Annotated in this window: 116 protein-coding genes, 1 tRNA gene and 2 pseudogenes (2 of these 119 running past the window's edge); 46 read left to right on the top strand and 73 right to left on the bottom strand. The window is 62.6% G+C overall.

Annotation, left to right across the window (positions count from 1 at the left end; genetic code table 11):
* Window positions 1-951, top strand: the 3' portion of a protein-coding gene (locus tag NKI73_RS03950) for an MFS transporter (protein ID WP_352627552.1). It extends 228 nt beyond the left edge of the window; 951 of the gene's 1,179 nt are visible here — the last part of the coding sequence; the start codon falls outside the window, past its left edge; its stop codon occupies window positions 949-951.
* Window positions 952-1,038: 87 nt separating this feature from the next.
* Window positions 1,039-2,094: a M14 family metallopeptidase gene (locus tag NKI73_RS03945; RefSeq protein ID WP_352627551.1), complete on the top strand. Its 1,056-nt coding sequence runs from the start codon at window positions 1,039-1,041 to the stop codon at window positions 2,092-2,094.
* Between the two features lie 150 nt (window positions 2,095-2,244).
* On the opposite strand, the gene NKI73_RS03940 is transcribed toward NKI73_RS03945, so the two are convergent.
* Window positions 2,245-3,015 carry an isocitrate lyase/PEP mutase family protein gene (locus NKI73_RS03940; protein ID WP_352627550.1) on the bottom strand — a complete coding sequence of 257 codons (771 nt, stop codon included), beginning with the start codon at window positions 3,013-3,015 and terminating at the stop codon, window positions 2,245-2,247.
* Window positions 3,016-3,335: 320 nt separating this feature from the next.
* Here NKI73_RS03940 and NKI73_RS03935 point away from each other — a divergent pair, with 320 nt between their 5' ends.
* On the top strand, window positions 3,336-5,525 hold the full coding sequence (locus NKI73_RS03935; RefSeq protein ID WP_352627549.1) for an anthranilate synthase: 2,190 nt from the start codon (window positions 3,336-3,338) through the stop codon (window positions 5,523-5,525).
* Between the two features lie 5 nt (window positions 5,526-5,530).
* Window positions 5,531-6,478 carry a cation diffusion facilitator family transporter gene (locus NKI73_RS03930; protein ID WP_352627548.1) on the top strand — a complete coding sequence of 316 codons (948 nt, stop codon included), beginning with the start codon at window positions 5,531-5,533 and terminating at the stop codon, window positions 6,476-6,478.
* A 298-nt stretch (window positions 6,479-6,776) separates the two neighbouring features.
* Here the strand turns inward: NKI73_RS03930 and NKI73_RS03925 are convergent, their stop codons facing one another.
* On the bottom strand, window positions 6,777-6,983 hold the full coding sequence (locus NKI73_RS03925) for an antitoxin (RefSeq protein ID WP_352627547.1): 207 nt from the start codon (window positions 6,981-6,983) through the stop codon (window positions 6,777-6,779).
* A gap of 18 nt (window positions 6,984-7,001) precedes the next feature.
* Window positions 7,002-8,102 (bottom strand): hypothetical protein, encoded by a 1,101-nt coding sequence (locus NKI73_RS03920; protein WP_352627546.1) that lies wholly within the window; start codon window positions 8,100-8,102, stop codon window positions 7,002-7,004.
* Between the two features lie 102 nt (window positions 8,103-8,204).
* On the opposite strand from NKI73_RS03920, the gene NKI73_RS03915 reads away from it, so the two are divergent.
* The 6 genes from NKI73_RS03915 to NKI73_RS03890 all read left to right on the top strand — a co-directional run bounded on the left by NKI73_RS03915 (window position 8,205) and on the right by NKI73_RS03890 (window position 13,708).
* The gene (locus tag NKI73_RS03915) at window positions 8,205-8,645 is read left to right on the top strand and encodes a DsrE family protein (RefSeq protein ID WP_352627545.1); all 441 of its coding nucleotides are present in this window, start codon (window positions 8,205-8,207) and stop codon (window positions 8,643-8,645) included.
* Window positions 8,646-8,707: 62 nt separating this feature from the next.
* Window positions 8,708-9,490, top strand: coding sequence for an SDR family NAD(P)-dependent oxidoreductase (locus tag NKI73_RS03910; RefSeq protein ID WP_352627544.1), 783 nt, complete (start codon window positions 8,708-8,710; stop codon window positions 9,488-9,490).
* A 63-nt stretch (window positions 9,491-9,553) separates the two neighbouring features.
* A complete protein-coding gene (locus tag NKI73_RS03905) occupies window positions 9,554-9,862 on the top strand; it encodes a putative quinol monooxygenase (protein WP_352627543.1) in 309 nt (102 codons plus the stop codon).
* A gap of 37 nt (window positions 9,863-9,899) precedes the next feature.
* On the top strand, window positions 9,900-10,145 hold the full coding sequence (locus NKI73_RS03900; protein ID WP_352627542.1) for a type II toxin-antitoxin system Phd/YefM family antitoxin: 246 nt from the start codon (window positions 9,900-9,902) through the stop codon (window positions 10,143-10,145).
* 185 nt (window positions 10,146-10,330) lie between these two features.
* Window positions 10,331-11,539, top strand: coding sequence for an AbrB family transcriptional regulator (locus NKI73_RS03895; RefSeq protein WP_352627541.1), 1,209 nt, complete (start codon window positions 10,331-10,333; stop codon window positions 11,537-11,539).
* A gap of 63 nt (window positions 11,540-11,602) precedes the next feature.
* A complete protein-coding gene (locus tag NKI73_RS03890) occupies window positions 11,603-13,708 on the top strand; it encodes a TonB-dependent siderophore receptor (protein WP_352627540.1) in 2,106 nt (701 codons plus the stop codon).
* A gap of 27 nt (window positions 13,709-13,735) precedes the next feature.
* Here NKI73_RS03890 and NKI73_RS03885 read toward each other — a convergent pair whose 3' ends face one another.
* Window positions 13,736-14,809 carry an SIP domain-containing protein gene (locus tag NKI73_RS03885; RefSeq protein ID WP_352627539.1) on the bottom strand — a complete coding sequence of 358 codons (1,074 nt, stop codon included), beginning with the start codon at window positions 14,807-14,809 and terminating at the stop codon, window positions 13,736-13,738.
* Window positions 14,810-14,917: 108 nt separating this feature from the next.
* On the bottom strand, window positions 14,918-15,826 hold the full coding sequence (locus tag NKI73_RS03880) for a LysR family transcriptional regulator (protein WP_352627538.1): 909 nt from the start codon (window positions 15,824-15,826) through the stop codon (window positions 14,918-14,920).
* Between the two features lie 145 nt (window positions 15,827-15,971).
* Between NKI73_RS03880 and NKI73_RS03875 the strand changes: the two genes are divergently transcribed.
* Window positions 15,972-17,507 (top strand): MFS transporter, encoded by a 1,536-nt coding sequence (locus NKI73_RS03875; RefSeq protein ID WP_352627537.1) that lies wholly within the window; start codon window positions 15,972-15,974, stop codon window positions 17,505-17,507.
* 157 nt (window positions 17,508-17,664) lie between these two features.
* On the opposite strand, the gene NKI73_RS03870 is transcribed toward NKI73_RS03875, so the two are convergent.
* Window positions 17,665-18,441, bottom strand: a complete 777-nt coding sequence (locus tag NKI73_RS03870; RefSeq protein WP_352627536.1) for an esterase family protein — start codon at window positions 18,439-18,441, stop codon at window positions 17,665-17,667.
* Window positions 18,442-18,445: 4 nt separating this feature from the next.
* Window positions 18,446-19,612: an ATP-grasp domain-containing protein gene (locus tag NKI73_RS03865; protein WP_352627535.1), complete on the bottom strand. Its 1,167-nt coding sequence runs from the start codon at window positions 19,610-19,612 to the stop codon at window positions 18,446-18,448.
* Window positions 19,613-20,259: 647 nt separating this feature from the next.
* Here NKI73_RS03865 and leuA point away from each other — a divergent pair.
* The 4 genes from leuA to NKI73_RS03845 all read left to right on the top strand — a co-directional run bounded on the left by leuA (window position 20,260) and on the right by NKI73_RS03845 (window position 25,679).
* The gene (leuA, locus tag NKI73_RS03860) at window positions 20,260-22,014 is read left to right on the top strand and encodes a 2-isopropylmalate synthase (RefSeq protein WP_502909546.1); all 1,755 of its coding nucleotides are present in this window, start codon (window positions 20,260-20,262) and stop codon (window positions 22,012-22,014) included.
* 184 nt (window positions 22,015-22,198) lie between these two features.
* Window positions 22,199-23,947, top strand: a complete 1,749-nt coding sequence (locus NKI73_RS03855) for a tetratricopeptide repeat protein (protein ID WP_352627534.1) — start codon at window positions 22,199-22,201, stop codon at window positions 23,945-23,947.
* Window positions 23,948-24,142: 195 nt separating this feature from the next.
* Window positions 24,143-24,946 carry an alpha/beta fold hydrolase gene (locus NKI73_RS03850; RefSeq protein WP_352627533.1) on the top strand — a complete coding sequence of 268 codons (804 nt, stop codon included), beginning with the start codon at window positions 24,143-24,145 and terminating at the stop codon, window positions 24,944-24,946.
* 115 nt (window positions 24,947-25,061) lie between these two features.
* Complete coding sequence (locus NKI73_RS03845) at window positions 25,062-25,679, top strand: hypothetical protein (protein ID WP_352627532.1); 618 nt, start codon at window positions 25,062-25,064, stop codon at window positions 25,677-25,679.
* Here NKI73_RS03845 and NKI73_RS03840 read toward each other — a convergent pair.
* Window positions 25,663-26,592, bottom strand: coding sequence for a metallophosphoesterase family protein (locus NKI73_RS03840; RefSeq protein ID WP_352627531.1), 930 nt, complete (start codon window positions 26,590-26,592; stop codon window positions 25,663-25,665). The two genes, NKI73_RS03845 and NKI73_RS03840, sit on opposite strands and share 17 nt — an antisense overlap.
* Window positions 26,593-26,645: 53 nt before the next feature.
* On the opposite strand from NKI73_RS03840, the gene NKI73_RS03835 reads away from it, so the two are divergent.
* Window positions 26,646-27,140 carry an NUDIX domain-containing protein gene (locus NKI73_RS03835; protein ID WP_352627530.1) on the top strand — a complete coding sequence of 165 codons (495 nt, stop codon included), beginning with the start codon at window positions 26,646-26,648 and terminating at the stop codon, window positions 27,138-27,140.
* Between the two features lies 1 nt (window position 27,141).
* Here NKI73_RS03835 and NKI73_RS03830 read toward each other — a convergent pair whose 3' ends face one another.
* On the bottom strand, window positions 27,142-28,134 hold the full coding sequence (locus NKI73_RS03830) for a glutathione S-transferase family protein (RefSeq protein WP_352627529.1): 993 nt from the start codon (window positions 28,132-28,134) through the stop codon (window positions 27,142-27,144).
* A 273-nt stretch (window positions 28,135-28,407) separates the two neighbouring features.
* On the opposite strand from NKI73_RS03830, the gene NKI73_RS03825 reads away from it, so the two are divergent.
* The 6 genes from NKI73_RS03825 (at window position 28,408) to NKI73_RS03800 (ending at window position 33,234) form a co-directional block, all read left to right on the top strand.
* The gene (locus NKI73_RS03825; protein WP_352627528.1) at window positions 28,408-28,932 is read left to right on the top strand and encodes a GNAT family N-acetyltransferase; all 525 of its coding nucleotides are present in this window, start codon (window positions 28,408-28,410) and stop codon (window positions 28,930-28,932) included.
* 73 nt (window positions 28,933-29,005) lie between these two features.
* A complete protein-coding gene (locus NKI73_RS03820) occupies window positions 29,006-29,767 on the top strand; it encodes a 3-hydroxyacyl-CoA dehydrogenase (RefSeq protein ID WP_352627527.1) in 762 nt (253 codons plus the stop codon).
* A 6-nt stretch (window positions 29,768-29,773) separates the two neighbouring features.
* On the top strand, window positions 29,774-30,949 hold the full coding sequence (locus NKI73_RS03815) for a CaiB/BaiF CoA transferase family protein (RefSeq protein ID WP_352627526.1): 1,176 nt from the start codon (window positions 29,774-29,776) through the stop codon (window positions 30,947-30,949).
* A gap of 35 nt (window positions 30,950-30,984) precedes the next feature.
* The gene (locus NKI73_RS03810; RefSeq protein WP_352627525.1) at window positions 30,985-31,764 is read left to right on the top strand and encodes a HugZ family pyridoxamine 5'-phosphate oxidase; all 780 of its coding nucleotides are present in this window, start codon (window positions 30,985-30,987) and stop codon (window positions 31,762-31,764) included.
* A 155-nt stretch (window positions 31,765-31,919) separates the two neighbouring features.
* Window positions 31,920-32,264 (top strand): ArsR/SmtB family transcription factor, encoded by a 345-nt coding sequence (locus tag NKI73_RS03805; protein ID WP_023760638.1) that lies wholly within the window; start codon window positions 31,920-31,922, stop codon window positions 32,262-32,264.
* A gap of 166 nt (window positions 32,265-32,430) precedes the next feature.
* Window positions 32,431-33,234, top strand: coding sequence for a TrmH family RNA methyltransferase (locus NKI73_RS03800; protein ID WP_352627524.1), 804 nt, complete (start codon window positions 32,431-32,433; stop codon window positions 33,232-33,234).
* Between the two features lie 13 nt (window positions 33,235-33,247).
* On the opposite strand, the gene NKI73_RS03795 is transcribed toward NKI73_RS03800, so the two are convergent.
* The gene (locus tag NKI73_RS03795; protein ID WP_352627523.1) at window positions 33,248-34,384 is read right to left on the bottom strand and encodes a coiled-coil domain-containing protein; all 1,137 of its coding nucleotides are present in this window, start codon (window positions 34,382-34,384) and stop codon (window positions 33,248-33,250) included.
* A gap of 248 nt (window positions 34,385-34,632) precedes the next feature.
* Entirely contained in the window at window positions 34,633-35,169 is a 537-nt protein-coding gene (locus NKI73_RS03790) for a DUF1134 domain-containing protein (protein WP_352627713.1), read from the bottom strand.
* A 389-nt stretch (window positions 35,170-35,558) separates the two neighbouring features.
* On the opposite strand from NKI73_RS03790, the gene chpT reads away from it, so the two are divergent.
* Both chpT and NKI73_RS03780 read left to right on the top strand, forming a co-directional pair.
* Entirely contained in the window at window positions 35,559-36,188 is a 630-nt protein-coding gene (gene chpT / locus NKI73_RS03785; protein WP_352627522.1) for a histidine phosphotransferase ChpT, read from the top strand.
* 236 nt (window positions 36,189-36,424) lie between these two features.
* Complete coding sequence (locus NKI73_RS03780) at window positions 36,425-36,793, top strand: response regulator transcription factor (RefSeq protein ID WP_352627521.1); 369 nt, start codon at window positions 36,425-36,427, stop codon at window positions 36,791-36,793.
* 198 nt (window positions 36,794-36,991) lie between these two features.
* Here NKI73_RS03780 and ctrA read toward each other — a convergent pair whose 3' ends face one another.
* Window positions 36,992-37,687, bottom strand: a complete 696-nt coding sequence (ctrA, locus tag NKI73_RS03775) for a response regulator transcription factor CtrA (protein ID WP_006203583.1) — start codon at window positions 37,685-37,687, stop codon at window positions 36,992-36,994.
* Between the two features lie 452 nt (window positions 37,688-38,139).
* On the opposite strand from ctrA, the gene NKI73_RS03770 reads away from it, so the two are divergent.
* Window positions 38,140-38,517 carry a flagellar export protein FliJ gene (locus NKI73_RS03770; protein WP_013529907.1) on the top strand — a complete coding sequence of 126 codons (378 nt, stop codon included), beginning with the start codon at window positions 38,140-38,142 and terminating at the stop codon, window positions 38,515-38,517.
* Between the two features lie 87 nt (window positions 38,518-38,604).
* Here the strand turns inward: NKI73_RS03770 and NKI73_RS03765 are convergent, their stop codons facing one another.
* Window positions 38,605-39,003 (bottom strand): winged helix-turn-helix transcriptional regulator, encoded by a 399-nt coding sequence (locus NKI73_RS03765; RefSeq protein WP_352627520.1) that lies wholly within the window; start codon window positions 39,001-39,003, stop codon window positions 38,605-38,607.
* Between the two features lie 90 nt (window positions 39,004-39,093).
* On the opposite strand from NKI73_RS03765, the gene NKI73_RS03760 reads away from it, so the two are divergent.
* Window positions 39,094-40,020 (top strand): NADP-dependent oxidoreductase, encoded by a 927-nt coding sequence (locus NKI73_RS03760; protein ID WP_352627519.1) that lies wholly within the window; start codon window positions 39,094-39,096, stop codon window positions 40,018-40,020.
* A 77-nt stretch (window positions 40,021-40,097) separates the two neighbouring features.
* Here NKI73_RS03760 and sciP read toward each other — a convergent pair whose 3' ends face one another.
* Window positions 40,098-40,373 carry a CtrA inhibitor SciP gene (gene sciP, locus NKI73_RS03755; protein WP_013529904.1) on the bottom strand — a complete coding sequence of 92 codons (276 nt, stop codon included), beginning with the start codon at window positions 40,371-40,373 and terminating at the stop codon, window positions 40,098-40,100.
* 290 nt (window positions 40,374-40,663) lie between these two features.
* On the opposite strand from sciP, the gene mnmA reads away from it, so the two are divergent.
* The gene (gene mnmA, locus NKI73_RS03750) at window positions 40,664-41,854 is read left to right on the top strand and encodes a tRNA 2-thiouridine(34) synthase MnmA (RefSeq protein ID WP_352627518.1); all 1,191 of its coding nucleotides are present in this window, start codon (window positions 40,664-40,666) and stop codon (window positions 41,852-41,854) included.
* A 9-nt stretch (window positions 41,855-41,863) separates the two neighbouring features.
* On the opposite strand, the gene NKI73_RS03745 is transcribed toward mnmA, so the two are convergent.
* Window positions 41,864-42,829 (bottom strand): Gfo/Idh/MocA family protein, encoded by a 966-nt coding sequence (locus tag NKI73_RS03745; RefSeq protein ID WP_352627517.1) that lies wholly within the window; start codon window positions 42,827-42,829, stop codon window positions 41,864-41,866.
* Window positions 42,830-43,069: 240 nt separating this feature from the next.
* Between NKI73_RS03745 and NKI73_RS03740 the strand changes: the two genes are divergently transcribed.
* Window positions 43,070-43,146: transfer RNA gene (locus NKI73_RS03740), tRNA-Met, on the top strand.
* Here NKI73_RS03740 and NKI73_RS03735 read toward each other — a convergent pair.
* Window positions 43,103-44,731 carry a recombinase family protein gene (locus tag NKI73_RS03735; RefSeq protein ID WP_352627712.1) on the bottom strand — a complete coding sequence of 543 codons (1,629 nt, stop codon included), beginning with the start codon at window positions 44,729-44,731 and terminating at the stop codon, window positions 43,103-43,105. The genes NKI73_RS03740 and NKI73_RS03735 overlap by 44 nt on opposite strands.
* 666 nt (window positions 44,732-45,397) lie before the next feature.
* Window positions 45,398-46,315: a LysR family transcriptional regulator gene (locus tag NKI73_RS03730; protein WP_352627516.1), complete on the bottom strand. Its 918-nt coding sequence runs from the start codon at window positions 46,313-46,315 to the stop codon at window positions 45,398-45,400.
* 270 nt (window positions 46,316-46,585) lie between these two features.
* Between NKI73_RS03730 and NKI73_RS03725 the strand changes: the two genes are divergently transcribed.
* The 4 genes from NKI73_RS03725 (at window position 46,586) to NKI73_RS03710 (ending at window position 50,237) form a co-directional block, all read left to right on the top strand.
* Window positions 46,586-47,245, top strand: coding sequence for an ABC transporter permease (locus NKI73_RS03725; protein WP_352627515.1), 660 nt, complete (start codon window positions 46,586-46,588; stop codon window positions 47,243-47,245).
* 13 nt (window positions 47,246-47,258) lie between these two features.
* Window positions 47,259-48,008, top strand: coding sequence for an ABC transporter permease (locus tag NKI73_RS03720; RefSeq protein WP_352627514.1), 750 nt, complete (start codon window positions 47,259-47,261; stop codon window positions 48,006-48,008).
* Between the two features lie 52 nt (window positions 48,009-48,060).
* Window positions 48,061-48,909, top strand: coding sequence for a transporter substrate-binding domain-containing protein (locus NKI73_RS03715; RefSeq protein ID WP_352627513.1), 849 nt, complete (start codon window positions 48,061-48,063; stop codon window positions 48,907-48,909).
* A 74-nt stretch (window positions 48,910-48,983) separates the two neighbouring features.
* Window positions 48,984-50,237 (top strand): CapA family protein, encoded by a 1,254-nt coding sequence (locus NKI73_RS03710; RefSeq protein WP_352627512.1) that lies wholly within the window; start codon window positions 48,984-48,986, stop codon window positions 50,235-50,237.
* 15 nt (window positions 50,238-50,252) lie between these two features.
* Here the strand turns inward: NKI73_RS03710 and NKI73_RS03705 are convergent, their stop codons facing one another.
* The gene (locus NKI73_RS03705; RefSeq protein WP_352627510.1) at window positions 50,253-50,765 is read right to left on the bottom strand and encodes a helix-turn-helix domain-containing protein; all 513 of its coding nucleotides are present in this window, start codon (window positions 50,763-50,765) and stop codon (window positions 50,253-50,255) included.
* Between the two features lie 165 nt (window positions 50,766-50,930).
* On the opposite strand from NKI73_RS03705, the gene NKI73_RS03700 reads away from it, so the two are divergent.
* The 6 genes and pseudogenes from NKI73_RS03700 (at window position 50,931) to nadE (ending at window position 57,796) form a co-directional block, all read left to right on the top strand.
* Window positions 50,931-51,167, top strand: a complete 237-nt coding sequence (locus tag NKI73_RS03700; protein WP_023694075.1) for a helix-turn-helix domain-containing protein — start codon at window positions 50,931-50,933, stop codon at window positions 51,165-51,167.
* A gap of 1,250 nt (window positions 51,168-52,417) precedes the next feature.
* Window positions 52,418-52,744 (top strand): annotated as a pseudogene (locus NKI73_RS03695) (IS5/IS1182 family transposase); the annotation flags it as partial.
* Between the two features lie 249 nt (window positions 52,745-52,993).
* The gene (gene asnB / locus NKI73_RS03690) at window positions 52,994-54,931 is read left to right on the top strand and encodes an asparagine synthase (glutamine-hydrolyzing) (protein ID WP_352627508.1); all 1,938 of its coding nucleotides are present in this window, start codon (window positions 52,994-52,996) and stop codon (window positions 54,929-54,931) included.
* Window positions 54,932-54,954: 23 nt separating this feature from the next.
* Complete coding sequence (locus NKI73_RS03685; RefSeq protein WP_057144558.1) at window positions 54,955-55,221, top strand: acyl carrier protein; 267 nt, start codon at window positions 54,955-54,957, stop codon at window positions 55,219-55,221.
* A 26-nt stretch (window positions 55,222-55,247) separates the two neighbouring features.
* Window positions 55,248-56,792 carry a class I adenylate-forming enzyme family protein gene (locus NKI73_RS03680; RefSeq protein WP_352627506.1) on the top strand — a complete coding sequence of 515 codons (1,545 nt, stop codon included), beginning with the start codon at window positions 55,248-55,250 and terminating at the stop codon, window positions 56,790-56,792.
* Entirely contained in the window at window positions 56,789-57,796 is a 1,008-nt protein-coding gene (nadE, locus tag NKI73_RS03675; protein WP_352627504.1) for an NAD(+) synthase, read from the top strand. The genes NKI73_RS03680 and nadE overlap by 4 nt, the downstream gene beginning before the upstream one ends.
* A 47-nt stretch (window positions 57,797-57,843) precedes the next feature.
* Here the strand turns inward: nadE and NKI73_RS03670 are convergent, their stop codons facing one another.
* The 6 genes and pseudogenes from NKI73_RS03670 to NKI73_RS03645 form a co-directional block, all read right to left on the bottom strand.
* Window positions 57,844-58,959 carry a hypothetical protein gene (locus NKI73_RS03670; RefSeq protein WP_352627502.1) on the bottom strand — a complete coding sequence of 372 codons (1,116 nt, stop codon included), beginning with the start codon at window positions 58,957-58,959 and terminating at the stop codon, window positions 57,844-57,846.
* The gene (locus NKI73_RS03665; RefSeq protein ID WP_352627500.1) at window positions 58,956-59,624 is read right to left on the bottom strand and encodes a N5-glutamine methyltransferase family protein; all 669 of its coding nucleotides are present in this window, start codon (window positions 59,622-59,624) and stop codon (window positions 58,956-58,958) included. The genes NKI73_RS03670 and NKI73_RS03665 overlap by 4 nt, the downstream gene beginning before the upstream one ends.
* A gap of 232 nt (window positions 59,625-59,856) precedes the next feature.
* Window positions 59,857-60,073 (bottom strand): annotated as a pseudogene (locus NKI73_RS03660) (IS5/IS1182 family transposase); the annotation flags it as partial.
* A gap of 384 nt (window positions 60,074-60,457) precedes the next feature.
* Window positions 60,458-61,786 (bottom strand): hypothetical protein, encoded by a 1,329-nt coding sequence (locus NKI73_RS03655; RefSeq protein WP_352627498.1) that lies wholly within the window; start codon window positions 61,784-61,786, stop codon window positions 60,458-60,460.
* Window positions 61,787-61,859: 73 nt separating this feature from the next.
* Window positions 61,860-63,065, bottom strand: coding sequence for an MFS transporter (locus tag NKI73_RS03650; RefSeq protein WP_352627496.1), 1,206 nt, complete (start codon window positions 63,063-63,065; stop codon window positions 61,860-61,862).
* A gap of 108 nt (window positions 63,066-63,173) precedes the next feature.
* Window positions 63,174-64,055, bottom strand: coding sequence for a helix-turn-helix transcriptional regulator (locus NKI73_RS03645; protein ID WP_352627495.1), 882 nt, complete (start codon window positions 64,053-64,055; stop codon window positions 63,174-63,176).
* A 278-nt stretch (window positions 64,056-64,333) separates the two neighbouring features.
* Here NKI73_RS03645 and NKI73_RS03640 point away from each other — a divergent pair, with 278 nt between their 5' ends.
* Both NKI73_RS03640 and NKI73_RS03635 read left to right on the top strand, forming a co-directional pair.
* Window positions 64,334-65,329, top strand: a complete 996-nt coding sequence (locus tag NKI73_RS03640) for a class I SAM-dependent methyltransferase (protein ID WP_352627493.1) — start codon at window positions 64,334-64,336, stop codon at window positions 65,327-65,329.
* Between the two features lie 11 nt (window positions 65,330-65,340).
* A complete protein-coding gene (locus NKI73_RS03635; RefSeq protein ID WP_352627491.1) occupies window positions 65,341-66,300 on the top strand; it encodes a LysR family transcriptional regulator in 960 nt (319 codons plus the stop codon).
* Between the two features lie 44 nt (window positions 66,301-66,344).
* Here the strand turns inward: NKI73_RS03635 and NKI73_RS03630 are convergent, their stop codons facing one another.
* The 41 genes from NKI73_RS03630 to NKI73_RS03430 all read right to left on the bottom strand — a co-directional run bounded on the left by NKI73_RS03630 (window position 66,345) and on the right by NKI73_RS03430 (window position 104,569).
* Entirely contained in the window at window positions 66,345-66,569 is a 225-nt protein-coding gene (locus tag NKI73_RS03630; protein ID WP_023673788.1) for a DUF2274 domain-containing protein, read from the bottom strand.
* Between the two features lies 1 nt (window position 66,570).
* Window positions 66,571-67,824, bottom strand: a complete 1,254-nt coding sequence (locus NKI73_RS03625; protein ID WP_352627490.1) for a TraB/TrbI/VirB10 family type IV secretion system protein — start codon at window positions 67,822-67,824, stop codon at window positions 66,571-66,573.
* The gene (trbG, locus tag NKI73_RS03620) at window positions 67,821-68,960 is read right to left on the bottom strand and encodes a P-type conjugative transfer protein TrbG (RefSeq protein WP_352627488.1); all 1,140 of its coding nucleotides are present in this window, start codon (window positions 68,958-68,960) and stop codon (window positions 67,821-67,823) included. The genes NKI73_RS03625 and trbG overlap by 4 nt, the downstream gene beginning before the upstream one ends.
* A complete protein-coding gene (trbF, locus tag NKI73_RS03615) occupies window positions 68,957-69,640 on the bottom strand; it encodes a conjugal transfer protein TrbF (RefSeq protein ID WP_352627486.1) in 684 nt (227 codons plus the stop codon). Before trbF ends, trbG begins: the two co-directional genes overlap by 4 nt.
* A gap of 2 nt (window positions 69,641-69,642) precedes the next feature.
* Window positions 69,643-71,004: a P-type conjugative transfer protein TrbL gene (trbL, locus tag NKI73_RS03610; RefSeq protein WP_352627484.1), complete on the bottom strand. Its 1,362-nt coding sequence runs from the start codon at window positions 71,002-71,004 to the stop codon at window positions 69,643-69,645.
* 1 nt (window position 71,005) lies between these two features.
* Window positions 71,006-71,401, bottom strand: a complete 396-nt coding sequence (trbK-alt, locus tag NKI73_RS03605; protein WP_352627483.1) for a putative entry exclusion protein TrbK-alt — start codon at window positions 71,399-71,401, stop codon at window positions 71,006-71,008.
* 10 nt (window positions 71,402-71,411) lie between these two features.
* Window positions 71,412-72,170: a P-type conjugative transfer protein TrbJ gene (gene trbJ, locus NKI73_RS03600; protein WP_352627482.1), complete on the bottom strand. Its 759-nt coding sequence runs from the start codon at window positions 72,168-72,170 to the stop codon at window positions 71,412-71,414.
* Window positions 72,167-74,605 (bottom strand): conjugal transfer protein TrbE, encoded by a 2,439-nt coding sequence (gene trbE, locus NKI73_RS03595; protein ID WP_352627480.1) that lies wholly within the window; start codon window positions 74,603-74,605, stop codon window positions 72,167-72,169. The genes trbJ and trbE overlap by 4 nt, the downstream gene beginning before the upstream one ends.
* A gap of 14 nt (window positions 74,606-74,619) precedes the next feature.
* Complete coding sequence (locus tag NKI73_RS03590) at window positions 74,620-74,886, bottom strand: VirB3 family type IV secretion system protein (RefSeq protein ID WP_352627478.1); 267 nt, start codon at window positions 74,884-74,886, stop codon at window positions 74,620-74,622.
* A gap of 29 nt (window positions 74,887-74,915) precedes the next feature.
* Complete coding sequence (locus NKI73_RS03585; protein WP_502909544.1) at window positions 74,916-75,248, bottom strand: TrbC/VirB2 family type IV secretion system protein; 333 nt, start codon at window positions 75,246-75,248, stop codon at window positions 74,916-74,918.
* Window positions 75,245-76,261 carry a P-type conjugative transfer ATPase TrbB gene (gene trbB / locus NKI73_RS03580; protein WP_352627476.1) on the bottom strand — a complete coding sequence of 339 codons (1,017 nt, stop codon included), beginning with the start codon at window positions 76,259-76,261 and terminating at the stop codon, window positions 75,245-75,247. Before trbB ends, NKI73_RS03585 begins: the two co-directional genes overlap by 4 nt.
* 215 nt (window positions 76,262-76,476) lie before the next feature.
* Complete coding sequence (locus NKI73_RS03575; RefSeq protein ID WP_006338687.1) at window positions 76,477-76,794, bottom strand: helix-turn-helix domain-containing protein; 318 nt, start codon at window positions 76,792-76,794, stop codon at window positions 76,477-76,479.
* A complete protein-coding gene (locus NKI73_RS03570; RefSeq protein WP_352627474.1) occupies window positions 76,791-77,165 on the bottom strand; it encodes a type II toxin-antitoxin system RelE/ParE family toxin in 375 nt (124 codons plus the stop codon). The genes NKI73_RS03575 and NKI73_RS03570 overlap by 4 nt, the downstream gene beginning before the upstream one ends.
* Window positions 77,166-77,501: 336 nt before the next feature.
* Window positions 77,502-77,957, bottom strand: a complete 456-nt coding sequence (locus NKI73_RS03565; protein ID WP_352627473.1) for a CopG family transcriptional regulator — start codon at window positions 77,955-77,957, stop codon at window positions 77,502-77,504.
* 7 nt (window positions 77,958-77,964) lie between these two features.
* Window positions 77,965-79,950: a conjugal transfer protein TraG gene (locus tag NKI73_RS03560; RefSeq protein ID WP_352627471.1), complete on the bottom strand. Its 1,986-nt coding sequence runs from the start codon at window positions 79,948-79,950 to the stop codon at window positions 77,965-77,967.
* Between the two features lie 27 nt (window positions 79,951-79,977).
* Entirely contained in the window at window positions 79,978-81,717 is a 1,740-nt protein-coding gene (locus NKI73_RS03555) for a relaxase/mobilization nuclease domain-containing protein (RefSeq protein WP_352627469.1), read from the bottom strand.
* A gap of 244 nt (window positions 81,718-81,961) precedes the next feature.
* Window positions 81,962-82,732, bottom strand: a complete 771-nt coding sequence (locus NKI73_RS03550) for a lytic transglycosylase domain-containing protein (RefSeq protein WP_352627467.1) — start codon at window positions 82,730-82,732, stop codon at window positions 81,962-81,964.
* 3 nt (window positions 82,733-82,735) lie between these two features.
* Entirely contained in the window at window positions 82,736-83,071 is a 336-nt protein-coding gene (locus tag NKI73_RS03545) for a DUF736 domain-containing protein (protein WP_352627465.1), read from the bottom strand.
* A 69-nt stretch (window positions 83,072-83,140) separates the two neighbouring features.
* Window positions 83,141-83,686, bottom strand: a complete 546-nt coding sequence (locus NKI73_RS03540) for a S26 family signal peptidase (RefSeq protein WP_352627464.1) — start codon at window positions 83,684-83,686, stop codon at window positions 83,141-83,143.
* Window positions 83,683-84,204 (bottom strand): DUF2840 domain-containing protein, encoded by a 522-nt coding sequence (locus tag NKI73_RS03535; RefSeq protein ID WP_352627462.1) that lies wholly within the window; start codon window positions 84,202-84,204, stop codon window positions 83,683-83,685. Before NKI73_RS03535 ends, NKI73_RS03540 begins: the two co-directional genes overlap by 4 nt.
* Entirely contained in the window at window positions 84,201-84,443 is a 243-nt protein-coding gene (locus tag NKI73_RS03530; protein ID WP_352627460.1) for a hypothetical protein, read from the bottom strand. Before NKI73_RS03530 ends, NKI73_RS03535 begins: the two co-directional genes overlap by 4 nt.
* Window positions 84,440-85,600 carry a replication initiator protein A gene (locus NKI73_RS03525; protein ID WP_352627459.1) on the bottom strand — a complete coding sequence of 387 codons (1,161 nt, stop codon included), beginning with the start codon at window positions 85,598-85,600 and terminating at the stop codon, window positions 84,440-84,442. Before NKI73_RS03525 ends, NKI73_RS03530 begins: the two co-directional genes overlap by 4 nt.
* An 18-nt stretch (window positions 85,601-85,618) precedes the next feature.
* Complete coding sequence (locus tag NKI73_RS03520) at window positions 85,619-85,900, bottom strand: helix-turn-helix transcriptional regulator (protein WP_023690466.1); 282 nt, start codon at window positions 85,898-85,900, stop codon at window positions 85,619-85,621.
* A 142-nt stretch (window positions 85,901-86,042) separates the two neighbouring features.
* On the bottom strand, window positions 86,043-86,588 hold the full coding sequence (locus NKI73_RS03515) for a DUF2285 domain-containing protein (protein WP_352627457.1): 546 nt from the start codon (window positions 86,586-86,588) through the stop codon (window positions 86,043-86,045).
* Entirely contained in the window at window positions 86,560-86,808 is a 249-nt protein-coding gene (locus NKI73_RS03510) for a transcriptional regulator domain-containing protein (RefSeq protein WP_352627456.1), read from the bottom strand. The genes NKI73_RS03515 and NKI73_RS03510 overlap by 29 nt, the downstream gene beginning before the upstream one ends.
* A gap of 134 nt (window positions 86,809-86,942) precedes the next feature.
* The gene (locus NKI73_RS03505; RefSeq protein ID WP_352627454.1) at window positions 86,943-87,203 is read right to left on the bottom strand and encodes a DNA -binding domain-containing protein; all 261 of its coding nucleotides are present in this window, start codon (window positions 87,201-87,203) and stop codon (window positions 86,943-86,945) included.
* Window positions 87,204-87,378: 175 nt separating this feature from the next.
* The gene (locus NKI73_RS03500) at window positions 87,379-87,705 is read right to left on the bottom strand and encodes a DUF736 domain-containing protein (protein ID WP_352627453.1); all 327 of its coding nucleotides are present in this window, start codon (window positions 87,703-87,705) and stop codon (window positions 87,379-87,381) included.
* A 607-nt stretch (window positions 87,706-88,312) separates the two neighbouring features.
* A complete protein-coding gene (locus NKI73_RS03495) occupies window positions 88,313-88,753 on the bottom strand; it encodes a hypothetical protein (protein WP_352627451.1) in 441 nt (146 codons plus the stop codon).
* A 134-nt stretch (window positions 88,754-88,887) separates the two neighbouring features.
* Window positions 88,888-89,055, bottom strand: a complete 168-nt coding sequence (locus tag NKI73_RS03490; protein ID WP_352627450.1) for a hypothetical protein — start codon at window positions 89,053-89,055, stop codon at window positions 88,888-88,890.
* 205 nt (window positions 89,056-89,260) lie between these two features.
* On the bottom strand, window positions 89,261-89,716 hold the full coding sequence (locus NKI73_RS03485) for a hypothetical protein (protein ID WP_352627449.1): 456 nt from the start codon (window positions 89,714-89,716) through the stop codon (window positions 89,261-89,263).
* Window positions 89,717-89,776: 60 nt separating this feature from the next.
* Complete coding sequence (locus NKI73_RS03480; RefSeq protein WP_352627447.1) at window positions 89,777-90,703, bottom strand: DUF2493 domain-containing protein; 927 nt, start codon at window positions 90,701-90,703, stop codon at window positions 89,777-89,779.
* Between the two features lie 342 nt (window positions 90,704-91,045).
* The gene (locus tag NKI73_RS03475; RefSeq protein ID WP_352627446.1) at window positions 91,046-92,083 is read right to left on the bottom strand and encodes a DUF7146 domain-containing protein; all 1,038 of its coding nucleotides are present in this window, start codon (window positions 92,081-92,083) and stop codon (window positions 91,046-91,048) included.
* Window positions 92,080-96,408: a strawberry notch-like NTP hydrolase domain-containing protein gene (locus NKI73_RS03470; protein ID WP_352627445.1), complete on the bottom strand. Its 4,329-nt coding sequence runs from the start codon at window positions 96,406-96,408 to the stop codon at window positions 92,080-92,082. Before NKI73_RS03470 ends, NKI73_RS03475 begins: the two co-directional genes overlap by 4 nt.
* Before the next feature lie 172 nt (window positions 96,409-96,580).
* Window positions 96,581-96,847 (bottom strand): DUF6117 family protein, encoded by a 267-nt coding sequence (locus NKI73_RS03465; protein ID WP_352627444.1) that lies wholly within the window; start codon window positions 96,845-96,847, stop codon window positions 96,581-96,583.
* A 24-nt stretch (window positions 96,848-96,871) separates the two neighbouring features.
* Window positions 96,872-97,258 carry a hypothetical protein gene (locus NKI73_RS03460; RefSeq protein ID WP_352627442.1) on the bottom strand — a complete coding sequence of 129 codons (387 nt, stop codon included), beginning with the start codon at window positions 97,256-97,258 and terminating at the stop codon, window positions 96,872-96,874.
* Window positions 97,259-97,359: 101 nt separating this feature from the next.
* On the bottom strand, window positions 97,360-97,836 hold the full coding sequence (locus tag NKI73_RS03455; RefSeq protein WP_352447726.1) for a UCP036055 family protein: 477 nt from the start codon (window positions 97,834-97,836) through the stop codon (window positions 97,360-97,362).
* 96 nt (window positions 97,837-97,932) lie between these two features.
* Window positions 97,933-100,065, bottom strand: coding sequence for a ParB/RepB/Spo0J family partition protein (locus NKI73_RS03450; protein WP_352627440.1), 2,133 nt, complete (start codon window positions 100,063-100,065; stop codon window positions 97,933-97,935).
* Window positions 100,066-100,239: 174 nt separating this feature from the next.
* Window positions 100,240-100,611, bottom strand: coding sequence for a DUF2958 domain-containing protein (locus NKI73_RS03445; protein ID WP_352627438.1), 372 nt, complete (start codon window positions 100,609-100,611; stop codon window positions 100,240-100,242).
* Window positions 100,608-101,579 (bottom strand): ArdC family protein, encoded by a 972-nt coding sequence (locus NKI73_RS03440; protein ID WP_352627436.1) that lies wholly within the window; start codon window positions 101,577-101,579, stop codon window positions 100,608-100,610. The genes NKI73_RS03445 and NKI73_RS03440 overlap by 4 nt, the downstream gene beginning before the upstream one ends.
* A 184-nt stretch (window positions 101,580-101,763) precedes the next feature.
* Complete coding sequence (gene ligD / locus NKI73_RS03435; protein WP_352627434.1) at window positions 101,764-103,755, bottom strand: DNA ligase D; 1,992 nt, start codon at window positions 103,753-103,755, stop codon at window positions 101,764-101,766.
* A gap of 352 nt (window positions 103,756-104,107) precedes the next feature.
* A complete protein-coding gene (locus tag NKI73_RS03430) occupies window positions 104,108-104,569 on the bottom strand; it encodes a hypothetical protein (protein WP_352627433.1) in 462 nt (153 codons plus the stop codon).
* A gap of 220 nt (window positions 104,570-104,789) precedes the next feature.
* On the opposite strand from NKI73_RS03430, the gene NKI73_RS03425 reads away from it, so the two are divergent.
* On the top strand, window positions 104,790-105,077 hold the full coding sequence (locus NKI73_RS03425; protein ID WP_352627432.1) for a hypothetical protein: 288 nt from the start codon (window positions 104,790-104,792) through the stop codon (window positions 105,075-105,077).
* Between the two features lie 11 nt (window positions 105,078-105,088).
* Here NKI73_RS03425 and NKI73_RS03420 read toward each other — a convergent pair whose 3' ends face one another.
* The 3 genes from NKI73_RS03420 to NKI73_RS33610 form a co-directional block, all read right to left on the bottom strand.
* Window positions 105,089-105,217, bottom strand: coding sequence for a hypothetical protein (locus NKI73_RS03420; protein ID WP_352627431.1), 129 nt, complete (start codon window positions 105,215-105,217; stop codon window positions 105,089-105,091).
* 745 nt (window positions 105,218-105,962) lie between these two features.
* Window positions 105,963-106,259 (bottom strand): hypothetical protein, encoded by a 297-nt coding sequence (locus NKI73_RS33615; RefSeq protein ID WP_502909543.1) that lies wholly within the window; start codon window positions 106,257-106,259, stop codon window positions 105,963-105,965.
* Window positions 106,235-106,579 (bottom strand): ATP-dependent DNA ligase, encoded by a 345-nt coding sequence (locus tag NKI73_RS33610; protein WP_502909542.1) that lies wholly within the window; start codon window positions 106,577-106,579, stop codon window positions 106,235-106,237. Before NKI73_RS33610 ends, NKI73_RS33615 begins: the two co-directional genes overlap by 25 nt.
* An 84-nt stretch (window positions 106,580-106,663) precedes the next feature.
* Here NKI73_RS33610 and NKI73_RS03410 point away from each other — a divergent pair, with 84 nt between their 5' ends.
* On the top strand, window positions 106,664-106,888 hold the full coding sequence (locus tag NKI73_RS03410; RefSeq protein WP_352627430.1) for a hypothetical protein: 225 nt from the start codon (window positions 106,664-106,666) through the stop codon (window positions 106,886-106,888).
* Between the two features lie 46 nt (window positions 106,889-106,934).
* Here the strand turns inward: NKI73_RS03410 and NKI73_RS03405 are convergent, their stop codons facing one another.
* Both NKI73_RS03405 and NKI73_RS03400 read right to left on the bottom strand, forming a co-directional pair.
* Entirely contained in the window at window positions 106,935-107,222 is a 288-nt protein-coding gene (locus NKI73_RS03405) for a hypothetical protein (RefSeq protein ID WP_352627428.1), read from the bottom strand.
* A complete protein-coding gene (locus NKI73_RS03400; RefSeq protein WP_352627427.1) occupies window positions 107,219-107,512 on the bottom strand; it encodes a hypothetical protein in 294 nt (97 codons plus the stop codon). Before NKI73_RS03400 ends, NKI73_RS03405 begins: the two co-directional genes overlap by 4 nt.
* Window positions 107,513-107,612: 100 nt before the next feature.
* Here NKI73_RS03400 and NKI73_RS03395 point away from each other — a divergent pair, with 100 nt between their 5' ends.
* From NKI73_RS03395 to NKI73_RS03380, 4 genes are all read left to right on the top strand, one after another.
* Window positions 107,613-108,188 (top strand): hypothetical protein, encoded by a 576-nt coding sequence (locus NKI73_RS03395; protein WP_352627426.1) that lies wholly within the window; start codon window positions 107,613-107,615, stop codon window positions 108,186-108,188.
* 18 nt (window positions 108,189-108,206) lie between these two features.
* Window positions 108,207-108,731, top strand: coding sequence for an SOS response-associated peptidase (locus tag NKI73_RS03390; protein ID WP_352627424.1), 525 nt, complete (start codon window positions 108,207-108,209; stop codon window positions 108,729-108,731).
* Between the two features lie 34 nt (window positions 108,732-108,765).
* On the top strand, window positions 108,766-108,900 hold the full coding sequence (locus tag NKI73_RS03385; RefSeq protein ID WP_352627423.1) for a hypothetical protein: 135 nt from the start codon (window positions 108,766-108,768) through the stop codon (window positions 108,898-108,900).
* A gap of 112 nt (window positions 108,901-109,012) precedes the next feature.
* Window positions 109,013-109,141, top strand: a complete 129-nt coding sequence (locus NKI73_RS03380) for a hypothetical protein (protein WP_352627421.1) — start codon at window positions 109,013-109,015, stop codon at window positions 109,139-109,141.
* Window positions 109,142-109,379: 238 nt separating this feature from the next.
* On the opposite strand, the gene NKI73_RS03375 is transcribed toward NKI73_RS03380, so the two are convergent.
* The 3 genes from NKI73_RS03375 to NKI73_RS03365 form a co-directional block, all read right to left on the bottom strand.
* The gene (locus NKI73_RS03375; protein WP_352627419.1) at window positions 109,380-109,688 is read right to left on the bottom strand and encodes a DUF768 domain-containing protein; all 309 of its coding nucleotides are present in this window, start codon (window positions 109,686-109,688) and stop codon (window positions 109,380-109,382) included.
* A 108-nt stretch (window positions 109,689-109,796) separates the two neighbouring features.
* Entirely contained in the window at window positions 109,797-109,997 is a 201-nt protein-coding gene (locus NKI73_RS03370; protein ID WP_352627418.1) for a hypothetical protein, read from the bottom strand.
* On the bottom strand, window positions 109,994-110,705 hold the 3' portion of the coding sequence (locus NKI73_RS03365; protein ID WP_352627416.1) for an ATP-dependent DNA ligase. Its footprint extends 170 nt past the window's final position; 712 of the gene's 882 nt are visible here — the last part of the coding sequence; its start codon lies beyond the right edge, outside the window; it ends in the stop codon at window positions 109,994-109,996. The genes NKI73_RS03370 and NKI73_RS03365 overlap by 4 nt, the downstream gene beginning before the upstream one ends.

Here is a 110,705-nt window from a genome sequence, read left to right as displayed (position 1 = left end):
CTGTTCGTCGTCGGCAATCTGTTTTGCGCCATCTCGCCCAACTACTGGACGCTGATGGCCGCACGCGTCTTCACCGCCTTCGGCCATGGCGCCTTCTTCGGTATCGGCTCGGTCGTTGCCGCCAGTCTGGTGCCGCGCAACAAGCGCGCCAGCGCGATAGCGCTGATGTTCGCCGGCCTGACGCTGGCCAACATCCTCGGCGTTCCGGCCGGTACGGCGCTTGGCGAAGCCTTCGGCTGGCGCGCCACCTTCGTTGCCGTGGTCGGCATCGGCCTGATCTCGGTCGCTGCCATCGCCTGGCTGGTGCCGTCCGGCGTCGCCGAACCGAGCGGTGGCGGCCTGCGCGGCGAGTTGCGCGTGCTGGGCAAGCTGCAGGTCTGGCTGGCCATGCTGATCGCGGCGCTGACCTCCGCAAGCCTGTTCACCGTTTTCACCTACATCAAACCCTATTTGACCGACGTATCCGGCCTATCCACCTCTGCGGTCACCTGGGTGCTGCTGCTGTTCGGCGCCGGCATGACCATCGGCAACATCATCGGTGGCAGGCTTGCCGACTGGAAACTGATGCCAACGGTCATCGGCACCCTGCTGTTGCTGGCGCTGCTGTTTGTCGGCTTCATGCAGTTCGGAGCGATAGCAAGCGTTGCCATCGGCATCGTCTTCCTCTGGGGCCTGCTCATCTTCGTCGTCGTGCCACCGTTGCAGATCCGCGTCGTCGAGGCGGCTTCCGACGGACCGAACCTTGCCGCCACGCTGAACCAGGGCGCCTTCAATGTCGGCAATGCCAGCGGCGCCTGGATCGGCGGTGTGGCCCTTTCCGCCGGTGTTTCCTATGCCAATTTGCCGCTGGTCGGCGCAGCACTTGCCCTGTTGGCGGTCACCGTTGCCGTGCTGTCGCAGGCGCTGGACCGGCGCATGCCGGTCATCCCTCTTCCGGCTCCCGCAGGGTAACCTCTTGCGCCTATAGCGCGGCAGGCTGGACCAATCGACATCGGCGTCTTCAAACGGGCATGTCTCATGCTCTTGATGGAGAAAGTCATGCAGAAATCGATCGAGCGCATCGCCGGCGAAAGCGAAGGCGTTTCCTACGAATTTCCGCTGTTCCGCTTCGCGGGCGCGGACAAGGCCGCCCCATCCGCCTATCTGCAGGCAGCGCTCCATGCCGGTGAATTGCCGGGCGTCGTCGCTATCGACGCGCTGATGCCGATACTCAACAAGGCGGAGGCTGAAGGCCGCATCAAGGGCAACCTCACCATCGTGCCCTGGGCCAACCCGATCGGTCGCGCGCAGTATCATTTCGGCGAGCACCAGGGCCGCTTCCATCTGGGCACGCGCACCAATTTCAACCGCGGTTTTCCGCTGCTCGCCGCACCCGAAGCCGCCCTCTTGCCCGACACCAGCCTTGGCAACGTCGACCAGCGGCTGAAGAGCCGGCTGGTGCAGCTATCGCTCGGCCATGACATCGTTCTCGACCTGCACTGCGACGACGAGGGCCTCGCCTATCTCTACGTCCACACCAGCCTATGGCCGGCAATGGCCGATTGCGCCGCCGCCATGGGCGTCGATGCGGTCGTGCTGTGGAGCGAAGACACCGATGGCACGTTCGAGGGCGCCTCGATCATGCCCTACCAGAACGTTCCCGCTGACATGGCGAAACTCGACCGACGCGTCGCCACCACGGTCGAATATCGCGGCATCCTCGATGTCGACGACGCCTTGGCCGCCTCCGACGCCGAAGGGCTCTACCGGCTGCTGGTGGCGCGCGGCGTGATCGCCGACACCACCCTGCCCGCGCCCGGTCCGTTCACCGGCGTCGTCGCTCCGCTGGAAAACATCGACATGATGCCCGCACCGCGGGGAGGCGCAGTGCTCTACGATGTAAAGCCCGGCGACCGCGTCGCCAGGGGCGCGCGCCTCGCCACTATCGTCCACGCGCCGGGCGAAGCCGATGGCCGTACCGAAGTCTTCGCGCCGCAGGACGGCATCATCCTGACCCGCCGCTCGCGCCGCATCATCCGCGCCGGCGAAGACCTGCTCAAGCTGGTCGGCGACAGGAAGAGCGCCGACGCCAGGTCGGGAACGCTGGAGGATTGAGGAAGCTTTGCCTCGTAGTTTGCCGAAGCACTCCATAGCTTCGTCATTCTAGGGCGAAGCAAGGAGCGAAGCGACGCGGCGCAGACCCTAGAATGACGAAGTTGCGAGGCTTCGGCCAATCCCAAACCCGTTGAATGCAGCATCACCCGCCTAGCCCGAAATAGCCTGCCGCGCCTTGGCCTCCAGCCATTCCGCCATCTGCCGGTAAGGCACCGGGCCATGGCTGATGCGGGCGACGCCGAGTTCAGCCAGCCGCTGGCGCGGCGGCACATGCGCCAGCGCGATGATGTTGACCGGCAACGCGATTGCCTTACAGAGCGCCTCGATGAGGCCCTCATCGCCAAGACCCGGCGCGAAAAAGCCGCTCGCTCCGGCCTTTTCATAGGCCCGCGCCCGTTCGATCGCCTGATCGAGCAGCGCCTTGTCATGCGCATCCGGCTTGGCCTTGAGAAAGATGTCGGTCCGGGCGTTGAGGAAAGCCGGTATACTCGATTCCCTGACGGCGGCCGCCGCGGCCTCGATGCGTTTCACCTGCACGGCAATGTCGTGCAGGCCAGTGCCGCCGACAATCTGATCTTCGAAATTGAAACCGATGGCGCCTGCTTGCAAGGCAAGCGTCACAGTATGGGCGACGGCTTCCGGAGCGATACCATAACCGCCCTCGAGGTCCATGGTCACCGGCAGGTCGACCGACCCGACAATGCGCCTGATGTTGTCGAGTGCCAGCTCCAGCGGGATCTTCTCGCCATCGGCATATCCGAACGCAGCCGCCACTGGCCAGCTTCCGGTGGCGATCGCCTTGGCGCCTGCTTTCTCGACGATCTTGGCCGAGCCCGGATCCCAGGCATTGTAGAGGACGATCGGGTTTCCCTTGACGTGGAGGGAATGGAACGTGCGCGCGCGCTCGATTTGCTCGGTCATCGGTGTTTCCCATGTTCCTGCTGTTGGATGAACAATCTAGGCCGCACGGTCGGCTCTGGCGATGTGCCATGAGATGCAGAAGCTGCGGCCACCGGACAGGCTTTTCAAACCTGTTGCGTATCCTCCCTTTCGCAGCTATGGATTTCGCGATGAACATGCGTTCGACCAAGACCATTTGGTGGTGGGCCTGCTGACAGCGGCCTGTTCGAACACGTGCGCGTGAAAAGAGAGGGTGGCCGCAACGGAAAGTCCGGGCGGCCATTTGTTTTTTCCAAGCCATTCCCGGGTCCGTTGCCCCAAAGAAGCTGATGGAGACGGAAATGACGATGAAGGTTCTGGATAACGGGGCGGAAAGTTTCGTGACCGCGGGTGGCGTGACCATCACCCGCGAGCGCCACGACCGGCCCTATGCGGGCGCGATCGACGCTTACGTCGACGGCCTGAATTCGCGCCGGGGTGCGGTATTTTCCTCCAACTACGAATATCCCGGCCGCTACACGCGCTGGGACACCGCCATCATCGACCCGCCGCTGGTCATCTCGGCGCGTGGCCGCGCCATGCGCATCGAGGCGCTGAACCGCCGTGGCGAGGCGCTGTTACCGGTCATCGGCAAGGCGCTGGGCGACCTGGCCGACGTGACCATCGCCGAAACGTCGAAGAAACTGATCCGCCTTGACGTCGCCAAGCCCGGCCGGGTCTTCACCGAGGAGGAGCGCAGCCGCGTCCCTTCGGTCTTCACCTTGCTGCGTGCCATCACCGCTCTATTCAAGACCGAGGAAGACGCCAATCTCGGCCTCTACGGTGCCTTCGGCTACGATCTCGCCTTCCAGTTCGACCCGGTCGACTACAAGCTCGAGCGCAAGCTAAGCCAGCGCGACCTGGTGCTGTTCCTGCCCGACGAGATCCTCGTCGTCGACCATTATTCAGCCAAGGCCTGGACCGACCGCTACGACTATGCCGGCGACGGGTTCTCGACGGAGGGGCTGCCGCGCGACGAAATCGCCGAGCCGTTCAAGAGCCCCGACCGGATCCCGCCCCGCGGCGACCATGAACCTGGCGAATATGCCAATCTGGTGCGCAAGGCGATGGATTCGTTCAAGCGCGGCGACCTGTTCGAGGTCGTCCCCGGCCAGATGTTCTACGAGCGCTGCGAGACGCAGCCATCCGAGATTTCGCGCAAGCTGAAGTCGATCAACCCCTCGCCCTATTCCTTCTTCATCAATCTGGGCGAAGGCGAATATCTGATCGGTGCCTCGCCCGAAATGTTCGTGCGCGTCAACGGCCGCCGCGTCGAGACCTGCCCGATCTCGGGCACCATCAAGCGCGGCGACGATGCCATTTCGGACTCAGAGCAGATCCTGAAACTGCTCAACTCCAAGAAGGACGAATCCGAACTGACCATGTGTTCGGACGTCGACCGGAACGACAAGTCGCGGGTCTGCGAGCCGGGTTCGGTGCGCGTCATCGGCCGGCGCCAGATCGAGATGTATTCGCGCCTGATCCACACGGTCGATCACATCGAAGGCCGGCTGCGTGAGGGCATGGATGCCTTCGACGCCTTCCTGTCTCATGCCTGGGCGGTCACCGTCACCGGCGCGCCGAAACTGTGGGCCATGCGCTTCATCGAACAGAACGAAAAGAGCCCGCGCGCCTGGTATGGCGGCGCGATCGGCATGGTCAACTTCAACGGCGACATGAACACCGGCCTCACCCTTCGCACCATCCGCATCAAGGACGGTATTGCCGAAGTGCGCGCCGGCGCCACATTGCTCTTCGATAGCATTCCCGAGGAAGAAGAAGCCGAGACCGAACTGAAGGCATCCGCCATGCTCTCCTCCATCCGCGACGCCAAGACAGGCAATTCCGCCAGCACCGAGCGCACCACCGCGCGCGTCGGCGACGGTGTCAACATCCTGCTCGTCGATCATGAGGACAGTTTCGTCCACACGCTGGCCAATTATTTCCGCCAGACCGGCGCCAATGTTTCGACCGTGCGCACGCCGGTGCCGGAGGAAGTGTTCGAACGGCTGAAGCCCGACCTCGTCGTGCTGTCGCCCGGCCCCGGCACGCCGAAGGACTTCGATTGCGCCGCAACCATCAGACGAGCGCGCGCTCGCGATCTGCCGATCTTCGGCGTCTGCCTCGGCCTGCAGGCGCTGGCCGAGGCCTATGGCGGCGAACTCAGGCAGTTGCACGTGCCGATGCACGGCAAGCCGTCGCGCATCCGCGTCTCCAAGCCGGGCATCATCTTCTCCGGCCTGCCCAAGGAGGTCACCGTCGGCCGCTACCATTCGATCTTTGCCGACCCGGTGCGGCTGCCCGACGATTTCATCGTCACGGCGGAAACCGAGGACGGCGTCATCATGGCCTTCGAGCACCGCAAGGAGCCGATCGCCGCTGTGCAGTTCCACCCGGAATCGATCATGACGCTCGGCCACAATGCCGGCATGCGCATCATCGAGAACATCGTCGCCCACCTGCCGCGCAAGGCCAAGGAAAAGGCCGCCTGACAATCATGGCCGAAACCGAGGACACAATGGCGATCGCGGCCAAGGCGGCCGCGAAGCGCAAGGTCGCCAACCTTGCCTTCTGGTCGATCATCATTGCCGCAATCGTGCTCGGCCTGAAGCTCGTCGCCTGGTACGTCACCGGCTCCGTCGCGCTCTATTCGGACGCGCTGGAATCGATCGTCAACGTCATCGCCTCGGCCGCCGCCTTCTGGGCGATCCAGGTCAGCTACAAGCCGGCCGACCAGGACCATCCCTTCGGCCACCACAAGGCCGAATATTTCTCGGCGGTGCTGGAAGGCGTGCTGATCGTGCTCGCCGCCCTTTTGATCCTCAACGAGGTCTGGCGTTCCTGGCAGACCCCGGCGCCGCTCGAACAGCCCTGGGAAGGTCTTGCCGTCAACGGCGTCGCCACGGTCATCAACGCCTTCTGGGCCTGGACGCTGATCCGCGCCGGTCGGGCCGAGAAGTCACCAGCACTGGTCGTCGACGGTCACCACATCATGACCGATGTGGTGACCTCGATCGGCGTCTTCGGCGGCCTCGTCGGCGCGATCCTGACCGGCTGGCAGATCCTCGATCCGGCGCTCGCCGTCCTCGTGGCGCTGAACATCCTGTGGCAGGGCTGGCATGTCATCGGCTCATCGATGAACGGCCTGATGGACCGCGCCGTCGACACTCAGGAACACATGCGCATCCGCGACGTCATCTCGGCCAATTGCAAGGGCGCGCTCGAGGTGCATGACCTCAAGACGCGCATCGCCGGCCGAGCCACCTTCATCGAGTTCCATCTGGTCGTCGACGCCGACATGTCGGTCGGCGCCAGCCACGTCATCTGCGACCGCATCGAGGACGCGCTGAAAGCCGAAATCCCCTCGGTGCGCGTCACCATCCACGTCGAGCCCGACGACGAGGCCAAGCTGCCCAAGGGCACGACGGCGGTGCCGTTTGCCTGAGGCGATTTCCCGTCACGACCTTGGAAAACTAGCTGGCGCCTCTCGACTTCGTCATCCACGGGCGGAGCAGGAGCGAAACTCCGTCGCGGAGACCCGAGGGTCCACGCCGCGACCTTGGCGGTGAAGTGCAGCGGAACACAATTCTGCACCGCAGCAGCGCTCGGATGTCACGGCATGGATCCCTTGGGCTGCGGAGCAGCTCCAGGGGTCTGCGCCACGTCGCTTCGCTCCTTGCTCCGCCATAGGATGACGAAGCGACAGGCGTACCGCGAAAACGTCTGCGCCGATGAGCCCGCCTCTATCGGCCTTCCAAAGCTGCCTCGACAAAATCGTCGTCAAGCGGCCCTGTCAAACTGTCCAGCCAAGCCCAGTCCTGCGCAAGCGGCTCGAGGATGATCGTTCGGCCTTGGCGGCGGATTGATACCTCGTCTGTTTCAAAACGGAACTCCTTGGGCAAGCGTACCGCTTGCGATCGGCCAGACCAAAAGACCTTTGCCTTATCCATTCGCCCCTCCAGAGATACTCACGGCACACAGGCCGATTGCGGCATTGGCTGCAGCCGATAGACCTTGTCGTCGGATTTGGTCTTGCCGTCGGCGGCCTTCGAACACAGGTCGACGATCGCCAGGCTGCTGTTGGGGTTGGCCAGCATCATCGTGCCGTCGGCGCCGCGCTTGAGGAAAATCTCCTTCTGCGCGATGTCGCAGGAGAAGTCGCTCATCTTCGAACTTGCCGCGCAGCGCCACTGGTCGGCCTCGCCCTGGCAGGAATAGGTCTGCGTCACCTCAGCCGATTTCTGCCGCGTGGTAACCGAGACGGCAATGTCGGCGCCATCAGGCCAGTTGGCTGCATCGCTCCCTGAGGCAAACGACGCCAGCTCTACCGGCCCGCGGAAAACCCGGATCGACTGCGTCAGTTGATCGGGATGCGAGCCGAGATGCGCTGCATCGTAGTCGCGGCCATAGCAGAACGCCTGGTCCGGCTTCAGCCGCTCGCGCAGAGGCGGCCCAAGGGCGGGGTCGACTGGATCGATGCGCGCGAACTCCGCCTTGCAGGTCGCGGCCGGCATTGGGTCGAGGCGGAAATTGTCGTCCTCCGAACCCAGCGCCTGCCTGTCATATTCCGCTGCGCCCAACTCCTCTTGCGAATCGGCATCGAGATAGATGTCGGGCTGCAGATCCGAGAGGAGCAGCCGGCCCTTGTCGTCCTTCAACGACGCAAGCGTCCGGTCGCACTCCATACCGCAATGGATGGCGCCTGCCTTGCCGTCCTCCGACGCATGATTGCACCAGCCGCCGGCCCATTCCGGCGCCTTGGCGCCGCGCACGGAGGTGGCGATGAAGGCATTGTAGGAAGTGTCGGAATTCACGGTCGGCTCTTCATTCGGCCGGCTGACCGGATCATGGCCGTAGTAGAAGAAGATCCGCGCCACCTTCTGCTTCGGGTGCGCCTTTAGATGCGCCGCATCATAGACGCGGCCGAAACAGGCGTCAGTGCCGCTGGGACTGAGTTCTGTGAGCTTGAGTGCATCATCGGCGAAGGCCGAGCCGGCAAGCGTGGTAAGCAGCGCCGCGCCAAATCCGGCGCCGGCAATTGTCTTCCATTCCCCTACCCCGAACGCCATGTGACCTCTCCTCCGCATCGACAGGACGCTACGTCAATTTATGCTAGGATTGCGGCCGTAGCCACGCAATTCGCGGTGGGCCACCAAGCCGAGGAGAATGCCATGCGCCGGCGCGACATGTTCCGCGCGGTTGTTGCCGGAACCGGAACGCTTCTTGGCCTGCGGGCGGTGCAGGCCGCAGCGGTCACGGAGCCGGCCCGGCAAAAAGTCGTCTATCACTTGAGCGATGTCGACAAGGTCAACTTCGTGCTCGGCAACATCAAGAACCACTATGAGGGCACCGGCGGCAATGTCGACATCGTGCTGGTCGTGCACGGTCCTGCCTTGGCGGCCTTCAAGTCGAAGGGCATATCGGCAGCGATTTCCGGACGCTTCGCCGGCCTGGTGCAACAGGGGCTGGAATCCCATGCCTGCGCCAACACCATGCAAGGCATGGATATTTCACTCGCCGACCTGCTCCCCGGTTTCCACGCCGCCGACAAGGGCGGTGTCGTCAAGCTCGCCGAACTGCAAGGCCAGGGCTACGCATATCTGCGCCCCTGAGGCTTGAACACCGGGGTGGCAAGGGCCTACGAAGGACGGGCCGAAATCCCGGAGGACGCACAGTGCCAGCCACAAACACACTCAGCATACCCGATCTTGCCGGCAAGGCGGTGCTGGTCACCGGTGCGTCGACCGGCATCGGAGCGGCGCTCGCGCTGGCCTATGCGGCGCAGAAATGCAAGGTGGCGCTGCATTACAACTCGAGCCGCGACGCCGCCGAGAAGCTCGGCCTGGCAATCGCCGACAAGGGCGGCGAGGTGTTCCTCGTCCAGGGCGATTTCTCCGTTGCCGCCGATGTCGAACACGTCGTCGAGGAGAGCGCGCAGTATTTCGGCCGCCTCGACGGGCTGGTCAACAATGCCGGCGGCATGCTTGGCCGCGTGCCCTACGCAGAGCAAACCGAAGCGCATTACGACGCGGTGATGGACCTCAATGCGCGTTCGGTGCTGACCGCCTCGCGCAGGGCGATCCCATGGCTGAAGAAACAGGGCGGCTTCATCGTCAACACCTCGTCGATCGCCGCGCGCAACGGTGCCGGCGGCGGCGCCGGACTTTATGGCTCGGCCAAGGCTTTCGTCTCCAATGTGACGCGCGGCATGGCCAAGGAGCTCATCGGCTTCGGCATCCGCGTCAACGCGGTGGCGCCCGGCACCATTCTCACGCCGTTCCACGAGCGCTATTCGACCGACGAGCAGATGAAGGGCATGATCGCCACCATTCCGCAGGGACGTGCCGGCACGGCGCAGGATTGCGTCGGCGCCTATCTGTTCCTGTCTTCCGATCTTTTGAGCGGCTACATCACCGGCCAGGTGATCGAGGTGAATGGCGGCCAGTTGATGCCTTGAGCGGCTATCGGCATACTGGCGATCTGCATGTTCTTGTCGAAAACCTCAAAGGGAGACAACGGAATGTACGGACTGATCGGCAAGATGCGGGCGGCACGCGGCCAGCGCGACGCGGTCATCGACCTCCTGCGTGCCAGCACCGGCGCCCTGCCGGGTTGCCTGAACTACATCATCGCCCGTGACCCCGCGGATGCCGATGCGATCTGGGTGACCGAAGTGTGGATCGACGCCGAGAGCCACAAGGCGTCGCTGCAGCTTCCGGAAGTCCAGGCGACGATCGCCAAGGCGCGACCGTTCATCGCCGGTTTTGAATTCCAGGTCGAGACCCACCCCGTTGGCGGCTTCGGCCTGGCCGACACCAAGACGGGCTGACCGGACAGACGGCGCGATGCCAACGGAGCGAACTGCGATGCAGACCGTGAACATTCACAATGCCAAGGCCAATCTTTCACGTCTCGTTGACCAGGCCGCCAAAGGTGAGCCGTTCATCATCGCCAGGGCGGGCAAACCATTGGTCAAAGTCGTGCCGATCGACCAGCCTGCATCGGCGCAGGCGCGACGGATCGGTTTTATGGCCGGCCAGTTTTCCGTCCCCGACGATTTCGATCGCATGGGCGACGGAGAGGTCGAGCAACTGTTCGGCGCCAACGCGTGAAACGATCACTCGACACCCAGTGGAAGACGTTTGCTGAGGACGGACTATGGTCGTCCGCGACCACGGTCCTACCCGGAAGATTTGACCAGCATACCTCTCGCTAACTGAGAGACCACGCATCACACAGCTTCCTTTTTCGGCGTAGCGGGGTTCGCATCGTCCCGGTTCGCGTCTAAGACCAAAACATGGATTCCTCGGCCGAGCAGCCATCCCCGGACCTGCCCACACTCGAGCGCATGGCGCGGATGCGCAAGCTCTGGCAATGGCTGGCTCTGCTGATCGTTTCCCTGCTGTTCGCCGGTGCGCTGGAACTCGCCGCCCTGCCGGCGGCGCTGCTGATCGGGCCGATGCTGGCGGCCATCGTCGCCGGCACCAATGACGCCACGGTGCGCGTGCCGCGTCTTGCGTTCGGCGCCGCCCAGGCGATCGTCGGCTGCCTTGTCGCAGCGTCGATCTCGGCCGATATCTTTCCGGTCTTCTACCGGGAATGGCCGCTGTTTCTCGGCGTCGTGGTGGCCACCGTCACCGCCTCCAGCCTGCTCGGCTGGCTGATCAGCCGCTGGCGCATCTTGCCAGGCACTACAGCCGTCTGGGGTTCGTCGCCGGGTGCGGCCACCGCCATGGTGCTGATGGCCGGTGCCTTCGGCGCCGACCAGCGTCTCGTCGCCTTCATGCAATATCTGCGCGTCATCTTCGTCTCGATGACGGCTGCACTCGTTGCCAAGATGTGGGTCGACACATCGGGCATCGAAATCCCCGCCATCATCTGGTTTCCGCCGATCGATGCCCAAGCCTTCGCCGCCACCATCGGCATCGCGCTTGTCGGCGGCCTGTCGGGAAAGCTTTGCCGGCTGCCCTCGCCCTTCTTCCTCGGCACCTTCGTCTTCGGCACTGTCGTCCATCTCGGCTTGGGCGTGGAGATGCAATTGCCGCCATGGCTGCTCGCTGTGAGTTACGCGATGGTCGGTTGGTCGATCGGCCTGAATTTCACCAGGCCGATCCTGCGCCATGCGACGCGCGCTCTGCCGCAGATCATCGCGTCGATAGTGGCGCTGATCGCCTTTTGCGGCGGCCTTGCCTTCATGATCAGCCATCTCTTGGGCATCGATCCGCTGACCGCCTATCTGGCGACCAGCCCCGGTGGCATGGACAGCATCGCCATCATCGCCGCCGCCGCGCAGAACGTCGACATCTCCTTCGTCATGGCGCTGCAATCGGCACGATTCCTGATCGTGCTGCTGGTCGGCCCGAGCGTGGCGCGGCTGGTGGCGAGAAGCGTCAGGCAGGCAAGGCCGCCGCCCCAGAAGCTCAAAATCGTTCAGTCGAATCTATCAGCGATGCCGCTCTGCAACGGCCCATGCCAGCTTGGGCCGTTGCGGGGAAAAAATACTTGACTAACATACTCATATTTGAGAACGCGGGGACGCAATCAAGCGTGAGACGGTGGAGACGAGTTGATGCGAACAAGGCTGACGACATGGCGCCTGGGGATCTCACTGCTGGGCAGTGCGGCAATGCTTGGCCAGTCCGGCGCTGCACATGCGCAGGACAGCGAAACGTCCAGCATGCTCGGCAACATCGAGGTCACCGCGCAGAGCAACGAAATCCTGAAGCAGGATGGCTATGTCGCCAAGAAGGATCGCATCGGCACCAAGACCGACACGCCGCTGGCCAGGATTCCGCAGGCCATTTCGGTGGTGACGCAGAAGCAGATTGAGGACCAGAAGCCGCGCACGCTGAACGAAACGCTCGGCTACACGGCCAGCGCCAATCCCAACAGCTTCGGCTTCGACACCCGCTACGACGCGTTTTTCCTGCGCGGCTTCCAGGCCTTCTACAACGGCATGTTCCGCGATGGGCTGCGCCAGTACAACGGCCCCTCGGCCTGGTTCAGGACAGAGCCCTACGGCATCGAGGGTGTCACCATCCTGAAAGGCCCGGCATCGTCGCTCTACGGCGTCAGCGGTCCCGGCGGCATCGTCAACGTCGTCACTAAGCGCCCCAAGGATGAGCCCTATCGAGAGATCGAACTGCTCGCCGGCGAGCACAACCGGTTTCAGGCAGCCCTTGACGCCTCCGGGCCCGTGAACGAAGACGGCACAATCCTCTATCGCTTCACCAGCCTCGGCCGCAAAAGCGATACCGAATTGTCGGGCTATCCCGACGACAAGATCTATCTGGCGCCGGCCGTCACTTTCAAGCCGGACGAGGACACCAAGCTCACCATTCTTGGCGAATATTCGAAATCGGTCACCGGTGGCACGGCCGCCTTCTACAATTCAGGCTATGGCGTGCTGTCCGACGTCTATGAGGGCGATCCGGCCTGGAACGATTTCGACCAGACCCAGGGCCGCATCGGCTACGAGTTCGAGCATCGCTTCAACGATGTGCTGACGGTGCGCCAGAACCTGCGCTACAACGCCGTCGACAGCGACATCGAGTACAGCGGCCACTATCCGGACGGCGCCGACCTGAAGCGCTACTGGGGCCACTACACCGAAACCATGAAGAACTTCGTTGTCGACAACATGGCGCAGTTTGAGTTCGACACCGGCGCGGTCAGGCACATCGCCGTCGGCGGCATCGACTATGCCTGGTCGGACTACGATGCCGGCAGCGGTCTGTCCTATGTCTCGGTCGACGACATCAAGGCGATGCCGGTTCCCCACTCCGGCGGCCAGGAGATGAACCAGCTCGGCGTCTACCTGCACGACCAGATGGAGTGGAACGACTTCACCCTGTTCACCAGCGGCCGCTACGACTGGGTCGACACCACCTCCACCGCCGCCGACTTCAGCACCTCGAAGCAGAAGGACAGCGCCTTTTCCGGCCGTCTCGGCCTGTCCTACCAGACCGAGTGGGGCATCACGCCCTATGTCAATTATTCGACCTCGTTCTCGCCCAACATCGGCTTCGTCTATGACGACGTTACCAGCCCCGTCGGCCGCGTCGCCCGCCCGACCATCGCCACGCAGAAGGAGATCGGCGTCAAATACGAGATCCCGAACTACAATGCGACCGTCAGCGCCGCGCTGTTCGACATCGACCAGAAGGACGGTGTCGTCTTCGACGCCTCGACCGGCATCAACAAGCAGCGCCAGCTCGACCTGAATTCGCGTGGCGTTGAACTGGAAGCCAATGCCTCGCTCGACAACGGCTTCAGCTTCATCGCCTCCTATACGTATCTTCGCGTCAGGATCGAGCAGGGCGCCGAAGGAACCGATGGCAAGGAGCTATCAGCGACGCCGAACCACATCCTGTCGCTATGGGGCCACTATCAGTTCGAGAACGGCACGCTGGAAGGGCTGGGGCTGGGCACGGGCGTGCGCGTCGCCGGTTCGAGCTATGGCGACGACACCAACACGTTCAAGAACAGCGCCCGCGCCTTCGTCGACGCCTCGCTTTCCTATGATTTCGGCTACCGCAATCCGAAGCTGGAAGGCGTCAAGCTGCAGGTCAACGCCAAGAACCTGTTCGACAACCAGAAGACCATCTGCTCCGCCGGCTATTGTTACCGCGACGAGGGCCGCTCGTTGTTTGCCAGCCTGCGTTACCGCTTCTGATGGAACGCCGTTCCAGGAGGGTGGCGACTAGTACTCGCCGCCCTCGCCCTGCGCGTCCCGGCGCCAGTAGGCGGTGACCAGATGCCGGTCGCGCGACAGGCTCCATTGCTTGCGAACGATCTTGCGTATCTCCCGGAAATCGCCGAATTCGCATCCGGCCCAGACGTACAGGCCGTCGGCAAGCGCCATATGACTGCGCTCCAGCAAGGCGGCCGGCAACAGGTCGGCGGTGCCGGCCTCGCGGCCGTGCCGGTAAAGCCAGGTGATATCGATATTGTCCCCTTGCGCCAGCGCGATCCGGTCATCCGGACCATCGACCTCGATGAGTGCCTCGGCGCGGGTTGACGGCGGCAGATGCTCGAGGATCCTGCCAATGGCGGGCAGTGCGGTGTCGTCGCCGAGCAGAAGCAGGGTATGCGCCACCGGGGCGTCGCCGCCGCCGGGTCCGATCATGCCGATGACGTCTCCCGGCTCTGCGTTTTGCGCGAAGGTGGCGGCGGGCGTGTCCTGGCCGGGGTGCAGCACGAAATCGACGTCGAGCCAGCCGCTTGCGGCATCCACCGCCCGGATCGTGTAGACTCGCACGGTTAGAGCATCGTCGCCCGAGGGCCAGACAATCAGGCCGTCGGCACCCATCGTCGGCCAGACCGGCCGCCGCCCAGCTGGCGGCAATAGCAGCCGCATATGCAGGCCGCCATGGGTAAACCGGCCGAGATCCCTGCCGGCGAAGCGCAGGCGCTGCATATGCGCCGAGATCCGCGTCGATGCCATTACCGTGATCTCGCGGAAGAAAACCGGCGTGCCGGCATCGCTGCCGTCGCCTTGCCAGCGCAGTCCGCTGGCCGTGCCAAGATGTTCGGCAACATGGCCGGCAACCGTCATCTTCATGTAGGACAGGCAAGTCTCGTCTGTCGCCGCGACCCGGATCAGCATGCCGTCATCCTCGAGCGTGGCGCTCAACGAGCCGTAATGCAGGCGAAGCTCCCACCGATCGGCAACGCCGGTTTCGATCTCGAATTCGCCGTGTTCGGCGCGCAGCCGCTCTATCGCCGACCTGGTTGCCTCATCGCTGATATGGGTCTGCGCGCTCAGTTGGTCCATCACTCAAGTCCTTCGAAACCGTTTGGCGCAAGTCGCCGCGCGGCGTCCTCGCGATCAGCGGCATGCCACAGCCGCTTCGGCATTTCCATAGAAACATGATAATAAAAGTCATATTTTCTCCGACGAACCGCTTGGCGCCGCTGCAAGGCGCTCGGGAAGGAAATCGACGAAGACGCGCACCTTCGGCGACAAATGGCGATTGGAGGGCCACAGCATCCTGAACTGGCCACGGCCATCGACATGATCATCGAGGACGGTGCGCAGCCTGTCTTCGTGCAGCGCCTCGCGCACCAGGAAATCCGGCATGCAGGCGATGCCGAGGCCTGCGAGTGTGGCGCCTTTCAACGCCTCCATGTTGTTGCAGGTCAGCATCGAGCGTATCTGCGGTTCAGCGCTTCCTGTAATGAATGGCCACTCCAGCAGCCTGCCGCTGTTGAGGAAGCGGAAGTTTATGCCGAAATGCCTGATGAGATCCGCCGGCTCGCCGGGTGTGCCATGGCGGTCGAGGTAGGAGGGCGCCGCACACAGCAGCATGCGGAAGGGCGCAACGGATCTCGATACCAGCCGTGAATCCGGCAACTCGCCGCTGCGGATCGCGACATCGATGCCCTCGTCGATCACGTCGACGATCCGATCGTTGAAATCGATGTCGAGTTCGATCTCGGGATAGCGGGCCATGAACTCCGACAGCACCGGCAACAACAGATGATAGGTGACGATCGGGGTCGAGACGCGCAGCCGCCCACGCGGCGTCTCCCGTGTCCGCGACAGCATCGCCTCGGCGTCGTCGATGTCGTCGAGAATGCGCCGCACCCGCTCGTTGAACAGCCTGCCCTCTTCCGTCAAACCGATGCGCCGCGTGCTGCGTTGCAGGAGCCGGACACCAAGCTCCTGTTCGAGCCTTGCGACGCTCTTGCCGACGGCGGAAGCAGAAATGCCGAGCGCCTGGCCGGCGGCGACGAAACTGCCAAGCTCAGCCGTGCGTGCGAAGGCCATCAGGCCGCTGAGACGATCCATTGCACCATTCCATTCGAGCGTTTCATTCCGGTATGACTGGAGATCTAATACTATTTCGCCGGAAATGTCGTCGACCTATCTTGTCGGTGACCGGCGCCGCGACCGCGCGACCTGCCGACAGATCCTGCTTCAGATAGGAAAACCCATGACTTTGAAGACCAGAACCGGCCCGGCCGAGAGATGGCTCGTGCTCTTGTCGGTATGCCTTGCCGCGATGACGATGCCTTTGACCTTCACCGGACCGGCGGTTGCCCTGTCCCGCATCGCGGCCGATCTCGGCGGCAGCCCGATCGAGCTCAACTGGGTGACCAATGCCTTCATGCTGGCCTTCGGCGCCAGCCTGATGGCGGCAGGCGCGCTGGCCGACAACCTTGGCCGCAAGCGGATCTTCCTTGCTGGCCTCGGCCTCTATGTCCTTGCCACGCTGGGCTCGATGTTCGCACCTGACATCGTCTGGCTGGATGTGCTGAGAGCCGTGCAAGGGATCGGCAGCGCCGCCGCCTTTGCCGGCGGTGCGTCCGCGCTCGCCCAGGAATTCGAAGGACATTTGCGGCTGCGTGCCTTCAGTTTCCTCGGCACCAGTTTCGGCATCGGCCTCGCCTTCGGCCCGATCGCCTCCGGCCTGCTCATCGATGCATTCGGCTGGCGGTCGATCTTTCTTCTGGTTGCGGCACTCGCGATTGCCGCCGCAATGCTCGGCCTGCGTACCATCAGGGAATCGCGCGACCCGGATGCGACAGGCGTCGACTGGGCGGGAGCCGGCACCTTCACGATCGCGCTGGCGTCGCTGACCTATGGCGTGCTCCAGGCCCCACAGAGCGGTTGGAGCAATCCCCTCGTCATCACGCTTCTCGCCGCTTCCGCCATCTTCTTTGTCGCCTTCGTCGTCGTTGAGCGACGCGTGCACCGGCCGATGCTGGATCTCACGCTGTTTGCCTATCCGCGCTTCGTCGGCGTCCAGTTCCTGGCGGCGGCACCCGCCTATGCCTTTGTGGTCCTGCTCGTGCTGTTGCCGATCCGCTTCATCGGCATCGAAGGGATGAGCGAGATCAAGGCGGGGCAATTGATGATCTGCCTCTCGGCCCCGTTGCTGATCCTGCCGATGCTAGCTGGCCAACTGGCGCGCTGGGTTGCTCCGGCCACGATCTGCGGCGTCGGCCTGCTCGTCGCCGCCGCCGGCCTTGTCTGGCTGAGCCGCGTCGTGCCGGTCGACAGCGCGCTGGTGGCACCGCTGATGCTGATCGGCGTCGGCATCGCTCTACCCTGGGGGTTGATGGACGGGCTTGCCGTCAGCGTCGTGCCGCGGGAGCGCGCCGGCATGGCGGTCGGCATCTTCAACACCACCCGCGTCGCCTGCGAGGGCGTGGCGCTGGCGATCGTCATGGCGACCCTGTCGGGTTTCAATGCCGCGCAGCTCACCGCGCAGGGAATGGCTTCTCCTGTGGATGCGGCGGCAGCAGCGCAGTTGCTGGTGACGGGCAATGTCGGCGCAACAGCGCAATATCTGCCGATGGCCAGCGCCACCATCCTGATCCAGGCTTACGAGACGGCGTTCGACAGGCTGTTGATCGTGCTGGCGGCAATCACCGTCATGACCGCCATCGTCGTCTTCCTTGGCCTGCGTCGCGGATCGGCGTCGGAACACGAGGCAGCACCCTTGCCGGCATGCCAGGAAGGGTAGTCAGGCTATGACCAGGCTCGCTATGCGATCGCCGTCCAGCGTGAAGGTCATGTGGCCCTCGCCATTTAAGCCGTTGCCCGTGACGGCAATGCGGACGTGCGTGTGTTGAGAGTCAGGTCAGGCCGTCGTTCGCAGGCCGGCTGAATATCGACGCACCTCAGTCCAGCCTGTGCATCAGGTCCTCATCCAGCCAGCGGCCGAAGAAATAGACCAGTTGCTTGTGCCACCACGGCCAGTCGTGGCTGACGTCGCCGCCCCAATAATCGACCCAGGCGGGAATGGATTTGTCACGCAGGATCTGTTCCAGCTTGCGTGTTTCGACCAGCATCCGCTCCTCCCAGGCGCCCTGTCCGCAGCAGAAGATCAGCCGCAGCGCCTTCAGGCGGGCAAGCAGTTTCGGATCGACGATGCCTGGCAGATAGTCGAGCGGCGAATTGTAGAAGATGTCGCCTTCAAGCGCCTTGCCGAAAAAGTCGCCGGCCGAATAGACGCCCGACAGCGCGATAACGCCGCTGGCGAGTTCAGGAAAGCGGAAGACGAAGTTCGACGAGTGGTAGCCGCCCATCGAGCAGCCCGAGAACAACGGTTTCAGCTTGCGCCCACCATTGGCTTGCTCGGCTGCCGACAGGAATTCCGGCAGCGCCTCCTCGCGCACATAGCGGAAATAGGCCTCGTGGCGGGCGATGCGGTGCGCGGCGTCCGCATGCTTGTCGAAGAAGGATTCCGAATCGACGCCGTCGACCGTGAACAGCTGGATGCGGCCGGTGTCGATGAATTCGGCCAGTGCGCCTACGCCGCCGGAATCCTCAAACTGGTAGAAGCGCCCCTGCGAGGTCGGAAACACCACCACCGGCCGGCCGGCGTGGCCGTAGCGCTTGTATTCCATGTCGCGGCCGAGCTTGTCCGAGAAACTCTTGTGATAGGAGATGTCCATCGCCTCACACCTTTTCCGCGTGGATGTAGGCGACCGCCTCGCGCAGCGCCGCTTCGTCCTTCGAGCGCATCTGGTAGGCGTAATTTCCCATGGCGCGGCTGAAAACCTCTTCGATGGCCTGATGGTGGACGATCTTGTCGCCATGGGCGGCTAACACGTCCTCATGGCTGTGCAAATAGCTGAGGCGTCGCTTGCGGCTGGCGTAGGCGGTGAAATACTTGCCCTCATAGGGCCCGCCGGCGGCATCCCTGACCACCATGTCGGCCCATGCCGCATAGACGTCGATGTCGAAGGTATAGTTGATGGCATCGGTCATCCAGGCGCCGGGCGGGCGCATGTTGACCTCCAGCGCGATGACCCGGTTGTCCTTGGTCTCGAACAACTCGATGTGAAAGAAGCGCTCGCGCACGTCGAATGCCTTCAGGATCTTGCGGCCGGCCTCCTCGACCGCCGGACTGATCCTGGGAAAGCAGGTATAGCTCATGTGGCGATCCTTGTTGACCACCTCCATGACGCTCTGGTCGTAGCGGTGGCTGGCCGCCAGCACCACCTCGCCGTCACGGTTGACCAATCCGTCGAAGGTCACCACCAGCCCCTCGATGAACTGCTCCATGACGAAGGTCACGTCCTCGGGCTTGTCCCTGAAGAATTGGTCGAGCTCCTTGGCGTTGGAAATCTTGAAGGTGTTCGAGGCGCCCGAGCCGCTGTCGGGCTTGACCACCACGGGATAGCCGACGCGGCGGATGAAGGTCATGGCCCCAGCACGGTCGGAGCATTTGCGCTGCGCGATGGTGTCGACACCGCTCTTGCGGAAGAAGGCGCGCATGCGGCTCTTGCGCTTCAGATTCTTCACGAAATCAAGCTTGGTGCCGTAGATGTTGAAGTCGGTGCGGATGTTGGCTTCCAGCTCCAGCCAGTGCTCATTGAGCGATTCAAAGCGGTCGATGCGGCCCCATTTGTGGATGAAATGCCCCATCGCCCGGAATACCGGATCGTAGTCTTCCATGTCGGCGACGCGGTAATATTCCGAAAGCGCCGCCTTCAGCTTGGCGTCGAGTGCGTCATAGGGTGCGTCGCCGATGCCGAGCACCCTGGCTCCGGCCTTCTTCAAACGGTCGCAGAAATCCGCGCCATTTGCGGGAAAATGCGGCGAGAAGAACACGAAATTCATGGATGACCCCCTCCCGGCGACAGGACATCGCAAACCCGTCGGCGCCCAAGTCTGGCGCATTTGCCGCGCCTGGGGAAGAGCATGCGCGTTAGAGATTCCGCCCCGCCATGCCAGGGCTACGAACTCGGGTTAATGGGTTCCGTCGCAGCCTTCGGCGGCGATTGGCCGACTGAGCATCAAACGAAAAACCCGCCTGCGCGGCGGGTCACTGGCGCAAATCAGCACCATGGACAAATATGTACCATAGCTGAGGGCACGGAGTCAAGAAAAAATTCCTATCGTGAAAAGCTGCCGGCACAAAAGCTGCCGACATCGCCGAACTGGCTGTCGTCAGCCCTACTAGCAATGCGGCCCCACTTGCCTCCCACAAGCCGCTCCTATATGAGATCAGCCATGAACACGCGCGCCACCAACGCTTCCCGTCCGACCGGTTTTTCCGGCGAGACCGTGCGCGCGCTGGCTTCGACCCTGCTTCTTCTCGGCCTTATCGGCGATCGCCGGGTTCGCTGAAGGAGCGCCCGGCGGTCGAACCGCCGCGCAAGCGCATGCTCCTTGGCAATCACATCAAGCGAACGAAATTCTGGTAAAGGCGCCGCTCGCCATCAATCCATCTGAGGTGGATCCATGAGCCGCCGGGAGAAAAGACGATGAACGCACGAGAAGAGATCCGTTCCGATGCCGCGGTAGCCGGCAAGGGTGCGGAAAGAAGCATCCAGAACAAGGGTATGTCCGACGCAGCCCGCAAATATCAGCCCTATCCGACCGTCGGCCTCGCCGACCGCACCTGGCCCTCGAAGGTCATCGACAAGGCGCCGATCTGGTGCTCGGTCGACCTGCGCGACGGCAACCAGGCGCTGATCGATCCGATGGGTCACGAGCGCAAGGCGCGCATGTTCGGCCTGCTGCTCGACATGGGCTTCAAGGAGATCGAGATCGGCTTCCCGTCGGCCTCGCAGACCGATTTCGACTTTGCCCGCTGGTGCATCGAGCAAGGCAACGTACCCGCCGACGTCTCGCTGCAGGTGCTGGTGCAGTGCCGGCCCGAACTGATCACCCGCACCTTCGAGGCGCTCAAGGGCGCCACCAACCCGATCGTGCATTTCTACAATTCGACCAGCGAATTGCAGCGCCGCGTCGTCTTCGAAAAGGACGTCGGCGGCATCAAGCGCATCGCCACCGACGCGGCCAAGATGATCACCGACATGGCGGCCAAGGCCGGAGGCGGCTTTCGCTTCGAATATTCGCCGGAAAGCTTTACCGGCACCGAACTCGAAGTGGCGCTGGAGATCTGCAACGCCGTCGCCGAGATCGTCAGGCCGACGCCAGACAACAAGCTGATCGTCAACCTGCCGTCGACGGTCGAGATGTCGACACCCAACATCTATGCCGACCGCATCGAATGGATGTGCCGCAATCTCGACAACCGGGAGAACCTGCTGGTCTCGCTGCACCCGCACAATGACCGCGGCACCGGCATCGCCACCACCGAACTCGGGCTGATGGCCGGCGCCGACCGTGTCGAAGGCACGCTGTTCGGCAATGGCGAGCGCACCGGCAATGTCGACATCGTCACGCTGGCGCTCAACATGTACACGCAAGGTGTCGATCCCCTGATCGACTGCTCCGACATCAACCGGATGAAGGACGTCTACGAATATTCGAACCAGTTGAAGATCCCCGAGCGCCACCCCTATGTCGGCGAACTCGTCTACACCGCCTTCTCCGGCTCGCACCAGGATGCCATCAACAAGGGCATGAAGGCGCTGAAGAAGGCCAATACGAGCCTGTGGGAAGTGCCCTATCTGCCGATCGATCCGGCTGATGTCGGCCGCAGCTATGAAGCCATCATCCGCATCAACTCGCAGTCCGGCAAGGGCGGCATCGCCTATGTGCTGCAGGCCGATTACGGCCTCAATCTGCCGCGCAATCTGCAGATCGAATTCAGCCAGGAAATCCAGGCGATCACCGACGCCGAGGGCAAGGAAGTGCCGGCCAGGCGCATCTACGAGCGCTTTCTCGAGACCTATGTCGATCAGCCGGCCGCGCGGCTGAAATTCCTCGATCACCACACCTATCCCAGCACCGAAATCAAGGGCCGGCGCGTCGTCGAGGCGGTCATCCTGGACAATGGCAAGGAAGTGACGATCTCCGGCACAGGCACCGGTCCTATCGACGGCTTCGTCGATGCGCTGTCGCGCCATCTCGGCGTCGAGATGTCGGTGCTCGACTATTCCGAGCACTCGTTGCAGCGTGGCTCGAACGCCTCGGCCATTTCCTATGTCGAGATGGAATATCCCGGCGGCAAGCTGTTCGGCGCCGGCATCAACACCAACATCGTCGCCGCCTCGCTGGAAGCGGTGATGTCCGCCGCCAACCGTATCGTTGGCAAGAAAACCGGCTGACGCACGAACGGAACAAAGATCGGGACCGTCCCAACCTGGTGATCGGTTCCGATCTTTCGGGCCATTAACCACCGCGGAATTATCCGGTGGGGTACGTGATCGCATAATGGGAGTATACTTGTGTGGCGGTGCGGGACCTATATGATCGCGCCTCAACCTGTGCCGACTTCGAGAGGATCGACACTTGCAGCATGCCACGCCTGCCGCCCCCGCAGTGCGCGAGACACTGGAGCGACTGCTTGCCAGCCAAACGTTCGGACGATCCGAACGTGCGCGCAAGCTGCTTCGTTATCTTGTCGAACGTGAACAAGCCGGCGAAGCCGACAGGCTCAAGGGCTTCTCCATCGCCATGGATGTTTTTGGCAAGGACGGCGATTTCGATCCGTCCACCGATGCCGTGGTGCGGGTGCAGGCAGGCAGGCTGCGCGAGCTTCTGCAGCACTATTTTGCCAATGAGGGCGTTGCCGAGCCTGTCCGCATCGCCATTCCACGCGGCGGCTATGTTCCCGCCTATGAATTGAACGCCATAAGGTTGCCGGATCTCAAGCTGGACGGCGCTGAGTCAGCCGAGCGGCCCAAGGACGCCAGTGCGCCGGATGCGGTGTCGCTGGTTTCCGTGTCGCCTTCGCCCGCGCCCTCGGTGGTGCGCCATCTCCGCTTCTTCTGGATGGCGATTGCCGTGGTCATCGCCATGCTGGGCGTACTGATCCTTCGTCAGGGCAGCAGTGCCTTGCTGGCTGGCGGCGACATGTCGGCAACGCTCGAGACCGCCGGCGCAACCGGAAGCATCGCGTCATCGGCAATGGCTGACGACCTGCCGCAAGTCTATATCGGCCTCAAGGCGGAAGGCACCGACGCCAGCCGTGTCGCCGCGTCGCTGCGTGCCGGACTGAGCGGTTTCGATACGATCGACTTCATCGGCCGTGACACCGTCACCGATCCGGCCGACGACGCCACCAGCTTCATATTCGACATCCTGCCTGGACCGAACGCGGGCGACATCTCGATCGAACTGCAAAGCATGGCGTCCGGAAGGGTGCTTCTTTCGCGCAATCTCACCCCTGCCGACAGCGCACCTGCCGCGGTCGAAGACCGTATCGCCGACATGCTGAGTTCGGCTCTTCCCGCCTCGGGCACGATCTACAATTATATCGAGCAGACCGGTGCGCCAAACGGTCTGACGCAATGCCTGCTGCTCAACGACAAATACTATCTCGACCAGAACGCCAGGACCCATGAGGCCGCCTATCGCTGCCTCGAGAAGCTGGCCAATGGCGGCACGAAATCCTCGCTCGTCTATTCGGAACTTGCCTCCCTGCATCTGGAAGCGGTCTCCGATCATTATGCCTATCCGCCCAATGCGACGATCGAAAAGGCCGTGGAGTTTGCCCATCGCGGCGTGCAGATGGGGCCGACCAGCCCTTATGCGCATCGCTCCTACGGCTATGTCAGTTCGCGCCTCGGCAATACGGACGAAGCGATCCGCTGGATGCGCAAGGCCTACGAACTCAATCCCTACGACCTCGGTATGGCCGCCGCCTACGGCTACGGGCTGATCTTCGCCGGCCGATATGCGGAGGGAACGCCGATCCTTGACCATGCGGCGGAGACCTTCAGCGGGCACTCGACATGGTGGGACTACGGGGTGTTCGTTGGTGAGTTCATGCTCGGCGACATGAACAAAGCCATCGCGGCCAGCATGGCATTGAGAACGACGGCAACGAAATCGCACTATCTGGCGGCGCGGCTGATCGGCGCCAAGGCCGCCGGACAGGATCATCTGGTGAGCGCGTTGTTGAACCAACTGAACACCGAGTTCCCTAAATTTGCCGCCGATCCGCGCGCGACCTTTGTCGAGCGGAAATATCCGGCTGACCTGACCGACCGGCTGGTCCAGGCGCTGCGCGCAGCCGGGCTCGGCAACCCAAGCTGACACCAATCGACATCCGCGGAACGGGGGCCACGTTCCAGTGGATTTCCCGTGCTCCGATCGCCACTGCCGGCTGGTCGCCGAGGTCTGTCCGGAACCGTACAAATCGCGAAAATTTTACTGGCCATCGCTGTACACTAGGCGCAATTCAGCCACACTTGGTGTCGCGCATTCTTGCAATAACAAAAAACAGTTTTCATGACCGCATCGCTTTTTGCCGCCGAACAGGGCGTTGGCTCGAAGGCCATTGTCCTGATGCATGGTTTCGGTGGTTGCCACGATATCTGGCGCGAGGTGATTTCCTCGATGGCGCCTGCCACGCACACGCTGGCCTATGATCTGCCGGGGCATGGGCTGTCGCTCGATTTTCCCGCCGCAGGTCCAGCCAAGGTGGCGGCAAGGGCCGTGCTCGCCGATCTCACGGAGCGTCGCCTGAGGCGCGTTCATCTCGTGGGCCACTCTATGGGCGGTGCGGTGGCAACGCTGATGGCGTTGGCCGAGCCCGACAAAATCGCCTCGCTGACGCTTCTGGCGCCGGGCGGCATTGGCCCGGAGATCAACGGACCATTGTTGCGCCGCTATGCCGGTGCACAGGATCGGTCCGAGATCCGGTCCTGCCTCGCCGCCATGTCGGGGCCATCAGCCCGGCCGCTCGATCACACCATGGACAGCCTCTGGGAAATGCGCCGGCGACCCGGCCAGCTGGAAAAACTCGTCGAGATCGCGGCCGCAATGACCATGGATGATCGCCAAGGCGTCATCCCGCACGATCGTCTCGACGGGCTGAACATGCCGGTGATGGTGGCGTGGGGAACCGACGACGCGGTGCTGCCCTTTACCCAGGCGGATGATCTGCCGGCGCATTTTCACGTGCACCATGTGCTGGAGGCCGGCCATATGCTGGCCGAGGAAGCCCCCGACCTCGTGGCCGAGATCATTCGCCGCAACACCAACCGCCGCGCCAGGCCGCATCGCCAGAAATTCGCCGCGGCGGCCAGCTGACCTTTTTTCGCGCACAACAACCTTCGTGCGCGCCTCGATCCCGTCCATCTCGCCAGTGCATTTTGCCGGCGGCCGTGTTAACGCCATGTTAACCAAACCCGCGAGGCAGACGCCGATGAAGGAAGCAGGCGAGAAGACCATCGATCAGTCGAAGAAACTGTCCGATGCCATCCGTGATGTGAAAAATGCCTTCGCCGACCGTGACGACGTCGTCGTCGATATGCGCGAGGCGCATCGCATGCGCCTCGATCTGCTCGCCGCCGAGCTGGCGCCGGTTTTTGCCGATGTTCCGGCCGACATGGACAATTTCGACTTTGTCGTCTCGTCAGGCTTGCAGCCGCGCCTGTGGATCGACGCCGTCAGCCATGTTGCCATGGGACGCGACCGCCGCACCTATCGCTTCCTCAAGGACACCCGCATCGGCCGGGTGGTGCTTGCCGAATCGACTGAGATGAAGCCGGTTGCCGATTCCGTGACGCGCTATGTCGCCGAGCGCATCGTCGAGCGTCAGAGGATGATGGAAGGTGGGGTCGAGCCGGCTATCGCCGGCATGAAACGCGCCGATGTCCCGGAAGCCGAACCGCCACTGCGCGCGATGACGCGCAGCAAGGGCTGGTCGGCCTTTGTCTCCGGGCTTGGCCTGGTCGCCGCCGGCGCACTGGTCGGCCTTGTGGTGTCGGTCGTCTTGTTCTGGGACCGTATCGTCGCCATGAGCCTCAGCTTGCGGCCATAGCGGCTCCGGCCTCCGTGCCAAGCTCCAGCGTTTGCAGGTCGGATGGCGGTATCGACGGCCCGGTCAGGCCGCGCCGCGTCAGCCGGATCCGCCAATTGCCCTTTTCACCGTCGATGTCGAACAGATTATACTGCGCCGCCGGGTTGTTGCCGCCCGGTGCCTGGCCTGCGGCAGCAACGCCGACTGCTGGGATCCTGACGCCTCGACCGCCGATGAAGAACAGCGACGGCAGATGCGAATGGCCGTGCAGGACAAGTTCGGCGCCATGGCGACGCATGATCTTGTGAAAGCGGGCAATGCCGAACAGCCGCTTGTGCTGAGGGACCGCGCCGCGCACCGGCGGATGGTGGATCATGATGACGCGAAACAGCCCCTGCCGGGCCGTGGCATCGAGCAGCTCGCCGAGCCGCTCCGCCTGGCCTTCCATGAAGAAGCCGTTGGCCATGAAGGGCGCCGTGGCGCGTGCCGTCGAGACGCCGATCAGCGCGACATTGCCGCGCACGCGCAGATAGGGGAACGCGTTGCGGTCGACCGGCGTGTCGACGCCGTCACCGCTCATCCACGCTGCCCAGGATCGGCAGGCCTTATCGAACGCGCCGGGCACATAGGCGTCGTGGTTGCCCGGAACGACCGAAACATCATGCGGCGGTCCCAGCGTCTCCAGCCAGTGCCTGGCCATCTCGATCTCGCCGTCGAGCGCCAGATTGACCAGGTCGCCGGTGACGGCGAGGTGATTAGGCGTGTTCGCCTTGATGTCGGCGACGATCGTGTCGATGACGGCGTCATGCATATGGCGGCGGCGGTTGCGCTGCCAGTTGACGTAGCCGAGCACGCGCTTGGAGGCGAGATCGCGATAGGATACATCGGGAAGCGGCCCCAGATGGACATCGGAAATATGCGCGAGCCTGAACATTTCTCCTTCATAGGCGACCCGCGCTTGGCTTTCCAGCCACGGTTTCGCGCCTGATGGTGAAGCCTGAAGATGCCTTCCGCCAAGCCGGCTGGGCGGGTCTGAGGGCCAGGCTGTTCCATCTCTATTTCGTGCTGCGGCGGCCGATGACGCTTGGAGTGCGCGGCCTGATCCACGACACGGCATCCAATTCCGTCTTCCTCATCCGCCACACCTATGTGCCGGGCTGGCAGCTTCCCGGCGGCGGTGTCGAAGTCGGCGAGACGCTTGCCGAGGCGCTGGCACGTGAACTGGCCGAGGAAGGCAACATCGCGCTGACCGCCCCGCCGGTGTTCAAATCGATGCATTTCAACCGCCGCGCCAGCCGGCGTGACCATGTAGGCTTCTACGTGATCGAGCGCTTCGGCCAGACGGCACCAAAACTCCCGGACCACGAGATCGCCGAAGCCGGCTTCTTCCCGCTCGACCGCTTGCCCGAGAAAACGACGCCGGCGACGCTGCGCCGGATCGCCGAGGTTTTTGGCGGCGAGCAGCCCTCGCCCTACTGGTAGATCAGGCCGCCGCCCTGCTGAGCCGCGCCCGGTCATGCCGAGCGCCATAGTCCAGTTTAGGCCCGACAGGCACGATCCGCGTCGGATTGATCGTCTCGTGGCTGCCGTAGTAATGTGCCTTGATGTGATGCAGGTTCACGGTCCCAGCCACGCCAGGCACCTGATAGAGATCGCGCAAATAATTGGACAGGTTCGGGTAGTCGGCGATGCGGCGCAGATTGCATTTGAAATGGCCGACATAGACCGGGTCGAAGCGCACCAAAGTGGTGAACAGCCGCCAGTCGGCCTCAGTGATGCGGCTGCCGACGAGATAGCGCTGTTTTGACAGCCGCTCCTCCAGCGTATCCAACGCCGCGAACAATTCGCCGAACGCTTCCTCATAGGCGGCCTGCGTGGTGGCGAAGCCGGCGCGATAGACGCCGTTGTTGATGGCGGGATAGACCAGCGCGTTGATCTTGTCGATCTCGCCGCGCAGCGCCTGCGGATAGAAGTCGAGGCTGGCATCGCCCCATTGGTCGAAAGCCGAATTCAGCATGCGGATGATCTCGGAAGATTCGTTGGAGACGATGGTCTGTTCCTTCTTGTCCCACAGCACCGGCACCGTCACCCGGCCCGAATAAGCGGGATCGGCCTTGGCATAGATCTGGTGCAGGAAGTCGAGGCCGTAAAGCGTATCGCCGGTAGCGCCATCCTCAGCCAAAAACGTCCAGCCGTTGGCGCCCATGAAATGATGCACCACCGACACCGATATGATGCCATCCAGCTTCTTCAGCGCACGAAAGATCAACGTCCGGTGCGCCCACGGACAGGCAAGCGAGACGTAGAGATGATAGCGGCCGGGCTCGGCCTTGAAGCCGCGCGTTCGGCCTTCGACCGGCGCCCCGTCAACGGTGATCCAGTCGCGCCATTGTGACTGCGCCCGTACGAACCTGCCACCGTTATCCGCCGTATCATACCAGCGATCCTGCCACCTGCCGTCGACCAGCAATCCCATGCAAATCTCCTTGCGTCCTATTGGCGTAATTTAGGCGCAAGATTGGCCTGTCGAAGACGTCAGGTGCTGAACAGACCGTCACTTGGCCGAAACGACGGACAAAAACGGCCGATTGCAGCGGCCGAAAATTGATGCTAGCGGACAATCCGCATGTTCGATTTTGCTTTGATCCGGTTTGACCGACGACGAAAGGGCGCCCGCGCTTGATGAAGCGCTGACTGGCGAATGCTGCCGTTTGCAGCAACCTTTCCTCCTTACCGGAACGCAAAGACCATGAGCCTTGCCGACGTGAAATACCTGCCGGAAACCCCGGCGCATGACCTCCAGATCGAAGCCATCAACGACGAAGCCTTCGGGCCGGGCCGCTTTGTGCTGGCCGCCTACAAGATCCGCGAAGCCGGAGGGCACGAACGCTCGCTGTCCTTTGTCGCCGTCGATGGCGACATTGTCGTCGCCTCGGTGCGCATGACCCGCATCGCCGCCGGCGCCGGTCGCGCGCTGATGCTCGGGCCGCTCGCGGTGCGGCCGGCCTTCAAGAATCTCGGCATTGGCCGCCGGCTGGTGGCAATCGCGCTGGAGGCCGCCGCCAAAACCGGTGCGCCCGCGGTCATGCTGGTCGGGGACGAACCCTACTATGGGCCGCTCGGCTTCAAACGGATCCCGCGCGGCCAGATTTCGATGCCTCGCCCTGTCGATCTCGACCGGCTGCTGTCGCACGAGATAGCGCCGGGCGCGGTTGCCAGGCTCTCGGGCGAGGTCTGCCATGCCAGCCAGGCCAGGGTCGGCGAGCACGTCTAGGTGACGGCTTGACCTTCCCCGTCGATCTGGCGCCTGATCCGTCCCACTGTTCCTGAGATTGAAGGATGACGCCATGAACCCGAACGGCCAGATCGCGATCGTTACCGGCGGCGGCTCCGGTCTCGGCGAGGCAACGGCACGCGCGCTGGCCGCCAAGGGCGCCCGCGTCGCGATCTTCGACGTCGGCATCGATCGCGCGGCCAAGGTCGCGGCCGAGATCGGCGGCATTGCCGTCCAGTGCGACGTCAGCAGCGCCGACAGTGGGACCGCTGCACTCGCCGACGTCGCCGACAAGCTTGGCGAGCCGCGGATCCTGGTCAATTGCGCTGGCATCGCCATTGGGGTGAAGACGATCGGCAAGGATGGTCCCCATCCCCTCGATCAGTACCGCAAGGTGATCGAGGTCAATCTGATCGGTACGTTCAACATGATCCGCCTCGTCGCCGAGCGCGCGTCAAAGCTCGAGCCGCTGCAAGGCGGCGAGCGCGGCGTCATCGTCAACACCGCTTCGGTTGCCGCCTATGACGGCCAGATCGGCCAGGCTGCCTATGCGGCCTCCAAGGGCGGCGTCGTCGGCATGACGCTGCCGGTGGCGCGCGACCTCGCCCGTTCCGGCATCCGCGTCTGCACCATCGCGCCCGGCATCTTCAAGACGCCGATGATGGCCGGCATGCCGCAAGAGGTGCAGGATTCGCTGGGCGCCGCCGTGCCCTTTCCCTCGCGCCTGGGCGAACCATCCGAATATGCCGCGCTCGCCCTGCACATCATCGAAAACCAGATGCTGAACGGCGAGACCATCCGTCTCGATGGCGCCATCCGCATGGCGCCGAAATAGACGGATATGAGCACCGGCCCGTCCGCTCCCGGCAGGACCGGCCCGCTTGCCGGGCTGAAGGTGATCGAGATGGCCGGGCTCGGCCCCGTCCCGCTGGCCGGCCTGATGCTTTCGGAGATGGGCGCCGAAGTGCTGCGCATCGAGCGGAAGGGGACGAGCCAGCCCCTCCCGTCGCTGCCGGACGAGTACAACATCGACCGCCACGGCCGCGCCATCCTGCGTCTCGACCTGAAGCGCCGGGAAGGCGCCGATCTGGTGCTGCGCCTTGCCGAGAAGGCGGACATGTTGCTCGAAGGGTATCGCCCCGGTGTCATGGAACGGCTTGGCCTCGGCCCGGAAGCGGTGCTGGCGCGCAATCCCGCGCTGATCTACGGCCGCATGACCGGCTTCGGCCAGGACGGCCCGCTCGCCGGTCGCGCCGGCCACGACATCACCTACCTGGCCTATTGCGGCGTGCTGCACGCCATCGGCCACGCCGACGGCCGCCCTGTCCCGCCGCTCAACCTCGTCGCCGACTATGGCGGTGGCGCCATGATGCTGGTTGCCGGCACGCTGGCCGCCCTGCTCCAACGCTCGCGCACCGGCAAGGGCGAGGTCGTCGACGCCGCGATGGTCGAAGGCGCCTCGATGCTGGCGGCGCCCCTGCACGCCTTCATGGCGGCGGGGTTGTGGAGCGAAAAGCGCGGCGCGAACCTGCTCGATTCCGGCGCCCCCTTCTACGACACCTATGAGACATCAGACGGACGCCATATCGCCATCGGCTGCCTCGAACCGCAATTCTTCGCCGAATTCGCCAGACTGCTGCCGCTCGATGAACATTTTGTACTCGGCCAGTATGACAAGGCGCTGTGGCCGCCGATGCGCGCGGCCATTGCCGATCGGGTCCGGCAGAAATCACGCGACGACTGGGACCAACTGTTTGCCCAAACCGATGCCTGCGTCGCCCCTGTCCTGTCGCTGTATGAGGCGAAGCAGCACCCGCACAATCGGGCGCGCAACGCCTTCGTGACGGCGGGCGCACTTGAGCGCCCTGCCCCAGCGCCGCGTTTCTCCGGCTCGCAGCCGACACCGGCGAGCAAGCCGGCCAACGGCGATCTCGCCCCATCGACGGTGCTGGCGCGTTTCGGGTTTTCGAAAAACGAGATCGACGACCTTGTCAAATCCGGTTTGTTCGACAGATAATTGGAGAAAGAAAATCCACTTATTGCGGTGATGCCTTGGACGAGCCGAAGAAGGACGTGATCCGCGAGACCGACGCCGAGGCGATCCGGCTGGCCAAGACGCTTCTGCGCAACGCGCGTTTTGGCGCGCTGGCGGTGATCGAACCGCAAACCGGCTCGCCGCTGGCCAGCAGGGTCGGCGTGGCGACCGACATCGATGGCGCGCCGCTGATCCTGGTGTCGATGCTCTCGGCGCACACCGGCGCCCTGCTTGCCGATCCGCGCTGCTCCCTGTTGCTTGGCGAACCCGGCAAAGGCGATCCGCTGGCACACCCGCGCCTGACACTGGTCTGCCGGGCGGTACGGCTAGAGCGCGGATCAATCGAACACGCCCGCGCCGAGCGCCGTTACCTCAACCGCAATCCCAAGGCGAAACTTTACGCCGGTCTTGGCGACTTTTCGATCTTTCGCCTCGAGCCGCAACGCGCCAGCCTCAACGGCGGTTTCGGCAAGGCCTATCATCTCGATCAATCGGATTTGCTCACCAGCGGGCCGATCGTCGAGGAACTGGCGGCGAGCGAACAATCCGCCATCGACCACATGAACGCCGATCACCTCGACGCGCTCGCCGTGTATGCACGGCATTTCGCGACAGCATCCGGCAACGGCTGGACCGTTGCCGGATTCGATGCCGATGGCATGGATCTGGTATCGGGTGACGACACTTGCCGGGTTTTCTTCCCACAACCCCTGGCGGCAGCGCGTGAATTGCGGCACGTTCTGGTCGAGATGGCCAGGAGCGGCCGGGCCTCGGTCGACGCCGGCGACTGGACTTAATTATGTTTGATCAAAAGCAACACTTGAGATTTTAATGAAATGCTCTACCTTTTGGCGGTGGCGCTGAATCGCCAGCGCCGGTTCACAAGTGAGTTTATGGAATCAGACGCCATTGCCCCCATGGCGTCGGGATGAACAAGAAGCATGGGGCATCAATGGTCTCGACAAAGCTAATCGTCAACGCCGAATCTGCGGCCGAATTTCTCATGCTGATGGGCAATGAGAAACGGCTGTTGATCATGAGCTACCTCGCCGACGGTGAAATGTCGGTCGGCGCCATCGCCGAGAAGGTGATGCTCAGTCAATCGGCACTATCCCAGCATCTGGCCAAGTTGCGTGCGCTCGACCTCGTCGACACTCGCCGTGACCGGCAGATGATTTACTATTCCTGCAAATCCGACGCCGTGCGCGAACTGCTTGTCATGCTGGACGGCATTTTCGGCAGCGGCAAGGATGACCTGTCCCAGATGGCGCACCGTTTGCGCCGTGCCGGAACCTGACCGTCCTGTAGCCCCCTCGCTGGCGATTTCAGAGCGACATGCGCCCATCCGGGCGCATGGAGCTGGCTGACCGTCCCGAATTGTCGCATCGTGCTTTCCGAACCAACGGTGAGCGCCGGGAGATCGGCCCGGATTTTCGGGTCGATGCGATGGCCGCGAGGAACGCATGGATCCCATTCGCATCGACGACCCGCAAGATCCGCGCGTCGCTGCCTATCTCGACATCCGCGAACGCGATCTCGCCGGCCGGCAAGGCCGCTTCGTCGCCGAAGGCAAGGTGGTCCTGGACCTGCTGCTCTCGACTGGGCGCTTTGGCGCCGAATCGGTACTGGTTCTGGAGAACCGGCTGGCCGGCCTCGAGGGCATCCTGCGCAAGGCGCCGGCCGCACTTCCGGTCTATGTCGCCCCAAGCGCGGTGATGGACGCAATCGCCGGGTTTCACATGCATCGCGGCATTCTGGCCATCGGCCGCAAGGGGACGCCGGAGTCCGCCGAGGCCCTGCTGGATGCCTTGCCGGCCAGGGCGCTGATCGTGGTGCTCGTCGGCATCGCCAATCATGACAATATGGGTTCGATCTTCCGCAACGCCGCCGCCTTTGGTGCCGACGCGATACTGCTGGATGCGACATGCTGCGATCCGCTCTACCGCAAGGCGATCCGCGTTTCAGTCGGCGCAGCGCTCAAGATCCCTTTCGCGTCGTTCACCGACGCCGCCGGCTTCACGGCAATGCTCGCCCGGCGGGACTTCGAACAATTCGCACTGACGCCACGCGGGCAGACCGACATACGCGATGCGCAGCGCAGCGAACGCCTGGCGCTCTATCTCGGTACTGAGGGCGAAGGTTTGCCGGACAGCCTGCTCGCGCGCTTGCACACCGTGCGGATCACCATGTCGGAAGGTTTAGACAGCCTGAACGTCGCGGCCGCATCAGCCATCGCGCTGCATCATTTCTCGGCAAAAGAAACCTGATTTCAGCCCGATATCAGCTTGACGCGTCAGCCTTCTGCAGTGCCCGCACGCGGTCGGCAAGACTGCGGTCACCGTTGCCGGAGCGTGCATCCGACGGCACTGCCAGTGCCTTGGCGATCGGCGAACCAGGCCCCTCGAGCTTGGCCGTCAGATGGACGACCTCCGCCGCCAGCTCGTTCATCTGCTCGCGCAAGGCGGAACTGCCGTCTGCGGGATTGGACGCGGCCAGCGCGGTGAGATCCGCCTTCAGCCGCTTGTTCTCGCGTGCCAGTGCCGTCAGCCTGGCCTCGAGCCGCTCACGGTCGCTGTCGAGCTTGGCGATTGCCTTGTCGAGCTCATCGCTCCTGGCGACGTCGCCGCCCTTGCCGACCAGCCGCAAGGCCGGTGCGCTGTCTTCGGCTTTTGATTCTTCGCGCATGCGCGCCAGCTCCTTTTCGCGGCGGTCTAGCTTGTCCTCGCGGTCGGCAAGTGTCGCCAGCAGCCGTTCGACCTTCTTGTCGAGCTCGGCGGTCTTTTTCTTCTCGGTTTTCAGGGCTTCGCGCGCTGCCTTGCTTTCGGCCGCGATCTCCTGGCCGCGCCTGTCCGCCTCCTTGCGCTGGCCGCGCAGCAGCGCAATGTCACTGGCAAGCTTCTGCATCTCGGATTCGCGCGCGACAAGCTCGATCTGCCGGCTGCTGGAGGAGAAACTGGCATCGTCATACATGCGCTCCAGCTTTTCCAGCTCGAGCGCGCGCTTTTCCAGCTTGCGTTCGGTTTCCTTGAGACGCTCCGAAAGCTGCTGCAACTCGCCCTCGCGTTGACGCAACGCTTCGTTCTTGGCGCCAAGTTCGGTCAGCGCATGGTTCTTGTCCATGCGCTCGACCGCCAGCCCCTTCAGGGCCTCGTGGCCGCGACTGATCTCGACGAGTTGTTCGGCCGCCTTCTCGCGCAACGCCTTGACGCTGATTTCCAGGCGACGTGTCGACATGGCGTACTCGGCGCGGACGCGATCCTTGTCCGCCTGGATCTCGGTTTGCGTCAGAGGGATCGAGGCTTCGATACGTCGGCGCGTCAGGGTGACGGCACGACGCCATATGGCCGGAGCCACCATAAGCGCCAGAAAGCCGGCGCAGAGAAAGCCTAGGACGAAGAACAGGACCGATTGGACCAAGTGACTACCCGTTGTGGACGGCAACCATCAAACTAATGCATGTCGCCCAAAAGTGGGAACCGATTTTGGGACAACGACTGCAACAAGATAAAACCAAAGCGCATCGAGCGCTTTTGACTGCGCCAGGTTGACATGGCGGAAATCCAGCGTTGCGGCAAGGGTCTGCCGCAACGTGACGGGTTTAACGCACGTCGTCCAAAGTAACCCCGGTTTTGGGAGAACGATATGCACAAAGCCAAGGAATTAGCTCAGAACGGGTTCCACGTGGCGCGCTCGGTAAGCTTCAGATAACCGAGATTGACGCCGAGCCGGGCACCGACGCCGGTACGGATCGGCACCAAAACCACATTGTTGTTCTTCAGCACGTTGAAGCCGACGCCTGCCACCACATAAGCCGAACCGGCGACGCCGCCATAGCGGTTATAGAGGCTGCCCACATCGTCGAGATTGTAGACCAGCATCATCACCCGCGACCCTTCGCCGCCGAAATCCCAGCCGAGCGACGGGCCTTGCCAGAACACTTTGTGATCGCCGGCATTCTTGGTGTAGAGCGTGCCTTCGCCGTAGGTCAGCCCGCCGATCAGCGCGCCCGAGCCCTCTTCGCCCAGCAGATAGCCGTTGGGCAGGCCGTAGGAAGCAAAAATCTTCTCGACGACCGTGGCGAGCCCGCCTGATGTCGCGCCGAAAAACTTGTGACCGGAATCGACAATCTCCTGAGCGGTGTATTCCTGGGCCCGCAGGGCTGAAGTTGAGAAGACGAGAACGCCCAGGAGCGTGATCGCCATTGAGAAGACGCGGAGAAAGCTCCGGTCGTAGTATCGGGAAAACATGCTTCCAATCTCCGTCAGGGAGCACCTTCGCCGACGCCTCGCACCCCGTACGGCTCTTTTAGCCGGCCGTTAAGGGTAACTGTTACGGGCAAACTATGCCGTAATCCTTTTTCAACCATTAAGCTCCCACATGAACATGGCGGTTCAAAGGCTGTTTGAGGTCGCTTAAGTGGGGTCGGCAGCCTGCGTGAACACGCCATTTGCCATAACCACAATTTGGATTTGTTGCTGCACGCACGGGCGCTGTGTATTCAGAAAGCTCGAGGAGAGAGCGTGATTCGTGTGGGCAGGCGACGATCGATCGCTCGGCCATGAGTTGTAAGATTTTGCAGGGATTTTCGCCGATGGCCGATCTGTTCACCCTTTCCGCGCCCGACCTAGCGGCGCTTTTGTGCAGCCGGGTCTGCCACGACATCATCTCGCCGGTCGGCGCGATCAACAACGGGCTCGAACTGCTCGATGAAGGCGGCGCCGACGAAGATGCCATGAAGCTGATCCGTCAGAGCGCCCGCAACGCTTCGGCCCGCCTGCAGTTCGCCCGCATCGCCTTCGGCGCCGCCGGCTCGGCCGGCATGCTGATCGATACCGGCGATGCCGAAGCGGTCGCCATCGCCTTCCTCAAGAACGAAAAGCCGGAACTGACCTGGAACGGGACCCGTGCGCTGCTGCCCAAGAACAAGGTCAAGCTGCTGCTCAACCTGATCCTGGTCGCCAACGCCGCCATTCCGCGCGGCGGCAAACTTTCCGTGACGCTGGAAAACCTCGAGACCGAGCCGCGCTTCGCACTCGCGGCGGCTGGCCCGATGCTGCGTGTGCCGCCGAAATTCCTCGAACTGCATTCCGGCCACAAGCCGGAGGAACCGATCGACGCGCATTCCGTGCAACCCTACTACACGCTGCTTCTGGCGCGCGAAGCCGGCATGACGATATCGATCCACGCGACGCCGGAAGAAATCGTGTTTGCGGCAGCCTGATCGCGCAGTCGAGAAGTCAAAGTATTTTCACATCGAAACCTGTAATTCCGGCTCATCGACATGAAATGCGTTTAATTGCCTAGGCGGCATTGAAGCATTCGCGAATAAAAACTGGCAGCCGCCATCTTTGCAAAAATTTTACCTAACGCCTTTTCGGCTTCTTTACCAGATTGGCCTATGGTGCGTTTGGATGCCCCGACGCTACCGGATTGCCAGACGGCAAAGAGGACCCGGAAATGAAACGCTGCATGTTCGTCGACGATTCAAGCGTCATCAGGAAGGTTGCAAAACGCATCCTGGGCGGTTCCGACATGGTTGTCATCGAGGCCGCCAGCGGCCTTGACGCGCTGGAGATGTGCGCCGCCGACATGCCCGACATCATCGTCGTCGATGGCGCCTTGCCGGACGTACCGGCGGTCGATCTCATCCGTCGCGTGCGCGCCATGGAGAGCCCGATAAAGCCGCAGATCCTGATTTCACTGGTCGAACTCGATATCGCTTCGATCATGCGGGCCAAGCGCGCCGGCGCCCAGGGCTATCTCTTGAAGCCATTCAACCGGCCGCAACTGCTTGAGCGTTTTCGCGCCTTGAAGATCGCCGCCTGATTCGGCGGCCAGATGCATGTCGCCCGAAAGTGGCCCCGGTTTTGGGACACCGACATGCATAAAAACAAAACCCGGAGCAATTCCTGGAAAAATGTGTGACGGTTTTCCGTCAGGAATTGCGTAAAAACAAATAGTTATCCGCCCATCATGCAAAAACCCGGCCGGGGCCGGGTCTTTTTGATCGGACGTGTCCGTCGCTCAGGCGCTGACGCGGATGTCTTCCGGTTCGCGCAGCACATAGCCGCGACCCCAGACCGTCTCGATGTAATTCTGGCCGCCGGATGCCGCATCGAGCTTCTTGCGCAGCTTGCAGATGAAGACGTCGATGATCTTCAGCTCAGGCTCGTCCATGCCGCCATAGAGGTGGTTGAGGAACATTTCCTTGGTCAGCGTCGTGCCCTTGCGCAGCGAGAGCAGTTCCAGCATCTGGTATTCCTTGCCGGTCAGGTGCACGCGCTGGCCGCCGACCTCGACGGTCTTGGCATCGAGATTGACCACCAGGTCGCCGGTGGTGATGACCGACTGGGCGTGCCCCTTGGAGCGCCGCACGATGGCGTGAATGCGGGCAACCAGCTCATCCTTGTGGAACGGCTTGGTCATGTAGTCGTCGGCGCCGAAGCCGAGGCCGCGTACCTTGTCCTCGATGCCGGCCATGCCGGAGAGGATCAGGATCGGCGTCTTGACCTTGGAAAGGCGAAGCGTTCTCAAAACCTCGTAGCCCGACATGTCAGGCAGGTTGAGATCGAGAAGGATGATGTCGTAATCGTAGAGCTTGCCTAGATCGACGCCCTCTTCACCGAGATCGGTCGTGTAGACGTTGAAACTTTCCGATTTCAGCATCAGCTCGATGCTTTGTGCGGTTGCACTGTCATCTTCTATCAGCAGAACACGCATTTCATTCCCCTTTTCTGCTGCCGGACCATTTCACGACCCGTCCGGACCCGGAGCAGTGGTTGCCTTGTGCAGAGGCTGCCATTGAATGGTTAACAAAATCTAATTTCCCGTCCATGACGGTACCAGATTTTTTAACCCCTTTCTACACCCTCTTGAATCTAATAACGAATCTTAGAACCAAATTCCTAATGCAACACATTAATAACCCGGACTAAGTGACTCCAGGGACTCATCGACGTCGCTTCCGCATCGGCGGCCGGAATTTTTACCCGGCCTTAAGTCCTGACCCGTATGATTAACAATGCCCGTAAACGAATGGTTACCGCCGGCAAAAAACTTTAGGGTTTTGTTTCCCATAGTTCGGGGAAAGCCGGTGGACACGGGTGAGACCTGGGCGTTTCCAGGTGGTTTGGACGATAGATGCGGGTGTGCGTTTCCGGGAGTACCGAATCATGAAGTCACGTGAAAACCTCGTTCGGCTGAAACAGTTTCAGGTGAATGAGAAGCGGCGGCAGCTGCTGCAGCTCGACATGATGATCGCCGAGTTCGAACGCATGGCCGTCGAGCTGGAGCTTCAGATCACCGCCGAAGAAAAGAAGGCCGGCATCACCGACATCAACCATTTCGCCTATCCGACCTTCGCCAAGGCGGCGCGTTTGCGCCGCGACAATCTCAGAAATTCGCAAAGCGACCTCGCACAACAGCGAAGCGCTGCCGAATCATTACTCGGCGAAGCTGAAGCGGAGCTTTCCAAGGCGGAAATGCTGGAATCGCGCGACACCAAGATCCGCGAAGCCGAAGTCGGCGGCCGCAGCGCCATGATCGGCTGAAGCCCGGCCTGCACGCGGCTCTGGCGCTTGCCAACTGGCGGGCGCTTGATCTCGGCTGGGAAGGTCGCCAAGAGAACTGAAAGCCGCCTAGGCGGCCAAATCGCCTTCATTTTCGGCAACCGCCCGCGCTCTGGCGTCCTTGATGTCCGGCGCGTGTTGCTCCGCCCATGACCTGATCTGGCTAAGCAGTCCAGCCAGGTTCTGGCCGAGTTCTGTCAATTCATATTCGACGCGCGGCGGAATGACCGGGAATATCTCGCGACGCACCAGGCCGTCACGCTCGAGCACACGTAGCGTCTGCGTCAGCATCTTCGGCGTAATGCCTTCGAGCTTGCGCGCAAGCTCGCCATTGCGCAGCCGGCCTTTGCGCAGCGCGCAAACCACCAGATAGACCCATTTGCTGGCCAGCATTTCCAGCACGGTGTGCGATGGGCACGTTCGCCGGAACGCATCATAGCCGAAACCGCAGTCGTCATCACTATCCATGGGGTACGTATATATCATAAAGGTAAATACTAGACAAGAAGCCATTACTATCCAAATGATAGTGACGCCAACCAAGCAGGAGATATCCCAATGCGCGCCGCTATCCAGAATTCCGTCGGCGGACCCGACGTTCTCTTCGTCACCGACCAGCCCAATCCGACGCCAAAGGCCGGCGAGGTGCTGGTCCGTGTCAAGGCAGCCGGCATCAACCCGGTCGATGGTGCCGTCCGCGCCGGCTACTATCCGCTGCTCGGCGAGCCGCCCTTCACCCTGGGCTGGGACATCTCGGGAACCGTCGAGGCGCTGGGCGCCGGTGTTTCCAGCCTGCGCGTCGGCGACGAGGTGTTCGGCATGCCGCGCTTTCCCAAGCAGGCGGCGGCCTACGCTGAACTGGCCGCTGTGCCGGCCGATGAAATCGCGCTGAAGCCGAAGGGCGCCGACCACATCCAGGCAGGCGCATTGCCGCTGGCAGGCCTCACCGCCTGGCAAGGCCTGGTCCGCCATGGCAGGCTGAAATCGGGCCAGCGCGTGCTGGTGCATGCGGGGGCCGGCGGCGTCGGCCATTTGGCGGTGCAGATCGCCAAGGCGCGCGGTGCTTACGTCATCGCCACCGCCAGCCCGCAAAAACTCGATTTCGTTCGCAAACTCGGCGCCGACGAGGTCATCGACTACACCAAGGGCGATTTTACCGACCATGTTCGCGACATCGATCTGGTGCTGGATCCAATGGGCGGCGACCACGCCGAACGCTCGCTGAAGGTGCTCAAGCGTGGCGGCGTGCTGGTGTCATTGCTCGATGTCAACGACGACACCAGAGTGCAGGCCAGTGCGCGCGATATCCGGGTCGAGCGTATGTCCGTCGTGCCCGACAGGGAGGGCCTGCTGGAACTCGCCCAGTTGATCGACGCGAAAAAGCTCGCCGTCCATGTGGCCAGGACATTCCCGCTCGACCAGGCGGGGGCAGCCCACGCCTTTCTGGCCACCAAGCCGATCGGCAAAGTGGCGCTTACGGCCTGAACCAGGGACCGCAGCAGCCAGCAGCAGAAACGGAAGGGCGCGGAACATTCCGCGCCCTTCGTTCAAATTCGCAACTGTCAGTGACGGTATTGCTGGATGCGCGTCGTGCGCAGCCCGGCAAGGCCATACTCGTCGATCGACGCCTGCCAGGACAGGAATTCCTCGGTGGTGAGCTTGTAGCGTTGGCAAGCCTCGTCCAGGCTCAGGAGCCCGCCGCGCACTGCCGCAACCACCTCCGCCTTACGCCGGATAACCCAGCGACGTGTATTCGTCGGCGGCAGATCGGCAATCGTAAGAGGGCTGCCGTCAGGCCCGATAACATATTTGACTCTCGGTCTAACCAGATCGGTCATCGTACTCTCTACAAAAAACTCAAAGACCCAATCCCCGCCACGTTACCGCCACAGCTTTAAAAATTGCCTAAGCAGACCCTAATGACTAGGTAAGGATCATGAACGCCGCGTTAGTCTTTTCGCAGGCATTTGAAACATCTGCCCGCGAACCCTGATTTTGCCGGGGGAAATTGCATCTCCTAGCGGGATCGGCCGCAACCGGGTGAATCGCCCTGTGCGCTGGCGCGACCGTAAAGCTTGACCTATATTCTCGACATTGGCATTGAGACGCCGCGCAGAACGAAAGCACCATGAACAGTCTCGATCTCCCCGGACGTCCCGAAAACACCCGCATCGTCGTCGCCATGTCGGGCGGTGTCGATTCATCGGTCGTCGCCGGCCTGCTGAAGCGCGAAGGCTATGATGTCGTCGGGGTCACCTTGCAACTCTACGATCATGGCGCGGCGACGCACCGGGCCGGCTCATGCTGCGCCGGGCAGGACATCGACGATGCCCGCCGCGTCTCCGAGACGCTCGGCATCCCTCATTATGTGCTCGACTATGAGGAGCGCTTCCGCAAGGCGGTCATCGATCCCTTCGCCGAGAGCTATGTCGCCGGCGAGACACCGATCCCTTGCGTTTCCTGCAACCAGACGGTGAAGTTCGCCGATCTCCTGGCCACGGCCAAGGAACTTGGCGCCGACGCGCTGGCCACCGGCCACTATATCCGCTCTGGCGCCAACGGTGCCCACCGCGCGCTCTACCGGCCGGTCGACGCCGACCGCGACCAGAGCTATTTCCTGTTCGCCACCACGCAGGCGCAGATCGATTATCTGCGCTTTCCCCTCGGTGGCCTGTCGAAGCCGCAGGTTCGCGCCATTGCCGAGGAGATGGGGCTGACGGTTGCCGCCAAGCAGGACAGCCAGGACATCTGCTTCGTGCCGCAGGGCAAGTATTCCGACATCATCGCCAAGCTGAAGCCGACCGCCGCCAACCCGGGCGACATCGTCCACATCGACGGCCGCGTCCTCGGCCGCCATGAGGGCATCCTGCGCTACACGATCGGCCAGCGCCGCGGCATCGGCATCGCTTCCGGCGAGCCGCTTTACGTCGTCCATCTCGACGCCGACCGCGCACGGGTCGTCGTCGGCCCGCGCGAGGCGCTGGAGACGCACAAGATCTATCTGCGCAATATGAACTGGCTTGGCGACGAACCGCTCACAGAAGTCCCCGCCGCCGGCCTGGAGCTGTTTGCCAAGGTTCGCTCGACGCGACCGCCGCGCCCGGCCGTGCTGCATCATCGTGCCGGCGCCACATGGGTGGAACTGGTCGACGGCGAGTCCGGCATCGCGCCGGGACAGGCCTGCGTGCTCTATTCCGACGACGGCAACGAGGCCCGTGTGTTCGGCGGCGGCTTCATCGAGCGTTCGGAGCGTGGCGCCGAGGCCGAGGCCATGCTGACCCGGCTTGCCGCCGGGCCGGCGCAGGTCCCCGCCGAATAAAACCGCGTTTCAGGAACCGGACTTGGTGTGTGTAACCGTGCCTGCGGTCAGGATGCGCAGCACCCTGATCGCTTCCTCACCGCTGGTGCGCGGTTCGGCGCGCGTCTCGATGCACTGGATGAAATGCTCCAGTTCACGCGTCAACGGCATGCCTTGGGCAACCGCGACATAGGATGGCTCATTGGTGGTGAAGGCCCATTGGCCGCTGTCCTGCCAAACCGCGTGGCGGTAGACGGCAAGCTTGCGTTCCCATGGCTCGACGTCGTCGAACACCGCCATCGCCTTGGTGCCGACCACGGTCAGCCGCCGCTCGCGATAGGGATTGAGACGCGAGGTGAAGAGATGGCTGCGCAGGCCGTTGGGAAAGCGCATGTGCAGATGCGCGAAGTCGCTGAGATTGTCGAGCAGGGCGGCCCCCTCGCCGCGCACCTCGATCGGCTCGGTGCCGGTGATCGCCAGGATCATCGACAAATCGTGCGGCGCCAGGTCCCACAGCGCGTCGTTCTCGGTGTGGAACTTGCCGAGGCCGAGCCGATGCGAATGGATGTAGCGGACTTCGCCGAGCTCGCCCTTGTCGATCAGCCCTTTCAGCGTCTCGAAGGCGGGATGGAATCGCAGGACATGGCCGACCATGAAGACACGGCCATTGTCCTTGGCCGCCTTCACCGCACGCTCGGCATCCGCCACCGTCAGCGCGATCGGCTTTTCCACCAGCACGTCCTTGCCGCTCTCGACGGCACGCACGGCAAGGTCGGCATGGAATTGCGGCGGCAGTGCCATTACGATGGCGTCGATATCGTCACGAACGAATAGCTGGTCCGGCTCGATCGCCAGGCAGTCCTGCTCGCTGGCAAAGCCTTCGGCACGGGCCCGGTTGGCGTCGGAGACCGCGTGCAGCGCGCCGAGCGCCTTGAGGGTGCGGATGTGGTTGCTGCCCCAGTATCCGCAACCGAGGACTGCAATGCGCGGCTTCATCTGTTTCAAACTCTAAAAACTCGTGGCCGAGACATAGCGACGTGCCCCCTCGAACTCAACCCCGACGGCAGCAACCAAATGTCTGCGCGGCAAAGCTTTTCGATAATGACGATAAGCCGGCAAGCCGGTTGCTTCGAAGCTTGACAGGCTCACCCTCCCAACCTTATATCCGCGCGACCTTGGCGAACGCCCCCGACATGCCTTTCGATTTGAGGCGGATTTCGGGCCTTTCGCCGCCCTGGCGGGGTAGCTCAGTTGGTTAGAGCACGGGAATCATAATCCTGGGGTCGGGGGTTCAAGTCCCTCTCCCGCTACCACCTTACCCCCCACTGCTTTGACGCCGTTGGGGAAGGCATTCTCACCCAGGAGTGCGGTGAGACGTCCGGCGATCTCGATTTCAATTCCGCCGATCCTCGACGGATCCCGAAACACAGTAATGGTTTCGATCAGGTCTCGCATCGCTTCGGCGGATTCGGCATCGCCAGCCGCAATGCCTTTGGCAAGCCCGGTTTGAAGTTGGTTTAGTTGTTCCTCGTAGCGTGCCAGCACCGCAGGATGCAGCGCGATCATAGTGGCCGCCGCGGGCACTTGGTCCAGTTCGGCCACAATGCCCTCACGCTCCTCATTGAGCGTTGTTGATTGTGGTCCTAACACAGCTGGGTCGCCATGGCCCTTGGCGATGGCGTTGACCAGGCGCTCGATCTCCCGCGATAGTTCTCCAAGCCGTCGCTCCAAGCGAGTGCGCCGCGCATCGGTGTCGGCAGCCAGGCGCCGTCGTTCTTCGTGATAAGTTTGGACGTACTGGGCAATAACATCAGGATGGCGCAACTCGGCGGCAAGGCCATTGAGAACTGCGGTCTCAACTGTATCTAAATAGAAGGTTTTAGGATCAGGGCATATTCCGCTTTCCGTCGCGGCCGAACAGCGGATGCGAGTACGCTTGGACTTGTCGATGCCTTTTGACGACATTCCCGCTCCACAAGCACCGCACCTTAGAAGTCCCGCCAACATGTGCCGTGGTCGGCGCTGATGGCTTGGATGAGTGATTGTACGCGCTTTCTTTCTCGCGTTAACCGCATCGAACAGTTCAGGCGAAACAATGGCAAGTTCGGGAACGTCGACCGTTTGCCATTCGTCTTTAGGATTCGGACGCGAGACGCGCTTCCCAGTATCAGGGTCCTTGACCATTCGGACCCTGTTCCAAATCAAGCGGCCGGCATAAAGCTCATTCTGGAGCAGGCCGGTCCCTCTTTGCGCATTTCCATTGATGGTAGAGGCATTCCAAGCTCGCCCACGTGGTGCCGGTATGCTTTCCTTATTGAGATTGTGAGCGATATCGCGTGGAGTTTGTCCGTCGACGTACTCCCTGAAGATACGATGCACGACCGCAGCTTCATGCACTGCGATCAGGCGCTTCCCAGGGTCGCCTAAAACGTAAGAATAGCCGTAGGTCAACCCACCGGCGTGGAGGCCTCTGTTGATCCGGCCGGCTTGGCCACGCCGAACTTTGTGAGCAATGTCCTCTCGATAGAGTTGGCCAACAAGACCGCGAAGCCCGATCAAGACTGTGTTGACGACGCCCTCGTGGACAGCACGAATTTCGATGCCAAGAAATGAAAGGCGCTTGTGAATCCCTGCAAGGTCTTCCATGTCGCGAGAGAGCCGATCAAGTGCCTCCACGACGAGCACGTCAAATTCGTGCTCACGAGCTTTGTCCATAAGGTGGAGCAAACCATCACGCCCCAAGACTGAACCGCCGGAACGAGCTCGATCGTCGAACGTTGCGACAACGTCCAAACCCTCGCGCTCGGCATACGCCCGGCATAACGCGAGTTGATCGTCTATCGATCGCTCATTCTGGAGATCGGTTGAGAAGCGTGCGTAGATCGCGGCTCGATTCATGATGTGTTTTCTCGGCCTGTTGACGCGCGTGATCTTCGCGGGCGGCTTGGCGCGCGAGAGCGCTTGCAAGGCGCAGAATCGCTCTATCGGGCACACGGCGCAAGACCCGTTTGCCGGATTTCACTACCATTGCGGGTAGTGCTCGGCACGGGTCGAGAATGGCGGTGGACTTGCTAAATTCGCGGACAGCTTACCGCAGAATGCGTGGCATCTTTTAGGCCAACCGAGATCGCGATTTTTCTCCATACCTAGCAAGATGTATTCATTCGACAGCTGACAGAAGCAGGCAAACTGGCCCGTCGCAGAAACGGATAGCATGGCGTGCTATTCGGAAATCTGCCTGAAGGCTTTCAGAGGAACAGTCGCGACTGGAAGCCTACGTTTTCATCGGCGACCAGAACCGACTTGACGGAACATTAGCTACATCTAAATGTTTGTGCGCGGCGGGTGGTTCCCTCCATCGCCTGCTGAAGATCGGGCCTCCGATCGGCCCGCGTCCTCCGCCAGAGGTGCGGGCTTTTCGGTCGTTGGGGCTAGCTTCAGGTTGTGCCGCGCCGCCATCCCGCGCGCTGGTTTCCTGCGCCATTCCCACGGCTTGTCAACCGATCCGGCCCGCACGCCGCACTTGCCCGCCTGGCGTCGTTCTCCCAGCCTGAGGAATACCTATTAATCTCTAGTAGGCGGCACCATGGAAAACGCAGCGATGATGGCCTCGAGCGACACATTCAGTGCGTTGGAAAAGGTCCTGCCCTTCTGCCAAATCGCCACGTAGTGATAGAGCGCGGACGGTTCCACCGGTTTTGCTTCGAGGTGAAACGCTGCGTATTCACGCGCGATGATCTCATTGGTTATCGAAATGCCCAGGCCAGCCGAAACGTATCCGGCTTCGTGACCGTTGCAATCGAATTCCACCAGTATGTCTGGCTCAACGCCGGCGAAGCGCAAGGCATTGAAGTTCATTTGATGGGCGGCGAACTGCGGATCGATATCAACGATCGTTTCGCCTGCCAGGTCTTGAGCCTCGATACAGGTCTGTTTTGAAAAGCGGTGCTCGGGATGAAAGATGCATACGTTGCGAGCTGACCCAAGCGGCGCCCATTCAAACAGGAGTGGATCCAGCGGCAGTCGCGAGATTCCGAGATCCGCGCGTCCAGCCAGGATGTGCTCGCCGATCTGCTCGTAGCTTCCTGAAATCGACCGGACATTCGAAGCGGTCTTTGAGTGGATAATCGCCACAACCTTGGGCAGGGTCACGAAACCGAAAACAGAAGGCGCGGCAATCGCGATCCGTTGCTTTTCCTCGTTCTTCATAGCGAAGATCGACGCCTCCAGGCGATCCAGCGACGTCAGGGCAAGTTCTACGTTTCGCAGGAGCTCCCAGGCTTCCTGCAAGGGGACGATGCGGTTGGCTGATCGCTTGAACAGTGTGATGCCGAGCGTGGTCTCGAGTTGCTTCACGTGTTGACTGACGGCCGGCTGGCTTATCCCGAGTGCTGCCGCCGCTCGCCTTGTCGAACCGGCCCGCAACACTTCTCGGAAAACCTTCAGTTGACGGAGCTTGAGGTCGCTCTGCAACAACTCCATTCCTTGCGCGCCTTTCCCTGATAACCACCTGGGAAGCAGAAATCGCCATCCCGAGCAGCACCGAACCACCTCAGTATATAACGGCGAGTTATAGATAAAATAATAAAAATTATAGATTGAGTGTGTGATTTCAGGCGCTAGAATTAGCCAATATCTCAAATTAACTCCAAATTACAAATATAACAATTCACAACCTTGGGTTATACGCCTTTGTCTGAGTGACAAAGGCCGGCGTATCCTTCGGTAATTGCGAGTCGAGGAAGCGCCCCAATGGGTGGTTTTACTACTCAATTTGTTGTCGCACTCACCGTGACCATCAGCCTGGCCCTTATCAGCGGCTGCCTTGGTACGGCATTTGGGTTGTTCTTGGCGATTTCGAAGGGCACGGCAAAACCGCGCCTCAACGCGGTCGTGACCGCCTACACCACAGTCGTCCGTGGTGTACCAGAACTTCTCGTTATCCTGCTCATCTACTTCGGCGGAACCACGCTCGCCAGTAAAATCGCCGGCCGGTATGTCGAGGTGAACGCATTCACCGCAGGCGTTATCGCGCTCTCGGTCGTTTTCAGCGGTTATGCGACCGAAGTGTTTCGCGGCGCGATTGCGGCAGTGCCAGCGGGCCAAACCGAAGCGGCAAAGTCGCTTGGGCTGAACGCCTGGCAGCGCTGGATGTTCGTCATCGGACCTCAGATGCTGCGGTTGGCGCTGCCTGCCTATGGCAATCTCTGGATTTCGCTCTTCAAGGATACCGCCCTGGTCTCGATCGTCGGCCTCACCGATATCATGCGCGTTGCGTATCTGGGGGCCGGATCCTTACGCGCACCATTGACCTTCTACCTTGCGGCCTCCGCTCTCTACCTCTCGCTGACCACCGTCACGCTGCTGTCGATCCGGCTGGCTGAGCGGCGCTATCCGGCACTCGGCCGGTAGGAGGGAGCGATCCATGAACCTCGGCTTGGTGTTTGACGCAATGGTGGTCCTGCCTTCGGGTGTCGGCCTCACATTGACCCTGACGGTCCTGTCGCTGACGGCCGGGTTCCTTCTGTCCGTGCCGCTTGCCTTCATGCGCGCATTTGGACGTCCCGGTCTTTCGCTATCGGTGCTGGCATACACCTATGTCATTCGCGGCACGCCGATGCTCGTTCAGCTCTTTCTGCTCTACTACGGCCTCGCTCAGATCGAGGCGGTGCGAACCAGCATCTTCTGGGTGATCCTGCGCGACCCCTTCTGGTGTGCCCTTCTGACATTTTCGCTGAACAGCGCGGCACACACCACCGAGATCCTGTGCCGCGGTCTCCAGTCCGTGCCTAAGGGTGTCACCGAGGCAGCCACATCTCTCGGCTTGAAACGCTTCCAGATCGCTCGCCTGGTCACCTTCCCGATCGCTTTCCGGATATCGCTCCCGGCCTACGGCAATGAGATCGTCGGAATGATCAAGGGCTCGTCGCTCGCGAGCACCGTGACGCTGCTCGAGATCACCGGCATGGCGAGACAGATGGTGTCGACCACGTTCGCGCCGTACGAGATTTTCATCGTCGCCGGAGCGATCTATCTATCGCTGACGTCGATCGCGGTGAAAGCGATCCAGTTGCTGGAGCGATGGCTGTCGACCGACGGCCATCTGGTGCGTCGACGAAAGGCGCGATTGCGCCCCGCCCTACCTGACCCAGAGATCACCACGCCCCTGCCCTGACGCCGCAGGTTCTGGGCTCCCCTTTCCATCCAAACCAACGAAGAGGTGCATCATGCGCATACCCCTGGCTATTGCTGTTTCTATCGCATCCCTGATGTCGGCATCCCCCGCCGGCGCCGAAAGCGGGCGCGTCATATCGATTGCCACTGAAGGTGCCTCGCCGCCTTGGGACGGCACCGACGCGAATGGTCAACTCTACGGTTACGATATCGATGTTGGACAGGAACTGTGCCGTCGCATTGAGATCAAATGTACCTTTGTCCCGCAGGATTGGGACGGGATCATCCCAGCACTGCTTGTCGGCAAGTTCGACGTCATCATGTCCGGGATGGCGATCACGGAAAAACGCAAGCAGTCGATCGCGTTCTCGATCCCCTACGCCATCGGCTTCAACCAGTTCGTGGTGCGCAAGGACCTGGGTCTCGACGCTGGCGACACCAAGGAAAAGGTCAACCTTTCGACCATCGGGGGCAAGGAGAAGGCGACCATTGAACGCCTCAGATCGACACTCGCCGGCAAGGCGATCGGGGCTCTTCGCTCGTCAAATTCGGAAGCCGTGGTGAAGGAAATCCTGGGCGATGTCGTGACCATCCGCAGCTATGACAGCCTCGACAACATGAAGCTCGATCTTGCCGCGGGCCGTATCGACGGCGGTCTCGCCGACTATTTCACCTGGCGGGATTTTCTGGAGACACCTTCCGGTTCGGATGCGGTGTTTTTCGGGCCGGAACTGAAGGGCGGGCTTTGGGGGCCGGGCGTCGGCGCCGGCATGCGCAAGGATGATACTGAGTTGCTCGCCAAGTTCAACGCGGCCATCGACGCGGCTACCAAGGATGGGACGATCAAAGCGCTGAGCCTGAAATGGTTCAAGAGCAATATCTCGCCTGCCCTCTCGCAATAGGCGGCAACCGACTTCGACATTGACGTGGCGCTGGCCGCAACGCCGGCGCCCTCCCCTCCTTCAAGGCGAGCCCCATGAAAGACCAATTCTGCGCGGTCGTTACCGGCCAATCCCTGATCAAGCACGACATCCGTGACGTCAAAGACGAACGCTTCATCGCGGTTACGGACTTCCTGCGCCAAGGCGACGTCGTCTTCACCAACTTCGAGTCGACGATCCTCGGCAAGCACGGTGGGTCGCCGACCAAGGGCAAATACTTCGGATATTCCAGGGCTGAAGTGCTCGACGCATTGCAGGCCATCGGTTTTAACGCGCTTGCGCTCGCGAACAACCATGCCTTCGATCTCGGCGCTGGCGGCATCCTCTCGACGCTGGAGGAGGTGGAAGCGCGCGGTTTCCTGCATGCCGGCATCGGAGCCGACGAGACTGACGCCAGGAAACCGGGCCGCCACCGGCTGGGCGCGCGCGAGGTCGCGCTTCTTGCGATGGATGCAGGCCCCGGCCCGACCAACATGTATGCCGAAGACCGCACGGCCTTCCGTCCGGCTCGGCCCGGGGTCAATCGTTTGAACACCATTCGCAAGATGGGGGTGCCGGACGGACATTTCCGCAGATTGGCAAAGCTGGGCGCTCATCTGCAAAGCTCCCCATTTGAACTGGCGAACTATGCGCAACCGGAGGACCCTGTTGAGGTGTCGGCCGATAAGGAGATCAATTTCTACGGCACCGTATTCACGCAAGCCGCCGATTTTAGCCGTCTGATCGAAGTCGACCCGCAAAGCGCGACTGTCCATCTGTCAGCCATCCGCCAAGCGGCGGCACAAGGGGATTTCGTAATCGCCTATCTGCACCACCATCATTGGGAGCCAGGTTGGCAGGACGTGCCGCGCTGGGTGCAGACCTTTGCGCGAATGTGCATCGACGCTGGCGCGAATCTGTTCGTCAGCCACGGCGCGCCGGTGTTGCAGGCCGTGGAAATCTACAATGGCTCGCCGATTTTCTATGGCCTTGGAAACTTCCTATTCCACGTCCATCCAGACGAAAACGAATGGGATCCATCGGAAGTCTGGCAAAGCATCGTCGCCGCGTGCCGCTATGATGCGGGCGGAAACCTCGCAGAAATAGATCTCCTGCCCGTCGTGATCGGCGCGGAGGCCCAATCTCTCGGATCGGCAACAGGCAGACTGGTGCCCGTCGCCGTGACGGGAAGTGCGGCGCGAGACATCCTCAAGGGATTCGCGACCCGCTCGCGGGCGTTCGGCGTCGAAATCGAAGTGTCCTCGGCTTGCGGCCGCATCGCCCTGCCCGCTGCCCGAAAATTCGGCTGACGGCTCGACCGGCCGTCAGACGGTCTTGCATTTGGCCGGCGGGGATTCGCCGGCAGTCTCGCTGTCCGCCTTTGTGTCTAGCAGGGCCAGTTCTTCTCCTAAAGCTGCAATCAGGGACGAGACGCGACCGCGCACACGCGGCGGAAGTTTCACTAAGCCCTCAATCAGGCGCCGCCCTTCCGCGCTGGCAATGAAATCCAGGCGCTCATCGACCGGGAGGGGCCGCGCCGCGACGCGGGCCTCATCGTTTCCCGGCAGGCCTTCGAAGAAGCGGCCGACAGGAACGCCGAGCGAGCTGGCGATCTCGTAGAGCATCGACGCGCTCACGCGATTCCGCGCGTTCTCGTATTTCTGGAGCTGTTGGAAGCTGATTCCTATGGATCGGGCAAGCTGGGCTTGCGATACGTCGGACTGGACGCGAACGGTCGCAATCTGCCTGCCGACATGCTGATCGGCGGGATGAGGGTCAATGTCGATCTTTGGCTTCGGCCCCGCCCGAAGGAGGACGGAGCGTCGCGGTTTCAACAAGGCCTTTTGATCCTCCACAAGTCAGTCGGATAAAGAGTCTCTCGCGTACGCTCCGGGTTTTCGCGTCGATGTTATCTGAAAGCCGAATCGCCATTTAATATACCTTATAGGGTGTGAAATAACCCTATTAGTGGCAAAGAATATCTGCCTGCCGATTGTGGACGCATGGTCAGTCCACGACAGATTCGAGCCGCACGAGCTTTGCTGGGTTGGTCTCAGCAGGAACTCGCTGACAAGGCTATTGTTTCCCTTAACGCGCTGGTCCGGTTGGAAAACGGCAAGGTGGATTCCCGGATAAGCACTTTGCAGGCAATTGAAGCGGCCCTGACAAAAGCGGGCGTCGAATTCTTATCCGTAGGGCAGAGGGGTGAAGGTGTCCGGCTCTTAAATCCTCGGGCTTGATAGTGAATTTGGCGGTATGGTTTCTGTTTGATGCGGCTGCTCGATTGGCAGCCTCGCGTTTCGTTCGGCAATGTCGCGGAGTAGTCAATTCGCTATCTGCACGATCCCCCTTCCGACCTGCGCGATCCTAGCCTGCCTGATGGGTTGCCGGATCGTTATGGCCGCACCATCACACAACTTGGTTGCAGACCGATATCCAATCGTTCCGATGGGTTTGCTCCAGGCGGTGCTGCTGACAGAACACCCATTCAGTCCCCTCATGAGCCTGCCGACCTCCGCACCACGCGCTACCGCAGGACCAACTGATCCGGCTCGCGCCTAGATCTCTGTGTAAGCAAACGCGGTTAGGCTTGGTCTCGCATCCGCAATTGTCGTTCCCACAATTGCTCTCCTGCGGGTGACGAGAGACAAAGTCGTGGTATTGTCGGAATCAGCCATGATCCGAGCTCCAGACAGCTTGGGTTGTGGCCAGGCCGAACGACGTGTTGGAGCACGACGTTCGGCCAACAAGAGTGAACCACATTACGTACATACCGTACATTACGGACACCGCCATTGTCAAACGTTCCTGATCCTCTCGACAACAAAACTGAACGCTTCGAGTTGCGGCTCTCGACCGACTTACTTGCTCGCGTAGACGAATGGCGTCGCACTCAGCCAGATCTTCCCACCAGATCGGAAGCATTCCGGCGATTGGTGGAGGCCGGTCTAGCTTCAAAATAGGTTGCGGCTTGGTATTACCATCTCGAGTGCGCTTGGCAGCAGAATATAACCGGTCTGGCCATTGCAAAGCGGTTAGCGGTTGACACTGGCAGTCTGTTGAATAGCAATGCAGGGCGCAAAGAATACTCGGCTGGAGCCAAGCTGAGCCGGTCGAAGGCGTCTCGCGAGTTACGGTTGTGGATTTCGAAGAGGATTGCGTAGCCCACATCGCAACAACCTCGAATGCTTTCGTGAGGCACTCCATTGCCGGCATCGAATTTATTCAAGAGAACGGAGGCGGCGCGCGTGTGCGGTTGGCCAAACGGCACCTACCGACGCCAAACGCACGGTGTGGCGCTGTAGACGCGCCTCATCCACCGACCCGCGCGGCGTTGCCCTGAAACCAGATAGCCCTTCTTCTCCGTCGCGCGGAGCATGGGGTAGAGTGGTTAGAGCTGAGGCCGTGAATGGGGCTGAGTTCCGGGTTTCTGGAGATTTCCCACCGTTTATGCGACTTTTCGAGCACAGACCATTCATCGCCTAAGGCGGCCTATGATGGCAAGCCAACCTATCAGATGATCCTGCAGCATAGCAGCAACGCGAACGTCGTCATTCCACCTCGGTCGACGGCAGTGGAAAGCGGTGATACCGGACCGCTTGGTCAACGGCACAAGCCCATTATCGCGATCGCAAGCGACGGTCGGCTGAGATGGCAGGCTGCTACCGGCTATGGTAAGCGGGCTCTGATCGAGACCGCCATCGGAAGGTACAAGGCACTAATCGGACGACGCTTGCGGGCTCGTTCGTTCGCCGCTCAGCAGACCGAGGTTGCCGTCGGTTGCAGCGTGCTCAACCTCATGCTGGCGTGTGCACGCCGTCCGGCATCAAGTCCGGCAGGTATAACCGGCAACATCAAAGACGAAATGCGTTCGATTTCATATCCGCGCACCAACGCCGCGTCATTGCCTTCATCTCGCGGCAGATCCAATGCTCACGCAAGAAATCAGCCGTCGGCGGCCGCTCAAAATTTACCATTCTCATGAATAGTCCCAGATGTTTAACACCTACCGGTATCTTGGCGGCTATAGTCCGAGCCGCGCTGGTGGACTCGGAAATATCTCGGCATGTGCGGTTTTAGCGGTTATTTCGGCACTGTCCGGGATGGGAGGGCGCTCCTTGAAAGGATGACGGCTGCCATTGCGCATCGCGGCCCCGATGAGCAGGGGTTCTTCACCACAAAGGCGGCCGGCCTCGGCCATGCGCGGCTGTCCATCGTCGGCCTGGGGGACGGCCAGCAGCCCATGTCCGATGCGACGGGCGATCTGACGATCGCCTTCAACGGCGAGATCTTCAACTATGTGGAACTGCGCGAGCAGCTTCGCGCGAAAGGCCGCCATTTCCGGACAGCCAGCGACACCGAAGTGATCCTGCATCTCTATGACGAGATGGGGGAGGATTGCGTCTCCGCGCTCAATGGCGATTTCGCCTTTGCGCTCTGGGACGGCCGCCGCCGCCGCATGGTTCTGGCGCGCGACCGCATGGGGGTCCGGCCGCTCTTCTATACAAGGCAGGGCGAACGGCTTTACTTCGCCTCGGAGGTCAAGGCGCTCCTCCAGGCCCCGGGCGTCGCGGCCGAGATTGATCCGGTCGCACTCGACCAGATCTTCACGCTCTGGGCCCCGATCGCGCCGCGCACGGCCTTCCGCAATATCTACGAGCTCGAACCGGCAAGCCTGATGATCGTGCAAGAGGGCAGCGTCTCGACGCGGCCCTACTGGAGTCTGGAGTATCCCGACCGGGACGCGCCGCCCCGGCACCGGGACGAGCGTGCCGCGGCCGAGGAACTGAGCGCCCTCCTGACGGAGGCGACCCGCATCCGCATGCGCGCCGATGTGCCAGTCGGCGCCTATCTCTCTGGCGGCCTCGATTCCTCCATCACATCGGCGCTGGCGGCGGGCATGGCGCCGGGTGGCCTCAGGACTTTCTCGGTCACCTTCGATAGTGCCGAACATGACGAGAGCCCCTTCCAGCTCGAGATGGCCCGTGCGCTCGGCACGCATCACAGCGCCGTCGCCTGCGGGGAAGGCGATATCGCCGCCGTCTTCCCTGACGTTATCCGCTTCACGGAGCGGCCGATCCTGCGCACTGCCCCTGCCCCGCTCTACAAGCTCTCGAGCCTCGTGCGCGAGGCCGGCTTGAAAGTAGTGCTGACGGGCGAAGGCGCCGACGAAGTCTTTGCCGGCTACGATATTTTCAAGGAGGCCAGGGTTCGGCGCTTTTGCGCGAGACAGCCCGGCTCCCGCATCCGGCCGCATCTGTTCCGCAAGCTCTACCCCTATCTTCCGGGCCTGAGGCAGCAATCGGCCGAGTACCTGTTCTCCTTCTTCGGGGCTAGCGGCGCGGCGCTCGACGATCCGCTGTTCTCCCATCGGCCGAGGTTCGACGGCACAGCGGCGACGAAGCTGTTCTACTCGGGCGATCTGCGTGCCACATTGTCCGGATATGACGCCGCCGAGGAGCTCGCCGCGCGGCTGCCCGAGGCGTTCGCCCGCTGGCATCCCGTGCATCAGGCGCAATATCTGGAAGCCCGCTTCCTTCTCCCCGGCTATATCCTGTCCAGCCAGGGCGACCGCATGGCGATGGCCCACGGCATCGAGGGCCGCTTTCCCTTCCTCGACCATCATCTGGTCGAGTTTGCCGCCGGCCTTCCTCCCGAGATGAAGCTGAAGGGGCTCGTAGAGAAGCATATTCTCCGGGAGGCGACCAAAGACCTGCTGCCGGCCGCCATCGGCCGGCGGACCAAACAGCCCTATCGCGCACCGGACAGCCAGTCCTTCGTTGGTCCGGCCACGAGGGACTATGTCCAGTCGGCCCTTGGCGACGCCGCAGTCAGCGCCGGCGGGCTCTTCAATCCGAAGGCAGTGGCAAAACTACATGAGAAATGCAGCCGCCAGCCGGCCTCCGGCTTTCGCGACAACGCGGCCTTTGTCGGCATCCTGTCGACGCAGCTGTGGCTGACGACTTTCACCGGCACAGGCATTTGCAACGCAAAGGCCGCCTGACACCACCAAGGAAAGCGAACGACATGACCGATACGATCCGAGACGCAGTGAAGGCCTTTGTCATCGAGAACTTCCTGTTCGGCGACACCACCCACGCCCTCGCCGATACGGACTCGCTGATCGAGAACGGCATCATCGATTCGACCGGCGTTCTGGAACTGGTGGCCTTTATCGAGGACCATTGCGGAATCACAGTTGCGGACGCCGATATCGTGCCGGCCAACCTCGATTCACTGGCGCGCATCACGGCCTTCATCACAGCGAAGACCGCATCGCTCGTCGCGGCGTGACGGCTGGCAGCGGAAGGCCCGAGCTCATGCGGGTCGAGCAATTCCTCATCACGAACGCGGCCGCGCATGGCGCGAAGACGGCGCTTGTCACCGACCGGAAGCGGTTGCGCTATGACGAGCTCGACGATCTGTCGAACCGGCTCGCGACCGCTCTCGCCGCGAATGGCGTGCAGCGCGGCGACCGCGTTCTCGTCTTCATGGACAATTGCTGGGAAGCCGCCGTCTCGATCTTCGCGGTTCTCAAGGCGGGCGCGACCTTCAGCCCGATCAACGCCTCCACCAAGGCCGACAAGCTCGCTTATGTCATCGACGATTGCGAGGCTGCGGCGATCCTGACCCAGGCCAAGCTGAGGCCTGTCGTGATCCAGGCGCGTGCGCTGTCGGACCGGCCGCTCTTCGTCGCGTCGACGCAAGCGCCATCCAGCCATACGCCGGATGGCGCTGCCTCCTTCGAGGATTGTCTCAAGGTCGCGCCCGTGCCCGTTCGCCATGGCGGGATCGACATTGACCTCGCCATGCTGATCTACACCTCGGGCTCCACCGGCCGCCCCAAGGGCGTGATGATGACGCATCGCAATATCGATGCCGCGGCCGAATCCATCACGACCTATCTGCGCAACACCCCTGACGACATCATCCTCAATGTCCTGCCCCTGGCTTTCGACTACGGCCTCTATCAGCTGCTGATGGCGATGAAGCTCGGCGCGACCCTCGTCCTCGAAAAATCCTTCGCCTTTCCGCAGGCCATTTTCGAGCGCATCCGCGCCGAGAAGGTCACCGGTTTCCCGCTGGTGCCGACGATGGCGGCGCTGATCCTGCAGATGCGCGATTTGGCGCCGGGTTTCCTGCCGAGCCTGCGCTATATCTCGAACACCGCCGCCGCCCTGCCGCCGGTGCATATCGCCCGGCTGCGCGAGCTGTTCCCCGCCGTGCGGCTCTATTCCATGTACGGTCTGACGGAGTGCAAGCGCTGCACCTACCTGCCCCCGGAGGAGCTGGACCGCCGGCCGGGTTCCGTCGGCATCGCTATTCCCAACACGGAAGCGATCGTCGTCGACGATGAGGGCAACCGCGTGCCACCGGGCGTGGCGGGCGAGTTGGTCATCCGCGGCCCGCATGTCATGCAGGGCTATTGGCGCAACGACGTGGCCACGGAGCAGATGCTGCGTCCCGGGCCGCATCCCTGGGAAAAGCGGCTCCACACCGGCGACCTGTTCCGGACGGACAAGGACGGCTTCCTCTATTTCGTTGGCCGTAAGGACGACATCATCAAGACGCGCGGCGAAAAGGTCGCCCCGAAGGAAGTCGAAACTGTGCTGCATGCCCATCCCGGCATCGTGGAAGCCGTGGTGACCGGCGTGCCGGATCCGGTGCTCGGCCACGCCATTGCCGCCCTCGTCGTTCTCTCGGACGAGACCCTGAGCGAACGGGACATCATTCGCTACTGCGCCGTTCATCTCGAGGATTTCATGGTGCCGAAGCTCATCGAGTTCCGCCGCGAGTTGCCGAAGACCGATACCGGAAAGGTCAGCCGAAGGCTGGCGGCCGAAACGTTGGGGACTGCAGAATGAACCTCTCCCTCGCCCCGAGCCGTCCCGCCTTCTCGGCCGACGCGCTGACGCTCGACAACGCTGCGGAAACCGATCGCATCGTCGCCGGGTTGCGCGAGCTGCTACGCGGCATGCGCAAGCGCGGGCTCGTGCTCGGCCTCTCTGGCGGCATCGATTCCAGCGTCTCGGTCGCGCTCGCCGCCCGCGCCGTCGGCGCGAAGAACGTCTTCTGCCTGTTCATGCCGGAAAGTGACTCCGATCCCGACAGCCTCCGCCTCGGCCGGCTGGCCGCCGAAACCTTCGGCGTCGAAGCGATCGTGGAGGATATCGGCCCGACGCTGCACGCGATGGGTTGTTATGAGCGGCGGGATGCCTTCATCCGCGAGCTGGTGCCGGAATACGGGCCGGGCTGGGCCTCAAAGATCGTCATCGCCAATTCGCTCGCCGGCGAAGGCTACAACATCTCCTCGCTGGTGGTGCAGGACCCCGAAGGCCGGCAGACGAAGCAGCGCATGTCGCCGGCGGTCTATCTCGGCATCGTCGCCGCCACCAACATGAAGCAGCGCACGCGCAAACAGATCGAGTACTATCACGCCGACCGGCTGAATTTCGCCGTGCTCGGCACGCCGAACCGGCTCGAATACGACCAAGGCTTCTTCGTGAAGAATGGCGACGGCGCGGCTGACGTCAAACCGATCGCCCATCTCTACAAGAGCCAGGTCTATGCGCTTGCCGCCCATCTCGGCATTCCCGAGGAAATCTGCCGCAGGGCGCCGACGACCGACACCTATTCCCTCGAGCAGACGCAGGAAGAGTTCTACTTCTCCCTGCCCTATGACCGCATGGATATTTGCCTCTTCGGCCTGAATAACGGCCTTTCAGCCGTGGAGGTCGGCGCCGCCGCGAAGCTGACTACGGTCGAGGTCGAACGCGTCTGGGCCGATATCGCCGCCAAGCGCCGGGCGACGCGCTATCTGCACCTTGGCCCGCAGCTCGTCCGCCCCGTCGAGGAAATCGCCTGCTGAGATCGGCGCGACCATCGGGATTATGTCGCCGCGCGCGCAATGACGGTCTATTCGAACCGCTCCCCGGCCAGGCGATTCCAGTGCTCGCCGGCCAGCCCGTTGAAGAAGCCTTGCGAGCTCAGGAACGCGTTCACCAGCTCCTCGTCGCGCGAATGCACCACGGTCGAGGCCGGTTGAGTGAAGGCGACCTGCCGACCCAGCATCGCTGCCAGCAGGGCGGGTTGCGTCCGGCCGCGCAGGCCGGCGGCGCCGCGCCGCGCTGCATCGCCAATCAAGCAGTCGACGACGGAACCAGCTTGCCCCGGCAGGGCCAGAACCTGCAGCACGCGCGCCATCCTGCCCGGGCGGGTGTGATAGAGGAAGGCGCCGACCAGCGCCCCGCTGGGGGAGGAGACGGACGCGAACACGGCGTCGCCATAGTCCGGCTTCTGGGAAGCCTCCGCGAGGATATGCGCAAGCTGCTCCGCGCTCCAGTCGGGGCGGAGCGGGAACTGCCGCGTCAACGGGTCCAAAAGAGCCGCAAAACCGGCATGATCGATTTCGGCAACCATGAGGCCGCCCTTGCCATTCCAGAGTTCCGGGACCCCGGACCAGCGCATCTCGTTCTCCTGCATCCGTCCGCGAAGATAGCGATCGAGTCCGCGCGCGAGCGGGTCAAGCAAGCGCACGGCGCCGGCTCGCCGCGAGGCTAGATCGAGCAGGAAGGCCGAAGGCCGGATGACCCGGATCCAGTCCAGGCTGTATTGCGGCAGGGCGACCCCGCGCAGTTTCGTCCACATCTGCGTCGAGAGGGCATTTGCGGTTTCGCTGAAGGAGATGTCCTGCGGCCCGGCCAGGAATGTCCTGAGCAGCCTTGCGCCGGCCATCGGGTCGTTCGCCCGCGGTTCGACCATGAGCGAACCACAGATGGCGGCGCGCAGCTTGCGCTGGCCATGCCTCATCGGCAGCACATTCACGCCGACAAAGCCTGAAATGTCGCCTTCGCTCGCAATATGGACGAGAGACGCGATCTCCGGATCGCAGACCGGGCCTTCGAGATAGTGCCAGCGCAGATAAGTCTCGAGCGCCGGAGGCGGCGGCTTTCCACCGTCCCGGAAGGTTCTTTGAAAGAGCCCGACGACGGCCGGAATATCCGCAGCCTGCAGGGGACGAATCTGGCTCATGCCAAACTCGCGGAGGATGAGATCGCGGGCGCACCGTTCTCCCGCTTCCGGAGGAGTGCGACACGCGGCATTCCGACCTCATCCTTGGCGAATGTCACGGGTTCATAGGCCTTGGCTCTGGCTATCAGCGCAGCCACCTGGCGGTCCTGCCCCCGCCCGAACTCGAACAGCAGCCAGCCACCAGGCTTGAGGGAATCGATTGCGTCCCGGATCAGCCGCTGGTGGATCGAGATGCCGTAAGGCCCCCCGTCGAAGGCCTCGCGCGGCTCGCCCTCAAGCAGATGCGCGCTCTCGCCTTCGAGGCGCGCGGTCGAGATATAGGGCGGATTGCAGACAATCATGTCCGCCGCGCCGATAAGCCCATCGCCCTCCAGCGCACCGAACAGATCCCCTTTCCGGATGGTGACCCGGTCCTGAAGGGCCAAGCGTTCGGCATTGCTACGGGCGAGCGCGACCGTGCTGTCAGTCACGTCCACCCCCCAGACGCGGGCCAACGGAACTTCCGCCGCGATCGCCAGAGCAAGGTTGCCGGAGCCGCAGCACATGTCGATCACCATCGGGCCGGGCGCGCGATCGCGAAGAATCGCGAGCGCGCTCTGTCCGAGCAACTCTGTTTCCTGACGCGGCACGAGAACGCCCGGAGCCAGTTCGAGCATCACGCTCATGAAACGATGCAGGCGGGGCGTAGAACGGCCGGCTAGGGCTGCTGCTCTGTGCGGCACGGCGGTTCCTTACGTCATCCGACGGTATTGCATACACAATGACCTATCGCGCTCCGGTAAACGGCTGCTAAAGATATCGCCGCCGATACTCCGCAGCGCGCCAACTCGGCCATATAGATGCGGCGTTGGTACGCGGATATGAAATCGAACGCATTTCGGTCTTTGATGTTGCCGGTTATACCTGCCGGACTTGATGCCGGACAGATTCCGGGCGTGCACACGCCAGCATGCGGTCGAGCACGCTGCAACCGACGGCAACCTCGGTCTGCTGAGCGGCGAACGAACGAGCCCGCAAGCGTCGTCCGATTAGTGCCTTGTACCTTCCGATGGCGGTCTCGATCAGAGCCTCGCTTACCATAGCCGGTAGCAGCCTGCCATCTCAGCCGACCGTCGCCCGCTTGCTTCGCTGTTGCCCCGGCCGCCTCAAGCGCCAGCCGCTGCCGCCAAGCGCCGGAAAACCGCTCCTGCCGGCGGAGGCGCGGAGAGGGTTTGGGACGCAGAAACATCGCAAGCACGATGAATCATGGCGGCGCTTTTGGCAACCGTTTGCGTTCAAAACCGCCACACCTGTCGCGACGTAAGAACGAATGATAATGTTGCAATATCAGTCGTTTAATTGTGCCAGCCTCGTATCAGTCATTGCTTTCTGTTAGCTGTTTCTGATGCAGTGTCTGCTTTTGGTGCGAGTTTGAATTGAGTCCATGGAGAGCGAGGCGCGCAGCAGCCATTCGCTACCGGCATTACACATGCCAGTTGCTGGAAGCGTATAAAACATTTCAGGAAAAAGCCCATTCCTCATCGGTCGGCGCAATCAGCCCGTTCCGCAGCCGGCTGTGAAGCTCATGCCACGACGGGTCCGTCACGAAGCCTTTCATGCTTCCACATGCCTCGGCGAAGGAAATGTCGCCCAAACGGTCGATAAGATCACTCATCCCGCCGTTGCTGCCATTTAGGAATAGGTCGAACGGATCATTATCGCACTCAATTACCCGATGTCCCCAAGCTCCCGGCACGTCGTCCATCGCAAGAGCCTGCCGAAGATCTTCATCCACGCCTGCGGCCTCAAGCGCCCGGCAGACGACATAGCGCATCAGAGGATAGTAGATCGGCTGATAGCTGCCTCCAAGCGCGCGCACGCCGGGCAGGATCGACAAAACCAGAAACATCAGCAGGAGATTCGGGATAAGGCTGCGGTTTGCCAGCCGCTCTACGATGTCGGGGGCCGTGAAGCACGCCACCTTCATACCGGTCGCAGGATCGATGAGTTCTCCGGCGATCAGACGCAGCGGAAGGCGTTTGCCATTTTCATAGGACCAGAAGAAATCAGTACCGCGCGCGAGCCAGCCACTCCAGGGGCCGGACGCGAGCCCGTCGAGGCCGGCAAGGATATTGAAGGCGAACTTCGGGTCTTCCAGCAGTCTCATGCGTAGCCAGGAATTTTCGTCCGACAGATGGTCGGCCACCAGGTCGGCGATATCCTCGTCGTCGATCTGCAGGAAAGCAAAGTGGCCTCCGAACATTTTTGGCCAAAGGATGAGATTGGCTGCCTTGATGGCATGCGCCGGCCGCTCGAATTGCGCCTTCGGCAGAAGGTTACGAAGCAGCGTGAGCGCGTCGCCCTTAGTGTTCGGCTCCCTCGGCAGCAACTCGAACCTATAGGGTCCCTGCTCGGCTAGCAGGCTGTATCCGATCATCCGGCTTCGGCTCAGGCCGAAGACGTTGACCGGCTTCCCATCAACGGTGAGCCAGCCTGGTCCCTTGCGTGGCTTTCCGACGAGATTCACCGTCGAAACGGCGTAGGAAACATAGGTGGAACAGCCATGCGCCTCGAGACCAAGGAGGCTGAAAATATGCGTGTAGTAGGCTTCGGGCTCCATGAGGAGAAGCAAATGAGGGCCTGTCTGCAACACGCGGCGCCTTTCGAAATCCCTGCAGATTTCCGAGGCGGTATCGGCAGACAACCCGTTTCGCGTCGCTGCCTGCCTGATGATGTCGAGTAGTTTGGTGAAGGCGCGAAAGCGGATTTCTGGCACGGACCTGGTAGCTGGCGCCTCGAACAGGCGAAACGCATAGTCGCGGATCGGCCGGGAATGATAAGGTCTCATCCAGGGGTAGAGTGCCTCCAGAGACCCCAGGACTGCCTGTTTCGCATCTACGCCTGCTGTTAGCTCTTCCACCTCACGAGTCACCTTTTTCTTGCGTCTGAACGACGCCGACGCTCAAACACGAAATACTGATGATGAGCACCACTCCAAAGCTGAAGAAAATCGTCGAAGGAAATGCTCGATCTCCGACAGCGGTGGCGATGCCGAAGATGAGTAACCCGAGCACTACGGCCACACTGTGCATAATGCCTTTTGCCCGGCCCAACAGATAAATGGATACCTGCGACTGCAATGTGACTTCAACACTGACGCGTCCAAGATTGTATAGAAATCCGAGCGCGGCAAAAAGGATCACTGTCCAGGGCGCGCGCAGAGATGTCAGCGCCATGAGTACCAGCGCCGTTAAACCCAAAAGCATGAGATGCCGCGCGTGGGTACTCATCGCTCTTTCAATCCGGAATAGAGAGACCGCGCCGAACAGTGAGCCCGCCGACCATGCGGCCTCAAGGTAGCCGAAATCCGCGGCAGTACCCTTCTGCTCCTGGAAGACGAAGCTAGATCCCATGACGCTGACAAGCACCGCGCTTGTATAGAGAAGCGCGTAGACGACAATGAGACGACGCAGGTTCAGATCGAATTGTGCTGCCGAGATTTTGGCGATGCGGACATCGCGCGAAACCGGTTCCAGCCGCATCAAGGCTAGGCAGCCCGCTGAAAACAGGAAGAAGGCAGCAAGAACGGTGAATGGCAGGGCTGGGGAGCGCTCATGCAGCAAAGGCCCTGCAAGCAGAGCTGCGCCGAGATTGCCGAACTGCATGACGAAGAAGACGGCGGAATTCGTGGCTACAAGATCGCGGCCGTCAGCTATCACGGGGATCATTGATTGAGAGCTCGTTAGCGCGACACGGTCGCAAAACGAAAAGAGGGCCGCTGACAGGCAGATGATCAGAAACACGTCCATGTAGAGGAGCGCGCAAGCGGTAGCCAGCATAATGACGAAGCGACTGAGGTCCGCCGCAACGTTCAAGCACCGCCTGTCAAACCGATCCGCCCCTACGCCGGCCAAAGGGCTCGCGATCAATTCGACAACGCTGACGATCGCAAGGAACATCGCCACGCCAGCAGTTCCGTGCCCTCGCTCGACGAGAATCCATGCGGATGCGATGTAGTAGCCGTTTCGGGCAACAGCCGCCGATAACGTGCTGGCTAGGAATCCGAAGCAGGGATTGGACCGGCCGGCCCGTGCTTTGGCATGATGATTTCGAACCAGGTTTGACATGAGCGGCGTATCCGGGCTGACCGCCCATGGATACCTTCTTTCACCAAGCCTGCTTTACCGTGAATGTTTGGGTTTTCCGATACTTGCTGAGAACCGACAGGCGGCGACCTAGATTCTGCACTTACGACGAAATTCCGTGGGGCCCGCGCCGAAAGCCCGCTTAAAGGCGGTCGCGAAATGGCTCGAGCTGCCGAAACCGCATTCCATCGCGATTTCCGTCGCCGACAGATTGGTCGATCGCAGCATGTCCGCGGATTGCTCCAACCGTCGCTGCGCAATGAATGCGTGCGGCGTCATGCCTGTCGACTGCTTGAAGGCCCTCCAGAAATGGAACCGGCTAACCCCAACCTCTTTTGCCAGATCGGCGAGCGTAGGTCTGCCGTCCGACAACGTCTCGATCATGTCCACCGCCCGCTTGAGATCGAACGATGACAAACCGCCTTTTGCCGGCTCCTGATGGAAGCCGTTCAACCTTAACATTTGCCCGAGCAATTGCGTGGCCTGGCACTCCACCATCGTTGCGCTGATGGGGTCAGGCTGCTTGAGCTCCAAGGCAATCCTTTGCAACGCCAACTCTACAGTGCCGTCCCGAAATCCGATCGAAGGCGGCAGCGGGCGATGGCGAGCCATTCCCGCAAACACATCGTCGGCGAACCCTTTTTCAATCGAGACCAGGAGGTAGGAAGCGGTCGCGTCCCCCTCGTCCCATCCATTCCAATCACTGCCGGCGGGCATGAAGATTGTCGAACCGGCCCGGCGCGGCAAAAAGGCAATCCGGCGCCCATCCACAATGTCTTGTCCGCGGCACGCCGTGCCCTTGAGGTTCATCAAGAACACATGGTTTGGCTGGAGGAGTCTTGTCTCCTGGCGCTCAAGCCCGGTTCTTTTGACCACGTCCGCCCGCACGCTCCCCCAATTCTCATATTTGTGGGCAAGCGACTGGTGCCGTGAACGGCGGTTCTCGGTCGGGTCGAGCGCAAGATTATTCACGTATCCACAGCCTCCTTACTGGCGAGTGGCCAGTCGTCGCATGATGTGGCGAACCATGGGTTGCTGAACAACACGCAAATAACTCTGGATTGGTAGAAGATGTGACTTTAGCGAAAAAATGGCAAACGAGTGAAAGCCGCCTGTATCCGGCAGGCCTACCAGTTGGCTCAGCCAATACTTGAGCCCGGTGAAATATTAGACCCCACTTACCTTAGTGGAATTTCCCCCATCGACGTATCGGTATCTCACCAATGGAACGGTGCTGGAGGCATACTGCGATGCGTGGACTCGACGACTTTCTGGCTGAGTGCGACCATGGCCCACGGATCAACGGACTGGCCGGCTTTTTCGCCGCGACCGCCGCTGGCAAGAGCGGGATGCCAATCCGCAAGCCCGTCGCCGATGCCCGCCTTCTTCCGAGCGATGAACTGCTGCGCGACCTGGTCAGCCTGCACGCGGCACGACAAGGTTTTTTTGACCAGCACTATCACGGCAGCATTCCCTACAGATTGGAGGAGGAGTGCCGGATGGCCTACGCAGTGCTGAAATACGCACGGCATCGTGGTGGTCCGCTTGCGCTATACAGCCTTGGAACAGCGGAAGGCACGATGGCGAGAACATTGTCGGAACTGTCCGATGGACAGGTACGCTCGCTGTCGTGCAGCCCGAACTCGGAGAATTACAAATGCTTCATGGCCTATGGCCAACCGCCGCACGCCGACTTCTTCATTGGCCCCTTCCATAAGTTGACCAAGGACGTCCTAGGCTCGGATCCGCGAATGGCAAATTTCGCTCACGGGTTCGATATCATTCTCGAAGATACGACCTTTCAGATGTACTCGCCGAACAGAACGGGACAGATCGAGTTCGTAACCCAGCACCTCAAGGCGGACGGAATCTTCGTCTTCGTCGAGAAGTTCCGGGCAACCGAGGAGCCGGACTACAGGCGTCGCGAATATCAAAAAGATTTCGGCTTCAAGGCGCGCTATTTTCCCCCAGACGAAATCGAGAAGAAGCAAACCCTCGTTCTGGATACGATGTTCGGCAATGAGGTGACTTTGGCACACATGGCTGACGCATTACGCGCGCATTTCAGCTACTGCTTCCTGACGTGGAACAGCGGAAATTTCTGCAGCCTCGCGGCGAGCAATAGCGAGGAAAACCTAAACCGGTACCTTTCCCAGATGGCCACTCCAGCCATTCCGCACGAGTACGTCTACGAAACCAGCTTGGATCCGACCCTGCCGGTTAGCGTCCCCGCCGCACAGGAATAGGCTCCTGAGCCTTGAGACAGGTCAACAATACGCTCCGCCGTTTGGACCATGTCTTCGCAGCTGTCGACCATGGTAGCCTCAGGCAGGCCGCAAGAGTTCTCAGAGTGAGGGAATCCTGTGTCAGCCGCAACATCGTTGCTCTCGAGCAATTGCTAGACATGCAGTTGTTTGATCGCGACGTCCATGGTGTTCGGCTGACCGAAGCAGGCCGGGCCTGGACTGACCTCGTCCGGGCTCATTATGAAGGCTTGCACGATGCCCTGGCCGGAGGTGGTCGCGACGACCAGGATGCCAAAACAGTCAAGATAGGGTTGTGCGGCCAGATAGGTCGGGCGTTCGTGGCGCGGCTTGTCGATCGATTTCGCAGCTTGCATCCGGACGTGAGCATCGCCATCGAGGACGTTCCCCATGAACAGTGTCTGGCGGCAATACGTCGCCGGCGCCTTGACATCGTCTTCACGCACGGGCTCGAGAACGGCGCCTTATGCCGCAGCGAGCTATTTGGGCACGAGCGCTTGTTCGTTCTCCTGCCCGGTGGCCATCCTCTCGCTGAAAGGCCGGCAGTCAGATGGAGGGATCTTGCAGATACTTGTCTGCTGGTTTCGGGCGGATCGCCGCAGTATCCGGTTTTGCTAGAAAAGATTGCCGTGGAGGGTGGCCCCGCTATTCAAATATGTCGCGCGAGCGAAGCGACGGTCATCCTCAAGGTGCAACTCGGTCAAGGGGTTACTCTGGCGGGCGAAGGTTTTGCCAGGACCGTCGCCATCGACGCTACAGTGTGGAAACCCATCGACGGTCAGTACAGCATCAGTTCGATTAAGGCGGTGTGGCTGGAATCGAACCCAAATCGTGCGCTTCTGCGGCTGGTTGGGACCGCAAGAAACATGGTGACAGCAGCGCGACCCGCGCCTACCCCTGTCAGTGCAGGTATTACGGAACGCCGCGGCGCGATTTCTGAAATCACGTCATGAATGGGAGGCGCGACTGACCCGGTTTGACTTCAGTCGTCCGGCTTTTAACCACCCTCCGAGCGCTTTGCCCTGGCAAAGCCCCGATCCGTCGCAATGAACCGCTCCAACATCGCAACGATGAGGCGCGGCGCATCGGCGGGCCGTTGCCCCGCTTCGCGGCCGAGGATCTCGGCATAAGCGGTCAGATCGCGGTGCAGTGCCGCTGGGAGTTCCACCATGACCTTGACGGGTTTGTCGTCGGCGATCGGCCCCAGTTTCAGCTTGGCCATTTCAGCCTCCATAAGGTTCAAGCACGAGATCGCGCGTGACGATCACACGCACCGGGAATCCCGGTCGGATGGTGAGCGTCGGCGCTATGTTGAGCTGGCGCTGGACGATCTGCTGGCCTGTCTGGCTGATGCTGTCCGAGGCACCTTGGCGAAGAGCGCGCATTATGTCGCTTTCCTGGCCCGATGAGCCTGCCTGCGCCCCGATGCTCAGAACCGTGGAAAGTGCTGCAGCCTTGAAGAGCTCGCCCCAATGATAGTCGACGCCATCCTCGAGGCCAGCATAGCCCTCGGCGTCCGCGCCAGGCTCACGTTCCAGAACGATGGAGCGGCCGTTAGGAAAAATCAGCCTGGTCCATACCAGCAACACGCGACGCTGGCCGAAGCCGACACCATTGTCATACTGGCCGATGAGACGCGTGCCCTGCGGAATGAGACGGATGTGTCCGGTGGGGCTGTCGTAGACATTCTCCGTTACCTGCGCGGTAATCTGACCCGGCAGGTCGGAGCGAATCCCCGTGATGAGGGCGGCTGCGATGACGGCGCCCGCCTGCAGGACATTCTTCGACGCCGGCGGGGCAATACGATCCGACGAGACGGTGCGCTTGTCCGGCGGCTGATCGAGGAACGCAAGCTGCCGGTCCTGCGCCGAGGGCGTCGCCAGCTCCGGCGCGAGGCCAAGGCTGGCGAGGTTGGTCTGTGACGGGGTGCCAGTCGTGCCTGTTCCAGGCTGAGCGGCGGTCGCGTCACTTGCGGGCCGCGTTTGCGTGGACGCGAACAGACGCGCGGTTCTTGCCGCTTCCAGTTCCTGCTCCCGGCGCTGCTCCTCCTGGTCCGGTCCAACGGGACCTGTCGATGGCGCGGGGCCGCCAATCTGCGCGGCGAGGATCGGGCGGCCAAGATCGCCGGGAAGCGGTGGGCCAAGCTTTGGAACGCCTGTATAGTCCTTCGGCAGGCCGGCGAGCCCATCGGGCGTCGAACCATTATCGGTTGAATACAGCTCCTGACCCTGGCCTTGTTGACGGTTCTGCAGCGCATAAATCAACGCACCGCCGACAGTGAGGCTTGCGGCGAGCCCTAACCCGGCCAGCGCCTTGCGGGACAGACGCGTCACCCGCGGCGGCTCGGCGCGCAGCCGCATGGCCGCGGCCGGCTCGCCTGTCAGCGGCCGGGCGTCATCCTCGACCGGCGCCTCCGCTCGGGCGTCATTCACCGGCCCCCGGCCTTCTTCCTTCCCGGGATCCAATCTGTCGCTCATGATGACGACCCTCCCCTGTCTGTTCGGAGGTTCGTCGCTGACGGGGCCTCACCAGGGCCACGCATCCATGAAAATCGACTGCTCCTTACCCCATCGGTGCGGGAGATGCGGATGCGCTGCTGGTTCTTGCCTGCGCCGAAGCGCAACTCGGCGGCGGCAAACAGCCGGTCGACGATCATGTAGTTGCCGCGCACGCGATAGTTGACCAACTCGGACGTGTCGCCTTCCGGCCCGACCACGAAGAGCGGCGGCATCTCGCCCTGGCCGATGCCCCGCGGGAACTCGATGAACACCTGTTTGCCATCGTCGAAGGCGCGCAGCGGCCGCCACGGTGCGCGATCGCCAGTCACCGCGTAGCGGAAATTGACCCGAGAAAGATCGATGCCTATCGAGACCGGCTGTGCAGCCTCAGCCTGCTGGTTCTGCCTGCGCAAGGCGATGAGTTGGTCCTGCGGGTATTGCCAGGAAACCGACGCCATATAGGTCGACGGCGTCGAGCGCAGTTCCATGTGATAGGTACGCCGATCGGTATTGATGACGAGATTGGTGAGAAGGTCGGCGCTCGTCGGCTTGACGAGGATGTGGACTTGCTTGGCCCCGCCCGTACCGCTCTCGGTATCGCCGATGATCCAGCGCACGGTGTCGCCGGCGGCGACGGGACCGGAGCCGACGAGCTGCTCGCCGGGCTGGAGCGCGATGTCGGTGATCTGCCCCGGCGATGCATAGACCTGATAGAGCGCACCATCGACGAAAGGATAGACCTGCATCGAGTTGATGAAGCCGTTGCGCACAGGCTGGACGCGCGCGGCCGCATTGGCCAGGTTCACGCGCGCGGTCGGATCGGTCGGTTCCGGCTCGGGCTTTGCCTCCTTGCCGACCGGCTTCAACTGGCCTGGAAGCGGAAGCGGCTTTGACAGCTCAACCACCTTGACGGGCGGGGGCGGATCGACGGCCTGCACGGCCGGGACCGGATCGTCATAGGAAATCTCCGGCGGCTTCTGCCTGGTGGCACAGCCCGCAAGCGCCGCAGTGCAAAGCAGAAGTGTTGGAAAGGCCATTTTGCGGAAGGCCGGCATTGCGTAGATGAGGAAGGCCGGACGCCCCCAGGGGGCGGCTTTGCAGAGTGCGGGCGTCATTGTCCAAGCTCCTTCGACCAGTTGATGGCGTTGAGGTAGATTCCAAGGGGGTTCTTGCGCAGCGTGTCGGCGTCGCGCGGGGGCTGCACGACAATGGTGAGAATGGCGGACCAGCGCTCCGTGGAAGCGAGTGAGCCGTCCTGATAACGGCGTTCGACCCAGGCGATACGGAAGCTCACCGGCGATGCGCGGATAACCGACGATACGTCGACGGCGACCTGCTGTTTGCCGACCTTGGCGAACGGGTCATTGGCGCGCGCATAGTCGTTGAGAGCCAGCGCCCCGCCCTGCGTCGTGAAGTCGTAGGCGCGCAGCCAGTTCTGCCGCACGATGATCGGATCGGCGGGGATCGACCTCACCTGTTCGATGAAGTGCGCCAGGTAGAAGGCAATCTGCGGATCGTTCGGCTGATAGTCGCCGACCGCAGGGGCGACAGCCTGCGCTTGGCCGAGACGATCGACCTGCACCACCCAAGGCACGATCGAGCCCTTGGCGGATTGCCAGACGAGCGCGGCGGAGAAGCCGGCGGCGAGCGCCAGGCAACCGAAGGCCATGGTGCGCCAGTTGCGCGCCTGCACGCGAGCGGAACCGATGCGCTCGTCCCAGACCTGGGCGGCGCGCTGGTAGGGGGTCTCGGGTTGTGGGGATCTGCCGTAGTGCGTGGACGGTCGTTTGAACATGCTCATTCACTTTCAGAGAGGTTGATCGAGGAGCCGCCGCCATGGCTGTCGCCACTGCGAACGGCGTGAGCGGCGGCCTGGACGCCATGGGTCATCTGTTGCGAGCGCTTCATGCGCTTTGCCCAGGCAGGCTGACTTTCGGTTGCGGAGGACGCGACGGGAGCGGAGCCGGCTTCGGGCGCGTTCGCGCCGATTGTGCCAGCCGTGGATGACCCGCCCGTCGTCTCGAAGGCAGCGCGAGCGCCGGACTGGTAGCTGTGCTTCATGCTGCCTGCCGCATGATTGGCCGCGCGCTTGAGCGGTGAGATGGCACCTTGAGCACCGGCGCTGATGACACCGCCGAGCCCGGATGCAACCCCGGAAAAGCCTGACTGTCCCGCCGCGCCGAGGCCGTAGGCTGTGGATGCCCTGCCCGCGGTGGCGGCACCGCCACGGGCCGCCGCTGCAGCACCGCCGCTGACAGCCACGCCTCCGGACACGATGGCGCCGCCGGCCGCTGCGCCCACTGCTGCCATGCCGCCGGCGGCGAGCCCGGTGCCGACCGCCGCGCCCGCGCCGAGCTGCGGGCCGCCGGAGACGAGGCCGTTGGCAATGCCAGGTCCAAATATGCCAAGGCCGAGCAGCGACAGTGCGGCCAGCACGATCGCCATGGCGTCGTCGATCGACGGCGTGGTCCCGCCGAATCCGGAAGTGAACTCGGAGAAGAGGGTCGAGCCGATGCCGATGATGACGGCGAGCACCAGCACCTTGATGCCGGACGAGATGACGTTGCCGAGCACCCGCTCGGCCATGAACGCGGATTTGCCGAACAGACCGAAGGGGATCAGCACGAAACCGGCGAGCGTCGTCAGCTTGAACTCGATCAAGGTGACGAAGAGCTGGATTGCCAGGATGAAGAAGGCTAGCAGCACCAGCGCCCAGGCGAAGAACATACAAGCGATCTGGATGAAGTTCTCGAAGAAGGACCAATAGCCCATCAGGTTCGAGATCGAGTCCAGCAACGGCCGGCCGGCGTCGAGCCCGGTCTGCGCCACCTTGCCCGGGCGCATCAGATCGTTGACGGTAAAACCCGTACCCGAGGCCTTCAGGCCAAGCCCAGCGAAGCTTTCAAAGACGATGCGGGCGAGATTGTTCCAGTTGGAGATGAGATAGGCAAAGACGCCGACGAACAGCGTCTTCTTGACGAGGCGCGCCATGATGTCGTCGTCCGCCCCCCAGGACCAGAAGAGCGCCGCCAACGTCACGTCGATGACGATCAGGGTCGTGGCGATAAAGCCGACCTCGCCGCCGAGCAGACCGAAGCCGCCGTCGATGTAGCGCGTGAAGACTTCGAGGAAATGGTCGATGACGCCCATGCCGCCCATATCAGCGAATCTCCGACCGAGGCGGCTCGACCTGCATCGCGGGAGCGGTCACATCCGTTCCCTCCCCTTCTTTCCGGTCGGCTGACGCCGGCACATCAGGGAATGACGTTTTCGGGGCAACGGCAGCAGGCGCGGTTGCCGAGTCATGTTGACCGAGAAACCGGCGCCGGCTCTCTGCCCACGCTTTCAGGCAGCCGGGATCGCGAGGGCCCGCCTCGCCTATCCCGGTACAGCGGCGCAATTCGGCCGCGAGCGGGTCTTGTAACGCCAAGGAACGGCCCCGCGTCACAATAGCGTCAGGCTGCTCGTCCTTGCTGCTCATTTCGATCGCGGTCACTGTCAAAGCGACTGCGATGAAGAGGACAGCGCCGATGCGAGCGAGGATCTTGCCATCCATCGCGCCGGCCTCAGTTCTTGCCATAGAACATCTGCGCACTGCCGGGCTGGTAGCCCGAGCCCTGCGTCAGGAAGCGGCGGCGCTGCTCCCGGCCCTGGTCGGCGGCGGTGGCCTGTTCAGCCGATAGCAACGCCTGCGCCCGACCGTTCGCGGCGACGACCGCGGTGAGATCGGCGAGCTGCTGCGCCTGAAGCGCGAGGAGCTGGTTGCCGGCCTGTATTGCCTGAAGCGCGCCGATCGCACCCTGGCTCTGGCCGACCAGCGCCGACATCTGCGTGCGATTGGTGTCAATGTTGCCGACTACGCCCGCCTGCACACGCATGGCGTCCTGAAGGCCACCGACCGTGTTGCCCCAGCGCGAGCGCGCGTCGGCGACGAGTTGCTGATCCGAAGCCGACAGCGAGACGTTGCCGTATTTCTGCTGGAAGGCCTGATCGATCTGCTGGACGTCATAAGCGATGTTCTGCGCCTGTCCGAGCAATTGCTGCGTGCGTTGCACGGACTGTTGGAGCTGTTGCAGTGAGGAGAACGGCAGGCTTGCGAGATTGCGGGCCTGATTGATGAGCATCTGCGCTTGGTTCTGCAGCGACGTGACCTGATTGGTGATCTGCTCGAGCGAGCGCGCTGCCGTCAGGACGTTTTGCGAATAGTTCGAGGGATCGAACACGATCAAGGCGTGTGCCGGCGTCGCCAGCATCGGCGCGATGGCGGCGGGAGCGACAAGAAGGGCGGCAGCGAACCGCATGGCAAGTGAACGGCGCAGTTTCATAGGGATTTCTCCTTGCTGGTTAGGACGGGGACGAGTTCAGCGGCCCAGCCGACGCCACAGTGGTTGAGCCAGGCTGCGAGGAAACCGTCGCGGCCATGCTCGGCGACGATGCGGGCGATCGCGGCCTGGTCGGTCTTCGCGGATGCAGCGCACAGCGCGAGCGCCACATCCGACAAGCCGAGCTCGAACAGCCGGTTGCCGCGGCGGGACTGGCAGTAATAGTCGCGCTTCGGCATCGCCCGGGCGATGATCTCGATCTGCCGATCGTTGAGGCCGAAGCGGCGATAGATCGCGGTGATCTGCGGCTCGATGACGCGCTCGTTCGGCAAGAGAAGCCGGGTCTGGCAGCTCTCGATGATCGCGGGCGCGATTGCCGAACCATCGATGTCGCTGAGCGACTGCGTGGCGAAGATGACACTGGCGTTTTTCTTGCGCAGTGTCTTCAGCCATTCGCGGAGCTGGCCGGCAAAGCCGTCATCGTCAAGCGCAAGCCAACCTTCGTCGATGATCAGAAGGGTTGGCGAGCCATCGAGCCGGTCCTCGATGCGATGGAAGAGATAGGACAGGGCCGCGGCCGCGGCACCCGTTCCGATCAGCCCTTCGGTTTCGAATGCCTGGACCGACGCCGTTCCGAGATGCTCGCGCTCGGCATCGAGCAACCGGCCGTAGGGACCCCCGACACAATAGGGGCGCAATGCCTGCTTGAGATCATTTGATTGCAGCAGCACGACCAGACCGGTGATGGTGCGCTCCTCGGCAGGCGCGGACGCCAGGGAGCTCAACGCCGTCCAGATATGCTCCTTGACCTCAGGCGTGATCGCCACATTCTCGCGCGTCAGGATCGACACGATCCAGTCGGCGGCCCAGGCGCGCTCGGGGACATCGTGAATGCGGGCGAACGGCTGAAGGCTGACGCTGTCGATCGCCCCATCGCTGAGATCGCCGCCGAGGTCATGCCAGTCGCCGCCCATGGCGAGTGCCGCCGCGCGGATCGAGCCGCCGAAATCAAAGGCGAAAACCTGTGACCCTGGATAGCGGCGGAACTGGAGCGCCATCAGTGCCAGCAGCACGGACTTGCCGGCGCCGGTCGGGCCGACGATCAGCGTATGGCCGACGTCGCCGACATGAAGCGAAAGCCGGAACGGGGTCGAGCCTTCGGTCTTGCCGAAGAGCAGAGGGGGCGCTGCAAAATGCTCGTCCCGCACCTCGCCCGCCCACACCGCGGAAAGCGGGATGATGTGGGCGAGATTGAGGGTGGAGATGGGAGGTTGACGGACGTTGGCGTAAACGTGCCCCGGCAGGCTGCCGAGCCAGGCGTCGACGGCGTTGATGGTTTCGATGATTGCTGTGAAATCGCGGCCCTGGATGACCTTTTCGACCAGGCGCAGTTTTTCGTCGGCGATGCCGGGATCATCGTCCCAAACCGTCACCGTCGCGGTGACATAAGCCATGCCGGCATAGTCGGCGCCGAGCTCCTGCAGCGCCAAGTCGGCATCGGCGGCCTTGTTTGCGGCGTCGGTGTCCACGAGGACGGACGCCTCGTTGGTCATCACCTCCTTGAGGATCGCGGCGATCGATTTTCGCTTCGCGAACCATTGACGCCGGATCTTTGTCAGCAGCCTGGTGGCATCGGTCTTGTCGAGCAGGATCGCGCGTGTCGACCAGCGATACGGGAAGGCCAGCCGGTTCAGTTCGTCGAGCAGACCCGGCGTGGTCGCGGTCGGGAACCCCGTGACCGTGAGAATGCGCAGATGCGACGCGCCAAGCCGCGGCTCAAGCCCGCCGGTCAGCGGCTGGTCGGCCAGCATGGCGTCGAGATATATCGGCGTTTCGGGAACGCGGACACGGTGGCGATTGGTCGAGACGCAGCCATGCAGATAGGTCAGCGTCTCGGCGTCATCGAGCCAGCGGCACTCCGGCATGAAGGCTTCGACAAGGCGCAGCACGCGGCCGCTGCGGTCAGTGAACCCGGTGAGCACCTCATTGGGGTCCAGGCCCTTCTTCGCACGCCCTTCATAGAGCCAACTTTCCGCGCGCGCAGTGTCTTCGGCGGGCGCAAGATAGGTGAGCGTCAGAAAGTAGCTGGACTCGAAATGCGCGCCGGCCTCCTCGAATCCCGCCTTTCGTTCCGCATCGACCAGAGTGGAGGCCGCATCCGGAAAGCTGCTGTCGGGATAGCGGGTCGAGGGATGGCGCTGCGCCTCGACGAAGATCGCCCAGCCGGAGCCGAGGCGGCGGAAGGCATTGTTGAGCCGGCCTGCGACGGCGATCAGTTCGGCCGGAACGGCGCTGTCGAGATCGGGACCGCGAAAGCGCGCGGTGCGCTGGAAGCTGCCGTCCTTGTTGAGGACGACGCCGGCGCCGACCAATGCCACCCAGGGCAGGAAGTCGGCGAGCCGGCTGCTACGGTTGCGATATTCGGCAAGGTTCATCATTGGCGCGACCTCGCTTAGACCGTGAGATGCGCGGGGATGCGCAGATGCCGGCGAACAACGTCGACGAAGAGCGGATCACGCTTGGCGGCCCAGACGGCGGCAACATGGCCGATCGCCCAGATTGCGAGGCCGACGAGCCACAGACGCAGTCCCAGCCCCACGGCGCCGGCGAGCGTCCCGTTCATGATGGCAATGGCGCGCGGGGCGCCACCGAGCAGGATCGGCTCGGTCAGCGCCCGGTGCACGAGAACCACATAACCCGGCACTGCGTAGTCCGGCATTGACCCGCCCTGTTCGACCGAACCCGCCATCAGATCAGCGCTCCGCCGCCGAACGAGAAGAACGACAGGAAGAAGCTCGACGCCGCGAAGGCGATGGACAGCCCGAACACGATCTGGATGAGCCGGCGGAAGCCGCCCGAGGTGTCGCCGAAGGCGAGCGTCAGGCCGGTGACGATGATAATAATTACCGCCATGATCTTGGCGACAGGGCCCTCGATCGACTGGAGGATCTGTTGCAGCGGTTGTTCCCACGGCATCGACGAGCCGGAGGCAAAAGCGGGCGCGGCCATCACCAGGATGAGCGTGGGAACGAAAACTGTCATGGCAAGACGATGGCGCGCAAGGCGCAGGCGTTGGATCACGGATTTTCTCCTTCAGGGCTTTGGATGAGCAAGGTCGGGCTGTCGCCTGTCGCGAGGACGGCTGGCGCGACCCGGTAATCACCGTCCGGGCGAAGGCCATCGACACGGGCGAGTTCGGACAGCCGGCGCGCGGAGCCGCGGCCGGAAAGGACGGCAACCAAGTCGATCGTTTCGGCGATCAGCGCGCGTGGAACGGTGACGACGGCTTCCTGGATGAGTTGTTCCATGCGGCGGAGCGCGCCGATTGCGCTGCCGGCGTGGATCGTGCCAAGGCCGCCGGGGTGGCCGGTGCCCCAGGCCTTGAGCAGCTCGAGCGCCTCGGCCCCGCGCACCTCGCCGACCGGAATGCGGTCGGGGCGCAGGCGCAGCGATGAGCGAACAAGATCGGAGAGCGACGCGACCCCGTCTTTCGTGCGCATCGACACGAGATTGCGCGCGGCGCATTGCAGCTCGCGCGTATCCTCGATAATGACGACGCGATCGGCGGTCTTGGCCACTTCAGCGAGCAGCGCGTTGATCAGCGTGGTCTTGCCCGTGGATGTGCCGCCAGCGACGAGAATGTTCGCGCGGCCGGCAACGCCCAACCGAAGTGCGTCCGCCTGGCACGCCGACATGATCCCGGTCGCGACATAGTCTTCAAGGGTGAAGATGGCGACGGCGGGCTTGCGGATCGCGAAGGCGGGCGCCGCGACGACGGGAGGAAGAAGCCCCTCGAACCGCTCCCCCGTCTCGGGCAGCTCGGCCGAGACGCGTGGGGCGCCGGCGTGGACCTCGGCACCGACATGATGAGCGACGAGGCGAACGATGCGTTCGCCGTCCGCTGCCGACAAACGCTCTCCTGTGTCGGATAGGCCCTCCGACAGGCGATCGATCCACAGACGCCCATCGGGATTGAGCATCACTTCGACGATGCCGGCGTCGTCGAGATAGCGCGCGATCGCAGGTCCGAGCGCTGTGCGCAGCATGCGTGCGCCGCGCGCCAAACCTTCTGAATTGTGATACGAAGCTGCCATCCTGTCCCCGTTTGGATCCGGGGGAACATGGACGGCCCCTGGACGGGGATGATTAAGAGAGCCGCATCTCGAGTGGTTTCAACACCTATATCGAGGCGTAGTAGCGTAGAGTGCAAATACAGGAGATTGGCGGTGCCGACCTGTAATCAAGGCGGCGATCTTCAGGCAAGGGCGGCGCTCGCCGTCAATTGTACGCTCGTCGGCAAGCCGTCTGATCAAGCGGCTTCAGCACGAGTTGACCGTCGAGGCTTGTGGCGAACCACCACGTCGACCTTGTAGTCGAGCCGGTCCAGACAGCGAACCAGCCTGTCTATTGAAAACTTACCCGTGCGCCCGGTGGCGATCGCGGAGACGTCGGGCTGTTTCATACCGAGCAGTTCAGCCGACTTCGCCTGGGTCAGGCGCCGGCGCTTGATAATGGCGCGGATCTCGCGGGCCAGCTTGGCCTTGAGCAATTCCTCTTCGGGATTGTCAAAGCCGAGGTCCGCAAACACGTTGCCGCTGCTCACTTCGGCGGTGATGTCTTCCGTCATGACTTTGTTCCTTTCCCATAGTTTTCGCGATAGTGCGCCTCGGCCGCCTTCAATCGTACTGTGACGAGATCGATTTCGTGCTTGGGCGTCTCCCTGCCCTTCTTCGACTTCTTCTGGAAGCAATGAAGGACGTAGATCATACCAGCGAAGCGGACGGTGTAGACGGCGCGGTAGGTATCTCCGTCGAAGTCGTCGACCACCTCAAGGATGCTGCGGCCCCCAAACCCTTTCAGGGCTTTGACAGCCGGGTGCTCCTCACCATTCTGGGCGTCGTTGATTGCGACACCCATCAACCGGCGAACATCGACCGGAAACTCGCGCAGGTCATCCTTCGACGACCCCATCCATACCGTGGGCTTTTGGTTTCTCATTCGCCCTTTGCCTTATAGCATACAGACTATAATTTTCAACGAAAAATCCTGACACCGCCTAGCCACTGAAAATAACTGGTTCGGCTCAGACGGCTGTTTTTTCCAGGTGATCATAGAAGCTCATAAAGGCGTGGTCCCTCATGCAATCACGGATCTTAAATTGCGGATTTCGCGCCCAACATGGTTTCCCGTATCAGCGACCCCACCCTGCTGCTGTCTAGTTCTCTTCTGCCAAACTCGACAGGTTGGCAAAGCGCGTTTTAGGACAACATATAGTTCCAACGCTTTGATATGTTTTGACATATCGATGCATACAATCTCAGTCCGCCAGTCCATTTAGCGCACGGGTATGCCGGGCTGGTGTGTGTCCAGACCGCCATCGATGTCCTCGGAGATTTCCTGTCGGAGCTTTGGACCTTTCGCCAGGCGCCGGCCGAGCGCGGTGACGAAGGCATCATAGCGCTCGCCAGCCTTGGCGTGGGCTGCCTGCACCGCAGGCTCGGGCAACGCTGGTGTTGTCGCCAGCCAGAAGCGGACGAAAACAGCGAGCGTCTCCACGGCAATCGCGACATCGCGCTCCTGGCGCGTCATACGGCGATCTAGCTGGTCTAGCCGCTTGGTGATCGCCGCCTCCTGCCGCTCGGCGGCATCGGGTGAGAGGAACGACTCGATTGCCGCCTCCGCGACGAGCGACCGTGAAAAATCACGGCGCGCCGCATGTTCGGCCAGCCTGCTCATGACCTTCAGATCGAGATAGACGGACAGGCGTTGTTTGCGGGGTGGCTTTGCCATGGGAGCCTCACATATCCACGCCGTCGCCGGGGTCGAGCGACACCTGTCGCGCAATGCCTTGCATGAGGCGCGTCAATCGACGATTGCGAGCAACATTGTCTTCGTCGGCGTCGTCGAGGTGATCGATCTCGAATTCGTTCCCGGTCGAAGGCTTCACGACCTGCTCGACGCGACTGAGCTCGGGTTGCCGACGACGCTCGGAATCAGTTGTGTCGTCATCTGTGGCGGGCGTCGCCGACGTGGCTTCGGCAATCTGCGGACGGGAAGGTAGAGGCAGTCTGGTCCAGTCGTCCGGTCTCCCCTCCACTGCCGCCACCAACGCCGGAGGCGGCAAGATACGCTCCTGGAAGCGAGCATCCTCATGATAGCGCGCCTTTTTGGCGCGGATCGGCGGCGCACCCGAGACCATGACAATCTCGTCGGTTGACGGCAGTTGCATCACCTCACCAGGTGTGAGCAGCGGACGAGCCGTCTCCGAACGGGAAACCATGAGATGACCGAGCCACGGCGACAGCCGGTGGCCGGCATAGTTCCTCATGGCCCTCATCTCGGTCGCTGTTCCCAGCGCGTCGGACACCCGCTTGGCGGTGCGCTCATCATTGGTGGCAAAGCTTACCCGGACGTGGCAGTTGTCGAGGATCGAGTTGTTCGCGCCGTACGCCCTCTCGATCTGATTGAGGGATTGAGCGATCAGGAAGCTTTTCAGCCCGTAGCCGGCCATGAAGGCGAGCGCCGACTCAAAGAAGTCGAGGCGGCCAAGCGCCGGAAACTCGTCAAGCATCAGGAGCAGCCGGTGCCCTTGCGCCCTCACCTGCAGATCTTCAGTAAGGCGGCGACCGATCTGATTGAGGATCAGGCGAATAAGCGGCTTGGTCCGGTTGATGTCGGACGGCGGCACGACAAGGTAGAGTGTTGTCGGATGCTTGTCGTCGACGAGGTCGCTGATGCGCCAGTCGCAGCGGCGGGTCACCTCTGCCACGACAGGATCGCGATAGAGGCCAAGAAACGACATGGCGGTGGACAGTACGCCGGAGCGCTCGTTGTCGGATTTGTTCAAGAGCTCTCGCGCGGCGCTGGCGATGACAGGGTGTGGACCCGCTTCACTCAGATGCGCCGTTTTCATCATTGCGGACAACGTCGATTCGATCGGACGCTTTGGATCGGAGAGGAAGCCGGCGACGCCGGCAAGCGTCTTGTCCGGCTCGGCGTAGAGGACATGCAAGATCGCGCCGACCAGCAGGGCATGGCTGGTTTTCTCCCAATGGTTTCGCCTCTCGAGCGAGCCTTCGGGATCGACCAGAATGTCGGCGATGTTCTGAACGTCGCGGACTTCCCATTCGCCGCGGCGCACCTCGAGTAGTGGGTTGTAGGATGAGGATTTTGGATTGGTTGGATCGAGCAGCAGGACCCGGCCATATTTGGCGCGGAAGCCTGCGGTGAGTTGCCAGTTTTCGCCCTTGATGTCATGGACGACGGCTGAGCTCGGCCAGGTCAGCAGTGACGGGACGACGAGGCCGACACCCTTGCCCGAACGTGTGGGCGCGAAGCACAGCACGTGCTCCGGTCCATCGTGGCGCAGATAGGCGCCGTCAAAGCGCCCAAGCACCACTCCATCGGAGCCGAGAAGGCCCGTTGCCTTGACCTCCTGCTTGTCGGCCCAGCGGGCGGAGCCGTAGGTCTCGACCTTCTTGGCCTCGCGCGCCCGCCATACCGACATGCCGATGGCGACGGCGACGGAGGCAAAACCGCCGGAAGCCGCGATAAAGGCTCCCTCCACGAAGATCGATGGCGCGTAGGCATCGAAGCCGTACCACCACCAGAAAAAGGATGGCGGAAGGTAGAATGGAAAGCCCAGGACATGGAACCATGGCCTGCCGAGCTCGGGCTGGAACGCCAGGCGCCAGGCCACCCACTCCGTCGCGCTCCAGGTGGTGATCAGCACGATCATCAAGACCGCGAGAATCTGGCCCCAGAGTATTTTGGTGGCGGACATAGAAGCGGTCCTTTCTTCACAATGAGGTTAGAGACCGAGGCTCCGCTTGCGGGCGAAGCTCCAGTCGATGCCGCCGTCATCGCGAGCGATGCCCGAGACGTGGCGGCCAAGATCCTTTTCGAGAGACGGCGTCCAGGGCACCAGTTGGAACCCGAGGCCGTCATCGATCATGGCGAAGCGGCCCGACGCGAGCGTGAAGCGCTTCCTATAGGAACCGGCCACAAACTCGCCGCTGCGGACGCGGTTGAAAGGCTGGCCGGTTTCGACCGAGAGCTTTTCGCCGAGCGCATCCAACTCGCGGCGACGCAGCGTGTCTATCAAGTTGCGGGTGAAGGTTGTGCGTTGGCCATGCCGCTCACCGAGGCCCTGTTGGACGAGGTGGTCGGCACGGCGCTCCATCGCCTGCCGCACCTCGGCACCGAAACCGGATTCCGACAGCGCAATCGGTTCGCGGGCAATATTCTGACGGTCAAGCCAGGTCGCGCCGGCGGCGATAACCTGCTGCTCAATATCGAGATCGGAACGGACAGCGAGCGCCAAGCGCCCATGTCCCTGCGCGTCATGGAACCTGCGCAGCTCAACGATCGAACTCGGAGCGCTGTCGCCGGCGGCATCGAGATCGGACAGCTTGATGTGATGTGTGCGGCCGTCGATGCCATCGACCACGGCATAGGCGCTGCCCTTCAACTCGTCATCGAGACCGCGGTCGACCAGCCGACCGACGATCGGCGAGTCAAGGCGCTCCGCCGCCAGCACATAATTCGCCGATCCGCGCTTGATACCCTGTTCTGTCAAGGCGCGGTGCATCCGCTTGATGATGTCACCGCGCTCGCCAAGCTCGCGCAGCGTCGCCTCGGCCTTGTCGTCGACCATCCATTGCCCCGGGCCGACCTGTTCGGCAAGGCCAAGTGTTTCGAGCTTGCGCATCCGCCCGACCTTCAGCACGTGATACTCGTCGGGCTGGGCGTTCGCGGCGGAGGCAAGGTCGATGACGGCTGTGTCGCGGCCGTCGCGAACAAGCTGCCGGTCAAGCTGGGTCCAGCGTTCGGCTTCGACCTGGCGCTCCAGATTGCGGCGGATGTCGAGATCGGTACGCGGGCCGAGCTCCTGGGTAACAAGGTCGGCCGCGCGGGCGCGCATCCCCTCCTTGATGTAATCGCGAGAGATGACGAGATCCTGCCCGTCATCAGTACGGCCGCGCAAAATGATGTGAAGGTGCGGGTTGTCGGTGTTCCAGTGATCGACGCCGGCCCAATCGAGCTTCGTGCCGAGGTCCTTTTCCATCTGGCCCATCAGATCGCGGGCGAAGGCTTTGAGATCCGCCATGTCGACGGCATCCTCCGGCGAGACGATGAAGCGGAAGTGGTGGCGATCATCGCTGCACCGCTCGGCGAAAGCACCGCCATCCACCTCCCCGGTCTCCGGCCCGAATAGCTTTGCCTTCTCCCCGTCACGGGTGACGCCCTCGCGGCGCAGATAGGTGAGATGGGCGGCAAGCGGCGCAGCGCGCGCGTGATGTCGCACCAGCCGTGTCTTGATGATCACGGTGCGCGAGCGGCCGGTGAGGAGACGATTGGCGCGCACGCTCGCCGAGCGGCCACGCCCGAACGTCGAGCGATTGCCCGCACTGATCCGGCCGGAGCGAGAGATGCGGGCGCCGGCCTTCTGGGCGGCGGCAAGCGCCTGCGCGATGAAGGGCCTGGCGCGCTGGGCACTGGGCGAGCGGATACGTCCAGGCCGGATTCGGAAGCCATCCTCGCTGGTCATAGCGAAGACCCCGCACATCGAGCCAAGGCACGGAAATCACGGGGAAAACGGTGTTTCGGCGAGGTGCGCGAAACCTTCGCACCTCGCGGAAATGCTGTATAACCTCTTGAAACAACACAACCGATCGACGCCGTACCTCGCGGCCTTTTATCTCGCCATCTTCCGGTTGTTCTGCCCACCTTCCGCCTCCATCCACGCCACGGTGCGCTGGAGCTGGCGGTTGCGCGAAAACGCCCATACGCGCTCATGGCCGGATGCCTTCGCCTGACCGCGCCACGAAGAGACCCGCGGACAGCGGCGCGATGGCGACGACATCGCGCACTGGAGCTGCAGAGCCAGCGTCATTTGGCGGTCGCTCGGCCGGTACGGAGGCGACAGCCTGTCGGCGACTCGGCTGACCTGCAAAGAGCGAGGCATGCTTCCAGGGAATGGCCTCGGCAGACGTGACGGCGAAAGGGCGGGTGGTCGCGCGGCCTCCGACAAGCGGGGCAAGTGCTGCGACATAGGCGCGGGTCTCGGCCGGTAGCGGACGCCCAGTGAGGTAGGCTTGGTAGCGTGCAGGTCCCGCGTTGTAGGCGGCCAGAAACCCCGGTGAGCCGAAGCGATCGTGCAGTTCGCGCAGGTACGCCGTTCCAGCCAGGATGTTGTCCCGGGGATCGAATGGATCGCGGCCAAGCGACCAGCGGGCGCGCAGATCATCCCATGTACCGGGCATGATCTGCATCAAGCCGCGGGCGCCTGCGCTGGAGACGGCGCGCACATCGTCCGCACTCTCCTTGCGCATGATGGCGCGTATCAACGCGGTCGGAACGCCGAAGCGGTGCGAGGCTTCTGCGATATGCGCGCCGAACGGATCGAGTTGGGACGACCGCGCGACGGCCAAGTCCTGCGCCACTGTCGCCGCCGGCATGACGGTCGCGACGGACAGGCCGCAAAGGAGGAGCAGAGCCATGCACCGGGCAGCACGAAGCCGCCCGGCACCGCGATGGCTGGTCGACGAACGGCGAGCGCGCATCGTTCAATCCTTCTCGCTGCGGTCGCGCGGGCGCGCCCAGTGCAGCGACCAGGACGTTTTGTCGTCACCATTGCGAAAGAGGTTCGCGCGTATCGGCTGCGCGAAGGTCGGGTCGTCGAGCTGGATCGAGACATAGTCTCCGGCCTTTTCGCTGGAGCGTTTCCAGCCGGCGCCGATCTGGGGGCCGTCCTCGCTTCCGGAGTGAACGCGGTAGTCAGGCGCATTCTCCGTTTCGCTCGCCTCTGCCGCCACAATGGCGATATCCAGGTTGAGGCTGAGCGTGTGGATGCGCCCGCTATAGCCAGTCTTCTGGCGCGTGAACTCTCCGATCTGTTGCATGTCAGGCTCCTGATTTCAGTTGTGCGGTGATGAAGGCTGGCGGCACGACGCGCGCCGCCGGTCGCGCGCTCACCGCGTTGGCGCGCGCCATTCGAAGCGGCCGCTGCCGTCCTCGTCTGTCCACAGTGGGACGGCGCGGCCGATGATCTGGCTGGTGGAGAGGAGGCCGAAGTAACGTCCGTCGAGGCTGTCGCGGACCTGCCAGTTCATCAGGAAGACTTCCCCGGTCGAGACGCGGCGGCAGCCCTTCCAGACCGGCAGGTCTCGGCCGGCCCGATCACGCTCGAGCGCCGCGCCCGCCTCGATACCATCGACAGTGATGGTCAGATTCGAGCGACAGACTCGTTGCCCGGACACGCCAAGGATGCGCTTCAACAGGGGCACGCCCCTCGGCAGATAGCCGCGATCAGTGAGGAAGTCCGCGAGTGGCTCGGGCGCGTTGACGGCGACAAGATCGGTGACCTCGAAGGGTCCGTCGAAGTCGATCGTGTAGAAGCCGATCGGTGCGCTGGCTGACGCATTCCAGATGAGCTTCGTGGGCATCGAAGTAAGGCCGGGATAGCCGACGCCCATGGTTGCGAGAACGCTAGCGAGGATGATCCCGGCGCGCGTCACGGCTCGGTCCTCTTGCGCAGCAGGAAGGCGCGATGTTGGTCGAGTGTGTAGCTGCGCGGCGTGTGGCCGGCGGTTATCCGGTTGTGGATGTGCCGCCAATGATCGGGCGACACCAACTCGGGCTCGATGTCGAGGCGCTGGATGGCGTCGATCGCCTGCAGCACGCTCTCGACCTTGGGCCAGCTCTCGACCTTCAGCAGGATATCGCCGCCGGGGCGCACGAAGGGCAGTGTCTGATAGGCTTCGCCAGGTGCTACCGCACGCACGATATCGATGCGCGAGATGATCGTTCCAAAATCGTTCGCGGCCCAGCGCACGAACGCAAAGACCGTGCCGGGGCGATAGAACAGGATGCGCCGGCGACGATCAACAATCTGTTCGTGGGCGTGCGTGCCGAACCGTATCCAGTTCTCGATCCTCTTCTCGACCCAGGTCAGTTCGACATGGATGAGATTGTCGGTAGCGTGGTGCGTGGACGGGAACGCGCCGCGCATGCGGGGAGCCGCAATGCCAATCATTTCGGTTCTCCTGATGCGGTGGGAAATGCGCGCGCGAGCCGCGCGCGCAGCGTGTTGGGGACGATGAAGTCGTGCTCGAAAGCGGCGATGCGTGCGCGCTCCTGAGTCGTCATGTCGGTGGTCGGGCGCACGACAAAGGTCGCGAATTGATTTCCCTTGCAGGTCAATTCACCGGCGAGAAGCAGCGTCAAAGTTGCCTTGCCGACACGGCTCTTTCGATTGAGGAGTGCGGCGATCATCGGGTGGCTCCCGAGCGCGGATCAAGAGGTGGACTGGGGGCTTCGGAGACGCTTGTTGCCGTGCTGCTGCCGTCAGAAACCGATGGCACATTCGAGGTCTTGTCAGTGTCTATGCTGAGTGCGTCGCTGGTTCGTCGGATGAGCCTTTGCACACCGCTAGCGCGCGCTTCAAAGTTAGAATCTGGGTTAGAGTCTAAGTTAAGGGCGCGATTTCGGCTTTGCTTTCCTAGGGTTAGGCCCCATTTGGGTTCCTGATAGCACGAGCCTGCGGTTCCCGATGGCACGATAGGTCCGGTTCCCGATAGCACGATGCCGTCCACAGGCTTTCCACAGGAGGCGATCCGCTCGAAAGCGAGCAGCGTCCGGCCGCCCATCTCCACTTCGAGGAAGAGCGTGTAGCCGGGCAGCGGCTGGCGGCGGATGATGTCGCGCAGCTCGAAGGCAAAGCGCTTGTGGGGCGACAGGCTGCCGGATTTCTGGTGAAGGTGACGGAAGTCGAAGCGCCAGCCGTCGGGCTGGCGTCCGCCATGCTTGCGCACCAGCCGATAGAGCCAGCGCTCCAGCCCGCCAGTCAGGTCGAAATAGGCGCGATCGATCGTCAGCACGAGCGCGTCATTGAGGACTGCCTGGTAGAACCAGTCGGGGACGATCAACTCGATCCCCGCGGGTTTGCCATGGCGATCGATGCGCTCCTGCCACTCATTGATCCATGAGAAGCGGTGACGCCGGCCTTCGGCGGGCTGACGAATCGTCGTCGAGACGGTGGTCGACTGCAGCCGGTCAAGCCCCGCCTTCAGGCGCTGATAGTCGCGCAGGCTCTTGCCGCGGCCGACGAAGGTCAGAATCTCATAGGGCGTGGCGGCCATCAGGCGCGAGGTGCGAAGGCCGGCGTCGCGCGCCTCGACGATCTGGCTCGCGGCCCAGATCAGGATGTCGGCGTCCCAGATGGTCGCCATGCCATGATCGGGTACGGCTTCGACCCGGATCGTGTCGTTGCCGGCCGTGAAGGTGATTGGCGCGACGCGATGGGTCTTGGAGAGGGAGAAGAACGGATAGGCCATGAGATCCTGCGCATCTCGTGGGGCGAAGTCGCCAGGCAGCGCCCTGAACAGGTCGAGCTGCCCGCGCTCCGAAAGGGATTGGTTTCGTGCCGCCATTTGGAAATCCGCGCGCGGTCAGCGTGCGTATCGTCCGCCGTGCGTCGGCGGCGTCGGCGTGTGACGCTTGGCCGGCAGGACCGACCCACGCGGATCGGATGTAGAGGTGACAGCGCCGCGTTCGGCCCAAGCCTGAAGATCGTCGACGGCATAGACGACACGGCCGCCGAGCTTCCGGTAGGAAGGACCAGTGCCATAGGTACGGTGCTTTTCGAGTGTGCGGGCGGACAGGCTGAGGAAATCCGCGGCTTCCTTGGTGCGCAGGAAGCGCGGCGGCAAAACGGCGATATCGGGTCGCATGGGTCGAACCTCCGTGGGGTTTTGGGCAGCCGCTGGTCGTTCAGCGGTGGACGGAGACCACGGTGGCGGAGAGCAAGCTTCGTCAGGGATGGGGAAGTTGAGGGGGGCTAAAACTCCACCCCTTTTGCGCGGCCAGTACCCGCTAGGATCGACGGCGATGACGCAGGATTTGCAAATAGCCGCCGCCGATCATGGCGGTGGCGCCTTCGACGAGACCGATCACCGCATCGCGCAGCGCGGAGGTTTTCCAAGGATCGGCGGCGACGCGCTTAAACCCGTAAAGCGCGATCGCAATGTCGCGGTAGCTCGCGCCATTCGAGTGGCCGTCAGCGGCCTGTATCATCAGTCGAAAGCGGCGGCGCTGCTGCGGGGTCATCCGCGTGTCCGAAGGCGTGGGGCGCCCCTGCAAGGAACGCCAGAAACGGGTGAGTGCTTCGATCCGTCCCAACGTTTCTGCATCCAAAGGGATCAACGCCGCCAAAGGGCCGTGCGGCTCACTACCGGGCAGAAGCAGAAGTTGAGTAGCGACACCTGCACTATGGACAGTGTGGCGTCCTTCCACACTGTCGCGGCTTACACCCATGCCGGTCAACGGCGCCGATCGCAAGGACGACAGGAATTCCGGCGCCGGCACGAGAGAAACCACAGCTGGATCGACGTCAGGCGACCAGAAAACGTCTTGCGCCAAGGCGGACAAATCCGGCGTGGCCGGGAAATCGCAACCCCCACTGCCGCTGTGCCTCAGGGTGGAAGGGTGCCTTTTCGGCTCTTGTGGTCAGGAGCGCTTGGTAGTGCCGTTGATAGGGTTCGTGACGCCGCAGACACTCCCAGGCGAGCCCTTCGATGGGTAATGTATCGAAATAATCATAGCTGCCATTGTCTCGCCAATGCGACGTATCCGGCCTCATCCAAGAGCTCCTCGCAAACAACGCGTAGACCCCGCCTCCAAACGATTCCGGGTTGTAGCGATTGGCGGAAGACCCTTGCCGGGCATCGGGTGATGCCACTTCGGCATCACCCGCGAACCATAGGCGCTGTGGTGCTAGTTGCCGGGTCGACGCAAGAGATGACGGTAGCCTGCACGCGCCATCCAGCGCGCTCGCGCCAGATGGCTGTCGTGGATGCGCCGGGCGCGTTGTGGCTCCTTCGTCAGATCAATGCCGAAGAGGATTTCAACCACCTCGCGCCAGTCCGCGCCGTCGTCGGCGGCGTCAAGCAGGCGCACATAGAGCTTGATGTGTTCCCGATCGTATTCGGTGAGTTCGTCACTGATCGGCGCGGTTTCGTCAAACGGCTCGATCATCGCTTGCCTCGTCGTCACAGAGTGAGCCTGCATTTTATAGAAGTAATTTTGCCAGCGGAGGATGGTCGATCAGCATCGGGCGATGCGGTTTCGGCATCGCTCTCGGCTTGGGAGAACCGAACCGGACGTCCGCGGAAGAAGGCCCCGGCCTTCCGGCCGGGGCCTGTGCGGGTCCTTAGTCACCCCGCCGCGCGTTCGGGCGGGACCAGATGAGCGAGAAGCCCTCACCTTCCTCGTCGTCGAAGAGGTTGGCGTAGATCGGGGCGTTGAAGCTCGGATCGTCGAGCTTGAGACCCATGTAGTCGCGGCCCTCGTTGGAGGTCTTCGACCAGGCGGCGCCGATCTCGGCGCGGCCGACCAGCACCCGGTGGCTGGGAGCGTTCTCGCCAGTGGCGCGGGTGTCTGGGACGATGCGCACGTTCTTGGCCTGGACGCTAAGGGTGACAATTTCGCCGGTGAATTCGTTCGCGGTGGTCTTCTTGAAGGTGCCGATGGTAGCCATTGTAAGTCTCCGTTTTCTGTTCCCGAGCCCGCACCATGCGGCCTCGATGGCGATCACTTGGCCGGAGGCGACCGACGACGCATCGCTTGCGACCGGAGCAACGCAGAGGACGGCGCTGGAACGGCTTTCTTGTCTCGCGAGGAATGGCGGCGCTCGGGGTCCCCATGCGCTTGCGGCATGGGGTGGGCGCCGGCAGGGGAAGAAAGTCGAGACGCGCCGTTGCGGCCTACGGTCGAGGCTTCAGCCGTCCTTCGGCCAGATCAGCCCATTGAAGAGGCCGTCTGGAGCGCTCTTGGGACAGATTGGCAGACGTTGGCGTGCAACGCGCCTCCGGCAGATCGCTACAGGCTTCACCGGCATCGCCCACGCATTTCCAGGCACAGATTCCGCGCACCTGCAACGCCCCGCCACCGCGCGCGCTGCCGTCCTGCTACCGACTGGTCGGTCTGCCATGGGCATCGACCGAAGAAAGTCCAAGTCCACAGACGGGGCCGCGCCGGCACATGGCCGTTGCTCGATCCTGGCATGGAACCCGATTGCTCCAACCACCGATAATGAGGTGGCTAGGCCTTCGTCGGTCTGGTCCGCCCGCGTCGCCCGCGCGGGTCTAGGCTCGAACCACGTCCCTGCCGGATTGGTCGGCGGCTGTCATGCCCGCGACCCGGAGATATGCCGTGACGCCGACGGCGGTCGCGCCAATGACGGAAAAGACGATCTGCCAGGTTTCCGAAGGCATCACGTGCTTCGCGATGCCATGGGAGGCATGGTAGCCGGCAACGATCGCAGGCGCGATGAAGACCAGCGTGATCGCCAGCTTGGCCCACATGGGGCTGATAACGGTGAGGAGGATTTGGCCGACGCCGAGCGTCAACCCGGCTGCGAGGCTACCGACGAGGATCGCGCCAAGCCAGCCGGCACCGGTGTTGAATGCCCACGTGCCTGCGCTGACCCCGACGAACAACGGAAGGGCGAAGATAGCAAGCGTGAAGAGCAACCAGCACAGGATGCCGATGGCCGCGATACAAACGAACATGCCGAGGATGATCATGGTGGTGTCTCCGAGAGAATAGCTCTGGCGATTGCGCCTTCCACCACCACCTCGGCGCAGCGCAGAGCATAGCAACGAAAACCACGGGCGAAAACTGCCGAAGCTCTGTTTCGCCAGCGGCAATGTTCGCCCCGTCATGGGGCGAACGGGTCGACTTCGCCGATGATGGCGGTGTCTTCGCCGTCATACTCGTTCGCCGGCACGACCGAGAGAGTGCCGTCGCCGGCACGAAAGATGACGATGGTGACCATGAGAGTGGCGGCGAGGCTGAAGGCGAAGGCATGTGCGTCGGCGAAGGACATCGATCCGGCTCCTGTTTGAAGCGGAGGACCCTCCCCCGCTGACAGGCGCCCGAAGTGTTCGGCCGATGGCCGCAATCACCGCGAAGGCGAAGCCGGAGCGGCGGCACGCTTCGCGTAGTCCGACCCCTTGCGGGTTGATGGCTTTAGGCCATCGGCTGGACCAAGGATCAGCGCAATGGAATCGCGGGGTGCGGTCATCTTCAAGTCAGGAGCAGCGGTCGTCGTTGGCGCGACGCTCTTGCTCCAGGAGAGCCTGAGCAAGCTGCCGCGCGATGTGGCGGGCGTCGAGCGAGAAACCGGACGGCCATGATCGCGATGGATCCCGTTGGAAGCCGCCACGCTGAAAATGAGGATGAAGCTGGGCGATGACGCTGTGCAGTTGCGGTGGTAGGCCTGATCCAGCTCTCTCGGCAAAACGAGCCGCCTTGTCGAGATCGTGCCCGAGATGGCGGCGGTTCCAGCGATCATCAGTCGCTGTTCTGAGAAGATGCGACTTCAGGAGCAATTCAATGGCGATGGCGATGGCGTGAAAGGCAGCATTGTTCCTGCCTCGATCCGCCGCCCAGTCAGCGCCATCGAGGCACACTGCGGCTTTGCGCAAGAAGGTGTCGGCGAGCCCGATGTCCGGCGTGAAGCTATCGGGAAAGGATAAGAGCGACATGGCTTGAAGAATGCCGTGACTCCCCGGCTATTTATAGGAGGGCGTAGGTTCCGACGGCGCTCACGCGCCGCCGTTGCCGAGTCGATAGACCGGGATGCCGAGCTTGCGGGCCTTGTCCGCGAAGTTCTCCTGAATGCCGGTGCCCGGAAAGATGATAACGCCGATCGGCATGACCGCCAACATCAGGTCGTTGCGTCTGAAGGGAGCGGCCTTGGCATGTTTGGTCCAGTCGGGCTTGAAGGCGACCTGCGGAACCTTGCGATGATCGGCCCAGCGGGCGGCGATCTTTTCGGCGCCTTTCGGTGATCCGCCATGCATCAGCACCATGTCGGGGTGCTTGGCACGGATTTGGTCGAGCTTTGCCCAGATCAGCTCGTGATCGGCAGTATCGCCGCCGGAGAAGGCGATCTTGGGGCCAGCGGGCAACATGACTTCGGTTTCCGCGCGCCGCCTGGCCGCGATGAAGTCGCGGCTATCGATCATTGCGGCGGTGAGATGGTGGTGGTTGATCATCGATCCCGTGCGCGGTCGCCAGGCCGAGCCGGTGTACTGATCGTAGTGGTCGGCGGCCTGGTCACGCATGAGCTCGAAGGCATCGCGCCGTTCGATCATGGTCTGCCCCTGGGCGGTGAGGTTCTCGAGTTCAACCGCCTTGATCTCGCTGCCGTCCTGTTCGCGCTGCAGTCGGCGCTGGGCCTGCTCGTTGTCGTCCAGTTGCCGCTCGATCCGTTGTGCAGCTCGGTGGAAGACATTGGTGACGGACCAGAGCAGGTCATCAAGGTCGGGTTCGAGGCGCGTGTCGGCCAGGGTGCCGATGAGGGCGTCAAAGATATCGGCCACGGCTCCGGCCACGTGGTCGCCACCGGGGAGCGGTCGCGGATCGGGCTCGTCCGCAAATGGGCGCCAGCCATAGAGCTGGAGCTCGGTGAGGGTGTGATCGGTCGGAGAAGCGGCGTGGTGCGGTTCAATGTCGTCGTGCTCGCTCATGGGGATGCTCCCGTCGGTTTGACCGCGACCCTCGCGGCCTTCATGGCGACGAAAGCCCACGGGCGGGTTGGCCCGACACCCGAAGCGAAGCGGAGGGCCGGAGCGCAGCGGAGGATGGCGGCGGCCGGCTATTTTGCATCGCGATGGAAAGGCGTCGCGCCCAATCGCTGCCATTCGCGAGTAGTCGTGCGCCGCCGGAAAATAGTCGGCCGCCGCCATTGCCTGGCCGGCCAGTTCGTGGGCCGATCGCCCTCTCGAAGGCCGGGTCGCGGTTCTCTGCCGGCGGGCCACGCATCCATGCGGCGCAGCCGGCACGGTGCGCTGGGCGCTTCCCTTCACGGCTCATGCCGCCTGTGTCAGATAGCGGGTGCGATCTTTGCGCATGAGCTGGTCCGCAATCGAGGCCTGGAAGGCGGCAAGTCCGAAATGGCGGAGGTCTTCGTTGAAGTCTTGCATCGCCGGCGACAGCACGATTGCCTCGATTCCGGCGTCCGTCGCGCGCTCGAGCAGGCTGTCTCGGGCACCGTCACCGGCCGGATCGTTGTCGCGAATGACATAGAGCCGCCGCAGGTTCGGAGGGAACAAGATGGCGGCAAGATGGGCTGCCGAGAGTGCCGCAGCCATCGCCATGTCGGGCAAGGCGCATCTGAGCGACAGCGTCGTCTCGATGCCTTCGCCTGCCGCCATGACGCTGCCGGGTGCGCCGAAGCGGACGGCGTGACCCAGAAGGTCACCCATTGCCCGACGCGGCGTGTCGACGGGTGCCTTGCCGGTGCCGTCCGGTGCGAGCCAGGTGCGGTGCGCGCCGGTCAGATGTCCATCGAGGTCGGTGACAGCGGCGATCATTGCCGGCAAGGTCTCGGTCGGTCCTTGATCGTCGTGCCGGTAATAGCAGCGCGGATGGAACCGCAGCGATCCGGTGCCGTACAAAGTCGTAATGCCGCGTCCACGCAAATACGTTTCCACGAGGGTGCCTATAATGGGCTTCGACATGGCGACCAGTCGGCGAGCCGCTTCTGGAGATCCAACGGGGACCTGCGTGATCGGCTCGGCCGGTCGGGGTGGCATGGCATCCGGCATAGCGAGAAACACGCGCGCCTCGTCGGCGACGTCCCGAAAATTGACCAGTCCGAGGGATTCGCGAATGACATCGAGCAGGTCGCCATGCTCACCGGTAGCGGCGTCGGTCCATTTGCCTGGCGGTCCCTTCGGGGATGGCCGCAGACGCACGAACATCGAGCGGCCCGGCGCATTGCGGACGTCGCCGACGGTCCAATAGTTGCCCTGGCGACGGCCATTGGAGAGGTAGTGGCGGCACACCGCCTCGGCATGTTCGCCGAGGCGGTGTGCGAGGTTGGATGCAGCGTGACGCGGAATCATGCAGCCTCCCGCTCACTGACCCGCTCGATTGGGAAGCGGTCGAGCACGCGCTCCAGCACGGCGAGCCCGTTGGCGTCGATCGGCACGAACATCCTGAGCTTCCACGAAATGATCTCGTGGAAGAGACCGTAGGCGGTGAGGCGCTCGCGCATCGTGTCGGTGAAGCCGGACAATTCGATGCGCCATGCGCCCATGACGCGGCTGCGGCGAAGCTGGAGATCCTCGGCGAGATCGAGGATCGTCCGCCCGTCCATCAGAGCCGCAAACGCCTGTTCCGGCGACAGCGCAACCACGTTCGTCGCAGAGGCGTTGGCGGCCCATGCCGGCGAGACGCGGCGGCCGATGAGGCGCTCGCCCTCGTCGGTCTGAAGTCGATAAACGCGGGTCGACTCGTTGGGCAGGCGCTTCCAGATTGGAAGCAGCAGGCCGGTGACCATGTGCAAGACCGAGTCCGAAAACTCCGGCACCCCGGCGATTTCGGCGGTCCAGGCAGTTGTGAACGCCTCGCGGTCGGCCTCGACCCAGCGTGTTTCGCCCATGGCCTTGAGCGGCATGTTCTGGCTTTCCATCGGCCGGATCAGGCGGACACGGCGCTCGACCTCGCCATCGTCGAGCATGACGCTGGGGGTCGGGATCTGTACCGCGGCGCGGCCCGATTGCTTGTTGATGAGCAGTAAGGCACGCGGATCGCGGAGATGATCGAGCGCCGCATTGAGCGTGACGGGTCGATTGCGCTTGCGTTCGGTGATCGTGAGCAGGCGGCTTTCGGTGCCGGTGCGCGGATGGGTGTAGATCACCTGCCGATCGGTGACGACGAAGTTTTCGGCCTGCAGCGTCTCCAGCCCGGCATCGTAGGTGCCTGACGCGATCGCGCCCTCGATGCGCGCCGCCTGCAGTTGCTCGAAGGCACCGAACAGCACGCCCTGCAACTCGATGGTCAGTGCGAGCAGGCGATTGAGGAAGGTGGTGATCGGCGGCAACTCGTCCTTGATGCCATTGGCATCCATCAGCTTGATACCCGTCGCCGCCTCGAAACGCTCGACTGTGCAGCCCTCGACCTTGCCGCGTACGATCAGCAGATAGAGTTGCCGCAGCGCATCGCGGGCATAGTGGCTTTCCAGATTGTCCTCTGGTCGGAACAGGCCTTGGCCACCGGTCTGGCGCTGGCCACGGGTGATCGCGCCCAACGTGTCGAGGCGGCGGGCGATCGTCGAAAGGAAGCGCTTTTCCGCCTTCACATTGGTCGAGATCGGCCGGAAGAGTGGCGGCTGCGCCTGATTGGTGCGATGTGTGCGGCCGAGGCCCTGAATGGCGGTGTCGGCCTTCCAGCCGGCCTCGAGCAGATAATGCACACGCAGCCGCGTGTTCCGGGCTGAGAGTTCGGCGTGGTAGCTCCTCCCCGTTCCGCCCGCGTCCGAAAAAACCAGAACGCGCTTCTGGTCATCCATGAAGGCCTGCGTCTCGGCGAGGTTGGCTGACCCGGCACGGTTTTCAACGACAAGGCGCTCGGCCTTGCGGACAATGCGGCGCGAGCGACCGGTGACCTCGGCCACGATGTCCACCCCGAAATGCTGGACGATCTGGTCGAGCGCGCCGGGGACAGGCGTCAAGCTGGCGAGTTTGGCGATCAGCTCGTCGCGCCGGGCGACCGCCTCGCGGCTCTCGACGGGCTGGCCATCGCGGTAGACCGGGCGCGACGACAGATTGCCCTCGCTGTCGGTGAACGGCTCGTAGAGCTGCACCGGGAAGGAATGGGCCAGGTAGTCAAGGACATATTCGCGGGGCGTGATGTCGACGCGAACGTCGTTCGATTCCTCGGTCGGCAGTTCGGCCAGCCGCCGTTCCATGAGCGCCTCGCCCGTCGAGACGATCTGGACAACGGCCGCATGGCCCTCCTCCAGATCGCGGGCGATGGAGCGGATCAGGGTCGGTGTCTTCATGCTGGTCAACAAATGGCCGAAGAAGCGTTGCTTGGCGCTTTCAAAGGCGCTGCGCGCGGCCGACTTGGCCTGGGCATTGAGCGTGCCGGTGCTGCCGGTGATGTTGGCCGCCTGCATCGCCGCATCGAGATTGTTATGGATGACGCCGAAGGCCCCAGCGTACGCGTCATAGATGCAGACCTGTTCGGGCGTCAGCTCATGCTCGAGCAGTTCGTATTCGACGCCGGAGAATGACAAAGACCGCGCCGTATAGAGACCGAGCGCCCTGAGGTCGCGCGCCAGCACTTCCATCGCCGCGACGCCACCGGCCTCGATCGCCTCGACGAATTCGGCCCGCGTCGAGAACGGAAAAAGCTCGCCGCCCCAGAGGCCTAGCCGCTGGGCATAGGCGAGATTGTGGACGGTAGTGGCGCCGGTGGCCGAGACATAAACGATGCGGGCATTCGGCAGCGCGTGCTGCAGCCGCAGGCCGGCACGGCCCTGCTGGGAGGGAGCGGCATCGCCCCGCTCGCTCTTGCCGCCGGCGGCATTCTGCATGGCGTGGGCTTCGTCGAAGATGATCGCTCCATCGAAATCCGGACCCAACCATTCGACGATTTGTTTGACCCGCGAAACCTTCTCGCCGCGATCGTCGGAGCGTAGCGTGGCATAGGTGGTAAATAGGATGCCTTCCGCCAGCGTGACCGGCCTGCCCTGCGGGAAGCGGGAGAGCGGGGTGACCAGCAAGCGCTCCATGCCGAGCGCGGACCAGTCGCGCCGCGCATCCTCGATGAGCTTGTCGGACTTGGAGATCCAGACCGCCTTACGACGGCCCTGCATCCAATTGTCTAGGATTACGGCGGCGGATTCCCGGCCTTTGCCCACCCCAGTGCCGTCGCCGATCATGAAGCCTTGCCGGAAGCGCACGGCCCCCGCCGCGTCATCGGCCGCGGCGCTAACCATGTCAAAGGTCTCGTCGAGCGTCCAAGCGCCGGCGAGATACTCGGCGTGGGCCTCGCCCGCATAGATGACGGTCTCGAGCTGCGCGTCCGAGAGCAGGTCAAGGACGTTCTTCGGTAGGCGCGGCCGGTAGCCCGGCTTGGGTGGCGCTACCGAGGCCATGGCCGCCGATTGAACGAGCTTGGTGGGATGAGCCCGCGAGCCGGGAATGCGGATCGCCTGAAGCCCGTAGGCCTCATAGATGGCGTCGCTGATCTGGCCGTTCTCGGCGGCCTGCCAGTCGACAGCCTCATAGGCGAGGTCGATGGCTTCCGGTTCGGCGATCGACATGCGTGGCGTGGTACTCGCCGAGCGTGTGAGATAGCCGTGCACTTTGCGGGCCGCAGCGACCGCCGATGTCGCGCTGGGAAGGGCGGCCATCACGACCGGCGGCCGCGCGGGAAGGCGCTCCTCAATCCACGTGAGGAGCGTTGCCGCATCCGGAGCGATGCCGGGAGCATCCGGGAAGAGCGAGGGATCGTCCGCCGGCACCCTGTCGATGACGGTGAGGCGCGTCGGGAAGGTCGTGCCGTGCTTGGCATAGACCGAGCCATCGATGGCGGCGGAGAAGACCACGCGACCACGCTCCTGCAGGCGAGTGAAGGCGGCGGTCCAGGTCGGATGGTCGGGCGCGAAGTTCGCACCGGTGATCGTCACCAGCCGCCCGCCGGGCGCAAGGCGCGACAGCGCCGAGGCGATGTGCCGCCAGGCCGCGTCGGCCATGCGGCCCTCGACATTGGCCATGACCGAAAAGGGCGGGTTCATCAGCACCACGCTCGGCACGGCGCCGGGATCGAGATGGTCGTCGATTTGGGCGGCGTCGAAGCGGCTGGCGGAGACGCCCGGAAAGAGACACGAGAGAAGTGCCGCGCGCGTCTCGGCAAGCTCGTTGAGGATGAGCGAGGCGCCGGCTATCTCGGCCAGGATGGCGAGCAGCCCGGTGCCGGCGGAAGGCTCCAGCACACGGTCGCCGGGCGTGATGGCGGCGGCCGTTGCGGCGACCAGGCCGAGCGGAATCGGCGTCGAGAACTGCTGGAAGGTCTGTGCTTCTTCGGACCGGCGCGTATGCGTCGGCATCAGCCCTGCGATCTTCGACAAAGCGGACAGCCGTGCAGCCGGAGATTCGGCTTTGCGGGAGAGCGCCTTTCCGTACTTGCGGAGGAAAAGGACCGTTGCGGCCTCGCAGGCATCGTAGGCCTGCTTCCAGTCCCAGGCGCCGGCGGCGTCGGAGGCGCCGAATGCGGCTTCCATCGCCGAGCGGAGCGTTGTCGCGTCGATGCACTCGCCGCGTTCGAGACGGGGAAGCAGCAGGCCGGCGGCGGCGAAGATAGCGCCGGCTGCACGGGTTTGGACGAGCGGGAGCGGCGCGGCGGTTGGAACCGCCGCAGCGGGCGAGATCATGTACATGGTGTGAACCTCGGGAGAGCGGGGACAGGACCGAGCCGCGCGGCGCTCTCTCTGGACCGCACGGTTTCAAACCCATCCCGGCCCGCCTCTCCCTCTCAGGTCCCGCCGAAGCTAAAATGAAACAAGCGCCCCGCCATGAGGTGGAGCGCTTGCCGGTATCAACCGATCTCGATCATATTCCGCCGTCAGGCTCCGACTTCTGTAGGAAACCTTTGGCGTCGTCGGGATCGGGCGGCAGGTCGGCATCATAGGGATTGCCGTCGGCAAGATGACCGAACGGCGTGAACACGTAGTCCGCGCCCTCCCGCCCGACCGCGCAGATTACATAACGCCGCTGCCCGGTCGCCGCGTCGGCGCATTCCATCAACGCAAGGTTGCCGTCGCTGGCGGCACGAAGCAGCGTCTGGAAGTTGCTGCGGGCATGGTCGGGAATGCTCATGGCAAGTCCTTCGCATCTCCGGGTTCAACTTGGATCGCGGGCGTCCGCGAGGATCGCTTCGCCGCGCGCGATCGCCCATTCGGCCTTGCCGAGCCACCCCGGCGGCGTCGGTCGGCGGGCCTTAGCATCGCCGACAATGATCTTGAGCAAGCCCAGCATGAGTTCGAATTGTGGGGCCTTGCGCTGCACCGCTTCCCCAAAATGTGCATGAACCGGAATGGCCTGTCCACGATACGCGGCACCGGCACCGGTGACATGGGTTTCACCCGAGGACTCGCAATCCTCCCGCTGACCCGACCAGTCAGTGTCCTCGATGGCAAATCGGCACGCGACGTCGGATGTCTCAGCCAAATAGGTTGAATGCCGGAACACTGGCAGGTGGTACGTCGTCTCGATGGTGAATTGCGGCATTTGCTGCTCCTAAAAAAACGGGCGGCCCGGCGTTCGTCTCCGAGCCCCGGCCGTGGCGGGTCGAGGTTGATGTCCATGCGTGCAGGTGTGATGTTTCGCGGTTACGCCGCCGCCCGCCCCTCGACGACGTCGGCGCCGACTTCGTCAGCGGTGACGTCTTCAAGACGCGCATTGCGGTACCCGGTCTTGGCCAACCAGAGTGCGGCCGCCTCCCGGCTCTCGGCGAGGTGCAACAACTCGTCGTCGTCGCCGATCTGCTGCAGGACCCGGACCATGCCGATACCGGGCTGCTCGACGATCTTGAAGCTGAGGTCGCTGTCGACCGAGTATGTTCGCATGACCGTCACGAGGATGACGCCGCCGGAGGAGAAGTTACCTTCATTGAGCGTGATCGAGGCCGGTGCGCTGTAGGTCGGACGGTCGCGCGGCGATGCCTTGCGGACCAGACGGCCGAGGCCGTTGCGACGGCCCCAGTCGGCGAGCTTGCGGGTAAAGCGCGCCGGCGGTTTGGGGGTGCCGTCCGAGTACTGGATCAGCGAGCCGAGCGGGGCGTTGTCATAGACGATGTGGGCGGACATGGATGTCTCCTGAAACGAAAAGGCCCGACAGGGCGTCGGGCCATGAGGGTGAGGTGAAGGGGAACGGGGCGACCGTAGTCGCCCCGTCGATGGGTGCTATTCGGCAGCGACAGCGTGTGCGATGACCTCATCGGCTGCCGCCGAGTCGTCTTCGTCATCGCCGGCGAGGAATTCGGGCAGGTCAGGTTCCTCGCCCTCGCCCGGCTGCGCGGGCGGTGCGTCATGATCGATCAGACGGAGCGGTTCGGGTAGCCAGCCACTATCGGCAAGGAGGCGTTCGGCCTCTTTGGCCATGTCGCCCTTCTTGAGGTGGTCGATGAGTTGAGCCGCCTGCTCGCCGGCACCTTCGCGCACGGCTTCGAGGATGCGGGACTTGGTGACCCGGCCGAGATAATTATCGACCGTCGGCCGCCAGCCCGCATCCACCATGTCGAGCCCGGTGGCGTGGGAGAGCCGGTCGGCTTCGCGCAAACGCTGCTCCAGCCCGTGCTGGGAAACGCCGCTGCCATAGGGGTTAGGTCGCTCGAACAGCGCGTTGATCCCATAGCTGACGCAATGCGCCAGCAGTGTGTGCTGACTGGCTTCATCGAGACTGTCGAGCCAAGCCCACAGAGTCTGGTCGTCACCGCGCGGAATGTCGCCCTTCCACGCCTCATGGCGTTCGTCGATCGCCTTGGCCGCGGGGCTGTCTTTCAGCTCGGCGTCTTGCGTCGGCAAGTGGACATGTCGGACGAATGCCTCGAGGCAGCCGGTCGCGGAGCGATGACCGAAGGTGTCGATGACGAGCCGATGCAACAGCGCCGTGATGGCCACATGCTGGTTCTCGGCCACGGCATTGCGCAGCGCCAACGTGCGATACGCGGTGAGCTCGATCACCAGGCGTTCGGGCAGCGGCTTGATGGCGTCGCCGTCATCCTCATCGGGCTCGGACGTTTGCGCGCCGATGGTGATGGTGGCGCGGCGAACCGAAGGATCGTCGCTGCCCCCCTCGCTCCCGGTCACACCGCCGGGCTCGGCGGCGTCGCCGTCGACCGCTTCCGGCGCTTCGTCCTCGGGGCGCACATATCCGCGATCGACGACCAGGTCACCGTCACGGTCGATGCTGATGAAGGCACCGGCGCGGCCGATATCGGCGGGATCGTAGTTCATCGGGCGGCTCTCGAACGCCTCCAGCACAGACTCGATCTCGCCGAGACGTTGATCGACCGCGTCGGGGAGTTCGTCGGATTCACCATACTCGGCTTCCAGCCGTTCGTACTCCGCGCGCAGGGCTTCGCGTTCCGCCCGCTCCGCGTCGGTCAGATCGACGGGGGTGCCGGCCAGTGCCCGCAGACCGTGATTATGGCCATAAGGCAGATCGACATCGACCACGATCCACTTCCAGTTCTCCGCCGCGATTTCGTCGGCGATCGACTTCATCCTGTCGCGGACCAAGCGGTCGAGCAGAGCCGGGTCCTGCAGCCAGCCGCCATTGTCGGCCTCGAACAGGTCACGCAGCACCACGCCGCCGGCGGCGACATAGGCCTCGACACCGACGAACAGCGCCCGGCGATCGCTCGCGCGCACCGTGGTCTCCGTCAGTAGGCGCCGGATCTGCTGCGGCTCCTTCGACCAGGAGTTTTCGAGCGCCTCCCAGACCTGCTCCTGACGGGCGTGATCGTCGGTCACGGTAAAGGCCATGAGCTGCTCGATCTGCATGCCCTCCTGCTCGTAGACCTCGTGCAGCTTGCGCGAAACTTTTGCGAGCCGCAGGCGCTGCTGGACAAAGGTAGCGGACACGAAGAAGCGTGCCGCAATCTCCTCGTGGCTCGCGCCCTGGTCGTGAAGGGTCTGGAAGGCGCGAAACATGTCGAGCGGATGTAAATCTTCGCGCTGAAAATTCTCGGCCAGCGAATCCTCCTCGATCGGGACCGCGCTGTGGGCGTCGCTGGCGACGCAGGGAACTGGCTCGGTCTTGATCATGCGCTTCTGCTTGACCAGCAGTTCCAGCGCGCGATAGCGGCGCCCGCCAGCCGGCACCTCAAACATGCCGGTCTCGTTACCCTCGCCATCCAACACTGGCCGGACGTTGAGGCTCTGGAGCAGGCCGCGCCGTGCGATTGACGCGGCGAGGTCCTCTATCGTTTCCCCGCGCTTGATGCGCCGGACATTGGACTGGCTCAGCATCAGCTTGTCGAAGGGGATGTCACGTGAAGCGTTGAGGGTGATCTTCTGCTTGGGCGCAGCCATGTGGACTATCTCCGCGACGGGCGGCCGAGACTCTCTCGACCTCCAAACCCGTCAAAAGAGACGGGCGCAGCCCTCTCACTCTGAGGACTGCGCCGCACACCGAAGATCCGAAGGGGACAGGGCCGCAGACACGGCTTTGCGCATCTGCGGCTTTGCGGATTTCAAGTTGAGATCTCACGCGCGGTCTCGGCCAGACTGGGCGGCGTGGTAGAGGAGTCGTTCCGCGTCGCGAAGGCTTCCGGCCCGGCGGGAGGCCTCTGCCCAGACCGAAATCGGCAAGTCGGTGGCAAAGAGGATGTCGCGCTCGATGCCCATGCCGAAGGGCAGCCGGATCGACGTCATCTCAAGGAGCGAGAAGCTGCCCAGCTCGGGATAGCCGAGATCGGCGAGACCGAACATAGCGTCGCCATCGGCATCCCGCTCGGTCGCGAGCCAGGTTCCTTCGCCGAGCGGGTTGAAGAGCTTCACCACCGGCACGTGATCGGCGTTGCGTTCGCGGCCATTGGCGAGCAGGCGCTCGCGCTGTTCCTCGGTGAGGAGGATCATGCCGCCCTCCTGTCGATCTCGGCCTCATCGACCTCGGCGGAGCCGCCCTTGGCTCCGCTTCCAGGTTGCGGTAGCAAGGCAAGCAGCCAGTCGGCCGCCTTGCTGGCCTGGGAGGCGGCACGAACGATGGCGCGGTTGTCTTCGCGCAGGACATCGAGCCAGGAGGCCAGGTAGTCGGCGTGGCGCACGGTTGGCATGATGCCAAGCGAGGCGCAGCAGAAGGCAGCGTTCATCTCGGCGATCAGTTCCTCGAAAGCATATCTCTTGGTGCCGAAGGCGCCGCCGAGGTCACGGCCGACGCGGGAGGGATGCCCTGTCGCATGGCCAAGCTCGTGCAGGGCGGTGCGGTGCCAGTCGATGGTCTCGAAATAGGCCTGCGGGGGCGGCACCCGCACGTAGTCCTGCGCCGGCACATAACAGGCTCTGCTGCCACCGATGCGGAAATCGATCCCTGTCGCCTTGATCAGTGCGTCGATGGCCGGCTCGATCAGCCCGGGCTCTGGTGCAGGCGGAGCCAGGGGCAGATCGTCCGGCAGATTTTCACATTGCGCGACGTTGAACAGAATGAAGCGCTTCAGAAACGGTATGGCCTTTGCAGCCTCGCCGGTTTCCCGCGCGCGGTTCTTCTCGTCGTCAGGGATGAAGCGGTCAGCATAGACGACAGTGGTCCCGTGTTCGCCCTGGCGGACATGGCCGCCCAACGATAGCGCCTGGCGGAAAGTCAGCCAGCCCTGAACGGGAAAGCCATGCTCGACGACCGCACCCCACAGGATCAGCACGTTGATCCCCGAGTAGGCGCGGCCGGTCGCGGCATTGGCCGGCATGGCGAGGGGGGCTTGCGCCGCCGCCGTGCCCCAAGGCTGCACCCAGGGAAAGCGCCCAGCTTCCAGCTCGGCGATGATCTTGTTGGTGATATCATCATAGAGGCTTGTCCGGTCGGCGCCGGCGCGAGCGTAATGTCTGGACATCGCGGTTCTCCGCGACGGGCGCCGGAGGCCTCTCCTCCAGCTCTCAACCCGTCACGGGAAACCGGTCCGTGCTCTCACTCTAGACGGCGTTGCCGGGCCTCCCGTAGCAGGGGGAACGCTTCGAACTTGGGGCAAACGCGGTCCGCACCAATCAAATGTCGCCGACCCTCTAGTATGGTTATTGCTACCGGACTGCGTGGCGGATGCGGTCGGTAAGCGTCTGTTCGACGTCGAAATAGCCCTCCCAGGCTTCGGGCAGTTGAGCCCGCGCGGCGGCGGCGAAAACATCGAAATCGTTTGCGCTTTCGCAGGTGGGCAATTCCTCCCAGCTGACGGGCACCGCGCACGACGCCCCCGCGCGTGCCCGAGTCGACCAGGGGCAGATTGCAGTGGAGCCCTGGCCGTTGCGCAGGTAATCGAGAAACATTCGGCCCTTGCGCTTCGCCTTGTTCATATTGGCGACGAAGCGCGACGGATCTGTACGGGCCAGCAGTTCGGCGAAGTCTTGGCAGAAGCTCTTGACCTCGTCCCAGTCTGCCAGGGGGACGAGCGGGACGACCACATGAACGCCCTTGCCGCCGGACAGCAACGGCCACGACTGCAGTCCAAGCGCTTCCAGAATGCCCCGAATGTCGAGGGCTGCCTGCTTGACGGCACTGAAGTCCAAGCCCTCGTCGGGGTCGATGTCGAAAATCATGCGGTGCGGCAGATCCGGCAGCTGGCGAAGGCTTCCCCAGATGTGGAATTCGAGCACGTTCATTTGGACGCCTGCGATCAGCCCAGCCAAGTCATCGACCCACAAGATGCGGCTTTCCTTACCGGACATCTTCTCCAGCTGGCCGTCATGGATGGCCTTGGGCATGCCTGGCAGTTTGTGCTTCTGAAAGAAAGTCTGTTGCAGGTCGCCGTCGGTATCGCGCACCAGAGACAGCGGCCGATCCTGAATGTGCGGCAGCATCTTCTCGGCGACCACGGCGTAGTAGGCGGCGAGCGTGGCCTTGGTCACCTTGGTCCCCGGATACATGACCTTGTCCGGATGCGTCAGCTTGACGCCGACAGCAGCGGCGATCTCCTTGCCGATTCCCGGATCGATAGTGGCGGAGCCAAGAGTTGCCGGCGTCTTCGGCATTTCCATCACCACCTGGTCGGCCCGCTTGTCTTCGCGCATGCCCTCAAAGCTTGGATGCCGCAAGCTGCCGTCCGGTGTCACTTCGGCATAGGTAACCTCGGCAACAAGTTCGGGCTTCACCCATTTGGCACGGCGGGCAATGTCTCTCGGAACGGAGGCGAAAGCCGGTTTCTCAAGACGGCGTCTCTCGAGCTTCGCGAGGATGTCCTTGCGCATCGCCGCGGTGAACCCCGTGCCGACGCGGCCGCGATAGATGAGCTTGCCATTGTCGTAAGTGCCGAGGATTAGCGAGGCCATGCCATGTCCTGTGTCACTTGGGCGATAACCGCCGACAACGAATTCCTGTCGCTTCGTGCACTTGATCTTGAGCCAACTCGAGGTGCGGTCGCCGACGTAGGAGCTGTCGGCGCGCTTGGCGATGACGCCTTCGTGGCCGCCCTCGCACATGGCGTCGAACACCCTTTTGCCTTGGTCGACGATGTGGCTGGAGAATTGCAGGCGGTCGTCAGGGCCGCGCGCGCCAAGCAGGGACTCAAGTCGTTCCTTGCGCTTTAGGAGTGGCTGGTTCGACAGATCTTCGCCATCGAGTTCAAGCAGATCGAAGGCGTAGAATTTGAGGGGCATACCCGCGGCAATGCCGGTTTTCAGCATGGAGAAGTTCGTGCGGCCCTGACTGTCGATGGCGACGATCTCACCATCGATCAGCACCGCGCCTTTGGTCAGTCTCTGAAGCGGCGGTAGGATGACCTTGAACTGTCGGGTCCAGTCGTGGCCATTGCGGGTATAGACGACGACGTTCGAGCCGGAGATGGCGACTTGGGCACGATAGCCGTCGAACTTCATCTCGAAAAGCCAATCCCCGCCGACCGGTATGTGGTCTGTCAGCGTGCATAGCTGGAAGGGACGAAACCGCGGGAGCCGATTTGTAGGGACAGATTCTGAGTCTCTGGGCCGTGTGCGCCTTTTACTGAGGGTGCCGTCTACAGCCGACATGCGGAACTCGGATACATAGTCCGATTCAATACCCTGCCTCGGATTCGGTTCCATGCCCACCCGTCCCCGCGCCGGCGACCGTCGGCGCCCAAAGGAAGGACGGCGTATAAAACGCAGTCCTGCGCGCGTCCGCAACAGCGGACGATTGCCGCGCGTAGGACGGAGGAAATTCGCCCCCGCCGGCGGGCGGTGAACGGGACAGCCGTAGGAGCGTCAGCATAGCGCCGGCCGCAGGACGGGACGCGGGACCGACTGTCCCCGTTCGCGGTGGTCCGCGTATTTTGCGCCGAAGCCACCGGCGGAGGTCGCGCGGAGGTCCGGCTCTCGACAGCTGACCGAGATCGGATGTCCAAACCCGAGCCGAGATGGCCTAGACGAAATCGATGAGGTCTTGCATCTTCACCCCTCAATTGCGTGGCAGCTTGTGAATTTCCAACCTGACAGGCCCTCCCCTGTCACAACTTGTGCAGAATAGCGCTCGCTCGACCGAACTGAACAGAGCGCCTTTCCCATAGCGTTCGATGAGCCCGGCAGGCTTTACCGTTGCATGGTGCGAACAGGATCTGCACCAAGCCCGCAATACATGCCATTCACGAAGATCGCCGAGCGCCACATCGAGGCTCGCGTGAACGCTGCCATCGATGATCGCCTGCGGTGGGACCTTGACCTCGCCTGGTGTCAGGATTTTCTCCATCACATGCCGACTGTTGTAGTGGATAAGCAACATTCCCGGCCGGCGCCGGATGGCAGCTTGCCAGGCTGCCTGACTCACCGTTGAATCGGGGGATCGCGAAATCGTTTCGAATAGGGCCTGCTCGTCGCGATCCCATACCTCGATCCGGAAATTGTCTTCCGCGGTTTTTGCCATAGCTTCGCCGGCCAACGCGTTTCACGCCGAACCATGGTCCCTTTGCTGCTCCAGATCACGCTGAAATAAGGAACATATTCCTCCCTCGTCAAGGGGCATGCTTGACTCTGTGTTCTCTTTTTGTTCACTATGGCGGAAATAGCCATAGGAGGCGAACCATGGAACTTCGCTTGAACATTGAAAGGGCGACACCCCAAGAGTTCGAACGCGGCATCGCGGCATGTTCGCGTTGGATGGCTGGGACATCAAGGGCTTTCCAGAAGACGACAAGCCTACCGAGGACAAGGATCAGGCTGCCACTGTTTGGCTGGAAGCCGACGAGGCTGCGGCGGCGGCATGTTGCGCGGGCTGGCTCGCGGAAAAAGTTCCGCACCATCAGGTCCGGCGCGCCTGGCGGAAGGAGGGAAAGCCCGCTGCCTCGGGGGGAGAGCAGCGGGCCTTTGACACAGAACACGGCCGGGTGGACGTTGGCCGCAAGCGATTGTTCCGCCGGTCTCCGGCTTGGTAATTTCCGTACAATTAGCGCTTCTTCGCCTTCGGCCTGATCTCCTCGACCCGCACTTTGTCGCCGATCTCCTTCGCCATCGCCAGGGCTTTGGCCTTGTCCTTCGTGGTCAGTACGGCGCGCCAATGCGGCTTCTCGAACACGCTGACGACGTAGCTGGTGGCCAGCGGCTTGACCGTCAGCTATCGGAGCCCGAAGAAGCTCAGTATCGCTAAAGCGATGACCACTGCTCCAACGATCCAAATGATATTGTTCATGATCTCTCTCCTGGTGTCTTAGGAAGCCCGCGCCTCTGTGGGAGGGCGCGGGCCGATCGGGAGCCCGATCCTCGGCACGCGATGGAGGGCACCACCTGCCGCAAGCATCAACTTTTAGAGACGGCTAATGTTCCCTCCAGCCAGTTTGGTCGGCTCGAAAGTGCTGGAGCTTCGGCCTTGGGTAGAAACCCGCAGCCCAATTCGCGGCAGCGGCGGGCGCGGCTGAATGATGCTCTTATGGAGCGCTTCCGCTGCCGTCAGAAAGCGTTCGATTTCAACCTGTGAAAGCTGCTTGGAAGGTTTCGATCTTGCCATTTGTGCGAACTCCGTTTGAGGAGGATCGCCGCAACAGGAGGATTACTTCCTCATCCGGATTGGGCTGGCAAGCGCTGGCTATTGCTTATCCCGGAAATCGAGCAGCTTGGGCATGGCGGAGCTTTTCCTCGCCCTTCAGGAACCGGACGCGACCGACGAGACCAGGCTTCAGCCATTCGGCCTTTTCCTTCTTGAGGCCCGATTGGCACTGGTCCGCCGACCTTCCCTTGCACGCGATCCCATAGTCGTTGACGCTTGCCGGCTTTAAAGGCAACGAAAGCGCCGCCGGCATATTGGCCCTTGTCGGCCATGAGCACTATAGCGGGCTTTCCGGCCTCGCGCTGCACGCCAATGATGTCCATTTTCGGCATAGCACTTGATCTTGCGCCAGTTCATCGTCGGCCCGCTGCGGTAGACGCTGTCCTTGCGGCTTCGAGACCATGCCCTCCAGCCCAGCCCTGTCGACCAGGTGATAAACCGCAGCGCCGGTGCCGGGCATGGCTTTGCTGAACTGAATGCGGCCGACGGCTGGTATTAGTTCCTGCAGGATCTCGCGGCGGTCTTCCATGTTGCGCAAATCATGCCCGTTCAGGTGCAGGAGATCGAACGCCACCAAATACAGGTCGCGCGACGGCTCACGGCGGAGACGGCTGATTGCAGGGCGTGGAAGTCGGACAGGCCAGCCTCATTGACCGTGATCGTCTCGCCATCGATGATGAAACTTTCCGCTTCTATCGCCTCCGCCTCTCCGGCAAGTTCAATATAGCGGCCAGTCCAGTCGTAACCGTTCTTGGTGATCAGCCGGATCCCGTCTTCATCCTTGATAATCTGAGTGCGATACCCGTCGAATTTGATCTCATGGGCCCATTCGTCGCCCTGCGGTGGCGTGTCGACCAGCTCGGGCTCCATGGGCTTGATGAAGTTCAGAGGCATGCGCTGACTCGCATAGTGCGATTCAATTAGCGCGCGCTAAAATAGTTCCGGAACATTTTAGACGAATTGCATGTTTGAAGAGTTATGAAGATCGAAGCCGACGAATGCCGGACTGCGCTGATGCTGATCCGGCGCACGATTGAGGAGCACTGTCCGCCTGGCGTGCTTCCGAGCGAGGAGATGGTGAATGGGCTCTATGGTCCGGAACTGCTTCACGAAGCGGAAGCGCTGGCGGCTGCCATCGTCGCAACTGTCGACCAGATGCAATTGCGCGTGATAATGAAACCGCCTTCCCCTAGTATCAAATAGTAGGTCGACATAGGGAAGCCCGCCAGCGCGCGTTTCGGGGGCGGCCCTAGCTTTTCTCGAAAGTCGGCTTCCAGTCGCGGTTGCGCGCCCTCTGCTGGCCTTCGTAGTCAGGAATGCATGTGAAGAACACCGGCCGACGGTCGCGGCCTGCAACCTTACAATCCGAGCAGCCGAATAGGCCGACTAGATCCCAATGCATGGAACCATGATCCGGGCCGAGCCGATCGATCAGCGCCTGGATGTCGAGCTTGGTCGACTTGCAGCACATGGCATGCCCGCAATTTACATAGATCGTTTCGCCGGCGGCCAACGTGTCAGCGAGGGTCTTCGTCATCCTCTGAAGCGCTCGGTATACCATGTGATCTTGCCGCCGACTTTCATCGGCTTGTGGATCATCAGGCGTTTGGGCAAGTGTTCCGGGTGCACCTCCAGAAGCGTGATCTTGATCTGGGGCTTGCACCGGCCGCAATCAAACTTTAGCGTCTGCGGATCGGCGCCGCCGCCATACACCATCATCAAATCGGCCGATCGGCAGTAGCGAACATTGCCGCAACTGCATTCCGCTTTCACAAGCATATTGTGCCGGGTCGCCTTGCCCAGCGTGTCGATCGGTTCGTGCGCCATTCCCCATAAATGAGGAACATATTCCTAGATAGTCAAGGGGCTCTTGACTCTGGTGTTCTCATTTTGTTCACTGATGGCAGGATAGACACAGGAGGCAGATATGGACCTGCTTTTGACAGTTCCGGGCGCATCGCCCGAAGAGATTGCACGCGGAATTGCAGCGGCCGAGGCGGTGCTGGACCGGGCGGGCATCACAGCTATTGAGGCGGCAGAAGGAATGTTTGCGCTTGAAGGTTGGGACGATGCCAGTTTCTCTGACGAGGGGGAGCCAACAGAGGAAGAGGACGAAGCAGCGAGCGCCTGGATGAAAGCGTCGCGGGCAGCCTTGGACGCATGTTGCGCTGACTGGCCCGCCGAAAAACGTCCGGTTGCCGCCGATCTGCAGTTATTGGTGGACCCGGCAACGCAATTGGCCGACCGGTCAACGGCCTTGGCCATGCTCCGCGCGCTGACCGCCGCGCAAGACGGCAAGGGCGAATTCATGAATTCGCAAATCGGCATACTGGCGGACAGCTTGGCTGTCGATGTGGACAATCCGCGCGATCTAATTGCGGCGGTGACGGTTGCCTTTACCAGGCTGGAGCTTGCGGGATTTACAGACGAACCGATCGAGCCCAAGCGCCAAACCGTGTATGATGCCATCGACGCCCTTGAAGCTGCGACCACATCGCATTGAGGCATTAGGGGGCAAGGCATGTGCGGCCGCTATACCAGATACTTGACCTGGTCCGAAATCCACCGGCTTTATCGCCTGACGGCGCCGGCTGAGACCCGGCGCAACGACGCCCCTCGCTACAACATCGCCCCGACTGAGGAAGTCCCATTCGTCACCGCCGGCGAAGACGGCAATCATAAGCTCCGTGACGGCCGCTGGTGGCTCGTTCCGTTTTGGGCGAAGGACATGCCTAAGGCGGCTATGTTCAACGCCAGGATCGAAGGCGTCGATTCCGCCCCGGCTTTCCGCGACGCGTTCAAGTCGAAGCGCTGTCTGATCCCGGCCGACGGCTTCTATGAGTGGACCATTTCGCCGGCCGACGGCAAGAAAGACCCTTGGCATATCTACCAGCCCGGCCATGCGCCGTTCTCATTCGCCGGCCTGTGGGCCTACAATTCCAATCTCGACATTACCAGTTCCACCATCATCACGGAGCCTGCGGGCGACCCGATGAACAACCTGCACGATCGCCAAACCCGTCATTCTCGACCCCGCGTACTATGATGTGTGGCTAGACCCGACGACGCCAACGGATAGTTTGAAGGACATCCTCAGCCACGACATCGATGGCCAGGTGCAGTTCAACCGTGTCGGCCGGGAGGTCAATTCGACCGTCCTCAACAAGCTGCCCAACGACCATCCCGCCTTGGTCGGGCCGATCAACCCGCTATGAGTGACGAACCGCTGAGGCTCGTGCCGCTCTCCCGAAGGGTTACCTGATGGTTTGTGGGAACCGGCCTCGATATCCCACGTTTCTAGTAATTGCTTCACGATAGGATTGTGCAATGGCGGAGAATTTATCTCGCGATGATGAACGGCGCGGCACCCGAAAAGTCCTCATGTGGGGAGTCGTGATCGCCACCGTGCTTTTTGTCGTGCTGCTGGCGCTATTTTTCCTCGGCGTGCGCGCGTAGGTCTTCGACCGGGTTTGTGAGCATGTCGTTGGCGAGCGCTCTGCAGGTTGTCCCGGCAAATCTGAGCCCAGTTGGATCGCGCCAAATTACCGCTAGCTAAGTTGATCAGTTGAGATCATAGTGCCGGCGCTGATGAATTGGCAGGCTACCGTCCGCCCCCCGCCCACCCATGCCTGCCACTTGCCGGCGACGCCTTCCCCAAGACGACGTCCGCCGGCTTTTCCTTTATCGCAGTCCATCAGTCTGCCAAGCCGCCAGCGCGATGCTGCATGGCATCGAAAATGGCCTCGAGCACGCTGCCGACTTCTTCGTTGATTTCAGCGGCGGGAATCCCTGCCTTGTCGGCTGCCCTCATCGCTTCGTCTGCAAGATCGCTGATGGCCACGGGATCGTCGGTCATGGCATTCGGGAGATGTTCCGCCATCCATTTGTCGAGGAAGTTGATGCCGCGCGTGCTCATCGAAATATGATCCACCAGCTGGCGAAGCTGCCAGTCGCGAGCAACAAGACAGCGGCCAATATCAATACGCCCTTGCGGTTTTGCCATCTGGAGGGAGGGCTTGGCATCAGTCGTTCGGGATTTCGTCCTGCGTCCATGCTGAACCAATTTGGCCGGCGATATTAAGTTCCGCTTTGTGCTGTTTGGCTGCTCCTCTCAGCGCAAACCCTGCATGATGAATTTGTATATCGTGCCGATTTCTTCATCGATCTCTTGGCCGGGAATGCCTTGGCTCTCCGCCGCCTGCTTCGCGTCCACGGCCATGTCGATCACCAGTAGCACTGGGTCGATGATCGGATCGTCCGGTAAATGATCCGATATCCAATGGTAAAGAAAATCGTTGCCGCGCTTGCTCATTCTTCCCGGAAATCCTGCAGTGAAGCGTGCCGCAAATCTTCCTCGCCGCGCAAGTGCTTCACACGGCCGATCAGCCCCGGCTTGACCCATTGCGTCGCCGGCCGCTTCATGCTGCCCTTGGGCGCCGTCCCTGGGTGCTTCTGGACGCGCTGCCATAGCCGCTCGCGCATTTCACGGCTCAAGGTGACGAAAGCGCTGCCGACATAGCGCCCGGTCCCGCGCTCGGCCATCAGAGCGAACGCGGGCTTGCCGGCCTCGCGCTCCACGCCAAGCAGATCGTATTCGTCGATCGTGAAAGCCTTCGTTTTCAGCCAGGCCGTCGAGTTGCCAGAGCGATATTTGCTGTCCTTGCGCTTGGACACCATGCCCTCAAGCCCGGCTTGGTCGACGAGATGGAAGATCGCCTTTGCATCGCCGGGCAGCGCCTGGCTGAATTGGATACGGCCGCCTTCCGGGATCATCTCGGTCAGGATCTCACGACGGTCCTCCAGGGGCATGTCGCGCAGATCGTGGCCGTTCAGATGCAGCAGGTCGAAAGCAACGAAATAGAGGTCTTGCTGACGGCTGGTGATGGCCTTGCGCAAAGCCGCGAAGTCAGACAGACCCGCTTCGTTGAGAACGATAATCTCCCCGTCGATTATGGCGCTCTCGACGCCAAGCTCACGAGCCGCCTTAACGAGGTCACGGTACTTCGATGACCAATCAAGG

Source organism: Mesorhizobium sp. M0496, assembly GCF_040321205.1.
Taxonomy (GTDB): Bacteria; Pseudomonadota; Alphaproteobacteria; order Rhizobiales; family Rhizobiaceae; genus Mesorhizobium.
Note: the sequence above shows the minus strand (reverse complement) of the source record. Positions and strands in the feature narration are given on the sequence as shown.

What these genes read in the sequence shown, in the direction of transcription:
- NKI73_RS03890 (WP_352627540.1), top strand. Translation starts at nt 11,603, where the DNA reads ATGCGAACAAGGCTGACGACATGGCGCCTGGGGATCTCACTGCTGGGC.
- NKI73_RS03590 (WP_352627478.1), bottom strand. Translation starts at nt 74,886, where the DNA reads ATGCCGGACTACGCAGTGCCGGGTTATGTGGTTCTCGTGCACCGGGCG.
- NKI73_RS03930 (WP_352627548.1), top strand. Translation starts at nt 5,531, where the DNA reads ATGGCCGAAACCGAGGACACAATGGCGATCGCGGCCAAGGCGGCCGCG.
- NKI73_RS03500 (WP_352627453.1), bottom strand. Translation starts at nt 87,705, where the DNA reads ATGGCTACCATCGGCACCTTCAAGAAGACCACCGCGAACGAATTCACC.
- NKI73_RS33610 (WP_502909542.1), bottom strand. Translation starts at nt 106,579, where the DNA reads ATGCCTCTGAACTTCATCAAGCCCATGGAGCCCGAGCTGGTCGACACG.
- NKI73_RS03440 (WP_352627436.1), bottom strand. Translation starts at nt 101,579, where the DNA reads ATGTCCAGACATTACGCTCGCGCCGGCGCCGACCGGACAAGCCTCTAT.
- NKI73_RS03925 (WP_352627547.1), bottom strand. Translation starts at nt 6,983, where the DNA reads ATGGATAAGGCAAAGGTCTTTTGGTCTGGCCGATCGCAAGCGGTACGC.
- NKI73_RS03880 (WP_352627538.1), bottom strand. Translation starts at nt 15,826, where the DNA reads ATGGATCGTCTCAGCGGCCTGATGGCCTTCGCACGCACGGCTGAGCTT.
- NKI73_RS03460 (WP_352627442.1), bottom strand. Translation starts at nt 97,258, where the DNA reads ATGCCGCAATTCACCATCGAGACGACGTACCACCTGCCAGTGTTCCGG.
- NKI73_RS03915 (WP_352627545.1), top strand. Translation starts at nt 8,205, where the DNA reads ATGCGCCGGCGCGACATGTTCCGCGCGGTTGTTGCCGGAACCGGAACG.
- NKI73_RS03685 (WP_057144558.1), top strand. Translation starts at nt 54,955, where the DNA reads ATGACCGATACGATCCGAGACGCAGTGAAGGCCTTTGTCATCGAGAAC.
- NKI73_RS03710 (WP_352627512.1), top strand. Translation starts at nt 48,984, where the DNA reads ATGAAAGACCAATTCTGCGCGGTCGTTACCGGCCAATCCCTGATCAAG.
- NKI73_RS03530 (WP_352627460.1), bottom strand. Translation starts at nt 84,443, where the DNA reads ATGATCGCCGCACTCCTCAATCGAAAGAGCCGTGTCGGCAAGGCAACT.
- NKI73_RS03840 (WP_352627531.1), bottom strand. Translation starts at nt 26,592, where the DNA reads ATGTTCAGGCTCGCGCATATTTCCGATGTCCATCTGGGGCCGCTTCCC.
- NKI73_RS03835 (WP_352627530.1), top strand. Translation starts at nt 26,646, where the DNA reads ATGGTGAAGCCTGAAGATGCCTTCCGCCAAGCCGGCTGGGCGGGTCTG.
- NKI73_RS03725 (WP_352627515.1), top strand. Translation starts at nt 46,586, where the DNA reads ATGGGTGGTTTTACTACTCAATTTGTTGTCGCACTCACCGTGACCATC.
- nadE (WP_352627504.1), top strand. Translation starts at nt 56,789, where the DNA reads ATGAACCTCTCCCTCGCCCCGAGCCGTCCCGCCTTCTCGGCCGACGCG.
- NKI73_RS03905 (WP_352627543.1), top strand. Translation starts at nt 9,554, where the DNA reads ATGTACGGACTGATCGGCAAGATGCGGGCGGCACGCGGCCAGCGCGAC.
- NKI73_RS03845 (WP_352627532.1), top strand. Translation starts at nt 25,062, where the DNA reads ATGAAGGAAGCAGGCGAGAAGACCATCGATCAGTCGAAGAAACTGTCC.
- NKI73_RS03470 (WP_352627445.1), bottom strand. Translation starts at nt 96,408, where the DNA reads ATGTACATGATCTCGCCCGCTGCGGCGGTTCCAACCGCCGCGCCGCTC.
- NKI73_RS03730 (WP_352627516.1), bottom strand. Translation starts at nt 46,315, where the DNA reads ATGGAGTTGTTGCAGAGCGACCTCAAGCTCCGTCAACTGAAGGTTTTC.
- asnB (WP_352627508.1), top strand. Translation starts at nt 52,994, where the DNA reads ATGTGCGGTTTTAGCGGTTATTTCGGCACTGTCCGGGATGGGAGGGCG.
- NKI73_RS03570 (WP_352627474.1), bottom strand. Translation starts at nt 77,165, where the DNA reads ATGAGAAACCAAAAGCCCACGGTATGGATGGGGTCGTCGAAGGATGAC.
- NKI73_RS03450 (WP_352627440.1), bottom strand. Translation starts at nt 100,065, where the DNA reads ATGGCTGCGCCCAAGCAGAAGATCACCCTCAACGCTTCACGTGACATC.
- trbL (WP_352627484.1), bottom strand. Translation starts at nt 71,004, where the DNA reads ATGGGCGGCATGGGCGTCATCGACCATTTCCTCGAAGTCTTCACGCGC.
- trbG (WP_352627488.1), bottom strand. Translation starts at nt 68,960, where the DNA reads ATGACGCCCGCACTCTGCAAAGCCGCCCCCTGGGGGCGTCCGGCCTTC.
- NKI73_RS03760 (WP_352627519.1), top strand. Translation starts at nt 39,094, where the DNA reads ATGCGCGCCGCTATCCAGAATTCCGTCGGCGGACCCGACGTTCTCTTC.
- NKI73_RS03560 (WP_352627471.1), bottom strand. Translation starts at nt 79,950, where the DNA reads ATGTCCGCCACCAAAATACTCTGGGGCCAGATTCTCGCGGTCTTGATG.
- NKI73_RS03770 (WP_013529907.1), top strand. Translation starts at nt 38,140, where the DNA reads ATGAAGTCACGTGAAAACCTCGTTCGGCTGAAACAGTTTCAGGTGAAT.
- NKI73_RS03625 (WP_352627490.1), bottom strand. Translation starts at nt 67,824, where the DNA reads ATGAGCGACAGATTGGATCCCGGGAAGGAAGAAGGCCGGGGGCCGGTG.
- mnmA (WP_352627518.1), top strand. Translation starts at nt 40,664, where the DNA reads ATGAACAGTCTCGATCTCCCCGGACGTCCCGAAAACACCCGCATCGTC.
- NKI73_RS03490 (WP_352627450.1), bottom strand. Translation starts at nt 89,055, where the DNA reads ATGTCCTTCGCCGACGCACATGCCTTCGCCTTCAGCCTCGCCGCCACT.
- NKI73_RS03895 (WP_352627541.1), top strand. Translation starts at nt 10,331, where the DNA reads ATGGATTCCTCGGCCGAGCAGCCATCCCCGGACCTGCCCACACTCGAG.
- NKI73_RS03410 (WP_352627430.1), top strand. Translation starts at nt 106,664, where the DNA reads ATGAAGATCGAAGCCGACGAATGCCGGACTGCGCTGATGCTGATCCGG.
- NKI73_RS03715 (WP_352627513.1), top strand. Translation starts at nt 48,061, where the DNA reads ATGCGCATACCCCTGGCTATTGCTGTTTCTATCGCATCCCTGATGTCG.
- NKI73_RS03505 (WP_352627454.1), bottom strand. Translation starts at nt 87,203, where the DNA reads ATGATCGAGCCGTTTGACGAAACCGCGCCGATCAGTGACGAACTCACC.
- trbB (WP_352627476.1), bottom strand. Translation starts at nt 76,261, where the DNA reads ATGGCAGCTTCGTATCACAATTCAGAAGGTTTGGCGCGCGGCGCACGC.
- NKI73_RS03550 (WP_352627467.1), bottom strand. Translation starts at nt 82,732, where the DNA reads ATGCGCGCTCGCCGTTCGTCGACCAGCCATCGCGGTGCCGGGCGGCTT.
- NKI73_RS03520 (WP_023690466.1), bottom strand. Translation starts at nt 85,900, where the DNA reads ATGCGACCCGATATCGCCGTTTTGCCGCCGCGCTTCCTGCGCACCAAG.
- NKI73_RS03920 (WP_352627546.1), bottom strand. Translation starts at nt 8,102, where the DNA reads ATGGCGTTCGGGGTAGGGGAATGGAAGACAATTGCCGGCGCCGGATTT.
- ligD (WP_352627434.1), bottom strand. Translation starts at nt 103,755, where the DNA reads ATGGAACCGAATCCGAGGCAGGGTATTGAATCGGACTATGTATCCGAG.
- NKI73_RS03765 (WP_352627520.1), bottom strand. Translation starts at nt 39,003, where the DNA reads ATGGATAGTGATGACGACTGCGGTTTCGGCTATGATGCGTTCCGGCGA.
- NKI73_RS03655 (WP_352627498.1), bottom strand. Translation starts at nt 61,786, where the DNA reads ATGAGACCTTATCATTCCCGGCCGATCCGCGACTATGCGTTTCGCCTG.
- NKI73_RS03670 (WP_352627502.1), bottom strand. Translation starts at nt 58,959, where the DNA reads ATGAGCCAGATTCGTCCCCTGCAGGCTGCGGATATTCCGGCCGTCGTC.
- NKI73_RS03940 (WP_352627550.1), bottom strand. Translation starts at nt 3,015, where the DNA reads ATGACCGAGCAAATCGAGCGCGCGCGCACGTTCCATTCCCTCCACGTC.
- NKI73_RS03800 (WP_352627524.1), top strand. Translation starts at nt 32,431, where the DNA reads ATGGATCCCATTCGCATCGACGACCCGCAAGATCCGCGCGTCGCTGCC.
- NKI73_RS03850 (WP_352627533.1), top strand. Translation starts at nt 24,143, where the DNA reads ATGACCGCATCGCTTTTTGCCGCCGAACAGGGCGTTGGCTCGAAGGCC.
- trbE (WP_352627480.1), bottom strand. Translation starts at nt 74,605, where the DNA reads ATGATGAACCTTGCCGAATATCGCAACCGTAGCAGCCGGCTCGCCGAC.
- NKI73_RS03565 (WP_352627473.1), bottom strand. Translation starts at nt 77,957, where the DNA reads ATGGCAAAGCCACCCCGCAAACAACGCCTGTCCGTCTATCTCGATCTG.
- trbK-alt (WP_352627483.1), bottom strand. Translation starts at nt 71,401, where the DNA reads ATGGATGGCAAGATCCTCGCTCGCATCGGCGCTGTCCTCTTCATCGCA.
- NKI73_RS03790 (WP_352627713.1), bottom strand. Translation starts at nt 35,169, where the DNA reads ATGGCGATCACGCTCCTGGGCGTTCTCGTCTTCTCAACTTCAGCCCTG.
- NKI73_RS03545 (WP_352627465.1), bottom strand. Translation starts at nt 83,071, where the DNA reads ATGCAACAGATCGGAGAGTTCACGCGCCAGAAGACTGGCTATAGCGGG.
- NKI73_RS03630 (WP_023673788.1), bottom strand. Translation starts at nt 66,569, where the DNA reads ATGGCCAAGCTGAAACTGGGGCCGATCGCCGACGACAAACCCGTCAAG.
- sciP (WP_013529904.1), bottom strand. Translation starts at nt 40,373, where the DNA reads ATGACCGATCTGGTTAGACCGAGAGTCAAATATGTTATCGGGCCTGAC.
- NKI73_RS03865 (WP_352627535.1), bottom strand. Translation starts at nt 19,612, where the DNA reads ATGAATTTCGTGTTCTTCTCGCCGCATTTTCCCGCAAATGGCGCGGAT.
- NKI73_RS03665 (WP_352627500.1), bottom strand. Translation starts at nt 59,624, where the DNA reads ATGAGCGTGATGCTCGAACTGGCTCCGGGCGTTCTCGTGCCGCGTCAG.
- NKI73_RS03555 (WP_352627469.1), bottom strand. Translation starts at nt 81,717, where the DNA reads ATGACCAGCGAGGATGGCTTCCGAATCCGGCCTGGACGTATCCGCTCG.
- NKI73_RS03390 (WP_352627424.1), top strand. Translation starts at nt 108,207, where the DNA reads ATGTGCGGCCGCTATACCAGATACTTGACCTGGTCCGAAATCCACCGG.
- NKI73_RS03455 (WP_352447726.1), bottom strand. Translation starts at nt 97,836, where the DNA reads ATGTCCGCCCACATCGTCTATGACAACGCCCCGCTCGGCTCGCTGATC.
- NKI73_RS03875 (WP_352627537.1), top strand. Translation starts at nt 15,972, where the DNA reads ATGACTTTGAAGACCAGAACCGGCCCGGCCGAGAGATGGCTCGTGCTC.
- NKI73_RS03510 (WP_352627456.1), bottom strand. Translation starts at nt 86,808, where the DNA reads ATGAGGCCGGATACGTCGCATTGGCGAGACAATGGCAGCTATGATTAT.
- NKI73_RS03575 (WP_006338687.1), bottom strand. Translation starts at nt 76,794, where the DNA reads ATGACGGAAGACATCACCGCCGAAGTGAGCAGCGGCAACGTGTTTGCG.
- NKI73_RS03700 (WP_023694075.1), top strand. Translation starts at nt 50,931, where the DNA reads ATGGTCAGTCCACGACAGATTCGAGCCGCACGAGCTTTGCTGGGTTGG.
- NKI73_RS03820 (WP_352627527.1), top strand. Translation starts at nt 29,006, where the DNA reads ATGAACCCGAACGGCCAGATCGCGATCGTTACCGGCGGCGGCTCCGGT.
- NKI73_RS03745 (WP_352627517.1), bottom strand. Translation starts at nt 42,829, where the DNA reads ATGAAGCCGCGCATTGCAGTCCTCGGTTGCGGATACTGGGGCAGCAAC.
- NKI73_RS03830 (WP_352627529.1), bottom strand. Translation starts at nt 28,134, where the DNA reads ATGGGATTGCTGGTCGACGGCAGGTGGCAGGATCGCTGGTATGATACG.
- leuA (WP_502909546.1), top strand. Translation starts at nt 20,260, where the DNA reads ATGAACGCACGAGAAGAGATCCGTTCCGATGCCGCGGTAGCCGGCAAG.
- trbJ (WP_352627482.1), bottom strand. Translation starts at nt 72,170, where the DNA reads ATGAAACTGCGCCGTTCACTTGCCATGCGGTTCGCTGCCGCCCTTCTT.
- NKI73_RS03720 (WP_352627514.1), top strand. Translation starts at nt 47,259, where the DNA reads ATGAACCTCGGCTTGGTGTTTGACGCAATGGTGGTCCTGCCTTCGGGT.
- NKI73_RS03825 (WP_352627528.1), top strand. Translation starts at nt 28,408, where the DNA reads ATGAGCCTTGCCGACGTGAAATACCTGCCGGAAACCCCGGCGCATGAC.
- NKI73_RS03405 (WP_352627428.1), bottom strand. Translation starts at nt 107,222, where the DNA reads ATGACGAAGACCCTCGCTGACACGTTGGCCGCCGGCGAAACGATCTAT.
- NKI73_RS03495 (WP_352627451.1), bottom strand. Translation starts at nt 88,753, where the DNA reads ATGATCATCCTCGGCATGTTCGTTTGTATCGCGGCCATCGGCATCCTG.
- NKI73_RS03370 (WP_352627418.1), bottom strand. Translation starts at nt 109,997, where the DNA reads ATGAGCAAGCGCGGCAACGATTTTCTTTACCATTGGATATCGGATCAT.
- NKI73_RS03900 (WP_352627542.1), top strand. Translation starts at nt 9,900, where the DNA reads ATGCAGACCGTGAACATTCACAATGCCAAGGCCAATCTTTCACGTCTC.
- NKI73_RS03395 (WP_352627426.1), top strand. Translation starts at nt 107,613, where the DNA reads ATGGACCTGCTTTTGACAGTTCCGGGCGCATCGCCCGAAGAGATTGCA.
- NKI73_RS03425 (WP_352627432.1), top strand. Translation starts at nt 104,790, where the DNA reads ATGTTCGCGTTGGATGGCTGGGACATCAAGGGCTTTCCAGAAGACGAC.
- NKI73_RS03945 (WP_352627551.1), top strand. Translation starts at nt 1,039, where the DNA reads ATGCAGAAATCGATCGAGCGCATCGCCGGCGAAAGCGAAGGCGTTTCC.
- NKI73_RS03650 (WP_352627496.1), bottom strand. Translation starts at nt 63,065, where the DNA reads ATGTCAAACCTGGTTCGAAATCATCATGCCAAAGCACGGGCCGGCCGG.
- NKI73_RS03680 (WP_352627506.1), top strand. Translation starts at nt 55,248, where the DNA reads ATGCGGGTCGAGCAATTCCTCATCACGAACGCGGCCGCGCATGGCGCG.
- NKI73_RS03640 (WP_352627493.1), top strand. Translation starts at nt 64,334, where the DNA reads ATGCGTGGACTCGACGACTTTCTGGCTGAGTGCGACCATGGCCCACGG.
- NKI73_RS03475 (WP_352627446.1), bottom strand. Translation starts at nt 92,083, where the DNA reads ATGATTCCGCGTCACGCTGCATCCAACCTCGCACACCGCCTCGGCGAA.
- NKI73_RS03870 (WP_352627536.1), bottom strand. Translation starts at nt 18,441, where the DNA reads ATGGACATCTCCTATCACAAGAGTTTCTCGGACAAGCTCGGCCGCGAC.
- NKI73_RS03885 (WP_352627539.1), bottom strand. Translation starts at nt 14,809, where the DNA reads ATGGACCAACTGAGCGCGCAGACCCATATCAGCGATGAGGCAACCAGG.
- NKI73_RS03485 (WP_352627449.1), bottom strand. Translation starts at nt 89,716, where the DNA reads ATGTCGCTCTTATCCTTTCCCGATAGCTTCACGCCGGACATCGGGCTC.
- NKI73_RS03780 (WP_352627521.1), top strand. Translation starts at nt 36,425, where the DNA reads ATGAAACGCTGCATGTTCGTCGACGATTCAAGCGTCATCAGGAAGGTT.
- NKI73_RS03400 (WP_352627427.1), bottom strand. Translation starts at nt 107,512, where the DNA reads ATGGCGCACGAACCGATCGACACGCTGGGCAAGGCGACCCGGCACAAT.
- NKI73_RS03935 (WP_352627549.1), top strand. Translation starts at nt 3,336, where the DNA reads ATGACGATGAAGGTTCTGGATAACGGGGCGGAAAGTTTCGTGACCGCG.
- NKI73_RS03525 (WP_352627459.1), bottom strand. Translation starts at nt 85,600, where the DNA reads ATGGCGGCACGAAACCAATCCCTTTCGGAGCGCGGGCAGCTCGACCTG.
- NKI73_RS03535 (WP_352627462.1), bottom strand. Translation starts at nt 84,204, where the DNA reads ATGATTGGCATTGCGGCTCCCCGCATGCGCGGCGCGTTCCCGTCCACG.
- NKI73_RS03380 (WP_352627421.1), top strand. Translation starts at nt 109,013, where the DNA reads ATGGCGGAGAATTTATCTCGCGATGATGAACGGCGCGGCACCCGAAAA.
- chpT (WP_352627522.1), top strand. Translation starts at nt 35,559, where the DNA reads ATGGCCGATCTGTTCACCCTTTCCGCGCCCGACCTAGCGGCGCTTTTG.
- NKI73_RS03480 (WP_352627447.1), bottom strand. Translation starts at nt 90,703, where the DNA reads ATGAGCGAGCACGACGACATTGAACCGCACCACGCCGCTTCTCCGACC.
- trbF (WP_352627486.1), bottom strand. Translation starts at nt 69,640, where the DNA reads ATGTTCAAACGACCGTCCACGCACTACGGCAGATCCCCACAACCCGAG.
- NKI73_RS03465 (WP_352627444.1), bottom strand. Translation starts at nt 96,847, where the DNA reads ATGAGCATTCCCGACCATGCCCGCAGCAACTTCCAGACGCTGCTTCGT.
- NKI73_RS03805 (WP_023760638.1), top strand. Translation starts at nt 31,920, where the DNA reads ATGGTCTCGACAAAGCTAATCGTCAACGCCGAATCTGCGGCCGAATTT.
- NKI73_RS03815 (WP_352627526.1), top strand. Translation starts at nt 29,774, where the DNA reads ATGAGCACCGGCCCGTCCGCTCCCGGCAGGACCGGCCCGCTTGCCGGG.
- ctrA (WP_006203583.1), bottom strand. Translation starts at nt 37,687, where the DNA reads ATGCGTGTTCTGCTGATAGAAGATGACAGTGCAACCGCACAAAGCATC.
- NKI73_RS03375 (WP_352627419.1), bottom strand. Translation starts at nt 109,688, where the DNA reads ATGGCAAAACCGCAAGGGCGTATTGATATTGGCCGCTGTCTTGTTGCT.
- NKI73_RS03445 (WP_352627438.1), bottom strand. Translation starts at nt 100,611, where the DNA reads ATGATCCTCCTCACCGAGGAACAGCGCGAGCGCCTGCTCGCCAATGGC.
- NKI73_RS03430 (WP_352627433.1), bottom strand. Translation starts at nt 104,569, where the DNA reads ATGGCAAAAACCGCGGAAGACAATTTCCGGATCGAGGTATGGGATCGC.
- NKI73_RS03735 (WP_352627712.1), bottom strand. Translation starts at nt 44,731, where the DNA reads ATGAATCGAGCCGCGATCTACGCACGCTTCTCAACCGATCTCCAGAAT.